The sequence below is a fragment of the Stenotrophomonas rhizophila genome (genome assembly GCF_007667275.1).
GTDB lineage: Bacteria > Pseudomonadota > Gammaproteobacteria > Xanthomonadales > Xanthomonadaceae > Stenotrophomonas > Stenotrophomonas maltophilia_AE.
In genome coordinates this window covers 282,523-395,542 of sequence record NZ_VDQT01000003.1, presented here as the reverse complement: position 1 = coordinate 395,542, position 113,020 = coordinate 282,523, and the positions used below count along the sequence as shown (strand labels likewise).

Genomic DNA, 113,020 nt, shown 5'->3' with positions numbered 1-113,020 from the left:
CGCCCGTCCCTGCCGAGCCCGGCGAGCGCGCGCTCGGCCTGCTGGCCCGCCCCGGCTTCTCACTGCTGCTGGCCTACCGGATCCTGGCGATGCTGTCCTACCAGATCGTCGCGGTGACGGTCGGCTGGCACATCTACGAAGTCACCCGCAATCCGTTCTCGCTCGGCCTGGTGGGCCTGGCGGAAGTGCTGCCATTCTTCTGCGTGGCGCCGTTCGCCGGCTACCTGGTGGACCACCTGCCACGCCGGCGGCTGGGCATGGTGGCCTGCAGCGGACTGGTGCTGACCGCGCTGGTGCTGACCGCAGTGGCCGAAGGCTGGCTGCCGTTCCACGGGGTCTGGCCGATCTACGCGGCGGTGGCGATGACCGGCATGGTCCGCGCGTTCCTTTCGCCCATCTACAACGCGCTGTTCGCGCGGGTACTGGAACGGCACCAGTTCGCGCGCGGCGCGGGGCTGGGCTCGGTGGTGTTCCAGGCCGGCATGGTGGTGGGCCCGGCACTGGGCGGGCTGCTGGTGGCCTGGGGCGGCAAGAGCCTGTCATACGGCGTGGCGGTGGTGGCGGCGCTGGCGGCGCTGGGCTGCCTGGCCATGCTGCGGGTGTCCGAGCCGGTCCACACCGGCCCGGCGGCGCCGATCTTCAAGAGCATCGCCGAAGGCGGCCGCTTCGTGCTGGGCAACCGGATCATGGTCGGGGCGATGGCGCTGGACATGTTCTCGGTACTGCTCGGCGGCGTGGTGGCGATGTTGCCCGCGTTCCTGCACGAGATCCTGCACCACGGCCCGGAAGGCCTCGGCATCCTGCGCGCCGCACCGGCACTGGGCTCGGTGTGCGTCGGCCTGTGGCTGGCGCGGCATCCGCTGCAGCAGCACGCCGGCCGCGTGCTGCTGGTCGCCGTGGCCGGATTCGGGCTGTGCGTGATCGGCTTCGGGCTGTCGCACAGCTTCTGGCTGTCGGCGGTGATCCTGCTGTTCTACGGCGCCTTCGACGGCGTGTCGGTGGTGATCCGCTCGACCATCCTGCAGCTGGCCACCCCCGAGGAAATGCGCGGACGGGTGTCGTCGATCAACGGCATCTTCATCAGCTCCTCCAACGAACTCGGCGCGTTCTACGCCGGCACCATGGCCAAGCTGCTCGGCCTGGTCCCGGCCGTCGTCCTCGGCGGTTTCGCAGTCCTCAGCGTGGCCGGCATCACCGCCTGGAAGAACCCCACCCTGCGCCGATTGAACCTGCGCGACCTGCAGTAGAGCCGGGCTCTGCCCGGCTGCTTTGCCAACCGCACACGACCTTGTATGGGGCGGCCGGCGGGCAGCCCCAACAAAAAACCCGGCCGAGGCCGGGTTTTTTGATTCCATCAGCAACCAGCGATCACTCGCCCTGCTGCTTCTGCAGGTGTTCCCAACGTTCCTGTGCGTCGATGGTGCGTTCAGCGGTCAGGCGCGCCTCGAGGCGGTCCAGGCCGATTTCTTCACCGGTGTCCACGCAGTAACCGTAGTCACCCGCTTCCAGCCGCTTCAGCGTGCTTTCGATCTTGCCGATCAGCTTGCGGTAACGGTCGCGGGTACGCAGTTCCAGCGAGTTCTCCGTTTCGCGCGTCGCACGCTCGGCTTCATCGCCGATGTCACGCACTTCCTCGCGCAGGTTCTCGATGGTCTGCTTGGATTCTTCGACCAGGTCGGTGCGCCACTGCTGCAGGCGCTGGCGGAAATACTCCAGCTGCAGCGGGCTCATGTACTCCTCTTCCGCGCTCGGCTTGTAGCCGGCCGGCAGGATCGGACGGCCAGTGGCCTCGTCGGTCTTGTATTCCACCACTTTCACCTTGGTACGCGGAGCGGGTGCCGCAGAACGGGCGGCCACGGCCACGGCGACCTTGCCAACCGGACGCGACACGGGCTTGGGAGCGGATTCGGATTTCACGGGAGTTTTTGCAGGCGATTTCGAAACGGGCACGGGATTCTTGTTTTGCGGGGCCTTCGACGCGGGGGCTGCCGCCGCCGGCTTCGGCGCAGCGGCCGGAGCAGGAGCAGGCTTGGCCGCGGCCTTGGCCGGGACAGACTTGGCCGGCGCCGGCGGTGCCGGCTTCGGTGCGGACTTCACTACGGGTGCTGCAACCGGCTTGGCAGCCGGCTTGGTTGCCACGGGCTTGCTGGCCGGCTTGGCCGGTGCAGGCTTGGCAGCCGCTTTCTTCACCGGCGCGGGCTTCGCCGCCGGCGTGATCGATTTCTTTGCCGGCGCCTTCTTCACTGGCGCCTGGGCCGCCTTCGCGACCGGCTTGGTCGGCGCAGCTTTCTTCGCCACGACCTTCTTTGCAGGCAGCTTCTTCGCGACGGCCTTTTTGACCGCCGGCTTGGCCACTGGCTTGGTCGCCGCCTTTTTCACCGGCGCCTTGGCGACCGGCTTGGTGGCGACCGCCTTCTTCGCCGGCGCCTTGGTCGCCGACTTCTTCACGGGTGCCGTCCTGGCCGCCGGTGGTCTGGATGTGGGCTTGCCGGCCGGCTTCGCAGCCGGCTTCCTGGCAACGGGCTTGGCCGCCAACTTCTTTGCAACAGGCTTGGCGACTTTCTTGGCGGCCTTGACGGCCTTCTTTGCAGTTTTTTTAGCAGCCACGAAACGCTCTTCCTTGGTTTCCCCGGGGCCCGGGAAAGCGGGCCTTTATAGCCTACCCGACCAGCAGCAGCAACCTCTCCACCTGCTCCGTTCAGGCCTGGAGCATGGCAGGGGTTCCCGAGCTGCACAGTTCGGAACCTGACCCGGCGCAGGCGCCGGGGCCGCCCGCCGCGCCTGCGCGCGGACGGGTCCAACACCCCATCCTGCGACAAATGCGGCCTTCATGCCAACTGCTCTAAGATTGGGGGGTGATCTCCCACCTGCTCATCGCCCTGCTGCGCTTCTACAAGCGCTTCATCAGCCCCCTGCTCGGGCCGCGCTGCCGCTTCATGCCCAGCTGTTCTGAATACGCCATGCAGGCCATCGCCACGCATGGGCCCGCGCGTGGCAGCTGGCTGGCTGCCCGCCGGCTCGGGCGCTGCCATCCCTTCCATCCCGGTGGCGTGGACGAGGTGCCGCCGCGCACCGCGCACGCCGACTGCCGCTGCACAGGAAAACACTGAAATGTCCTCCACGCTCATCGTCAACGCCCGCATGGTCAACGAAGGTCGCATCGTCGACGGCGACCTGCGCATCGACAACGGCCGCATCGCCCAGATCGGCACCGGCCTGCAGCCGCAGGACGGCGACATCGTGGTGGACGCCGCCGGACGCTGGCTGCTGCCCGGGATGATCGACGACCAGGTCCACTTCCGCGAGCCGGGCCTGACCCACAAGGGCGACATCGCCACCGAATCGGCCGCCGCCGTGGCCGGGGGCCTGACCAGCTTCATGGACATGCCCAACACCAACCCGCCGACGCTCAACGCGGCCGCCCTGCAGGCCAAGTACGACGCCGCCGCCGGCCGCGCCCGCGCCAACTACGGCTTCTACATGGGCGCCAGCAACGACAACCTGGCCGACATCAAGGTCGTCGATCCGAAAACCTCGCCCGGCATCAAGGTGTTCATGGGCGCATCCACCGGCAACATGCTGGTGGACAACCCGGAAACCCTGGACGCGATCTTCAAGTACGCGCCCACCCCGATCATCACGCACTGCGAAGACACGCCGATGATCGACGCCAAGGCCAGGGAGTACGCCGAAAAGTACGGCGATGCACTGAGCGCCGAACAGCACCCGGACATCCGCTCGCGTGAGGCCTGCCTGAAGTCGTCCGAGCTGGCCGTCGCACTGGCGAAGAAGCACGGCACCCGCCTGCACGTGCTGCACATCTCCACCGCCGACGAGCTGAAACTGTTCGAGCAGGGGCCCCTGATCCGCGCCGATGGCAGCCGCAAGCAGATCACCGCCGAAACCTGCATCCACTTCCTGCGCTTCGACCGCACCGACTACGCCCGGCTGGGCAACCTGATCAAGTGCAACCCGGCGATCAAGGAAGTGAGCGACCGCGAAGCGCTGACCCAGGCCGTGGCCGACAACGTGATCGACGTGCTCGCCACCGACCACGCCCCGCATACCTGGGAAGAGAAGCAGAAGCCCTACGCCCAGGCGCCGTCCGGCCTGCCGCTGGTGCAGTACGCCCTCGTCGCCGCGCTGGAGCTGGTGCACGAAGGCAAGCTGGAGATCACCCAGGTGGTGCAGAAATTCGCGCACGCACCGGCGCAGCTGTTCGATGTGAGCCAGCGCGGCTTCCTGCGCGAAGGCTACTGGGCCGACCTGGTGCTGGTGGAAGACGTGCCGTTCACGGTCAAGCGCGAAGACGTGCTGTCCAAGTGCGGCTGGTCGCCGTTCGAAGGCATGACCTTCCGTTCGCGCGTCGCCTCGACCTGGGTCAACGGCCAGCTGGCCTGGGACGGCAGCCAGCTGGTGGGCGCGCCGAACGGCCAGCGCATGAGCTACGACCGCTGATGCGGGCACGCATGCTTGGCCTGGGCCTGCTGGCCCTGGCCCCGGCAGCTGCCATCGGCCTGCTGCCCTCGCCCGCCGTGGCCCAGGCCGACGCCCGCGTGGTGTTTCCGGCCAGTGCCTCGCAAGGTGCGATGGTGATCGGCAAGGTGCCGGCCGGCAGCGTGGTGCAGTACGCCGGGCGCACCCTGCGGGTGAGCGGCTATGGCAGCGTGGTGTTCGGGATCGGCCGCGATGAAAAAGGTCCGCTGCAGGTGCAGGTGCAGCGCCCGGACGGCGGCAGCGAAACGGTGAGCATCGGGGTGACCCCGCGCGACTGGCCGGTGGAGCGCGTCAACGGCGTGCCGCCCAAGACCGTGAATCCGCCGCCGGCGATTGCCGAGCGGATCAAACGCGAACAGGCGCAGGTCACTGCCGCCCGTGCGCGCGACGACAACCGCGCCGATTTCGCCCAGGCCTTCATCTGGCCGGTGCAGGGGCGGATCAGCGGGCGCTTCGGCAATGCACGGGTGTACAACGGGCAGCCCGGTTCCGGGCATTCGGGGATGGATATCGCGGTGCCGACCGGTACGCCGGTGAAGGCGCCGGCCGCCGGCGTGGTGACGTTTGCCGGCCCGGACCTGTACCTGACCGGCGGTACCCTGCTGCTCGACCACGGCTTCGGAATCAGCTCGAATTTCCTGCACCTGTCGCGCATCGACGTGAAGGTCGGCGACCGGGTCGAGCAGGGCCAGGTGATTGCCGCGGTGGGCGCTACCGGTCGCGCGACCGGCCCGCACCTGCATTGGGGCATGAACTGGTTCGACACCCGCATCGACCCGCTGCTGGTGCTGGAACGCGGGAAGTAACCTGAAACGCGGGAGTGACCCGCTGATGGCCGGTGACCTGATGAAATGCGCGACGGAAGCAACATCCGGTAACGCATGACCTGAAACGAAGGCGCCTCTCCGGCACAGGTCATGCGTCCCAGCGCCGATCATCATGGTCGGCAGTCGTTTGGGAACCGACCCTACCGACGGCGCGTCACGCCCCGCGCCACCCGCCGACGGCACGTCACCCGCGCGCGGCCCACCAGGTGCGCAGCAGCGTGCGCACCGGCGTGGCCTTTAGCTCGCGACCATGCGCCCAGGCCTGCTGGCGCGCACGCGCCAGCGAGGCATACAGGCGGCGCGGGCGCGGACCGGACACACGCGCCGGCCAGTCGCGCAGCAGCTGCTGCGCCCAGCGCTGTGCGGCATCGCTGTCGCCCTGCGCCAGCAACGAACGCGGCACAGCGGCCACGCCGGCTTCGTGCAGGCGCTGCGCCAGGGTCTGCAACACTACCGGGGTGGCTACGTCGCCACGCGCCGGCGTATCGAACATCACCGCCTCCACCGCCGCCACGGCGGCACCGTAGGCCTGCAGGGCACGCTGCGCCTGCGCCGGATCGACCGGCACCGCGCGCGCTTCGATCAGGTCCGGCAGGGCCTGCGCCAGTTCGGCCCACGGTGCGCGCACCGGCTCCAGCATGCGCCCCAGCGGATGGCGCGAACGTTGCCCGGCCCAGCTGCGCAGTTCTTCGCCCCACCACGCCAGCTTGGCGTCGGCCGGCATCGGGTCGCCGCTGGTATTGAGGATGTCGTCGAACTCCTGCAGCAGCGCGAACCACGCTACCACCAGGGTGCGCTGGGATTCGGCGATGAACGGTTCGGCCACCTGCCATTCCGGCCAGCGGGTCCGCCATTTGTCGAGGAAGCTGTCGAGGGCGGTGGAGGTGGTCATCAGGGGATTCCTTGGGGAGCGTGTATCGACCAACGGTCGACACCTACCAGTGTTGTTTGAACGACAGGGCGCCCGCCAGCGTTGTTTGACCCAATGGGCGACCGGCGTCAGGGGGCGCCCGGCGAGCCGTGGGCCGGCCAACGGCCGGCGCTACCGGCGGGCGGCTGGCCAGGCGTTGGCGTACTGAAGCGCTTCCGGCTGCTCGATCATGACCTCGGCGCCCCAGGACAACGGGTCGTCGGCGTCCAGCCGGTAGCCCCACAGCGCGGCCACCGAGGCCATGCCGGCCGCGTTGGCGGCGACGATGTCACGCTCGTCGTCGCCGACGTAGATGCAGGTGCCCGGGTCGATGCCCATGCGCTCGGCCGCGGTCAGCAACGGCAGCGGATGCGGCTTGCGCTGGGCCAGGGTGTCGCCGCCGATCAGCACCGCGCAGCGCGTTTCCCAGCCCAGCTGCGGCAGGATCAGGCGCGCCAGGTACTCCGGCTTGTTGGTGACGATGCCCCAGGCACAGCCGGCTGCTTCCAGCGCATCAAGCATGCCGTCCACGCCGTCGAACAGCACCGCGTGCTGGCCGATCAACGCTTCATAGCGCTCCAGGAACTCGGGCACCAGCGCATCTCGCGCCTCCTGCCCGAGCTCCGGAAACGCTACCGACACCATCGCACGCGAGCCTTTCGAGACCACCGGGCGCAGTACGTCCAGCGTGATCGGCGCGCGCCCGCGCGCGGCCAGCATTGCGTTGGCGGTGGCCAGCATGTCCGGCGCGCTGTCGAGCAAGGTGCCGTCCAGGTCGAACAGCACCGCCTTCGGGAACGCGGACTCAGCCACGGTCGTCGGCGTCGGGCTTGACCGCATGGGCCAGGTAGTTGATGTCGGTGCGGGAACTCAGCCGTGCGCGGTTGCGCCACGGCTCATAGGCCATGCCGCTGACATCGCGCAGGGTGAAATCGGACTCACGCAGCCACCTGCCCAGTTCGGCCGGCTTGATGAATTCCTGGTAGTGATGCGTGCCCTTGGGCAGCAGCCGGGCGATGTACTCGGCGCCGACGATGGCCACCGCGAACGCGGCCGGGGTGCGGTTGATGGTGGACAGGAACAGCTGGCCGCCGGGCTTGAGCAGGCGGTGGCAGGCGGCGATGATCGCGCCCGGGTCCGGTACGTGCTCCAGCATTTCCATGCAGGTGACCACGTCGAAGCTGCCCGGCTGTTCGGCGGCCAGGTCTTCGGCGGCCTGCACGCGGTAATCCACGCTCACGCCCGACTCCAGCCCGTGCAGGCGGGCTACCTTGACCAGCTCCGGCGCCAGGTCGATGGCGGTCACATCCGCGCCGGCCTGGGCCAGCGCTTCGCTGAGCAGGCCGCCACCGCAGCCGATGTCGAGCACGCGCGCGCCGCGCAGGGGAACCCGGTCGGCCACGTACTTCAGGCGCACCGGATTCAGCGCGTGCAGCGGCTTCTGCGGGCCGTCGGTGTCCCACCAGCGGTTGGCGAGCGCGGCGAACTTGTCCAGTTCGGCCTGGTCGAAATTGGTGGAAGCGTGGGGGGTGTTCATGGCTGTCCTTTTCGCGCCTCAGGCGCGGATGTGACGAATTCGCTCGCGCCACTGGCGGGCGTTGGCGACGATGGCGGCGGTGTCCATGCCGACCAGCTCGCGCTGGACCAGCTTGGGCTGCCCGGCAATCCAGACATCGCTGACCTGGTGGCGACCGGCGGCATATACCAGCTGCGAGAGCACGTGGTGCAGCGGCTGGGTTTCCAGCGCCGACAGGTCCACGCAGACCAGGTCGGCCTGCTTGCCCACTTCGATCGAGCCGATGCGGTCGCCGAAGCCCAGCGCGCGCGCGCCGCCCAGGGTGGCCGCACGCAGCGTGGTCGCCGCATCCAGCGCGGTGGCGTCATTGGCGACCGCCTTGGCCAGGATCGCCGCGGTGCGGTTTTCGCTGAACATGTCCAGGTCGTTGTTGCTGGCGCAGCCGTCGGTGCCGATCGCCAGGTTGACCCCGGCGCGCTGCAGGGCGCAGGCCGGGCAGAACCCGGAGGCCAGCTTGAGGTTGGATTCGGGGCAATGCACCACGCTGACGCCGCGCTCGGCGCACAGGTGGATTTCCGCTTCGGTCAGCTGGGTCATGTGCACCGCGATCAGGCGGTCGTTGACCAGACCCAGCCGGTCCAGCCGCGCCAGCGGGCGCTGGCCGTGCAGCCTGATCGAGTCGCTGATCTCCTGCGCGGTTTCGTGCGTATGCAGGTGCACCTGCATGTCCAGCTGGTCGGACAGCATGCGCACGCGTTCGAAGTTGGCATCGCTGACGGTGTACGGCGCGTGCGGGGCGAACGAGGTGCCGATCAGCGGATCGGTGCGCCACTGGTCGTGCAGTTCACCGGCCTTGGCGAAGTACTCGTCGTCGCTCTTGGCCCAGGCGGTGGGGAAATCGATGACCACCGCGCCGACCAGCGCGCGGAACCCGTGCTGCTTGTAGACGGCGGCCTGGACGTCGGCAAAGAAGTAGTTTTCGTTGGCGCAGGTGGTACCGCCGCGCAGCATTTCGGCGATGGCCAGGGTGGTGCCGTCGGCCACGAACTCCGGCCCGATCACCGCCGCTTCCACCGGCCAGATGTGCTGCTGCAGCCAGACCATCAGCGGCAGGTCGTCGGCAACCCCGCGCAGCAGGGTCATCGGATTGTGCGTGTGCGCGTTGACCAGGCCCGGCATCAGCGCCGCGTCCGGGCGCGATACGGTCTGTTTCGGCGCGAACCGCGCGCGGGCTTCGGCACGCGGAAGGATCGCGACGATCTCGCTGCCGCGCACGGCCACGGCATGGTCTTCCAGCACCACCGCATGCGGTTCGATCGGGACCACGTAGCCGGCTTCGATCAGCAGGTCACAGGGTTCGGGAATGCGTGCGGTGTCGGTCATGCGGGCTCGCTTTGGGGGGCGGTGATCCGACGATACGGGATCACCGCGATGTGCGGGTGGGGTAGAGCCGACTGTTAGTCGGCTGCCGTTCGCGACGCGCGTTCAGACCCCGCCAACAGCAGCCGACTGACAGTCGGCTCTACCGTAATTCGACTTCGTCGAATTACTTGCCGGCGCGCGCGGAGTATTCGCCCGAGCGGGTGTCGACCTTGATGATTTCATCCTGGTTGACGAACAGCGGCACGCGGACCACGGCGCCGGTTTCCAGGGTGGCCGGCTTGCCGCCACCGCCCGAGGTGTCGCCACGGACGCCCGGATCGGTCTCGACGATCTTCAGTTCCACGAAGTTCGGCGGCTGCACGAAGATCGGCGAGCCGTTGAACAGGGTGACGATGCAGGACTCTTCGCCCTTCAGCCAATTCTTGGCATCGCCGATGCCGGCCTTGTCGGCCTGGACCTGTTCGAAGGTTTCCGGGTCCATGAAATGCCAGTACTCGCCGTCGCTGTACATGTAATCCATGTTGGTGTCGACAACGTCGGCCTTTTCCACGTCATCGGTGGCCTTCATGGTCATTTCGACAACTCGGCCCGACCTGATGAAGCGGTACTTGATACGGGTGAAGGCCTGGCCCTTGCCCGGCTTGACGTACTCGGTCTCGGTGATGACCGCCGGTTCATTGTTGACCAGGATCTTCATCCCGTTCTTGACGTCGTTCATGCCAACAGTGGCCATGCTGAAACTCCTGAATGGGCAAACGCCGCGCAGGCGCGGCGAGCCGGATAGAATGGGAAACCCACCAGCAACGGCGGGGAGACACGTTTTTCTGACCCATATGATAACCGCAGGCCCCCATTCCATGCAGCTTTCCGCCACGCCACTGCCCACCCCCGTCCGCTGGCAGCAGCTGTGGCGCGAGGCGGTCCGCGACCCGCGGACCCTGCTGGAACAGGTGGGGCTGGACCCGGACGCCCTGCCCCTGTCGGGCGAGGCCGCCGCGCAGTTCGCGCTGCGGGTGCCGCAGGGCTTCATTGCCCGCATGCGCCACGGCGACCGCGACGACCCGCTGCTGCGCCAGGTCCTGCCGGTCACCGATGAACTGCAGCACGTGCCGGGCTTCAGCCTGGACGCGGTCGGCGACGGGCTGGCGCGCAAGGCCACCGGGGTGATCCAGAAGTACCAGGGCCGGGCCCTGCTGGTGACCACCGGCAGCTGCGCGATCAACTGCCGCTACTGCTTCCGCCGGCATTTCGACTACGGCACCGAGAACGCCGCCCGCGAAGGCTGGCGCGAGGCGGTGGACGCGATCGCCCGGGACCCGGGCATCGACGAGGTGATCCTGTCCGGCGGCGACCCGCTGTCGCTGGCGACCCACAAGCTGGTGGAACTGACCCAGGCGCTGAAGCAGATTCCGCACCTGCGCCGCCTTCGCATCCACAGCCGCCTGCCGGTGGTGCTGCCGGAGCGGGTGGATGAGGAGCTGGTGCAGTGGATCGCCAGCCTGCCGTGGCCGGTGGCGTTCGTGATCCACGCCAACCACGCCAACGAATTCGATGCATCGGTGGACGCGGCCATGGCGCGCCTGCGCGGCGCTGGCGCCACCCTGCTCAACCAGGCCGTGCTGCTGCGCGGGGTGAATGATTCGATGCAGGCGCTGCAGGACCTGAGCGAGCGCAGCTTCGCCGCCGGAGTGCTGCCTTACTACCTGTACCAGGTCGATCGGGTCCAGGGCGTGGCGCATTTCGAGGTGGACGATGCCACCGCGAAGTCGCTGCATGCGCAGCTCACCGCGCGGTTGTCGGGGTATCTGGTGCCGAAGCTGGTGCGGGAGATTTCCGGGGATTCCAGCAAGCGCCCGGTGTAGGGCGCAAGCGCCCTACACCGCGCTTGCGGTAGAGCCGACTGTTAGTCGGCTTCCGCTTTGCCGCCCTACCGCCCGGATTCGATCATTTCCACGACCTCGGTCGCGGTGATCGGCACGCTCAGCCAGTACCCCTGCGCCAGGTCGCAACCGCGCTGGCTCAGCAGGTCGAACTGCACTTCCTGTTCGATGCCTTCAGCCACCACGGTGATGCCAAGCGCGTGGGCCATGGCGATGATCGCCGTGGTCAGCGCCAGGTCGTCGGGATCGCGCTGCATGTCGGCGACGAAACTCTTGTCGATCTTGACCCCGTCAACCGGCACCTGGCGCAGGTGGCTCAGGCCGGAGAATCCGGTACCGAAGTCGTCCAGCCACACCTTCACGCCGGTGCGGTGCAGCTTGTCCAGCAATGCGGCGGCCAGCATTTCATCGCCGATCACCGCGGTCTCGGTCAGCTCCAGGTGCAGGCGCGAGGCCGGCAACCCGGTGTCGCGCAGGCACTCGGCGACCAGCGTCGGCAGTTCGCCGCCGCGCAGCTGCCGCGGCGACACGTTGACCGAAACGAACATGCCTTCGCCATCGGCCGAATGCGGCCACTGCACCGCCTCCCGGCACGCCGCGCGCAGCACCTTGGGCCCGATCACTTCGATCAGGCCACTCTGCTCGGCCACTTCGATGAACACCGACGGCGGAATGGTGCCCAGGGTCGGGTGCTGCCAGCGCAGCAGCACTTCCACCCCGACCATGCGGCGGTCGCGGGTGCGGAAGATCGGCTGGTAGACCAGGCGCAGTTCGCCGCGCTCCCACGCGCCGCGCAACTCCTGTTCCATGTGCACGCGGCGCTCCACCGCGTGGTCCATTGCCCGGCTGTAGTAGCGGTAACAGTTCTTGCCGGCGACCTTGGCCTGGTACATGGCGATGTCGCCATTCTTCAGCAGGGTGGTCGCGTCGGCGGCATCGTCAGGGAACAGGGTAACGCCGATGGAGGTGCCCAGGAACAGTTCCCTGCCCTGCACCACCAGCGGCTTGCCCAGTTCACGCACCAGCAGTTCGGCCAGCTGGCGCGCGCCGGCGGCGACATCGCCGTCGCCGATCAGGATCACGAATTCGTCGCCACCAAACCGCGCCAGCAGCGCTTCGTCGCCGCCGGCCTGGGCCACGGCGGCACGGATGCGCTGGGCGAACTGCAGCAGCGCTTCGTCGCCGGCTTCGTGGCCGAGGGTGTCGTTGACGCGCTTGAAGTCGTCCATGTCGGCGAACAACAGGCCCAGCCGATGCCCGGACGCGCGCGCGGCCATCAGCCGGTGGTCCAGCGCTTCGCGGAACGCCAGGCGGTTGGTCAGTCCGGTCAGGGCGTCGGTGTAGGCCATGTGCCGCACTTCGCGGTCGTGGCGGGCAATGGCTTCGCTCATCCGGCCGAAGGCGCGGACCAGCTCGCCCACTTCGTCCTGGCGGTTGTTGTGGCTGAGCTGCGGGCGGTAGTCGCCGGCTTCGATCTGGCGCGCGGCGCTGGCCAGGCCACGGATCGGGGCGACCAGGGTGCGCTGCACGTAGACGATGACCACCACGCCGATCGCCAGCAGCAGGCCCAGCATCAGCAGCAGCCAGCCCAGGTGGCGCTTGCCGACCTGCTGCAGGCGCTCGCCCAGGGTGGTGTTGGCGCGCTGCTCCATGGCCTGCACGTCGTCCAGCGCCATGCCGACGCGGACGCCGCCGATGCGCTGGTTGCCGACCATGATCGGCATGGCGTTGTCGAGCACCTTGGGCGATTGCTGCACCACCAGGGTGCGCGCGGCCACCGCACCGGCCGCCAGCGGGTCCTGCATGGCCTTGCCGAAGTCGACCACTACGCTGCTGCCGTCGTGGATCAGCCTGCCGTCTTCGTCGAACACCAGCACGTAGCGCACCACCTGCTGCCGCGAGGTGTTGCGCACCAGCGCGCCGACCTGGGCCAGGTCGTTGTAATACAGCGGGTTGGCCAGGGCATCGGACAGCTCGCGCGCCAGCGCCTCGCCGCGGCTGCGCACGCTGCGGTCGAACAGTTCATGGATGACGCTGCCGCTGAGGTTCTTGACCTCGTCCTGCATCGCCGCCTGGCGCCCCAGCACCACGGCCACGATCGCCACCACCACCACCATCGCCCCGCCCATCGCCAACACGAAACGGGACTGCATTCCGGAACCAAACGGCCTCATTCCACTTCCATCCGCACGCGTGTAAGACCCTGTTTCAATTCATCCAAACGGTGCTGCATCTGCGCATCGACCCGATGGAACCCGGACGTACCAAAAAATTTTTCCAGCGCGTCCTGCGCCTGTGGATCCGACGCGGCCTCCAGCAATACCTGCTGCAGGCGGTCGCGCACCTTCGGGTCGAGCCCGGCCCGCACCACTTCGACCGCCCGCGGATACGGCTCGGTGCGATGGATCGGTCGGAAGTCACGCCGGAACGTGGCTGGGATGCGGTGCTCGTCGCCCCAGTCGACGCTGCTCACCGCGCCGGCATCGACCATGCCCTTGTGCACGTAGGTGGCGATGTTGGCCTCCGAGCGCGCGAATACGTAGCCCACGGTGTCCGGTGCGGCGGCGTCGCGCGCGGACAACAGGATCTCCGGGGTCAGGCCGTTCTGCAACAGGGTCATCACCGGAACCAGATAGGCACTGGTGGAGGCGACGTTCTGCAGGGCCAGGGTATGGCCCTTGAGGCCAGCCAGCGAGGTGATCGGGCTGTCGCGGCGGACGAAGAACACGGTGTGGTAGTCGCGCACGCCGTTGCGTTCGGTCAGAAGAAGGGGCTGTGCGCCGCTGCGCAGGCCCAGCGCTACGGCGGTGCCAGCGGTTTCGGTGACCCAGTCGACCCGGCCACGGCGCAGGTAACTGGCCATCTGCTGCGCATCGGGGGCCATCAGGATGCGCCCTTCGGTGATGCCGACGTCGCGCATGCGCGGGACGACGTAGTCGAGCAGGGGTTGCAGTTGGGCATAGTGTGACTTGGGGTTGTCGCTGATCCGGCCCAGCACGAGGACGTGGTCCAGGCCGGCGGTGTCAGGGCCGGCAACCGCGGTTCCAGCCATCGCAATGATGCCCAGCCACAGCAGCCCTCCCTGCAACAGCCATCGCAGTAGCGGCAATCCCATTCGCTCCCCCCAAGGAATGGCAACAGCCTACCCGAAAAAGTGAGACGTGCGTCAGGTCATTCGGGCTTGGCGTTGGCCAGGCGCGCCATCCGCTGGGCGTCGGCCAGGATGCCGCGCAGCAGGCGCACTTCCTGTTCGCTCAGTTCGGTCCGCAGGAACAGGCGGCGCAGCTTGCGCATGGCCGAGTCGGGGGCGCGGCCCTTGTGGAAGTCGATGTCGTCCAGGGTCTGGCCGAGCTGGCCGAACAGGCCTTCGACCTGGGCATGGCTGGCCGGCTGTTCGCGGTGTTCAGGATCGGCGGGGGCGGCGGCTTCGACGCCGCCGAGGCTGGCCATGCGCAGTTCGTAGGCGAGTACCTGGACGGCGGCGGCCAGGTTCAGCGAGCTGAAGTCGGGGTTGGACGGGATGTGCACGGCGAGGTGGCAGAGCTGCAGCTCTTCGTTGGTCAGGCCGGTGCGCTCGCGGCCGAATACGAAGGCGACTTCGCCCTCGGGGTCGGCAGCCTTGGCCAGGGCACGCTGGGCGGCCACGGCAGGAAGAAGTTCTTCGAGCTGGACGCGACGGGCGCGGGCGGTGCAGCCCAGGACGAGCCGGCAGTCGGCGACGGCGTCGGCCAGGGTGGCGACCACGGGGGCGTCGCCGAGCACGTCTTCGGCGCCGGCGGAGCGGCGGAAGGCTTCTTCATCCAGCGGTTTTTCGGGGGCCACCAGCACCAGCCGGCCCAGGCCCATGGTCTTCATGGCACGGGCGGCGGCGCCCATGTTGCCGGGGTGCTGGGTGCCCACGAGGACGAAACGGATGCGGGAGGGAGCGGGATGTGCGGACATGAACAGGCCAAACGCGAGCAGGACAGTCACAAATGGTAAACTGTGCGACCGGCCTTTGCGCCGGGACCGCTCTTTTCCCCCGCCAGTACCCCCATCTCTGCCTTTACGGGAGCTATTTACCATGCAGAAACCCGCCGTCACCGTCATGGTCAAGGCCGCCCGCCTCGCCGGCAACGTCCTGTTGCGCAACATCAACAAGCTGGAGGCGCTGAACGTGGTGCAGAAGGGGCGCATGGACTACGCCAGCGAGGTCGATGCGGACGCGGAAAAGGTGATCATCAAGGAACTCAAGCGCGCCTACCCGGACTACGGGATCATGGCCGAGGAAGGCGGGGTGCAGGCGGTGAACCGTTACATGTGGGTGATCGACCCGCTGGACGGTACCAGCAATTACCTGCGTGGCTTCCCGCACTACTGCGTGTCGATCGCGCTGGTGGAGAACGGCGAGCCGATCGATGCGGTGATTTTCGATCCGCTGCGCAATGAACTGTTCACCGCCAGCCGGGGTGCCGGTGCGGTGCTGAACGACCGCCGCATCCGGGTGGCGGACCGCAAGGATCTGTCCGGGGCGATGATCCACACCGGTTTCGCGCCGCGCGAGCGCAGCCGCACGAGTGCGCAGCTGAAGGCGGTGGACGCGTTGCTGGTGCAGGCCGAAGACGTGCGCCGCACCGGTTCGGCGGCGCTGGACCTGGCCTATGTGGCCTGCGGCCGCGCCGATGCCTATTTCGAAGCCGGCGTGAAGGCCTGGGACATCGCCGCGGGCGTGCTGCTGGTCCGCGAAGCCGGCGGCCGGGTCTGCGACTTCAAGGGCGCGACCCCGGCCCGCATGGACAGCCGCGGCCCGGAAACCCAGCAGATCGTGGCGGGCAACGTGAAGAACAGCGAAGTGCTGCAGAAGGTACTGGTCAACACCGGCTACGCGGCCGAGTTCGACGCGAAGTTCTGATCGACCTGATGTGGGATTCAAGCAACGGCGCCTTCGGGCGCCGTTGTTGTTTGGAGACAACGCGCCATGGCGCCTTCGAACGCCGGAAACGCGCGACGGCCTCCCGGGACACCGGGCAACGCGCAATCACCCGGTAGCGCCGACCGTTGGTCGGCGGTGGGAACCCGTCATCACTCGTTGAAATCCAACGTCAACAGCAACTGCAACTGCAACTGCAAAAGCCGGCGTCTCAATTCCACGTGCAGGGGCGGCCGCCGGGCAGCCCCCTCCGGGACACGCCGTGAACCGCCCTCCGGGCCCCGGCCCAGCCGCCAGCGGCTGTGCGTTCAGTCGCACGCGAGGCAGTGCCTCGCAAGCAGTGCGCCTTCACCCCTGGGGGCTTGTCAAAAACATCCATGTTTTTGACAGTCCCTACGGGGGCTACCCGCCGTCCGCCCCCATACCGGGTCGTGTGCGGAGGGAGAGAGCAGCCGGGCAGAGCCCGGCTCTACTGGTTCTGCGATCAGTACTGCAGCACCAAGAAAAACGCCCGGCAAAGACCGGGCGTTTTTTAACTCGTTACCACACCCCCATCACGCCACGGTGCTGCTCGCGGCCTTCAGCGCGGCAATGCGCTCATCCAGCGGCGGGTGGCTCAGGAACAGCTTCTTTGCGGTGGCGCCGGCGATGCCGAAGGCGGCGATCTGGGTCGGCAGGGTGCTCTGGCCGTGGTTGAGCTTCAGGCGCTCCAGCGCGGCGATCATCTTCTGGCGACCGGCCAGGTGGGCGCCGCCGGCGTCGGCGCGGAACTCACGGTGGCGCGAGAACCAGATCGCGATCATGGTCGCGAACAGGCCGAACACCATTTCCAGCACGAACACGATGATGAAGTAGGCGAAGCCACGGCCGCCGCCTTCGCGGTTGCCCGACAGCGCACTGTCGATGATGCCGCCGACCACGCGCGCCAGCACGATCACGAACGTGTTGAGCACACCCTGCAGCAGCGCCATGGTGATCATGTCGCCGTTCGCAACGTGGGCGATCTCGTGGCCCAGTACCGCCTCGGCCTCGTCCTCGCTCATGTTGTGCAGCAGGCCGGTGGACACCGCTACCAGCGCATTGTTGCGGTTGGCACCGGTGGCGAACGCATTGATTTCAGGACCGTCGTAAACGGCCACTTCCGGCATGCCGATACCCGCCTCGCGGGCCTGGCGCTCCACCGTCGCCAGCAGCCAGCGCTCGGTGGGGTTGCGCGGTTCGGTAATGACCACCGCGCCGGTGGAGCGCTTGGCCATCCACTTGGACAGCAGCAGCGACACCAGCGACCCGCCGAAGCCGAAGATGGCCGCAACCACCAGCAGGCCGCTCATGCTTGCGGGATCGATCCCCGCCAGACGCATTACAAAGCCCGCCAGGAGCAGCACGGCGAAGTTGGTCGCGAGGAACAGGGCGATACGACTGAACATGGGAAGAGGATGCTTTAGGTTGATGTTGCTGCAAATCTGCGGGGACTTCAGGTTGAATTCAAGTCGCAACCTGACCGACGATTCATAGTTCATGTCAATGACTGCCTACCGCGGGCGTTTTGCCCCCTCCCCCACCGGCCCCCTGCACGCCGGCTCCCTGCTGGCCGCGTTCGGCAGCTGGCTGCTGGCCCGCCATGCCGGCGGCCACTGGTCCGTCCGCATCGAAGACATCGATCCACCCCGCACCGTCCCCGGCGCCATCGACCAGCAGCTGGCTGCACTTGCGGCCTTTGGCTTGGCCAGCGACGACCCCATCGTCCGCCAGAGCCAGCGTGATGCCCTGTACCGGGAGGCCATCGACCGCCTGCTGGCGGAAGACAGGGCCTTTGCCTGCCACTGCAGCCGCACCGACCTGGCCGACCAGCACGGCATCCATCATCACTGCGTAGGACGTACCGAACGGGCGCGACCGGCCATCCGCCTGCGGGTGCCGCCGGGCAGCGTCGTCGCCTTCCAGGATGGCCTGCGCGGCCCGGTCCGCCAGGACGTGCATGCCGAGGTCGGCGATTTCGTCCTGCGCCGCGCCGACGGGTACTGGGCCTACCAGCTCGCCGTGGTGGTCGACGACGCCGACCAGCGCATCACCGACGTCGTCCGCGGTGCCGACCTGCTCGACTCCACCGCGCGCCAGATCCTGCTGCAGCAGGCCCTGGGCCTGCCTACCCCGCGCTACCTGCACCTGCCGCTGCTGCTGGAGCCCGACGGCCACAAGCTGTCCAAGTCCGACGCGGCGCGCCCGGTCGATCCCCGTGCCGCCGTCCCGGCACTGCAGCAGGCCTGGGCGCAGCTGGGGCAGGACCCTGCGCACCTGGCCGGCAGTTCCGGGGTGGCGGGGCTGCTCGACCGCGCCCGCAGCGGCTTCGATCCGGCGCGTTTGCCACCGGGAGACATCCACCTGCCCCCCGACCCGGCCTGAGCCCCCATTTTTCGCCGCGATGTTGCAGAATCGCGTTCCCCCTTGCTGGCCCTGCCTTTCGGAGTAGCTGCTCATGACATCTCGCGTCGCACTGGTCACCGGCGGTACCGGCGGTATCGGTTCCGCCATCTGCCAACGTCTGGCCGACCAGGGCCATCGGGTTGCCACCAACTACCGTGACGAGGCCAAGGCCCTGGCCTGGCGCGAGAAGATGCTGGCGCGCGGCTGCGATGTGGCGATCTTCCCCGGCGATGTCGCCGACCCGGCCACCGCCGAACAGATGGTGCACGCGGTGGAAGCGGCGCTCGGTCCGGTCGAGATCCTGGTCAACAACGCCGGCATCACCCGCGACACCACGTTCCACCGCATGCGCGCCGACCAGTGGCACGACGTGATCAACACCAATCTCAACTCGGTGTTCAACGTCACCCGCCCGGTCATCGAAGGCATGCGTCGCCGCGGCTGGGGCCGGGTGATCCAGATCAGCTCGATCAACGGCCTGAAGGGCCAGTACGGCCAGGCCAACTACGCCGCCGCCAAGGCCGGCATGCACGGCTTCACCATCTCGCTGGCGCGCGAGAATGCCGGTTTCGGCATCACCGTCAACACCATCTCGCCCGGCTACGTCGCCACCGACATGGTGATGGCCGTACCCGACGAAGTACGCGCCAAGATCATCGCCGACATCCCGACCGGCCGCCTCGGCAAGCCCGAGGAAATCGCCTACGCCGTCGCCTTCCTGGTCGCCGAGGAAGCCGCCTGGATCACCGGCTCCAACCTGGACATCAACGGCGGCCACCACATGGGGTGGTAACGGTTACAAGCCGCGCCACCAAGGGCTCCCAAGGCCGACCAACGGTCGGCGCTACCGGGGTGCAGCACAACCGCTGCGGGGCCTGCCACGCATAGGTTCAGTCGAGGAGCCCCCTTCTTGTTGAAGGGGGCGCGCCAACGGCGCGGGGTTAAGGAAACATGCCCCGGGGGCCCACGTTTTGCGCAGCAAAACGTGGGCAGCGAATGATTACGCAGCGCAGCGCCGGTTGCGGAACCTCATTTTGCTGCACAAATTGCTGCGCAGCATGAAGATTTGCCATGAATGACCAAAGGAGGTTGCAACCGGTGCTGCGCTGCGCAATCATTCGCCCTTACGCTGACGAGTGACTGCTTCATGGCTGCGAACCGCATCATCAAGAAGTACCCGAACCGCCGTCTCTACGACACCGAAATTTCCAGCTACATCACCATCGAGGACGTGCGACAGCTGATCCTGGACGGTGAAGACTTCGAAGTCCGCGACGCCAAGAGCGGCGACGACCTGACCCGCTCGGTACTGCTGCAGATCATCGCCGACCAGGAACAGGACGGCGAGCCGATGCTGTCCACCCAGCTGCTCAGCCAGCTGATCCGCTTCTATGGCGATTCGCTGCAGGGCTTCATGGGCAACTACCTGGAGCGCAGCATGCAGGTGTTCCTGGACCAGCAGCAGCAGTTCCGCCAGCAGATGGGCAACCTGCTCGGGCAGACCCCGTGGGCGATGATGAACCAGCTCACCGAACGCAACCTGGAACTGTGGCAGGACTTCCAGCGCAACATGGGCAGCGGCTTCGGCCCGCGCCCGCCGGGCACCTCCACCGGTACCGGCACCGGCAACGCCAAGCCCGATGCGCCGGCGGGCGGCAAGACCCGCCGCTGATTCCCGCGCGGCAGTACGCAGAAAGGCGCAGCCTCACGGCCGCGCCTTTTTCGTTTCCGGCTGAAGCCTTCAGCGTCTGGACCGGCCCTTGGGTTTGGTGCAGGCGCTGCAGATGCGCTCGACCTGGTAACCCTTGGCGCGCAGCTTTTCGACCACCCCGTCTTCGCCGAGCAGGTGCAGCGTTCCCACCACCACCAGCGTGCCGCCCTGCCCGGCCTTGAGCTGTTGTTCCAGCTTGGGCACCCAGGCGTCATTGCGGTCGGTGTTGATGCGCTTGTAGAGCTGCGGATAGGCGCCGCGCATTTCCGCGGCCATCGCGTTCCACAACAGTTTGTCGTCGCCGCGTCGCCAGGCGTCGTGCAGCTTGCGGCCGTCGGCATCGGCCTGCCCGGCCTGCTCCAGCGCCTCGGCCACCATCTGCTGCTGTTCCTGCGTCGACATGCCCGACAGCACCGCCACCTGGGTGTCGATGTCTTCCAGTCCGCTGGTCGGCTTGCCCGCATCGGCGGCGCGCGTCATGAAATGCCGGTCCAGCCCGAGCGCCGGGTCCAACCCCATCTTGGCGAACTGCGACAGGGTGATGGTCAGGCCGACGAACCAGGGCTTCATGCCCTGCAGCTGGGCCAGCGGCAGGTTGTTGGCGCGCGCATAGTCCTGCAGCCTGGTCCAGGTGGCCGCGTCCAGGTCGCGCTTGAGCTCGCTGCCGTCGGTGCGCATGGCCGCCTGCAGCATTTTGCGGGTCAGGTCCGGCGACTGCATGTCCTGCGGCGACAATTCGAACACCACGCGCCGGGAGGCGGCGAACGCCTGGTCGACCTCCGGCGCCACCGGGTAATCGTCGGCGCGCAGCAGGTGGAACGAGCCCAGCAGGTACAGCTGGCTGTCGCCCGGGCCGGTCACCTTCCACAGCAGGGGCACCGGCGCACTGGCGGCGGCGGCCGCGGTGGCCGGCGCAGCCATGGCGGCGGCACTACCCAGCAGCAGGCCGGTGGCCAGCAGCAACGGGGCCGCCAATCGCTTCAACATCGTCATCGTCACACTCCTCCGCGGGGCGGGTGATAGGCCTGTTCGCCCGCCTCGACCCGCAGGTCCAGGCGGTTTTCCGGCGGGGTCAGCGGGCACGTGGCGAACGGAGTGAACGCGCACGGTGGGTTGTAGGCATGGTTGAAATCAATCAGCACCGTGCCACTGGCATCCGGCGCCGGCAGGTCCAGGTAGCGCCCGGCAGGGTAGCTGCCGTGGCCGCTGGTGCGGTCGCCGAAGATCACGAACAGCTCGCGCCCGGGTTCGCCCAGCGCTTCCAGCCGCCAGGTCCTGCCGTCGCGTTCGAACTCAAGCGCGCCCGCGTTGGGCATGGCGGTGGTGAGTCCGGTGATGTCGACGATCGGCAGGGTCTTGCCGGCCGGGTGCGGCACGAAGCGTGCGCTGACCCGCCAGTCCGGGCCGCCGGGCCAGTAGTTGAGGCCGGCGAATCCACTGCGCGAATAGGCGTCGGCGTGCTTGACCCGCAGCGCGAAGCGTTCGCCGCGATGGATCAGGCTGAGTTGGCCCCTGCCATCGTCGAAGGCGATCCGGGTGGGCGCCGGATCGCGGTCGCTCTGGAAACGGATCCGACCGGTCAGCGGCTTGCCGTCCACGCTCAGCGCCACGCCGCGTTCGGGGGTGAAGGTGACGCTGTCGCCGTTGCGCGCCACCATGCCCAGCTTGGCCGGGCCCACGGCCAGGCGGATACCACTGCCGGGGCCGCTGCCGATGAAATGTGCCTTGTGCTCGAGCCAATGCAGGCCGACCAGGCTGGTCCAGCCATCGGGCGCCTGCAGTTCCGTGTAGCGTTGCAGTCGCCACTGCTGTTGTTCGGCGGCGAACGCCGGATCCACGGTCGCCTTGACCGGCGCCGTTTCCTTGTCGCCGCAGCCTGCCAGGCCCAGCGCCAGCAGCGCGGCACCAAGTCCCCATCCCCAAGTACGCATCGTGCTCCCCTTCAACGTCCGCGCAGGAACCAGCGGTCGATTTCCGCCAGCGAAAAACGGGCCCAGGTCGGCCGGCCGTGGTTGCACTGGCCGGACCGTTCGGTGATTTCCATGTCGCGCAGCAGCGCGTTCATTTCCGGCAGGGTCAGCCGCCGGTTGGCGCGCACCGCGCCGTGGCAGGCCATGGTCGACAGCAGCTCATCGCGGGCGCTGGCAATGCGCCGGCTCTGGCCATGTTCGCGCAGGTCGGTCAGCACGTCGCGCAGCAGGCCTTCGGGTTCGGCATTGGCCAGCAGCGCGGGAATGCTGCGCACATGCAGCGAGCCGGGACCGGAACGGGTGATCTCAAAACCCAGTGCGGTCAACGTGTCGGCCTCGCGCTCGGCGGTGTCGGCATCGCGCTCGCCAACGGCCAGGGTGATCGGCACCAGCAGCGGTTGCGCGTGCAGGCCGGTGGCATCGTGTGCGGTCTTCAACCGTTCGTAGCCGATGCGTTCGTGGGCGGCATGCATGTCGACCACGATCAGGCCTTCGGCGTTCTCGGCCAGGATGTAGATGCCGTGCAGCTGCGCCACGGCGTACCCCAGTGGTGGCACGCCGCTGTCGGCGGCGGTCACCGGCAGGCCCTGCTCGCTGGGCATCGGCGGCAGCGGGGCGTCGCTGCCGGCGGGGCGCGCATACAGCGCGGCATACGCGGAGGGCGCATCGGCCACGCGCAGGCCCAGCGGGGACTGCTGCGGGCGCCAGCCGGCACCGCCCATGCCGGTGCCCGGGCCGCCACCACCGCCGCCGGCCAGGGCGTAGCCGCTGCCGGCGAAGCTGGCCGGGTGTGGCGCGATGGCAGGGTTGGGCTGGCTGTCGGCCCCCGCGCCTGCGGCCGTCATGCCGGCGCGGGTTTCGGCCAGCGCTTCCTTGAGGGTGCGGTAGACGAAATCATGGATCAGGCGCGCGTCGCGGAAGCGCACTTCGTGTTTGGCGGGATGGACGTTGACGTCGACGCGGGTGGGGTCCAGCTCCAGGAACAATACGTAGGCCGGCTGGCGCCCATGGAACAGGACGTCGCCGTAGGCCATCTTCACCGCATGGGCGACGCTGCGGTCGCGCACGGAACGGCCGTTGACGTACAGGTACTGCTGGTCGGTGCTGGCCCGCGAATAGTGCGGCTGCGCGATCCAGCCATGCAGGCGCAGGCCGGCACCGCTGTGGTCGACGCGCATGGCCTGGGTGGCAAAGTCCTCGCCGAGGGTTTCGCCCAGGCGCGCATCGGAGTACAGGTCGCCGGGCTTGTAGCGGCGCGAGGGCTTGCCGTTGTGCGACACACGCAGTTCGACGTCGGGCCGGGCCAGCGCAAGCGAACGCAGCCATTCTTCGATATGGCCGAGTTCGGTGCGTTCGGCGCGGAGGAATTTGCGCCGTGCGGGGACGTTGTAGAACAGTTCGCGCACTTCGACGGTGGTGCCGGGCGCATGCGCGCGGGGGGTCACTTCGCCGAGTTTGCCGCCTTCGATCTGCAGGGCCGAGCCGTGTTCGTCGCTGCGCCGGCGCGAGGCCAGGGTAAACCGGCTGACCGAAGCGATCGACGGCAGGGCTTCGCCACGAAACCCGAGCGTGGCCACTGCTTCCAGGTCGTCCAGGCTGGCGATCTTGCTGGTGGCATGCCGCGACACCGCCAGCGGCAGTTCCTCCGCGGCGATGCCGCCGCCGTCATCGCGGATGCGGATCAGGCGCACGCCGCCTTCTTCCAGGTCGATATCCACGCGGGTGGCGCCGGCATCCAGCGCGTTTTCCACCAGCTCCTTGACCACCGACGCCGGGCGCTCGACGACTTCGCCTGCGGCGATCTGGTTGATGAGGATTTCGGGGAGTTGGCGGATGCTCATGCGGGCATGATATCCGGATCGTGGGGGTGGATTCCGATACCGATTGGGCAATGGGCCCATGGTCGATTGATCCCGATCCACATGGGCCGTCCGAAGGTCCGGATCAATCCACCTGCGGTTTCAGTTGGTTTACGTAAAAACCCGCCGAAGCGGGTTTTTTATTTGCTGCCGCCGGCGACGGTGCTGGCGGCGTCTATTTCGGCCTGTGCCTTGGCCGCGTAGAGCGTGCCTGGCGGAGGTTGGCGGCTGAAGAAGGTGTGCACGCCGTCGAGTACCGCACCGGCGATCTGGCGCTGGTAGGCCGGGTCCATCAGGCGGCGCTCTTCGTCCGGATTGGAGATGAAGGCGGTTTCCACCAGCATCGCCGGCATGTCCGACGTACGCAGCACGGCGAAATTCGCGCGCTCGATGTTCGGCTTGTGGTTCTTGCCGATCCGCTTCAGGCCGCCAAGCACGTGTCCGGCCGCATCTTCGGAGGCCTTCATGTAGCCGCTCTGGGCCAGGTCCAGCAGCACGTTGGCCAGGGTGCCCTCGGTCTGCTGCAGGCGCACGCCACCGACCAGGTCGGCCGCGTTTTCCTTGTCCGCAAGCCAACGCGCACGCTGCGACGATGCACCCTTGGTCGACAGCACGTACACCGACGACCCGGTTGCCGCGCGGTTTTCCGCCGCATCGGCGTGGATCGAAATGAAGATATCGGCCTTCGCCGAACGCGCCTTCTGCGCGCGCATCGGCAGCGGGATGAACACGTCGCTGTCGCGCGTCAGGTACGCCTTCAGGCCCGGCGTCGCATTGACCTGGCGCGCCAGTTCACGCGCCACTGCCAGGGTGATGTCCTTCTCGCGCTTGCCGGTCGGCCCCACGGCGCCCGGATCCTGGCCACCATGGCCCGGATCGATCGCCACCACCAGCGGGCGCATGCCCGACTGCATCTTGACCCGCGACGCATCGCTGGGCATCGCCGGGCGCGGCGGTACCACCGTGGTCGGCACCGGCGCAGGCACCGCCGCGACCGGCGCGGGAACCACCGCAGCCGTTGGCTGGCCGGCGAGGATCGCCGCCGGCGAGGCGGCATTGCTGGCCGCGTTCGCGGTGCCTGCCGCCGCCACGTTGGCGGTGGTTGCCGCAGAAGGGGCTGCGGGGGTCGGAGCGGCAGCAGCCGCACTCGCACTCGCCTGCTGGCGAACCGTAGCGGTCAACAGCGCCGCAGCGCGCGCCGCGTCGTTGCGCGCCTGCGCGGCTTCGGCCGGCGTCGGCGGCAGCGTGCGCGTGGTCTGGGTGGGCGGTGCGGTGGCCGGCTGCGCCGCTACACCTGCAGTTACCGGCGGGGTCGCTGCGGGCGCAGGCGCGCTGGCGGCGGGTGCCTTGGCCACGCTGGCCGGGGCATCGCCCGGCCACTCGATCACCAGGCGCGAATCCTGCCCCTGCTTGATCATCTGCGGCTTGAACGGCGCCACCGACTCGGCCAGGTCGAACACCACGCGGAACGTGCCGGGCACCGGCTGGCCGGTGCGCACGGCGGTGACCACGCCCGCAGGCGCCGGCATCTTGAGGTTGCGCACCGCGCTGGAATCCGGGAAATCGACCACCAGCCGGTTCGGGCCGGACAGGCTCAGCGTCTTGTAACCACCGCTGCCGGCCAGTGCGATCTCGGCGCGGGTGCCGGTCGAACCGGTCTCCACCGCGACCTGGCGGACCTCACCTGCCCACGACAGCGCGCTCGCCAGACAGAGTCCGACGGCGGCGCAGATGGCGGTGAGTGGTTTCCCCATTGGCATGGCTGAGGATTCAATCACTGCGCTGAATGAATTGCAACCGCTTTTTCCTTAATAATCCGTAACCTGGGGATGGTTCCTAGTGTCACCCCACAGAAAGGGCCTGCAAGTCGCCCCCCTGCGGCAGCCGATGCAGCCATTCCTGCCCGGCCACGCTCACCGCCGACAGCCGCGCGCGGCGGCCCTGCCCTTCGATGTCCAGCGCCACCACCAGATCCGTCGGCGGCAGCGCGCCCGCGCCGCGCTCCGGCCATTCCACCAGCCACAGCGACGCGGTGTCCTCGTCCAGCCCCAGGAAATCCAGCTCCTCCGCCTGCCCGATCCGGTACAGGTCCAGGTGCCAGGCCTCGGTGCCGTCGCTGAGCGGATAGCGCTCCACCAGCGTGTACGTCGGGCTGCGGATCCCGCCCTGCACCCCCAGCGCGCGCAGCAGCGCCCGCGCCAGCGTGGACTTGCCCGCGCCCAGGTCGCCCTGCAGCTGTACCACCGCGCGTGGCGGCCGGGTGGCCGCCAGCCATTGGCCCAGCAGGTCGGTGTCCTGCGGTTCTGCCAGGAAAAAGTCGATCATCGGTATCACGGTTCCGGGTTCGCCCGCCGGCGCAGCGGCACCAGCAGGTCGGTGGGGAGCAGGCCGCGCTGGCCGTCGCGGGCAGCGTCGTCGCCCGCCAGGGCGTGCAGCAGCGCGCCGCCGCTGGCCGCGTCGAACGCCGCCAGCCCCTGCGCGCGCAGCGCCGCGATGATGCCGGTGAGCAGGTCGCCCATGCCTCCCACCGCCATGCCGGGGTTGCCGGCGGCAATGACCCGCGGACGCGCATGCGGCGCAGCGACCACGGTGCCGGCGCCCTTCAGCACCACCACCGCCTCGTGGCGCGCGGCCAGCGCCGCTGCCGCGCCGAAGCGGTCGGCCTGCACGGCCGCCGCATCGGTTCCCAGCAGGCGTGCGGCCTCGCCCGGGTGCGGCGTGAGGATGGCATCGTGCAGCGCCCGGGGCTGGGCGGCCAGCAGGTTCAGCGCGTCGGCATCGATCACCAGCGGCTTGCCACTGCCCACTACCTGGCGCCAAAGCTCGCGCGCCCAGTCTTCCTGGCCCAGGCCCGGGCCGATCGCAATCACCGTGGCACGCGGCAGCAGCGCCTGCAGTTCATCGCTGTCCTGCACTGCGTGCACCATCGCTTCGGGCAGCCGGGCGAGCAGCGGCGCGACGTGCTGCGAGCGGGTCGCCACGCTGACCAGGCCCGCGCCGGCGCGCAGCGCCGACTCTGCCGCCAGCATCACCGCGCCGCCGCTGCCGGCATTGCCGCCCACGCACAGCACGTGGCCGTTCCTGCCCTTGTGGCTGTCCACGGGGCGCGGCGGCAGCAGCGGCGGAAGGCGCTCGGCCGCCCACAGGTCAAACGATTCAGCAAGCTCTGGCATGCCGGGATTCTATACTTGTCACCATGTCCGCGGTCCCCCTGCCTGCCCCCCTCCACCTGCCCCGTGCCGCCGAGCGCGTGCGCGCGCTTGCACGCGCGCACGGATTCCAGCGCTGTGGCATCGCCGGGATCGAGCTCGGCGAGGACGAAGCGCACCTGGCCGACTGGCTGGGCAAGGGCCTGTACGGCACCATGGACTGGATGGCCCGGCATGGCACCCTGCGCGCCCGGCCGGCCGAACTGCTGCCGGGCACCGTGCGGGTGATTTCGGTCGGCATGGATTACGGCCACAAGGACGACGCCCAGGCCTGGGACACCCTGCACGATGGCGACCGCGCGTACGTCGCGCGTTACGCACTGGGCCGCGACTACCACAAGCTGATGCGCAACCGGCTGCAGAAGTTCGCCGATGCGCTGGCCGCCGAGATCGGCGCCTTCGGCTACCGCGTGTTCGTCGACTCGGCACCGGTGCTGGAGCGCGCCCTCGCCCGCAACGCCGGGCTGGGCTGGATCGGCAAGCACACCTGCCTGATCGACCGGCACGGCGGCTCGTGGTTCTTCCTCGGCGAAATCTACATCGACCTGCCCTTGCCGGTGGACGCCCCGGCCACCGCGCACTGCGGCACCTGCACGCGCTGCATCGACGTATGCCCGACCCAGGCCATCATCGGTCCGCAGCGGCTGGACGCGCGGCGCTGCATTTCGTACCTGACCATCGAGCACGACGGCGCTATCCCCGAAGACATGCGCACGCTGATGGGCAACCGCATCTACGGCTGCGACGACTGCCAGCTGGTCTGCCCCTGGAACAAGTTCGCGCGGCGCACCGACGAGCCGGATTTCCGTGCGCGCAACGCTCTCGACAGCGCCAGCCTCGCCGACCTGTTCGCGTGGGAGGAGGACGAGTTCCTGCGCCGCACCGAAGGCAGCCCGATCCGCCGCAGCGGACACGAGCGCTGGCTGCGCAACATCGCCGTGGCGCTGGGCAATGCGCCCGGCCACGCCGACACGCTGGCCGCACTGCACTCCCGCGCCGACCACCCCTCCGCGCTGGTCCGCGAACACGTGCAGTGGGCGCTGCAGCAGCACGCCGCGCGCCAGGGCGTGCGACCATGAGCCCCCGTTCGTACCGTTTGACCCGCCATGGACCGTAGCGCGCAGATCCTCACGCCCAGCCAGCTCAACGTGCTGGCCCGCGACCTGCTGGAAGGCACGTTCCCGTCGGTGTGGGTGGAAGCCGAGCTCGGCAACGTGACCCGCCCGGCCTCCGGCCACATGTACTTCACCCTGAAGGATGCACGCGCACAGATCCGCGCTGCGCTGTTCAAGCCCAAGAGCCAGTGGTTGAAGTTCGTGCCGCGCGAGGGCATGCGCGTGCTGGTGCGGGGACGGCTGACGCTGTACGACGCGCGTGGCGAATACCAGATGGTGCTCGAGCACATGGAGGAGGCCGGCGAAGGAGCGCTGCGCCGGGCCTACGAACAGCTGAAGGCGCGGCTTGAAGCCGAAGGCCTGTTCGCTGCCGGACGCAAGCGCGCCCTGCCCGCCCACGTGCGCCGGCTGGCGGTGATCACCTCGCCCACCGGCGCCGCTGTGCGCGACGTGCTGAGCGTGCTGCAGCGGCGCTTCCCGCTGCTGGAGGTGGACCTGCTGCCGAGCCTGGTGCAGGGCGACAGCGCCGCCGCGCAGATCACCTCCCTGCTGCGCGGCGCCGATGCCAGCGGCCGCTACGACGTGATCCTGCTGACCCGCGGCGGCGGCTCGATGGAAGACCTGTGGGCCTTCAACGACGAACAGCTGGCGCGCGCGATCGCCGCCAGCCGGACCCCGGTGGTGTCGGCCGTCGGCCACGAAACCGACTTCAGCCTGGCCGACTTCGCCGCCGACCTGCGCGCGCCGACGCCGTCGGTGGCCGCCGAGCTGCTGGTCCCCGACCAGCGCGACCTGCAGCTGCGCCTGCGCCGGTTGGCGGCACGGCTGGTCCAGCTGCAGCGGCATGGACTGGGCCAGGCCATGCAGCGCGCCGACCGCGCCCTGCTGCGGCTCAACGCACAGAGCCCGCAGAACCGCCTGCAGCTGCTGCAGCGCCGCCAGCAGGAGCTGGCGCGGCGCCTGGCCGGAACCTGGCAGCAGCAGCACGAACGGCGCCTGGCGCGCCTGCGGCATGCCGGCGTGGTGCTGCGCAACGGCCACCCGCAGCGCCAGCTGGATGCGCTGGCGCAGCGCCTGCAGCGCGCCTTGCCGCGCGTGGACGCGGCAATGGCGCGGCAGCTGCAGCGCGACACCCTGCGCCTGCGCGCGTTGGCGCGCTCGATGGAAGCGGTCAGCCCGCTGGCCACCGTGGCGCGTGGCTACACCATCCTGACCCGCGAAGACGACGGCCGCCTGGTGCGCTCACCGCTGGACGTGGCGCCGGGCGATGCCCTGAAAGCACGCGTGCAGGACGGCGTCATCGACGTGGTGGTAAGCAAACCGTAGCGCCACGCCCTGCGTGGCTGCACCGTGCGGTGCCACGTAATGCGCCAGCCACGCAGGGCGTGGCGCTACGCGCTGTTTTCGTCAGCCGCCCGCCGTCTCGCAGAACCGCTGCCGGTACTCCATCGCCTTGGGCATCAGCGCCTGCAGGTTCTGGATGCGCGTGCCCGGGTTGGGATGCGTCGAGGAAAACTCCGGCGGTGCCTGCCCGCCGCTGGCCTGGCCCATGCGCTCCCACAGCGGGACCGCTTCGCGCGGGTCGAAACAGGCCGCGGCGGCCAGCATCAGCCCGACCTCGTCGGCCTGGGTTTCATGGCTGCGAGCGTACGGCAGCAGGTAGCCATAGCCCATCGCCGACATCACCATCTGCTGCTGCTGCGGGTCCATGCCGCTGGCGGCGCCGGCCATCTGGCCGATCTGGGTGAGCTTCTGCTGGGCCATGCGCTGCGCACCATGGCGCAGCAGCGCGTGCGCGATTTCATGCCCCATCACCACGGCCATGGCGTCCTGGGTCTGCGCAACCGGGATGAGCCCGGTGTACACCGCCATCTTGCCGCCGGGCAGGCAGAACGCGTTGGCCTGGTCGGACTGGATCACGTTGACTTCCCACTGGAAATCGCGCGAAAAGTGCGCCGGGGTCAGCCCGTGCTCCTGCGCCAGCGAGGTTTCCACCACGTCCACCTTGCGGATGAGGCGCTCGGCAATGGCGCGCACGTCGCGCGAGACCTGCGCGTTCGGGTCCAGCGGCCGTTCCTGCTGCAGGATCTCCTGATACGCCTGCAAGCCCATCGCCATTTCCTGGTCGGCATCCAGCGAGCTGTCGATCAGCACGCTCTCGCCGGTGTAGGGGTCGACGCTGCGGTTGGAGAACCAGTAGAACGCGGCGTAGCCGGCGAACGCCAGCAGCACCCACCAGCGGATGTTCCCGAACAAACCCGGGCGCCGCGCCCGTTGCTGCTGCTGGCCGCCAAATGGATCGCTGCGCATGCTGGTGGTTCCTGAGGGGTGTGGGAAATCCTACCGCCAACTCCGGGGGGTCAGATACCGCGGACCAGGCGGAACCCGATCCTGGCGCTGGTCGTGTCCGAATCCTGTGATTGCCGCCAGGCCGCGCGGGTCTGCTCCGGCGCATTGGCCCAGTTGCCCCCGCGGATCACCCGCTGCCGGCAGCCGGGGTTGAACCAGGCCACGCCGTCGGCCGGGGCGCGCCGGTAGCTGGCGTGCCAGCAGTCGGCGACCCACTCGCTGAGGTTGCCGGCCATGTCGTGCAGGCCCCAGGCGTTGGGCTGGAAGCTGCCCACCGGCGCCGGCCCCCACCAGCCATCGCCGTAGCCGACGAAGGCGTTGAACCAGCGCCGACCGGACGGCGACACGTCTTCGCCGCCGGTGAAGTTGCCCGACAGTGGCGGCGGCGTGCCGGCATTGCCCCAGGGGTAGCGGCCGCTGGTGGCGGCGCGCATGGCGTACTCGAACTCGGCCTCGCTGGGCAGCCGATAGGAGCGCCCGGTCTGCTCGGACAGCCACATCGCGTAATGCTCGGCATCGCGCACGCTCACGTGCATCACCGGCGAATTGGCGATCGCGGGCGTGCCGTCATAGCCAGAACGCCAGTCCACGCCACTGCTGCGGGTGAAGTTGCCGCTGCGTTCGTCGTAGATGATCGAATGGCCGCGCCGGGTGGCGCGCGGGCGCGCGTTGCTGGCCTGCACGTAGCGGCGATAGTCGGCCACGGTGATTTCGGTGATGGCCATGGCGAAGCCGCGCTCGAAGCGCACGTAGTGCGCCGGCTTTTCCGCATCGCTGGCGCCAGGTTCGCTGTCGCTGGCCCCCATCTGGAAGCCGCCATGCGGCACCACGATCATCTGCGGACCGCGGCCGCCGTCGCGCAGCGCGTCGCTGAACACCTGGCGCGGGCGGAAGCTGCCGTAGTGGGTGGCCAGTTCGATGCGCTCGCGCAGCTGGCCGACCACCGGGTCGCCCGGCATCGCGATGCGCAGCGCATCTTCCAGTTTCTGCCGCGCCGGCTTGAGTCCCTGCGGCGTGGCCAGGTCGCGCAGGCCCTCATCGCGCAGCCGCACCAGGGTCTGCGCGCGGATGGCCTCGATCCGCTCGAACGCGTCGACGATGGTCGGCGCGGAATCGCGCACCTTGGCCGCTTCGGCCAGCCAGGTCCCGGCAGCGGTGAAATCGGCGGCGCGGGCAGCGCTCTCGGCGCGCCGGATCAGCGCGCTCTCGGCCGCGGCCAGGCCCTGCCGCGCACGCGCGTCGTCCGGTTGCAGGGCCAGCGCCTCGCGGAAGTTGGGGATGGCGCCATCGCCGTCTTCGCCGATCCGGTCGGCGCGCAGGTCGTCCTCACCGGCCCGGTTGTAGGCAACCACGCGCTGGGCCACTTCCACCCGCGACTGCAGCTGCCGCACCTTGGGGTCGTCGGGGGCCAGGGTCAGCAGCACCAGCGCCATCTCGCTGGCCTGGGCCAGGGCTTCACGCTGCTGCAGCGGCCGCTCCAGCAGCACGGCGGCGTCGTCGAGCAGGCGCTGGCGGGCACGCGCCAGCCCGGCCTTGGCCTGGCGGTCGCCAGGATCGCGCTGCAGCAGCGCCAGCCAGATCGGAATAGCGTCGGCCGCGGTGGCATACAACCGGCCCTCGGCCAGTGCCTTGGCCGCATCTTTGCGCGCCTGGGCCACGCCGTCGTCGGCAATGACCACCGCCGGCGGCTGCCAGCGCTGCTCGGTTTCGGCCGCATCCTCCCCACCGATGGTGACCTGCGCCGGCGCCGGGCTGGCCGTACGCGCCGGCGCCGCCCGCGCTGCCGTCGCGGCCGCCGCTGCGCCCGCCGCCTTCGGCGCAGGCTCCTCGGGCGAGCACGCGGTCGTGGCCAGCAGCAGCGCGGCCAGCAACAACGGAGCGGGGCCTGGTGTGCGCAATTCGGGTTCCTTCGACGGGGGCGGGTTCGACGTTAGGCTATTCTCCCTCACCTGAGCAAACCTGCAGTAGACGGAATCCCACGTGGCATATTGGATCAAAACCCCGGCGGAACTGGACGAGCGCTACCGCCAGCGCCCCACCCGCATCGGGCTGGACACCGAATTCATCCGCGAGCGCACCTACTGGCCGCAGCTGGCGCTGGTGCAGATGGCGGTCGGCGATGAAATCCTGCTGATCGACCCGCTCATTCCCGGCATGAACGAGGCGTTGGCGACGTGGCTGGCCGATACCTCGATCCTGAAGATCATGCACAGCGCCAGCGAAGACCTGGTCACCTTCAAGGTGGCCTGCGGCGTGCTGCCCCGCCCCCTGTTCGACACCCAGATCGCGGCGTCGCTGGCCGGTATCGGTGGCGGCATGGGCTACCAGAAGCTGGTCACCGCGATCACCGGGGTGACCCTGGCCAAGGGCGAGACCCGCTCGGACTGGATGCGCCGCCCGCTCTCGGACGCGCAGCTGGAATACGCCGCCGACGACGTGGAATACCTGTTCGCCATCCACGATGCGGTCGACGCGACGCTGGGCGGGCTGGGCCGCCGCCAATGGCTGCAGGACGATGCCGAGCGCCTGCTGGCCAGTGTCGAACACGACGAGGAACGCTGGCCGCACCTGGCCATGCGCTCGGCACAGTTCATGGATGCCGACGCCCAGCACCGGCTGCTGCGCCTGCTGCGCTGGCGTGATGTGCAGGCGCGCGCCAGCGACAAGCCGCGCAGCTGGATCCTGGACAACGAACTGGCCGCGGTGCTGGCGCGTACGCCACCGGCCGATGCCGCCGCGCTGGCCAAGCTGATGGAGGGTTTCCCGAAAGCCCCGCGCAAGCTGGCCGCGCAGGTCTGGGAGGCGCTGGAAACGCCGCTGCACGATGAAGCGGAGGCGCCGCTGGCATTGGCCGCCACCGACACCAACAAGCAGACCTTCAAGCGCCTGCAGGACGCGGTGGCCAAGCGCACCGCAGAGCTGGGCCTGCCCGACGGCGTGCTGGCTTCGCGCAAGCACCTGGAAAGCTACATGGAAAGCCGCCAGTGGCCGCACGCCCTGGCCGGCTGGCGTCAGGCAGAGCTGGAACCGCTGCTGGCGCCATTGTTGCCTGCTGCGGGTTGAGATCGCGCAGCCACGCAGGGCGCGGCTCTACGCAATCACACGTAGAGCCACGCCCTGCGTGGCTGCGCAGGACCCCCTACGAAAAGGCCCCGCTTGCGCGGGGCCTTTTTTTCAACCGGTTACCAGTTGAGGTTCAACGAAACACCGACGGTGCGCGGTTCGTTGTACACCGCGGCCATGTAGTTCTCGATCACGCCCTTCAGGTTCTTCTCGTTGGTGATGTTGCGCGCGAACAGCGCCGCTTCCCACGCACCATAGTTGCCGGAGTAACCCAGCTTCAGGCCGCCTTCGAAGCTGCCCTTGGAATTGAACTCGGCCGAGTCGTACAGCACGAAGCTGGTGTAGCCCTGCCTGTTCCAGTCCGTCGAAACGAACAGCACGTCGCTGTCGTTCACCGGGACGTCGTAGCGCGCAGCGAAATTCAGGTTGTATTTCGGCGCATTCGGCAGCGGGTTGCCGTTGATCCGGGCAAACGTGTTGGCGCCGACCTTGATCGTCGGGTCGTTGACCGTGCACACCACCACGCCGTTCAGCGCGCAGACCTGCGCATACACGCGGTCGTCCTGGATTTCACTGTGCAGCAGGCTCACGCCGGCGCTCAGGCTCAGGTTCGGCACCGGGCGCAGCTCCATGTCCGCTTCCAGGCCGTAGGCCTTGGCCTTGTCGGCGTTGAACAGCACGCCGTTGCCGTTGGAATCATTGCCGTTGAGCTGGATGTCGTTGACCGTGTAGGTGAAGGCAGTCGCATTCAAGCGCAGCCGGTTGTCCCACAGGCTGCTCTTCACGCCGGCTTCCCAGGACAGGATGGTTTCCGACTCGGCGGTGGTGAAGTCGGCATTGAACACCGCAGAGCGTCCCTGGATGGTCGGGCCGCGGAAACCACGCGCCACCTTGGCGTAGATGCTTACCTGCGGGTTGAACGCGTACATCGCGCTCAGGTCCCAGCTCGGGGTGGTATCGGCCATTTCCACATCGGTGCGGCCGCGGTAGGTAACCACGCCGGCGGCGGTGTCGGCGGTCTTCAGCAGGCGCGTGCGCTTCTCGTCGCGGGTCTGGCGCAGGCCGGCGGCAAGGGTGAACCTGTCGGTCACGTCGTAGCTGACCTGGCCGAAGCCGGCAAACGAGGTATTGGTATTGCGCAGGCGCACCCAGTTGTTCGGGTTGCGCGCGGCGCCCTGCAGGAACCAAGCGCGCTGGTAGAAATCGGTGACGTCGCGGCCATCGAAGTAGAAGGCGCCCACCTGCCATTTCAAGCGGTTGTCATCGGCGTTGGCCAGGCGCACTTCCTGGGTCCACTGGTCCAGGTCGCGGATCTGGCCCATCGACTGGCCATAGCCGTTGGGGGCGCCGTTGACCGGGAAGTTCACCGCCGCCCCCCCATCGGTGTCGCCACGGCTGTAGCCGGAGGTGGTTTCGTAGGCGGTGATCGAGGTCAGCGCGATGTTGCCGAAGTCGTACACCGCTTTCACCGAGCCGCCGTAGGTCCTGTAGGCCTGCGGGTTGTTGCCGGCTTCGTCATACGCCACCTGGTCGCGCGGCACGTCGGTGGTGTTGGAACCCCTGGTGATCGCGTTGCGCAGGAACAGCGTGGAAGTGCCGTCGTAATCGCGGGCATGCGCCGACGCCAGCAGCGAGAAGGCATCGCTGGGCTGCAGCAGCAGCTGGGCGCGCACGTTGCGGTCGTCGAATCCACCCATCGCGTTCTTCTTCGGCGCCACCGTGCCATCGGCGCTGGGGCCGGCGTAGGTGTTGTCGACGTAATCGTCGCGGTGCTGGTACAGCGCCGACACGCGGAACGCGGCGATGTCGTTGATCGGCCCGCCGAAGCCGCCGTCCACCGCCACGCTGCCGTAACTGCCATAGCTGGCCTGCACGCGGCCGCTGTAGTCCTGACTGGGCTTGATGCTGTCGAACTTGACGATGCCGGCGGTGGTGTTGCGGCCGAACAGCGTGCCCTGCGGACCGCGCAGCACTTCGACCTGGTCCACGTCATACACCGGGTTGGACTTGAGCACCACGTGCTCGAGCACCACGTCGTCCTGGATGATCGACACCGGCTGCGAGGCACCCAGGTAGAAGTCGATGTTGCCCAGGCCACGGATGTAGAAGCGCGGGAAGATGCGGCCGGTGGTGGTTTCGGCGTAGAAGCTCGGCACCCGGCCACTCAGGGCCAGCAGGGTGTCGTCGCCGCCGGCGGTGTAGTCGCGCAGGCGATCGCCCTGGACCACGCCGACCGAGACCGGCACGTCCTGCAGGTTGCGTTCGCGATGGTCGGCGGTAACGGTGATCGCATCAAGCGCGGTCGGGCTGGCATCCTGGGCCAGCACGCTGCCGGTCAGTCCAAGCAGCGTGGTACAGGCCAGCGCCAGCACGTGCGGGCGGGGCTGGCGGGAAGTGGAAGGGGACGTAGTGCGATGGGAAGACATTCAGGGCTCGGGCAATCCGTTTGCGATGCGGCAAGGTATTGCGCCGATGTTTCAGCGTGGTTTCAACCCGGCATAGATCCGGCGGTGGCGTCTGCGACTCCCCATCGCAGACGCCACCGCACCGATCAGGCCGCGACGCGCTCCATGCGCGCGGGCTGCGCGTCGGCCAGGCGGAACTGCCCGACCGATTGCTGCAGCTCGGCCGACTGCGCGTTCAATGCACGCGCAGCGGCCGAAGCCTCCTCGACGAGGGCAGCGTTCTGCTGGGTCACACCGTCCATCTGCACGATGCCCTGGTTGACCTGCTCGATCCCTGCCGCCTGTTCCTGGCTGGCACTGGCGATCTCTTCGATCAGCCCGCCCAGCTCACCCACCGATGCCACCACCCGCTGCAGGGTCTGCCCTGCCTGCTGGGCCAGTTCGCTGCCGTCGGCCACCTGCGCCACCGACGCCTCGATCAGCGTCTTGATTTCCTTGGCCGCACTCGCCGAACGCTGCGCCAGCGCGCGCACTTCCGAGGCCACCACTGCGAAGCCACGGCCTTCTTCGCCAGCACGCGCTGCTTCCACCGCGGCGTTGAGGGCCAGGATGTTGGTCTGGAAGGCGATGCCGTCGATCACCGTGGTGATGTCGGCGATACGCCGCGACGAGGCTTCGATGCCGCTCATGGTGTCCACCACCTGGGCCACGGCGTTGCCGCCCTGCACCGCCACGTCGGACGCTTCTGCGGCCAGGCGGTCGGCACGGCGGGCATGGTCCGCGTTCTGCTTCACTGCGGCGGTGAGCTCTTCCAGCGATGCCGCCGATTCTTCCAGGCTGGCGGCCTGCTGCTCGGTGCGCCGCGACAGGTCGTCGTTGCCGGCGGCGATTTCCGCCGACGCCGTGGCCACCGATACGGCCGCCTGCTGGATGCCACCGACAATGGCGGTCAGCTGCGCCACGGTGGCGTTGGCGTCGTCACGCATGGTTGCGAAAACACCCTGGAACTGCCCGTCGATGCGGCCACGCAGGTCGCCCTGGGCCAGGTCGCGCAGCAGGCCCGACAAGGCGCCGAGATTGCGGTCGGCGGTGACCATCAGTGTGTTGAGGCCGTCGACCATGACGCGGAAGTCGTGCTGGTAGGCCTCGGCGTTGCCGCGCACGCTGAAGTCGCCGGCGGCAGCTGCGGCCACCAGGTGCTTGATCTCGCCGTTGATCGCCTGCAGGCGGTCGCGCACGCCGTTGACCGCTTCGGTGATGCGTGCCTTTTCGCCCGGCAGCTGTTCCATCGGCTGCGACAGGTCGCCATCGGCGTAGCGTTGGACCAGGTCCACCATGCGCATCTTGACCCCGATGTGCGCGGCGACCAGCTCATTGGTGCCGGTCACCATGGTGCCGAACTCGCCCTCGAAGCGACTGGCGTCGATCCGGTGGCTGATCGTGCCTTCGGCATGTCGCTGGCTCATTTCGTTCTGCGCCGCGATGATCTCGCGCAGCTTGGCCTGCATCTGCTGCAGGGCGCCCATCAGGCGGCCTACTTCATCGACGCTGCGCACGCTGATCGGCTTGTCCAGGCGACCGGCGGCGACATCGCGCGCGACCTGCCCGGCCTCGGCCAGCGGCACGCTGAGCAGGCGGCGCACCACCACGATCAGCGCCACGATCACCGCCAGCAGGCCCAGGCCGGACACCACTGCGATCTGCAGCATCAACTTGTGCAGTACCGCCTGCAGCACCGAGGTGGGCTCCAGGCCGAGCACGGTCCACTGCCACGGCCCGTAGGCCTGTGCGCTGACGAAATACGGCTGCGCCGGGGTGCCGTCGGCGCCACGCAGGTGCAGCGTGGCCGTGCTGGCCTTGCCGCTCAGCAGCGCCTCCAGCGTTGCCTGGTCGGCCGGGTCGACGCGTGCGGACAGCAGCTCGCCCTCGCCGTCGGTCGCGGCCATCACGGTGCCGAACGCATCGCCGGCGCGCGTATTGACCGCCAGGAAGCGCCCTTCCTTGCCCAGGGTGGATTCGCGCAGGCGCGCTTTCAGTGCGGCCAGGCCCTCGGTGTAGTTCTGGCCGACGAAGGCGATGCCGGCCACCTCGCCCGCAGCGTCCTTGATCGGCATGTAATGGGTCATGTAGTCCACCCCGAACAGCTTCACCGGACCGGTGAAGCCTTCACCGGCCATGATCTTCGGATAGGCCGGGCTGGCGTGGTCGAGCACCGTGCCCATGGCACGCGCGCCTTCGGCATTACGTACCGAGGTGGACACGCGCACGAAGTCGTCGCCATCGCGCACGAACACGGTGGCCACGCCACCGCCGGTGGCTTCGGCGAAACGATCCACCGCCGCTTCCTGCAGGTTGAGCACCTCCTTGCCCAGCCGCAGAGTCGGGGTCTGGCGCTCGCCCACGGCGACCTGCGCGGCCGGGTCCACGCTGACCTCGCCGGCCGGCAGCATCGCGCGGAACATCCCGGCCATGCGCTCGGTACTGTCGCTCAGGCTGCGGTCGTACAGCTCCACCGAATCGCGCATCAGCTCGGTGGAGTTCTGCAGCCCGGCTTCAACGCGCTGCTGGTAGCTGGTGGCAGCCTGGCGGTAGATCAGCACCGCCAGTACGACGAACGCGAGGGTGGTGATCAGGCCCATCAGCAGCGCAAGACGCGCGCCGATGGAAGTAGAGAAAACGGTGGCGGCACGGGTCGTCATCGTTGGTACTCGGAGGGGAGGGTTTGGATTGAGAGATACGTCACACTTCTTATCGGCACCGAAGTGGTCCTCTTTACGTAAAAAAAGACAGAATCCTTTTGCCTTTCGTTTTGCCCAAGTGATTGATCTGTAAACATTTCCGTCTGGATGCCTCTTCACGAACCCGGACATCCGTTCAGGAATGGACGAAAAATCCTCAAGATGGGCGTGGTCCTGCCGCCATTGCATGGCCCGCGCCAGCGTGTGATCCATCCGCAGCGGCCACTCTTGGCAGCGCGTGAACGCGGCGCTACACTGCATGTTCGCGGCACCCACGCCGCGTAGCAGTACACCTGGGGCCATAGCTCAGCTGGGAGAGCGCGTCGTTCGCAATGACGAGGTCAGGAGTTCGATCCTCCTTGGCTCCACCACATTCCTGCCACCGTCGCGCAGACGGCAGCAAGAAAAAGCCACCCTCCCGGGTGGCTTTTTCTTTTGCGTGTCGTCATGCCTTCAAGGCGTGTCGCCTGCCCGCTCGGCAATGGGTCGTACCTGGTTCACCAGGGTGAGCAGTGTCTTGCCCGGCTCTTCGATCATGACCTCGTGGGCCGACTGCTCGAACCAGACCAGCTGCTTGCCAGGTGCGCGTACGGTGTTGAACCACTCGGCGGCCAGCTCGGACGAGACGTTGTAATCATGCCGGCCCAGGAACAGGAACAACGGGGTCTTCAGCCCGCGCACCTGGCTCATGTCGAGGGTGAGCACCTCGGCCAGCAGGTGCTGCATGGAAAAGTCGTTGCCCTTCCATATCGCGGCCACGTCCTGGTCGGTGTATTCGGGCGAGAGCCGGATCGCCGCCGCTTCGGCATTGCCGCCAGTGCGGTTGTGGACCATGCCGCCATACTGGTTCAGCCACTTGCGCTGCTTGAACAGGTTTTCCAGAGGCAGCGGGGTGTTCCCCTCGGCATACGGCGCCAGCGCCTCCAGCTCTGCCACCGCCTCGGCATTGCCCGCCGCCTTTGCCCGCTGCAGCGTCCACGCCCAGCCGCGACGCTCGCTTTCCGGCGCGTTCGTTACCTGGCCCATGCCGATGTATGCATGCAGCCATTCCGGGCGGCGCTGGGCCAGCTCCAGGCCCAGGTAGCTGCCCCAGGACTGGCCGAGGACGAAAATCCGATCCTTTCCGAATTCCTTGCGCAACCAGGCGACCAGCTCCTCGCTGTCGGCGATCATCCGTTCGCGGGTCATGGTCGGGGCCACCCGCGCCGGATCGTTCGACGCATAGGTCTTGCCGGCACCACGCTGGTCCCACTGGACTACGGTGAAATACTCTTCCCAGCCGCGCTGGAAGTACCAGCTGGTGGGCATCGCCACCCAGCCCGGGCCGCCGTGCAGCATCAACAGCACGGGGTTGCGCCGATCATTGCCGCGGATGGACACCCATTGGTCGATGCCGCCGATGCGGACGGCTTCCAGCCGCTCGATACCGCCGTCGGCCACCACCCTGCGCAGCTCGCCGATGATGCGGGTGCTTTCAGCGCGGCTTGTGGGGGGTGTCGAAGCAGCGGCGGGGCCTTCCGCGGAGACGGTTTGGCCGATGCCTGAAAAGGCGACAAACAGCAGACATCGCAACCACTTGCTCATCAGCGTCCGGGCTCCAAGGCGTCAACGCCGATTGTGCCACGGGCTGCGGATGCGGGTGTCGGGCGAAGGTTGGCCTGCGTCCTGCCTCGCGGGGACACGCATGGCGCGTCCCTGCGATGACCGATCAAGGTCAGCCGGGATTGCTGTCCTTGATCGGGGGCCGGCGGCTTTCATCCTGCCGGACCTTCTCATCGGTCTGGCCGGGGCGGGTCTTGGCGACCTCGTCCTGCCTGCGGTCCTGCTGGGCTTCGTTGACGCCCTGCTGTTTGCCGGGCTGCTTGTCGTTGTTCATGCTGCGTGCTCGTCGTGGCCAGCCCTGTCTGGGCATGGCCACACCGTAGCGCCGTGCGCGTGATGCACGGGTCAGCGGGCCGGTCAGGCCTGGATGAACGCCAGCAGTTCCGCGTTGATCGCATCGGCATGCGTGGTGCACATCCCGTGCGGGTAGCCCGGGAACACCTTCAGCGTGCCCTGCCTGAGCAGCTTGATGGTCAACAGGCTGGCATCGGCGATCGGCACGATCTGGTCGTCATCGCCGTGCAGCACGAGGGTTGGCACGCTGATCGCCTTCAGGTCGTCGGTGAAGTCGGTCTCCGAGAAGGCCTTGATGCCCTCGTAGTGCGCCTGCGCGCTGCCGTCCATCCCCTGCCGCCACCAGTTGCGGATGGTGCCTTCGGACACCGCCGCGCCGCTGCGGTTGAAGCCATAGAACGGGCCGCTCGCCAGGTCCAGGTAGAACTGCGCGCGGTTCTGCGCCAGTTGTGCGCGGAAGCCGTCGAACACCGACAACGGCAGGCCGCCCGGGTTGGCAGGAGTCTGCAGCATGATCGGCGGCACGGCACTGATCAGCACCGCCTTGGCCACGCGGCCGGGCGCGGCCTTTGCCACGTAACGCGCCACTTCCCCGCCGCCGGTGGAGTGGCCGATGTGCACGGCGTTCTCCAGCTTCAGGTGGTCGGCCACGGCCGCCGCGTCGGTCACGTAGTGGTCCATGTCGTGGCCTTCCCCTACCTGCGCCGAACGGCCATGGCCGCGGCGGTCGTGCGCCACCACGCGGTAGCCCTTGGCCAGGAAGAACAGCAGCTGCGCGTCCCAGTCGTCGCTGGAAAGCGGCCAGCCGTGGTGGAACACGATCGGCTGGGCCTCCTTGGGGCCCCAGTCCTTGTAGAAAATCTCGACGCCGTCGGCGGTGGTGAGGGTGCTCATCGGTGCTGCTCCTGGAGTGGGTGGGGACTGCAGGAACAGACTAGGCGGCGACGCGGAAGGGCGACATCGTACGCTTGGGTCGCCGGGTCATACCGAGGTATGGTCGCCCAGCGCCTGGGCCAGGCAGCGCGACATGGTTTCGCCGTCCACCGGCTTGACCAGGAACGCACGCGCACCACGTGCCATCACGCGGGCGCGCAGGACGTCGGTCGGGAACGCGGTCATGAAGATCATCGGGAAGCGGCAGCCGCGCGCCAGCAGCTCGGCCTGCAGCTGGTCGCCGTCCATCTGCGGCATCTGGACGTCGGTGAGCAGGCAGTCCGGCGGGTCGCACGCATCGGCCAGGAAGTCGGCCGCGCAGGCGTAGGTGCGCACCTCGTATCCAAGCGCCCGCACCAGGCTCGACAGGGACTGGCGCACGCCGTCATCGTCGTCAACGATGGCAATGCGGTAATTCGGTTTCATGCCCCTTTATGCCCGATGCGCCCGCGCGCGTGAACCATACACAGGTTTGTGCGGTCCCGTTCGCGCGGGCGTGCTCAGGCCGCCGGCTGGCCGACCCCAAGTGCCTCGGCCTGGCGCACAAGGTCGGCCAGCGCACGGACTCCCATCTTGCGCATCACGTTGCCGCGGTGGATCTTCACGGTGATCTCGCTCAGGTTCAGCTCGCCAGCCACCTGCTTGTTCATCAGCCCGGCCACCACCAGCGCCATCACCTCGCGCTCGCGCGGCGTCAGGGTGGCGTAGCGCGCGTCCAGTGAATCGCGCGCGGCGCTCTGCTGGCGACGCCGCGTGTCGCGCTCGATCGCCGCGCTGACCGCATCCAGCATGTCCTGGTCACGGAACGGTTTGGACAGGAAGTCGACCGCGCCGGCCTTCATGGCCCGCACCGTCATCGGGATGTCGCCGTGTCCGGTCATGAACACGATGGGCAGCTGGATGCCGTGCGCGGCCAGCTGGCCCTGCAGGTCCAATCCGCTGACCCCGGGCAGGCGCACATCGAGCACGATGCAGCCGGGTACCGCCGGCAGGTCTGCCTGCAGCAGCTCGGCCGGCGAACCCAGTATCCGCGTCTGCAGGCCTACCGAACGCAGCAGGCTGTCCAGCGCGTCGCGTACCGCCGGATCATCATCGACCACGACGACCAGGGGTCTGGCAGGCGCGGCAGCACCGCGCGGCGGTAGGGCGGTTGTCATGACGGTGCGCCTTCTGCTGTGGTGGCCAGCACCAGCTGGAACCTGGCACCACGACCGGGAACATTGTCCACCGAAAGCCTGCCGCCATGCGCCTCGGCGGTGGAGCGGCAGATCGCCAGCCCCATGCCCATGCCCTGCGGCTTGGTGGTGAAGAAGGGTTTGAACAAGGTGTCCAGGTGATCCGGCGGAATGCCCGGACCGCTGTCGGTGATGCTGATCATCACTTCACCCGGCTCGCCTGCCCGGGCATCGATCTGCACTTCACGTGCAGCCTCCTGCCCGGCCATGGCCTGGCAGGCGTTGACCAGCAGGTTGACCAGCACCTGCTGCAGCTGCACCCCGTCGCCCATCAACGGCGGCAGTCGGCCGACCACGGCGATGCGCAGCTGTACCGATTCGCGGCTGAATTCGTGCTGCACCAGGCGAACGGCGTCGTCGATAAGGGTCAACGTATCCAGTCGCTGTCGGGGCGTGCTGCGCTTGGCCAGGAACGCGCGGACGCGCTTGACGATCTCGCTGGCCCGGCGCGCCTCGCCCACGCTGCGGTTGATCGCCGCATCCACTTCCTGCAGGTCGGGGCTGTCGCGGTGCAGCCAGCGCAGGCCCGCCTCGCCATTGGTCACCACCGCCATCAACGGCTGGTTGACTTCGTGCGCCAGCGTGGCCGCCAGCTCGCCCAGTGTCGCCACCCGCGTGGCATGCGCCAGTTCGGCCTGCGCACGCCGCGCGGCGTCTTCCGCGCGCCGACGCTCGGTGGCATCGGTGTGGGTCTCCATGACGCCGACCGCCCTTCCCTTTCCATCGCGCTGGATGACCCAACGGCTGTCCAGCACGCGCCACTCCCCCGCACGGGTGCGTTGTTCAAGTACGCCTTCCCAGCTGCCCAGCCCGAGCAGCGCCGCTTCCACCTCCTCCCGCGCCTGGGGATACCGCGTGGAAAGCAGCGTGTCGGCCACCTGGCCGATCGCCTCGTCCGCCGACCAGCCGTACATCTGCACCGCAGTGCGGTTCCAGAAGGTGATCACGCCGCTGCGGTCGCGCACGAAGATCATGTCGTGCGACAGGTCCAGCAGCGTCGCCTGGCCGCGCAGGCGCTGCATGGCGTGTTGATGCTGCAGCGCCAGCAGCGCGGTGATGCCGATCGCCGCCAGGCTGACCAGCGCGCGGAAGGTCTGCGAACCGACGTGGTTCAAGCCGTGCGAGTCTACGTAGGCCACCACCGTCAGCACGATCCCCGCCACCGCGGTAACCACCAGGTCCGCCCGCCGCCCGGTGCGCGCGGCCAGCAGCACCGCCACCACGTACAGCACCGCCACTGCACCTTCCAGCGTGGTGAGGACATCGACCAGGAAGATGCACAGCGTCAGCAGCGCGGCCGCGGCGCGGTACAGGGCGTGGCGAGTGGACACGGTCGGGCCGGCAGGCATCGCGCAATGACCATCGGTGGGAGGGGCACAGTATCCCCCGCCCATGCGGGCGGTTGATCCCTCAAAAGAGGGATGCGCCCGGACCGGCCCCAAACCAACGTATGAGCCGGGAAAACGATCGCGCGATACCCCCGCTGCGCGCCCCCGCCTAGTCTGGATCCGTCGCCCAACCCCGCCCATGAGACCCGCCATGAACGAGCTTTCCCCGCATTCACGCCAGAGCGTCGCGCTGCATACCCCGTCCGACCTGGGCCAGCAGGCGGTCAAGGACATCGCCGGCGCCCTCACCGTGCTGCTCGCCGATGTGTTCGCGCTGTACCTGAAGACCAAGAATTTCCACTGGCACCTGTCCGGTCCGCACTTCCGCGATTACCACCTGATGCTGGACGAACAGGGCGAGGAGATCTTCGCCATCACCGACGACATCGCCGAACGCGCACGCAAGGTGGGGGGCAGCACGCTGCGCTCGATCGGCCAGATCCACCGCATCCAGCGCCTGCTCGACAACGATGCCGACTACGTGACCGCGCAGGACATGCTGGCCGAACTCGCCGACGACAACCGCCGCCTGGTCAGCTTCCTGCGCGCCACCCACGAGGTGTGCAGCGGCTACAACGACGTCGCCACCACCAGCCTGATCGAGAACTGGATCGACCAGGCCGAGCGCCGCAGCTGGTTCCTGTTCGAAAGCACCCGGAGGTCGCCATGAGTCCTGCCCCGCAGCACGCCCTTGCGGTGGGCAGTCCCGCACCGGCCTTCCAGCTTCCCGCCACCCCCGACCAGCGCCTGGGCCTGGACGAGCTGCGCGGCCGCCCGGTGATCCTTGCGTTCTACCCCGCCGACTGGAGCCCGGTGTGCGGCGACCAGCTGGGGCTGTACAACCAGCTGCTGCCCGAGTTCCACCGCAGCGGCGCGCAGCTGGTCGGCATCTCGGTGGACGGGGTCTGGTGCCACGCCGCCTTCGCCGAACAGCGTCACCTGCATTTCCCGCTGCTGGCGGACTTCGAGCCCAAGGGCGAGGTAGCGCGGCGTTACGGCGCCTACCGCGAACAGGATGGGGTCTGCGAACGCGCGTTGTTCGTGCTGGATGCCGACGGCATCGTGCGCTGGAGCTACATCTCCCCGTTGGGCGTCAATCCCGGTGCCGACGGCATCCTTGAAGCGCTGGCGCAGCTCACCGCCAACGCGCCCTCTCCTGCAGGAGCCTCGTCATGAAAGGTCTTACCGTTCCGGTCAGCGCGCTGGACCACAGCCAGGGCCCGCAGGGCGCGCCGGTCACCCTGGTCGAGTATGGCGACTACCAGTGCCCGTACTGTGGCGAGGCCTACCCCGTGCTCAAGGCCGTGCAGCAGGCGATGGGCAAGCAGTTGCGTTTCGTGTTCCGCAACTTCCCCATCACCGACAGCCATCCGCACGCGCTCGCCGCCGCACGCTTCGCCGAAGCCGCCACCGAGATCGGGCAGTTCTGGGAAGCGCATGACCTGCTCTACCAGCACCAGGACGCGCTCACCGACCGCGACATCGCGGGCTATGCCGAGGCGCTGGGTGTGAATGCCGCGCTGATGGAAGCCGCCGACAACGGCGCCTTCGACGCACGGATCGAGAGCGACTTCATGGGCGGCGTGCGCAGCGGCGTCAACGGCACGCCCTGTCTGTTCATCAATGGCACGCGCTATGACGGCCCGCGCGACGTGGACAGCCTGGTCGCCGTGTTGACCGGACTGGCCTGACCCGTTACGCCGGCGCGCCGGGGCACGCCCCTCCCCCACCCCGCGCGCGCCGGCACCTTTGCGGCCACTTTCACCCTGTCTGCCGCGAGCGCCGCCACTGCAGCGGACTCATCCCCATTTCCATGCGGAACATGTAATTGAATGCCGACGCCGAGGCATACCCCAGCTCGTGGGCGATGGTGGTTGGCGAGCGTCCCTGCGCCAGCCACTCGATCGCGCGCAGCAGTCGCAGCCGCGTGCGCCAGTCGCGCAGGCTCATCCCGGTGTCGCGTTCGAAGTGGCGCGCCAGCGTGCGCGATGATGCCCCCAACAGCCGCGACCACGCCTCCACGCTGCGTGCATCGCCGGGTTGGTCGTGCAGGGCCTGGCACCAGCGCTGCAGTCTTGCATCCTGCGGCCACGGCAGGTGTCGCCGATGCTGGCGCTGGCGCTGCAGCTGCGCGGTGACCAGCGCGCACAGGTGCAGGTAATAAGGTTGATCGTCCTCCGGCCGCACCTGGCCCAGTTCCACGATCAGCTCGCGCAGCAGCGGCGATACATCCAGCACCGCGCAGTGATCGGGCATGTGCAGCGCGGGATCGTCGGCCACGTACAGGTTGCGGAACGCCGCCGCGCTCAGCGCACCGGTGTGGTGCAGCATGCCGGTCGGCACCCACAGCGCCTGTTGTGGCGTGATGACATGGCGGGCATTGCGCGCGGTCACCTGCAGCACGCCCTCGGTAGCGAACACCACCTGGTTCCATGCGTGCACGTGCGGCGGAAAGCGTTCGCCGGCAGCCAGCTGCTGGGTGCGCGCCATCACCGGCCAGGGCAATGACGGCAGCGAAGGCACCGCCACCTCGCGCCATGGGCTCGCAGCGGCGGCAGCGCGGGGTTGGCGGCTGGTCGACATGATGGGTCATTCTATCGAAAGACAGCCGCCCGGGCTGCGGCGGACCATGGTCCATCGCACACGGATATGACCATGCCTGCCTTCCCCGCTCCCTCCCCTCACGGTCCCGCCCTGCATCCCTGGCAGGTCATCGCTGCGGGCATCTGCGCGCTGGTGCTGACCGTCGGCCTGGCGCGCTTCGCCTACACCCCGCTGCTGCCGCTGATGCGCGAGGACGCTGGGCTCAGCGCCGCGCAGGGGGGCTGGCTGGCCACCTTCAATTACCTCGGCTACCTGCTCGGCACCCTGCTGGCTGCACGGGTGGGCGACATGCAGCAGAAATTCCGCTTCTACCGGATCGGGCTGGTGTTGGCGGTGGCGGCCACCGCGCTGATGGGCGTCACCACCCAGCCGTGGGTGTGGAGCCTGCTGCGGCTGGTGGCGGGCCTGTCCAGCACCGCGGGACTGCTGCTGGCGTCCGGGCTGGTACTGAACTGGCTGCTGGCCCACCAGCACCGCCCACGGCTGGGCCTGCACTTCGCCGGGTTGGGGCTGGGCATCGTGGTATCCGGCGCAGCCACCGGGCTGCTGGCCGGGCATGCCGGCTCCAGCGCGCAGTGGATCTGGCTGGGCCTGCTGGGCGTGCTGTTCCTGGTCCCGGCCTGGGCCTGGATGCCCCGACCGGCCGTGATCTCCGCCGGCCATGCGGTGCAGGCGCCGCCGCCGCCCAGCCGCCGCTGGCGCCAGCTGCTGATCGCGGCCTATTTCTGCGCCGGCGTCGGCTTCGTGGTCAGCGCCACGTTCATCGTCGCCATCCTGGAGCAGACCGCCGCCTTCCGCGGCCACGGCAGCGCGGTCTGGGTGCTGGTCGGGCTGGCCGCGGTGCCGTCGACCTTCGCCTGGGACCGCATCGCCGCCCGGCTCGGGCTGATCCGCGCGCTGGTCGTGGCCTTCGCGCTGCAGGCCATTTCCTTCGTGCTGCCGCTGCTGGACGACGGCCTGGCCGCCGGGCTTGGCAGTGCACTGCTGTTCGGCCTGACCTTCGCCGGCATCGTCAGCCTCACCCTCACCGTGGTCGGTCGCCACTACCCGCACAACCCGGCCAAAGCCATGGCCACCCTCACCCTCAGCTACGGCGTGGCCCAGATCCTGGCACCGGCACTGGCCGGCATCCTGGCGCGCAGCAGCGGCAGCTACCAGGCGTCGCTGCTGCTCGCGGCGATCTTCATGGCCATCGGCATCGCGCTGCTGCTCGCCATGCCGCAGCAACGAATGTGAATTTTTTTTGTCGAAATGCTTGCCGAACCCTGCAGACCTCCGTATTATTCGCGTCCTCGCCAGCGGCAACGCAGCGATGAAATGGCCGAGTAGCTCAGTTGGTAGAGCAGGGGATTGAAAATCCCCGTGTCGGCGGTTCGATTCCGTCCTCGGCCACCATGATTTCAGAGACCTGCAGAAATGCAGGTCTTTTTTTTTACGCGTGCGGCATCAGCGGCACGTTCGTGTGCACCGTCAGCAACACCGACGTCAGCGAACAGCGCGTCTACCTCAACAGCGAACGCGACTACCGCCACCCGCTTGCACTGAACGTGTCGATGGACGCGCCGTGCGCGCGGACGGCTGACGAAACCTTTACACCCGCATCGGGTCTGCACTCTACTCTCGGGCGTCCTACCGGGAGACCCACCATGCGCCTTCGCCCTGCACTGCTTGCCACCGGCCTGCTGCTGGCCAGCCTCGCCGTCCACGCCGCGGAGCCGGTGCGTTCCGTGCCGGCCCTGGACATGGGGCGGTATGCAGGTCAGTGGCATGAGATCGCGCACCTGCCGGTGTCGTTCCAGAAGAAGTGCGTGGGCGACATCACCGCCACCTACGCGATGCGCGCCGATGGCCGGATCAGCGTCTACAACGCCTGCCGGGTGGAAGACGGCAGCCGCATCGCTGCCGAGGGCGTGGCGCGCCCGGTGCAGGGCGAACCGGGGCAGCTGCAGGTGCGCTTCGTCCCCGACTGGCTGGCCTGGGTGCCGCTGGTCTGGGCCGACTACTGGGTGATCGCATTGGACCCCGATTACCAGTGGGCGGTGGTGGGCGATCCGGACCGCAAGTACCTGTGGATCCTGTCGCGCTCGCCGACGATGGACAAGGCGCTGTTCGGCAGCCTGAAGGGCCGGGCCGAAGCGATGGGCTACGACCTTGCGCCCCTGAAGGTCATGGCCCCGCTGGATTGACCCCAAGGGCGCACGCACCACAACCTCCATACGCCGTAGTATGCTTCCACCCACGCAGCACCCGCACGAGGACTTTGCGCCCATGTTCCGACGCCTCCGTACCGCCCTCACCGTGGCCCTGCTGGCCGGCACCGCCGTTGGCCTGGCGGCCTGCAGCACCAGCGTGAAGCGGGTTTCGCCGCCGGCCGCCAGCGTGCAGCAGCTGACCGTGGGCGCAAGCGGCAACTGGACCCTGGCCCTGCGCCTGCAGAACTTCAGCTCCATGCCGATGACCTTCGACAGCGTGGACCTGCAGATGCAGGTCGGCGGGCAGGACGCGGGCAAGGTGAGTGCGCGCCCGGCCATCTCCATCGGTGGCGTGTCCGCCGACGTGATCAACGTCGAGCTGCAGCCGTCCTCGGCCGCGCGCATCGTGGTTGCCGACGCACTGGCCGGCAACCGCACCCTGGACTATTCGCTCAAGGGCAGCGTGGCCGCCACCCCGCAGGACAAGAAGCAGCGCAGCTTCGAGATCGAAAACCGCAGCACTCTCAACCAGGCCCCCGGCCTGCCCGGCGTGCTGCGCTGACGCCCGGCCACCCCGTCTTCAGCTTGATTCCCCGCATCTGATCGAGACCGCACGATGAGCAGCTACACCGCACCGCTGACCGATATCCGCTTCGCCCTGCACGACGTGTTGAAGGTGGAGCCGCTGTTCGCCCGCCTGGGCTTCGCTGACGCCACTGCCGACGTCGTCGATGCGGTCCTGGAAGAAGCCGGCCGCTTCAGCACCAGCGTGCTGGCGCCGCTCAACAGCGTGGGCGATGAAATCGGCTGCGTGCTCGACCAGGCCAGCGGCGAAGTCACCACCCCGCCCGGTTTCAGGCAGGCCTACACGCAGTTCGTCGAAGGTGGCTGGACCGGCCTGACCGCGGCACCGGAGCTCGGTGGCCAGGGCCTGCCGCACACCCTGGGCGTGCCGCTCAACGAAATGATCAACGCCGCCAACCTGGCCTGGGGCAACTTCCCGCTGCTCTCGCACGGCGCCATCGAAGCGCTCAAGCAGCACGGCGAAGCCTGGCAGCAGGACGCCTTCCTGAAGCCGCTGATCGAAGGCCGCTGGACCGGCACCATGTGCCTGACCGAACCGCATTGCGGCACCGACCTGGGCCTGCTCAAGACCAAGGCAGAACCGAATGCCGACGGCAGCTATGCCATCACCGGCACCAAGATCTTCATCACCGCCGGCGAGCATGACCTCACCGACAACATCGTGCACCTGGTGCTGGCCAAGCTGCCCGACGCCCCGGCCGGCGCCAAGGGCATTTCGCTGTTCGTCACCCCCAAGTTCAAGGTCGACCGCGAAGGCGCCGTCGGCGAGCGCAACGCACTGCGCTGCGGTTCGATCGAACACAAGATGGGCATCAAGGGCTCGGTCACCTGCGTGATGAACTTCGATGGCGCCGAAGGTTACCTGGTGGGCCAGCCGCACAAGGGCCTGCAGGCGATGTTTACCATGATGAACACCGCGCGCCTGGGCGTGGGCCTGCAGGGCATCGGCCTGAGCGAGCGCGCGTATCAGAACGCACTGAAGTACGCGCGCGAACGCCTGCAGTCGCGTTCGCTGAGCGGCCCGAAGAACCCGGACAAGCCGGCCGACCCGATCCTGGTGCACCCGGACGTGCGCCGCATGCTGCTCTCGATCAAGTCGCTGGTGGAAGGCAGCCGCCTGCTGGCGCTGCACGCGGCCACCCTGATCGACGTCGCCCACCATGCCGAAGACGCCGCCGAGCGCGAGCGCGCCGAAACCCTGGTGAGCTTCCTCACCCCGATCTCCAAGGCCTGCCAGACCGAATGGGGCATTGAAAACACCTACAACGCGCTGCAGTGCTTCGGTGGCCACGGCTACATCCACGAACACGGCATGGAACAGCTGGCCCGCGATGCCCGCATCACCACGCTGTATGAGGGCACCACCGGTATCCAGGCGCTGGACCTGATCGGTCGCAAGACCGCCGCCAGCCAGGGTGCGGGGCTGAAGCTGATGCTGGCCGAGATCGAGGCCTTCGCCAAGGCCAATGAAGGCAACGAATCGCTGGCCGAATTCATCGCTCCGTTGCGCGCCAAGGCGCAGGAATGGGGCCAGCTGACCCTGGCCACCCTGCAGCGCGCCGCCGCCAACCCGGACGAACTGGGCGCGGCCAGCTTCGATTACCTGTTCTATTCCGGCTACGTGGTGCTGGCCTACTGGTGGGCGCGCAGCGTCGCCGCCGCCGACGCGTCCACGCAGAGCGAGGCGTTCAAGCAGGCCAAGCGCGAAACCGCCCGCTTCTACTTCGCGCGCATGCTGCCGCGCACGCTCAGCCACGCCGCCGCCATCCAGGCCGGCGCGGACTCGCTGATGGCCATGGAAGACGCGCGGTTCGGGGAATAATCCCGCAGCACGCACACCGGTAGCGCCGGCCGTTGGCCGGCCAACGTGGATGTCCAACGTCCATGAAGGCCGCCCAACGGGCGGCGCTACCGGTTTCCGGGGTTGCATGCGCCCATACCCAAATTGCAACGAATCCGGTATAAGCTGTTTTCCCGATGGAGACAGACACTACACGCCTAGGTCTGATCGATACCGGAGCCTCGTCCGCCCCGGTCGCCGAAGCATCGCCGATCGCCATGCTGCATCGGCCAGGCAGCGTCCGACTGCTGTCCCTGGACGCCCACGGGCGCGTACTGGACTGGATCAACTGGCAGGATGCCGCCTGCCTCTACTCGCGCGGCGCCGTTGCCTGGACCCTGGGCGACCCGTGCCTGCACATCCATGGCGGCACCAACCGGCTCAGCGGCCTGCAGAGCGGGATCGACCTGCACCCGATCATCGCCGCGCGCGGCCACGCCCGCTCCCGCGCCCTCGACCCCACCCCGAACCTGTCCAACCAGGCCCTGTTCGCCCGCGACGCGCACCTGTGCCTGTACTGCGGCCAACAGTTCCATCGCCCGCAGCTGACCCGGGACCACGTCATGCCGCTGTCCAAGGGCGGCCTGGATGTCTGGGAAAACGTGGTCAGCGCGTGCTTCCACTGCAACTCGCGCAAGAGCGACCGCACCCCGCAGCAGGCCGGCATGCCGCTGCTGGCGGTGCCGTACCGGCCCAGCTGGATCGAACACATGATCCTGTCCAACCGCAACATCCTGGCCGACCAGATGGCGTTCCTGAAGGCGCAGCTGCCCAAACGCTCCAAACTGGCGGCCTGAGCCTGCGACCGGTTGTCGCAGGCACCCTCACTGTCTGCTCACCGGTACAGCGGTTTGCTTGCCCCACCCCGGTTTGGGGGGGAAAATAGGCGCTTGAGAAGAAGCGCGATAAACATGATCGATTCCGCACGCTATCCCCGCCTGTCGCGCATCCAGAATCCGGATGACCTGCGCAGGTTCGAAGAATCCGAACTGCCTGCCATCGCAGATGAACTGCGTGCCTACCTGATCGAGTCGGTCGGCAAGAGTGGCGGTCATTTCGGCGCCGGGCTCGGCGTGATCGAACTCACCGTGGCCCTGCACTACCTGTACCAGACCCCGGTCGACCAGCTGATCTGGGACGTGGGCCACCAGACCTACCCGCACAAGATCCTGACCGGTCGCCGCGACCAGATTCACACCGTCAAGCAGAAGGACGGCGTGGCACCGTTCCCCAAGCGCGAGGAAAGCGAGTACGACACCTTCGGGGTCGGCCATTCCTCCACCTCCATCTCCGCCGCACTGGGCATGGCCATCGCGCGCCAGCGCGAGGGTGACGACCGCAAGGTGGTGGCGGTGATCGGTGACGGCGCGATGACTGCCGGGATGGCGTACGAGGCGCTCAACCATGCCGGCGGCATGGAGCAGGAACCGAACCTGCTGGTGATCCTCAACGACAACAACATGTCGATCTCCGAAGCCGTGGGCGGCCTCACCAAGATCCTCGGCCGCGCCACCGGCAACCGCACGCTCAATGCGCTGCGCGAAGGCGGCAAGAAGATCCTCGGCGACAAGAAGAAGTCGCCGTCCGCGCGCTTCGTCAAGCGCTGGGAGGAACACTGGAAAGGCATGTTCGTGCCCTCCACGTTCTTCGAGGAGATGGGCTTCCATTACACCGGCCCGATCGATGGCCATGACGTGCCCGCGCTGGTGGCCACGCTGAAGACGCTGCGGGGCCTGAAGGGCCTGAAGCTGCTGCATGTGATGACCACCAAGGGCAAGGGCTACGAGCGCGCCGAAGGCGACCAGATCGGTTACCACGCGGTGGGCCCGTTCGATCCGGACAAGGGCCTGGTGGCCAAGGGCGGCAGCAAGAAGCCGACCTATACCGACGTCTTCAGCGACTGGCTGTGCGACGCCGCCGCCGCCGAACCGCGCCTGCTGGGCATCACCCCGGCGATGCGCGAAGGCTCCGGCTTGGTGCGTTTCAGCAGGGAATACCCGGAGCGCTATTTCGACGTGGCCATCGCCGAGCAGCATGCGGTGACCCTGGCCGCCGGCATGGCCACCCAGGGTGCCAAGCCGGTGGTGGCGATCTACTCCACCTTCCTGCAGCGCGCGTACGACCAGCTGGTGCACGACGTGGCGGTGCAGAAGCTGGACGTGCTGTTCGCGATCGACCGCGCCGGCGTGGTCGGTCCGGACGGTGCCACGCACGCCGGCAACCTGGACCTGAGCTTCCTGCGCTGCGTACCGCACATGGTGGTGATGGCGCCGTCCGACGAAGCCGAATGCCGCCGCATGCTCAGCACCGGCCTGCAGTACGAAGGTCCCGCGGCGGTGCGCTACCCGCGCGGCAGCGGCACCGGCGTGGACGCCGGCACCGACCTCTCCACGCTGGAGATCGGCAAGGCCGAGCTGCGCGTGCAGGGCAACGGCATTGCGTTGCTTGCGTTCGGCAGCACCGTACCGGCCGCCGAAGCAGTGGGCCGCGAGCTGGGCCTGAGCGTGGTCAACATGCGCTTCATCAAGCCGCTTGATCGCGCCCTGCTGCTGGAACTGGCCCGGACCCACCAGGGCTTCGTGACCATCGAAGACAACGTGGTGGCCGGCGGCGCCGGTTCCGGCGTGGCCGAACTGCTCAATGCCGAAGACGTGCTGCGCCCGTTCCTGCACCTGGGCCTGCCGGACAGCTTCCAGCACCACGCCAGCCGCGAAGACCTGCTCGCCGAAGCCGGCATCGACGCCGCCGGCATCCGTGCCGCCGTGCTGAAGCGCTGGCCGAAGCTTGGCAGCCAGGCCCTCAGCGCCTGACACGGGAACCGTAGAGCCACGCCCTGCGTGGCTGCGCTTCGTTCCGGCACCGCGCAGCCACGCAGGGCGTGGCTCTACCGGGGCGCCGGCACTTCGCGGACACGCATGGCGTGTCCCTACGCGGGCGCCTTACCGGACTTCGAACTCCGCGCGGCAACCGCCGTTGACCCACACGCCGTCGCGGTCATGGCCCCAGGTGCGACCCTCGATGCACGCCGTGCGCGAGGTCTGCCGCACCAGGCGCACATCGCGGCGCACGCTCACGTTGCAGCGGCGCATGCGCTGGTCATTGGAATCGCAGCTGATGATCTGCCCACGCCCGCCACCCCAGCCGCCGCCGTGGTTGCCCTGGTTGCCCCAGCCCCCGCCGTGCGAAGGACGGCCGCGCTCGGCGATGAACTCGGCGCGGCAGCCGCGGGTCACCCACACCCCGTTCCGGGCCTGGCCCCAGGTGTCGCCTTCAATGCAGGGAGAACCGGACAGCTGCCGCACCAGGCGCGCACGGCCGTCGATCTGGCACTGCTGGGTGCGACCCTTGATTGATTCACAGCGCACCGGACCGTCGTTGTAGCCATCGTCGTAACGCTGGGCCTGCGCGGTGCCGGCCAAGGCCATGAGCGCAACCGGCAACAAGGCCCACATCCCGATCTGCGTTGCCTGCTTCATTGCGATGTCCTCGTGCCATTGGATGAATAGGCACAGGATCAGGGAAGTTGAAGGTTTCGCCTATAGCTCAACCGGGGTGATTTCAGGATCGATTCAACAAACCGACGTGACGCTGACCGCGCCGCCACGCTCAGCCGTAGTGCACGGCGTCCACGAAGGCCTCGCCCACCTGCACCCGTACCCCACTGCTGCTGCCGGTTTCGGCGTGGTGTTCGCGGGCCAGTGAATCGGCGAAATCAAACGCCGTCGCGCCGCTTTCAAACGCTACCGGCGCGACCGCGCCGGGCTGCACAACCTGCCATTGATGGTGCTGGTGTTGGACCTTGATCATCATCGGTGTGGCCTCGAGTGGCATCCTGCATGGGCAAGGCGAGGCGTACGCCTGGGAAGCGACCTCGCGGGGGAATCTTGCATGGCGCGGGTTCCTTCCCGACGCTGGAGCCACGATACGTGCGGAAATCCGGCCGGACTATCGGATTTCTCTGAATTTCGCGCTGAAAGTGACCCATCCAGCCTTCGGCTAGCGCTCCACCGGCAACGACATCACGAACCGTGCCCCGCCCCCGACCGCTTCCTCGGCCACGATGCTGCCGCCATGCCGCAGCAGGATTTCGCGCGCCAGGTACAGGCCAAGGCCACTGCCGCTGCCACTGGGCCGCAGGCGGTGGAACGGCTCGAAGATCGATTGCCGTGCCTGTTCGGGAACCCCATCGCCCTCATCGCTCACCGACAGCAGCCCGTTGGACTGCAGCTCCACCATCACCGTGCCGCTGCCACCGCCATGCGCGATGGCGTTCTGCAGCAGCCCGCTGATCACCCGGTGCAGCGCATCGGGGTCGCCGCGCACCCACAGCGCCTGTTCCGGCGCGTCCACCGCGAAGGCGTAGCCCGCATCGATCAGCAGCGGCGCCACGTCGGCGGCGACTTCACGGGTCAACGCCGCCAGGTCCACGCGCTGGTGCTGGCTGCGGTGATGGTCCAGCCGCTGCAGGTCCAGCAGCTGCTCGGCGATGTTGCTCAATCGCCCCAGGTCACGCTGCAGGCGCGAACGCACCTGCCCGGGCGGCAGGTCGGCAATGCGCGTGGCGAGGATCGCGATCGGCATGCGCAGCTCGTGCGCGGCGCCGACCAGGAAACGATCCTGCGCGTCGTAGCTTTCGCCGATGCGGCGCACCGCCGCGTTGAAGGCATCCACCAGCGGCACGATCTCGCGCGGCACCGCGTGCGTGTCCAGGCCACGCCCGCGCTCAGTGATCTGGATCGCCGCAGCCTGCGCCGCCACCCGGTTGACCCCGCGCAGCGAACGATGGATCGCCCACGGCGCCACCACCAGCGTGATCACGATCAGCGGCAGCGTGATCCAGCCGCCGAGGTAGCCGATGATCACCGCCAGCTGCCGCCAGAAGCCGCGTTGCGGCAGGCCGCCCACCATCACATGCAGGCGGCCGTCCTCACGATCGGACACCCACACCCGCATCGCCAGCTCCAGCCCGCGGCTGCGCGTGCGCACGTCGGTGGGCTCCACGTGCGCCAGCTGGTCGGCCAGCGCGCGATACACCGCCGGCAGCGGACCGTGTTCGACCCGGTGCCCCTGCTCGTCGGCGGCAGCGAACCAGAACGTGGCCGGGCGGTCCGGCGCCGCTTCATTCACCGCCGCCCAGTCCACCTGCAACGTGCCGTCCTGCAGGCGGATCGCATCGGCTACCGCTTCGCTGGTTTTCCAATCGACATACGCGGTGCTGCGGTCGCCATAGACCAGCGCAATGCCGGTCAACGCGATCAGCACCATCGCCACCTGGATCAGGCAGATCTTCCACGCCAGGCTGAAGGACAGCGAGCCGGGTTTGAGGAACTTCATGCGCTTTCCTTCAGCAGGTAACCGATCCCGCGCATCACGTGGATCTCCACCTGCGCGTCGGCATCGGCCAGCGCGCGGCGCAGCTTGGATACATGCGCGTCCAGCGCGTTGGACTGGATCTCATCGTCGAACCCGTACACCGCTTCCTGCAGCGCCGCGCGCGCCACGGTGCGGCCCTGGCGCAGGGCCAGCGCTTCCAGCACCAGCAGCTGCCGCCGCGGCAGCGCCAGCAGCGCACCGCCTACCGTGGCCTGGCGTGCCACGAAATCGAACTGCAGCCGGCCCAGGCCCAGCACCGGCAGGGTGATCTGCGCCGGCCGCCGTGAAATCGCGCGGATCCGCGCCAGCAGCTCTTCCACCGCGAACGGCTTGGTCAGATAATCGTCCGCGCCCACGTCCAGCCCCACCACCCGGTCGGCCACCGAATCGCGTGCGGTCAGCATGATCACCGGCAGGTTGGGCACGTGGCTGCGCGCCACGCGCACGAAATTGGCGCCGTCGCCGTCGGGCAGCTGGCGGTCCAGCAGCAGCACCTGGTGCACCCCGGCCTTCAGCGCCTCGGCCGCCTGCGCCATCGACACCACCAGGTCCACCACCATGCCGTGGCGGCCCAAGCTGGCCTGGATGGCGCCGGCCAGTTCGGGGTCGTCTTCGAGCAGCAGGATGCGCATGGGCGGTACGGGCGGGGTCGGAGGCCGCCGATGGTACCCCGCCCGATGACGTAACGTTCCCACAATGTCCGCTGGACATCATGCGGGTTTGACCGGCGCAGGAGCCTCCCATGCACAGTGATTCACGGAAGACGGCAGCCGCAGGCCTGGCCCTGCTCGGGCTGCTGGCCAGCGGCAGCGTGCTGGCCCAGCCGGCGCCCGGGGCCAAGGCACGCAGCAGTGTCGGCCTGGCGGTGGTTGCGCAGAAATCCCCGTACGCCGGCTACGACACCGACGTGCTGCCGGTGCCGGTGATCAACTGGGAAGGCCGCAAGTTCCACTTCCGTGGCGGCAGCATCGGCTACACCCTGTTCGACGACCAACGCACCAGCGTTTCGCTGCTGGCTTCGCCCTACTTCATGCGTTTCAAGCACAAGGACACCGACAACCCGCAGCTGCGCCAATTGTCCAACCGCAGCATGTCGGCCATGGCCGGCGTGGCGGTGCGGCATACCGCGCCGTGGGGCGTGCTGCAGGGCAATGTGCAGGCCGAGGTCAGCGGACACGGCGGCGGCGTGGCCGCCGATGCCAAGTACGGCTATCCGATCCCCACCGGTCGGGTGGTGCTGATGCCCGGCGTGGGCGCCAACTACGCCAGCAGCAGCCTCAACGACTACTACTTCGGCGTCAGCGCGGTCGAAGCGCAGCGCAGTGGACTGCCCGCCTACCGTGCCGGCAGTGGTGTGGCCCCGTACATGGACCTGAGCGCAGTGATGCCGCTGGGCCCGCACTGGACCGCAACCGCGTCGCTGCGCCGCACCCTGCTCTCGAGCGCGGTCAAGGACAGCCCGATGACCGTGGGAACGCACATGGACAGCGCGCTGCTGGCGCTGAGCTACGGGTTCTGAGCATGCGTACCGGCATCGTACGTCGGGTGGCCACGCTGGCCCTGCAGATCGAACCGGACCGCAGCCGGGTACTGCACTGGATCGTGCACACCCCACTGGGCGCATTGGGTGGCCAGACTACGTTCGAGCTGGCCTGCAATGGCCAGGGCGAGCGGGTGCTGGAACTGCTGCGCGGCCTGCTCGCGCAACCTGGCACCCAGCCCCGCCAGCTTCCGCAGGCGCCGGCATGAGCCGTCCCTTCCCGCTGCTCAGCACCACCGAGGCTGCGGATGCCCCGGCCCTGGCCAGCGCGCTGGTCGACTTCGACCGCGCGGTGCAAACCTTGCTTGAGCAGGATCCGGACGTGCACGGGCGTTTCTCCCGCGCCTATGTCACCGCGCTGTTCCGCGCCTGCCTGCAGCCGCCCGAGGCCGGCGCCGGCACCCCGCGCGGGCGGCCGGATCCGGACATCGCAAAAGCGCTCAAACACTGGATCCAGGACCAGCTGCAGCGCCATCCCGGCGAAGCCGATGACCACCGCCTCACCGCGGCACGCCGCGCCGCGCACGGCTTCTGGCTGCAGTCGATGGCCTGCCCGATCGACGAGGACGGCAAGCCACGCGCCGCACGGCTGATGGATGGACTGCTCGCCCTGACCCGACCGGACCCGTCGCTGCGCTGAAGGTTCTTTTACGACCAGTTGCATGGACCACCCAGGCCGCTGCGGCCACTGTCCAAGGTCCATCCATGCACTGGACGAACGGCCCATGCGTGTCCCTGCCGACCTTCCGCCCCGCCTTCCACCCCGTATTGAAACGCCCGTCCCGCTCGCCGAGGCCATCGTCCAGGACGCGGCAGAGTGGGAGGCCGCCACCGATGCGCTGGACACCCTGTCGCCGCCGACCGCGGAGGACAGCGAGGACCTCCCTGACCAAGAGCAGGACGAAGACGCGCACCGGCAGCCACCGCAGGCGCTCGATCCGGAAGAGGACGAGGACATGCCCGCCGGCGGCAACGGCGCCGCCCGCCGACCGGACCTGGCCACCGGGTTCTGGGTGCTTCCCGAACCACACCACCTGCTGCGCTACGTGCCTGCGCCGGGTCGCGGCCCCCTGCTGACGGCTGTCGCAGCGCCGCTGGGCGCGGATGCTGCCGGCCAGCGTGCTGCTCGCCGGGGGCCGGTTGATCGCGATGAAGACCGCCACCCGGAGCATCCGTCCGGCAGCGACGAGCGTGCGGGCGACCAGTAGCCACTCGGCCCGTCCTCACGGCGCATTGCCGCCGCCCCGCTAGGCTGCTGCTGTTTTCCAGACGGCGGGTGTGGCGATGCGTGCATGGGTAGGACTTCTGCTGGTGGCCTCGGCCCTTCCCGCCTGGGCACAGCAGGACGAAAGCGAAACACCGGCCTTCGACCGCCCGGGACTGGGCTTCGCGGCCTCGGTGCTGCCCGCTGGCGGCGTGGCGCTGGAACTGGGGCTGCCCGACTACCAGCGCGACCGCGACGACGCCGATACCCGCAGCACCGAATACGGTACCGATGTGCGACTGCGCGTGGGCCTGGGCGCGCAGCTGGAACTGCAGGCCTTTGGCAGCCCCTGGAACCACCTGCGCGAGGCCCCGCGCGATGCGCCCGCTACCACCACGCGCGGCGCCGGCGACAGCGGCCTGGCACTCAAATACGCCCTGCCCCTGCATTCGGAGCGCCATGCCCTGGCCCTGCTGGCCAGCAGCAGCTTCGGCACCGGCTCACGCGACTTCAGCGAAGGCGGCACCCAGTACGAACTGGGCGCCAGCTACGAATACACCTTCAACCAACGCTGGAGCGGCGCGCTGTACGCCAACGCCACCCGTGGCGCGGGCGAAGACGCCTTCACCTGGTCGCCCAGCCTGAGCTTGGCCGCAAGCGACACCGTCAGCGCCTACATCGAAGCCGGTTTCACCCATACCCGGGGCGAACCCGCCACCTCCGTCGCGGGCGCCGGCCTGACGTGGATGCCGGCCGAACGCATCCAGCTGGACGCCTCGTTCGACCTGGGCCTGGATCGGGACAGCCCGGATCTGCAGGCCGGACTGGGTGTTTCCTTCTACTTCGAGTGACGCTGGCCGTTGCGGCGAACGCCTTGACCGCCCGCCCATCATTGATCCGACTGATGAAAAAGCGGAAATTGTTGTGTAAGATTGTGTAGACGCCCGCTTCCAAAAATGCGTTTCTACGCGGATGGACAGCCGCGAACTGAAGAAACGATTGTTAGCCGACGGTTTCAAGGTTGTCTCCGTGCGTGGGAGCCATCAGAAACTGCGCAAAGGGTCGAGGACAGTCATTCTTCCCCATCCCAGGAAAGATCTTCCCTTGGGAACAGTGAACAGCGTTTTGCGGCAAGCCGGATGGAGAACCTGATGCTTTACCCCGTCTACGTACACCAGCAGGACGACAGCGCTTACGGTGCAATTGTCCCGGACCTGCCCGGAGTCCATTCGGCTGCGGATGAACTCGAGCAATTGCCGCGCATGGTCCAAGAGGCAGTTGAACTCATGTATGACGGCGAGACCAAAGCGCCGCCGACCCCATCGCCCCTCGCCGTACACCTCAACCAACCGCAGTATCAGCATGGCTTCTGGATGTTCGTCGACGTTGATCTGTCGAAGGTCAACACACGTGCCGTCCGGCTCAACATCAGCTTGCCTGAGTATCTGGTAGGCAAGATCGACCAAGCGGCAGCGGCGCGACGCATGTCACGTTCCGCTTTCCTCGCCCTGGCAGCGGAGCACGAGTTGAGCGTGCCGGTTTGACAGCAAAAAGCCTGCGCATTGCTGCGCAGGCTTTTGTTTTTACCGCCTCACCTTGTCGTGAGGTCAGGTCACCTTCTTGGCGACCGTCATGCCCAGCACGAACAGGATGACGGCGATGATGATGCCTGCCCAGAACAGGAACTTGGCCACGCCAATGGCGGCGCCGCCGATACCGGCAAAGCCCAGCGCGCCGGCAATGATGCCGATGATGGCGAAGATGATGGCCCACTTGATCATGTTGTTCCTTTCCCCGGTTGCCGGGTATGACTGACAGGCCTCCACGCTAGCGATGCGGGCGTGCCGCAACAGTGAATGGGGCGCGGGCGGCGTGTGAAGGCACTACGTTATGTGAACGGACGCCGCTACGTATTCAGCTGCGTGTGTAGGATTTTTCCGACGAACGGTAGGTGCCACCGCCGCGCTCAAAACTGTAAGTGATTGAATTCAAAGTAAACACGTGGGAAACGCCATCACAGCACTGAATGTGTGATCGTTGCCTCAATTTCACTGTATGGTCACAATGATGACGTCCCCATCGGCCGTACTGACATGCGCGCATTCGTCTCCAAGCAGCACCCTGCATTGCTCAAGGTCTACTTCGCGGCCTGCTACGTAGTGCTGATCGAGGAAGTGATTCGCGCGATCAGTTGACCGGGTTGCGCACCCGTTCAAGCGCACGCCCCAGTTCGGGCATGCGGAAGGGCTTCTGCAGGCCATAACGGCGCCGCAGCCGCTCCGGCAGCGTCTCCCTGCCGTATCCGCTGAGGAACATGTAGGGGATCCCCCGCGCCTCCAGCACGTCAGCCACCGGGAACGACGTCTGTCCGGCCAGGTTCACATCCAGCAGCGCCACGTCGAAACTGCAGCGCTCCGCCGCAGTGAGTGCCTCGTCCAGCGTGCCGACCAGTGCTACCACTTCGTAGCCCGCGTGCACCAGATAGTCTTCGACCATCATCGCAATCATCGATTCGTCTTCGACGATCAGCACGCGCGCAGTCACGGGTGCACCTTCAGGGTGTCGTCACCCGGCGGGAACACCACGCGGTAACGCAGCCCACCCGGCTCGAACGACAGCTCCACCGTGCCGCCCAGGTCATGTTTCAGCCCCTTCTCCAGCAGGCGCGAGCCGAACCCGCGCTGGCTGGGAGGCTGCACCGGGGGGCCGCCGCTTTCCCGCCAGACCAGCTCGACCATCTCGCGCCCACCCACGGACGTCTTGTTCCAGTGCACCGACACCCGACCGTCGGGCCCGGACAAGGCGCCAAACTTGACCGCGTTGGTGCCCAGCTCATGCAGCGCCATGGCCAGTGCCAGCGCGCGGCGCGGGTCCAGCCGGCAGGGTTCGCCCTGCACGTCGAACCGCGCGGCGGGGTCGTCCGCATGCGCCACTGCAGTCGCCTGGACCAGCTCCAGGATGTCGGCGCTGTGCCAGTTCTCGCGGGTCAGCACATCATGCGCCGCCGACAGCGCCACCAGGCGCTGCTCCACCTTCTCGCTGGCTTCGGCCAGGTCCTTGGCGTTGTGGCAGGTCTGCCGTGCGATCGACTGCACCATGGCCAGCGAGTTCTTTACCCGATGGTTGAGCTCGTTGATGAGCAGCTGCAGGTGCTGTTCGTGGCGCTTGCGCTCGGTAACGTCGCGGGTGCTGCCGGCAATGGCTTCCACTTCGCCATCCGGTCCAATCACCGGGGTGAAGATGTAGTCGTAGATGCGTACGCCCTGGGTGGTGTGCGGGAACGGCACATCGCCACGGATCGGCTGCTTGGTGGCAATCACCCGCTCGATCTCGGCGTCGTGCATGGCCGCATGCCAGGGCTCATAGCCGATCTCCAGGCAGGTCTTGCCCATCGCCTCATCCCAGGTCATGCCCCACATGTTCAACAGCGCCTGGTTGGCGTAAATGAACCGATGTTGCAGATCGAACACGTAGGACAGATCTGGCGTGGCCTGCAACAGCGCCTCGTAGATGCGCCATTTGGCGGTGTTTTCTTCTTGTTGCTGCAGCACGGATCAGGCCCGGGGTCGTTCGGCGCAGGATAGGTGTGAAGGCGTGAAAGCAGGATCATGCTTTTGCCGAATCTGGTCGATTGATGGCTCACCGTTCAGCGACCCGGGACCTGGAACTACGGCGTGGCGAGCGCCCGTTCCATCGGCTGGTAGACCAGGCCCGCGTATTCCCCGACCGGGCCGGCCACCTGGAACCCGAAGCGCTGGTAGGCGGCGACCGACCCCAACGACGCCCGTACGGTCACCACTTCGGACCGGGCGCATGCGAGCACGGCCTGCATCAAGGCCCGCCCCACCCCTTTGCCCTGATGCCCCGGCGCAACGAACAACGTGGCCACGTGCTGCCCGCCCATGAGTTCGGCCACCCCCACGACCTGGCCGTCGGCCTCGAAGACGAACATGTCGTTGTCATCGGAAAAGCGGCTGGCAATGCCGTCCACCGAGACGATCCCGGCAAAGGTGGCGATGCCCTCCGGAGAGAGTGATGGCGCGACCGCTTCCATGAAGGATGCCATGCACACAGCACTGGCCTGCTCGAGGTCGGTGGCGCGTAGTCGTCTTGTTGTCATCCTCTGCCTCCATCGGGATCGGCTCGAAGGTGTCATTGGCGGGGCGCACCTGTTGGTGCTTGCCGTGGGTCAATCGTGGGCTGGATGACGTTGCAAGCATCTGATAGAGAGACGCTTGCGACATCCCGGCGTATTGCTACCGACCCACTTCCCAATTCCTGGCACAGCGCGTTGACAGCCTTCCCTCGCCACGCGCAGGATCGCTGCGTCGCCAACTCCTCGGTGACCGGGATTGGCGTTCCGAAGAAAGGCGCATCGACGCCCACCAGTGTAATCCACAGGGCGTTGGAACCTACTTCAAACGAGGACGTCCTCCATGTCATTCGACCCTTTCGCCGCCCCTACGCGCGTTACCGTAGACCTCAACTACTACTTCAGCGCCATCGCCGACACATTGGATTGGGGCAGCCCCGCTTGGGTGACCCTGGAATCCAAGCTCCGCACGGATATCCGCACCTCGGATCAGCTGACGATGGGCGAGATCCTGAAGGCCATCGCCTCGACGCGCTGCGATGCGACGGCAAAGCCAGGCATCCAGGTGCATCGCCTGATTGGCGCCAATGATCCTTCCAGGCATGAGGTTTTCCGCGCAATCCGCAAACTGCTTCGGATCTACGACCTGCGCATCGTGGAGCTGCTTGAGCTCATCGATGTCATTGAACGCTGCCCTGGCAACGTCGAGGACATGAGCATCAGGAATTTGCTTGCGCTGATTTCCCTCGTGGACACTGATGAGGTGCCGATGGCGCCGGCAGCGGCGCCCTCCGGACGTCGGCCGCACTAGTGCGCTGGTAGGGTCGGTTCCCGAACGACCGCCGATGGAAATGATCAGCCGGGTGACGCATGAACTTCGGGCAAGGCGTGCGCGAAGGGCGCGCGCGGTTCGGGGTCAATGCGTTAAAGGGCCCAGGGTTGTTATCGGCAGTCGTTTGGGAACCGACTCTACCGTCTTGGCTGGTCGTTTGCTGTTTTCCGTTTAGCGCCCCGGACGTCGACTGCACTAGCGCTGGTAGGGTCGGTTCCCAAACGACCGCCGATGGAAATGATCAGCAGGGTGACGCATGAACTTCGGCGAAGGTGCGCGCGAAGGGCGCGCACGGTTCGAGGTCAATGCGTTGAAGGGCCCAGGGTTTTTATCGGCAGTCGTTTGGGAACCGACTCTACCGTCCTGGCTGGTCGTTTGCCGTTTAGCGCCCCGGACGTCGACCGCACTGGTCCGCTGGTAGGGTCGGTTCCCAAACGACCGCCGATGGAAACGATCAGCAGGGTGACGCATGACCTTCGGCGAAGGCGTGCGCGAAGGGCGCGCACCGTTCGAGGTCAATGCGTTAAAGGGCCCAGGTTTGCTATCGGCAGTCGTTTGGGAACCGACTCTACCGTCCTGGCTGGACGTTTGCTGTTTTCCGTTCATGCCTCAGTCTGAAGCACCGACTGACTTGTGGGCGTTATCCCGCGCTCTACAAAATAGGACTCGAGCACATTAGGTGAGGCCTGCGAATCTGCCAGGGCAACGTATGTATCAGGGCGAATCAGGTACGCGGCGCCTTGTGCCAAGCCTGCCTGACCGTGCTTGGAGTGCCACCTGAACTGGTGCAATGGAACTCGCTGCTGCCCAGCCCATGATTCAAGTTCGGCAGACGCAGAACCGTAGACGTGGATCTGCCAGACGGCCTGCACCAGTGGGTCAAAGTTGTCCTTACCGTCAACATTCACCCACGGCAGACGATCACCACCTTCCACTTTCCCTGCTTTTCCAGCGCTCAACGAGCTGTCGTGGTAATTCAGTGCGGTCTGGGAAATCATGCGGAACAACATTTCGCGAATTCCATCGACGCGATAGGCGGCGCCTGCAAGCAGCGGTGCGATGCGCGTTCGCACGAAATCAGCAAAACTGCTCTCGGCGGTGACGAAGGTGAACACGCGGTCCGTGGTGTCAACCAGCTTCTTCGCAAATGCCTTGCGTTCCTGGTCATAGCTGTCGAGCAGTGCATGGGGTGCTTTACCTTGGATGACGGCCGCCAGCTTCCATGCCAGGTTGATTGCATCGGCAATGCCCGTATTCATGCCTTGGCCGCCAGCGGGACTGTGCACATGCGCTGCATCCCCGGCGAGGAATACGCGTCCCTTGCGGAAGGTATCGGTGACCCGGTGATGTACCCGATAGGTGGAGAACCAGTTAACTGCCTCCACCGTGACCCCGAGGCGCTCTATTGCACGGTGCCCGACATCTTCAAATGTAATCTTCTCCACATCACCGTTGGTAACCACTCCGATCAATCGGCTCAAGCCCTCGTGGCCATAGGACAACACAGCGACAAAGTCGGAGCTGTCCAGGGAAATATGGGCCTCGCCTGGCGGCTCAAGCCCGTTGAGCCGTACATCGGCCACGTAGAATATCTGTTTGTAGGTTCCGCCTTCGAACCCCGCCCCTATCTGGTGTCGCACCGGGGATTTCGCCCCGTCGCAACCGGACAGAAAGGAAGACCTGCAAGTCACCTCAACGCCGCCCGGTGTGCGCAGACGTGACAGCACGTAGTCCGGGTGTTCCTCGAACGAAATGAACTCGGTTTCTCTCTCGACCCGGATACCCAGCCGTTCAAGCCGCTGGATCAAAAGGCGTTCGTGCTCGTCCTGGGGGTACGTGAGAATGTAGGGGTAAGGGGTCACTGTAGCGCCCGCATCTCGCATCGAAAGGCGAGCGCTGCGCTTACCATTCGCCCATAGGTTCATGGTTGGATTGCGATGGCCGGCGGCTACCACGGCATCGGTGAGATCAAGCTGGCGGTAAAGCTCCAGGGTCCGGGCTTGTACGGCCATCGCCCGGGAGGTTTCGCCTGGCCCGGACGATTTGTCGATGATGCGCACCTTCACCCCTTGGTGGGTGAGCCAAAGGGCATGCACCAGGCCCGTGGGTCCTGCGCCGACGATCAAAACGTGTGCGTCGATGGCGATGCTCATGGGGCGACTCGACATAGATGACGTCGGAGTCGGTTCTACGCCCGCATTTCGGTTTCGTCAAACATGCGACCCTGGACACAGATCTCACTCTGCAGAGGTGCCAATGGCGCCGATGGCTTCGGCAAGGGGCTGAGCGTGTACGTCGGCCGCACTAGCCAGCTGGTAGGGTCGGTTCCCAAACGACCGCCGATGGAAACGATCAGCAGGGTGACGCATGACCTTCGGCGAAGGTGTGCGCGAAGGGCGCGCACGGTTCGAGGTCAATGCGTTAAAGGGCCCAGGTTTGTTATCGGCAGTCGTTTGGGAACCGACTCTACCGTCCTGGCTGGTCGTTTGCTGTTTTCCGTTTAGAGCCCCGGACGTCGACTGCACTAGCGCTGGTAGGGTCGGTTCCCAAACGACCGCCGATGGAAACGATCAGCAGGGTGACGCATGACCTTCGGCGAAGGTGTGCGCGAAGGGCGCGCACGGTTCGAGGTCAATGCGTTAAAGGGCCCAAGTTTGTTATCGGCAGTCGTTTGGGAACCGACTCTACCGTCCTGGCTGGTCGTTTGCTGTTTAGCGCCCCGGACGTCGACCGCACTGGTGCGCTGGTAGGGTCGGTTCCCAAACGACCGCCGATGGAAATGATCAGCAGGGTGACGCATGAACTTCGGCGAAGGTATGCGCGAAGGGCGCGCACGGTTCGAGGTCAATGCGTTAAAGGGCCCAGGTTTGCTATCGGCAGTCGTTTGGGAACCGACCCTACCGTGAGGGTTGGTCGTCTGCCGTTCGGCTTTGCCGCAGTCAGGCTTATCCCTGCCCACAACGCCAAAGAAAAAGGCCCGCACATCGCTGCGCAGGCCTTTGATCTTTCACCAACAATGGTCGGGACGGCCGGATTTGAACCGACGACCCTCTGCCCCCCAGGCAGATGCGCTACCAGGCTGCGCTACGCCCCGATGTTGCTGGTGTTGTCCCCGCCTTGCAGCGGGCCGACGAGTATAACCGGTTTGATCGAAAAAGGCTTCAGCGGCGCAGCAGCTGCAGCACTTCTTCCAGTTCCATCCGGGTCTGCTTGATGATCTGGTTGCTCAGTGCCGATTCGTCGCGTGCGCCGGCACCTTCCAGGCGCAGGCGCGCGCCGCCGATGGTGTATCCCTGTTCGTACAGCAGGCCGCGGATCTGCCGCACCATCAGCACGTCGTGGCGCTGGTAGTAGCGGCGGTTGCCGCGGCGCTTGGCCGGTTCCAGGCTGGGAAATTCGGTTTCCCAGTAGCGCAGCACGTGCGGCTTTACATCGCACAGCTCGCTGACTTCACCGATGGTGAAGTAGCGCTTGGCCGGTATCGGCGGAAGTTCGCGGTTACTGCCCGGATCCAGCATATGCCTCTACCCTTTCCTTGAGCTTCTGGCCCGGACGGAAGGTGACCACCGTACGGGCGGAAATCGGAATTTCCTCGCCGGTCTTCGGGTTGCGGCCCGGGCGCTGGTTCTTGCGCCGCAGGTCGAAATTGCCGTAGCCGGAAAGCTTTACCTGCCGTCCCTGTTCCAATGCTTCGCGCAGCACATCGAAGAACGCGTCGACAAATTCCTTGGCTTCGCGCTTGTTCAGACCGACTTCGTCGAACAGCTTTTCGGCCATCTCCGCCTTGGTCAATGCCATCTGCCTGCTACTCCCCAATCCTGCCCGCTCAACCGCGGATCCGGGCGTGGTGTTCACGCTCCATCGCGGCCACCGCCTCGGTGACCACTGCGTCCACGTCTCGATCCGTGAGAGTGCGCGACTTGTCCTGCAAAATCAAGCCCATAGCGAGACTCTTGAAGCCCGGCTCTACGCCCTGGCCGACATACCGGTCGAACAGGGTCACCTGCTGCAGCAGCGGGCCGGCGGCCCGGCGCAGGGTGGCTTCCAGGTCGGCCCAGGCGGCGCCGTCGGGCACCAGGAAGGCCAGGTCGCGGCGCACCGAGGGGAAACGGGACAGCTCGCTGGCGCGCGGCAGGGCGCGGGCGGCCAGGGCCGCCAGGTCCAGCTCGAAGCCGAATACGTCAGCGTCGATATCCATCGCCTTGGCCACGCGCGGGTGGACCTGGCCGATCCAGCCCAGGCTGATGCCGTCGCGCAGGACCTCGGCCGAACGCGCCGGGTGGCCGTACGGGCGGGTGGAGGGCACGAAGGCGAGCTCGGCGCCGGAGGCGGCCGCCAGCGATTCCAGGTCGCCCTTGAGGTCATGGAAGTCGACCTTGCGGGTGGCCACGCCCCACTGTTCCGGGGTGGCGTCGCCGCACACGGCCACGGCCACGCGCTGGATTTCCACCGGCGCGGCGCCCTGCCCGGCCTGTGGGTGGAACACCCGGCCCAGCTCGAACAGGCGCACGCTGGCCTGTTGGCGGGCAGCGTTGCGGCCCAGGGTCGCCACCAGGCCCGGCAGCAGCGCCGGGCGCATCACCGCCAGCTCGGCCGACAGCGGGTTGGCCAGCGCGACCACGTTGTCCTGCAGCTGCCACTGGGCCAGCAGGCCGGCATCGACAAAGGCGTAGTTGATGGTTTCCTGCAGGTCGCGGGCGACCAGCTGGCGACGGGTGCTCAGGTCGTCCAGGCGGGTCTCGCTGGGCATGGCGATGCGCGCCGCACCGCCCGGCAGGGTGGTGGGAATGCGCTCGTAGCCGTGGATGCGGGCCAGCTCTTCGATCAGGTCTTCTTCGATGCCGATGTCGAAGCGGCGGCTCGGCGCGGTGACCTGCCAGCCGTCGGCGGCGGCGGCCACGTCCATGCCCAGCGCGCGCAGGATGCGCTCGACGTCGGCATCGGCGATCTGGACGCCGAGCACGCGGGCGATGCGCGCGCGGCGCAGGGCGATGGTGGCGGTGGCCGGCAGGTCGGCTTCGCGCACCGCCTCGGTAACCGGGGCCGGGGTGCCGCCGGCCAGGTCCAGCACCAGGCGGGTGGCGTATTCGATCGCAGTGCGCGGCAGCGCGGGGTCCACGCCACGCTCGAAGCGATGGCCGGCGTCGGTGTGCAGGCCCAGCTTGCGGCCACGGCCCATGATGGCGGCCGGGGCGAAGTGCGCGGCTTCCAGGAACACGGCGGTGGTGTCGTCGGTGACCCGGGTGTCGTAGCCGCCCATCAGACCGGCCAGGCCAACCGGGCGGTCGGCGTCGGTAATCACCAGGAAGCTGTCGTCCAGCGCGGCATCGCGGCCGTCGAGCAGCTTGAGGGTTTCACCCGCGCGCGAACGGCGCACGCCGATGCTGCCCTGCAGGGTGCCCAGATCGTAGGCATGCATCGGCTGGCCCAGCTCCAGCATCACGTACTGGGTGATGTCGACCAGCAGCGACACCGGGCGCACACCGCTGCGACGCAGGCGCTCGGCCATCCACAGCGGGGTGGCGGCGCGCGGGTTCACGCCTTCGATGACGCGGCCGAGGTAGCGCGGGGCTTCGGCACCGGCGCCCAGGCTGATGGCCAGTTCGCGGCTGCCCACGGCCGGCACCGGCGCGGCGTTGAACGGGACCACTTCGCTGGCGCAGGCGGCGGCCACGTCGAAGGCGAGGCCGCGCACGCTGAAACAGTCGGCGCGGTTGGGGGTGAGCTTGATCTCGATGCTGGCATCGGGCAGGCCCAGGTAATCGACCAGACTCTGGCCGACCGGGGCGTCTGCGGGCAGCTCCAGCAGGCCGGAGGCGTCGCTGTCCAGGCCCAGTTCCTTGGCCGAGCACAGCATGCCGTTGGAGTCCACGCCGCGCAGCTTGGCGGCCTTGATGTTGAAGTCGCCGATCTTCGCGCCGATCATCGCCAGCGGTGCGACCAGGCCGGCGCGCGCGTTGGGCGCGCCACACACGATCTGCAGGTGCTCGCCCTGCCCCGCATCGACCTGGCAGATCTGCAGGCGGTCGGCCTCGGGGTGGCGCTCGGCGGTGACGATCCGCGCCACCACCACGTGGTCGAGGCTGGCACCGAGGTCGGTGACCTCTTCCACTTCCAGGCCGATGGCGGTCAGCACCGCGCTCAGCTCGTCGCGCGAGGCAGTGGTGGGAACGTGGCTGCGCAGCCAGTTTTCAGAGAATTTCATGGTGTCACCCTGGTGGGCCGGCGCACGCGCCTGGGCCGTAGTTCAACAATCGTAGTGCCGGGCCCAGCCCGGCATTCCGTCATCAGGCGAATTGTTTGAGGAAGCGCACGTCGTTCTCGAAGAACGCGCGCAGGTCGTTCACGCCGTAGCGCAGCATGGCGAAACGCTCCACGCCCAGGCCGAAGGCGAAGCCGGTGTAACGCTCCGGGTCGATGCCCACGCTGCGCAGCACGTTCGGATGGACCATGCCGCAGCCCAGCACTTCCAGCCAGCGGGTGCTGCCGTCGGGCTGCTGCCAGGCGATGTCCACTTCCGCGCCGGGTTCGACGAAGGGGAAGTAGCTGGGGCGGAAGCGCATTTCGAAATCGCGCTCGAAGAACGCGCGCACGAACTCGGACAGCGTGCCTTTGAGGTCGGCGAAGGTCGAATGCTCGTCCACCAGCAGGCCTTCGACCTGGTGGAACATCGGCGAGTGGGTCTGGTCGCTGTCGCTGCGGTACACCTTGCCCGCCGCGATCATGCGCAGCGGCGGCGCGTGGTCGCCCATGTAGCGCACCTGCACACCGGAGGTATGCGTGCGCAGCAGGCGGCCATCGCCGAAGTAGAAGGTGTCGTGCATGGCGCGCGCCGGATGGTGCGGCGGGAAGTTCAGCGCTTCGAAGTTGTGCCAGTCGTCTTCGATTTCCGGGCCTTCGGACAGCTCGTAGCCGAGGCGGCCGAAGATCTCGGTGATGCGTTCCAGGGTGCGGGTGACCGGGTGCAGGCCACCGCGTTCGGCGCCGCGGCCCGGCAGGGTGATGTCGATCGCTTCGGCGGCCAGGCGCGCGTCGAGCGCAGCGTCTTCCAGCACGGCCTTGCGTTCGCCCAGCGCGGTGGTCAGCGCGTCGCGGGCCTGGTTGATGGCTTCGCCGGCGGCCTTGCGTTGGTCGGCCGGCAGCGTGCCGAGCTGCTTGAGCTGGGCGGTGATGCTGCCGCTCTTGCCGAGCAGCGCCACGCGCAGGGCTTCAAGCGCATCGGGGCTCTGCGCGGCGGCCACGTCGGCCAAAGCCTGGGTGGTCAGGGATTGGATGTCACTCATGGATAGCCTGGGCCTCGCGTCGGATTGCCTTCGCGATGCACGCCGGGCCGACACCCGTCGCCACCGCCACAAAAAAGAATGGGGAAGGACTTGCGCCCTTCCCCATGCATTGCCTTACCCGGCGCCATTGCGTTTGCACGGCAACGGCGGGGAATGGACTTATGCCGCCAGCGCGCCCTTGGCCTTTTCGGCCAGTGCAGCAAAACCGGCTGCGTCGTGCACGGCGATGTCAGCCAGCACCTTGCGGTCCAGGGTGATGTTCGCCTTGAGCAGGCCGTTCATGAAACGGCTGTAGCTCAGACCGTTGATGCGGGCAGCCGCGTTGATGCGGGTGATCCACAGCGAGCGGAAATTACGCTTCTTCTGCTTACGGCCGATATAGGCGTACTGCTGTGCCTTGATGACGGCCTGCTTGGCAACGCGGAAGACCTTGCGGCGTGCGTTGTAGTAACCCTTGGCAAGGGTCAGGATTTTCTTGTGGCGGCGACGCGCCTGTACACCACGCTTTACTCGAGCCATGGGTCAGTCCTCAGAGGTAGGGAAGCATACGAGTCAAACGGCCTGCGTCTTCTGCACGAACATGGTTCGTCTGACGCAGATTGCGCTTCCGCTTGGTCGACTTCTTGGTGAGGATGTGGCTGCGGTTGGCGTGGCCAGCCTTGAACTTGCCGGAGGCGGTCTTGCGGAAACGCTTGGCCGCCGCCCGGTTGGTCTTGATCTTGGGCATTGCAATGTCCTTGATGATGTTTTGTCACTGACCAGGGCGGTGGCGATGCCACACTTTCCGTCCGTGCCCTTGCCTGCTTGTAAGCCCGGGATCCCCTCTGGGAACCAGGCCGGTCCTGTTGCCGTTGAAAAGCGTGAAACCGTTCAAAACAGCACCCCCGAAAAACGGGGCCGCCCATTATGCATGGGTTCGTTGACGGGTGCAAGCTGTTGATTGGGCGACGGTTCCCGGTATGACACGGGAACGGGCCACGGTCGCGTCTCTCCGTTCAGGTCCGCGAAGCCACGCAGGGCGTGGCTCTACGGCGCCGGAGGCGCTTATTTCTTCTTCGGCGCGATCATCATGACCATCTGCCGGCCTTCCAGGCGCGGACGGGACTCGATCACGATGTCCTCACCCAGATCGGCTTCGATCCGGTTGGCCATCTCACGACCCAGCTCCTGGTGGCTCATTTCACGGCCACGGAAGCGGATGTTCACTTTGATCTTGTCACCTTCTTCCAGGAACCCGCGCATCTTGCGCAGCTTGATCTGGTAGTCGCCTTCGTCGGTGACCGGACGGAATTTGACTTCCTTGATCTCGACCTGCTTGGTCTTCTTCTTGGCCTCGTTGGCCTTCTTCTGCGCTTCGAACTTGAACTTGCCGAAGTCCATGATCTTGCACACCGGCGGATCAGCCTGCGGCTGGATCTCGACCAGGTCCAGACCTTCGTCTTCGGCCATCGACAGCGCTTCGTCACGCGTCAACACGCCAATCATTTCACCGTCGCTGCCGATCACGCGTACGCGCGGCACCCGGATTTCCTGATTCTTGCGGTTCTGTTTGTTGTCAGGGGTACTGATATTGCAATCTCCCAGAGGAATCAAACCGGCCCACGCGGGTCATCCGCAGGGCCGGGACTTTCTTACACAGACTGTTCTGCCTGCAACCGCTCGATGAAGGCCTGGACGGACATGCTGCCCAGATCTTCGCCGGAGCGCGTACGCACGGCCACGGCGCCGTTTTCCTTCTCACGGTCGCCCACCACCAGCAGGTACGGGACCCGCTGCAGCGTATGCTCGCGAATCTTATAACCGATCTTCTCATTGCGCAAATCGGACGTTACCCGGAAGCCTTGATCTGCAAGGGTTTTCGTGACTTCCTGCACGTATTCAGCCTGGGCGTCGGTAATATTGGCCACCACCGCCTGGGTCGGGGCCAGCCAGGCCGGGAACTGGCCGGCATGGTGCTCGATCAGGATCCCGATAAAGCGCTCCATGGAGCCCACGATGGCCCGGTGCAGCATGACCGGGTGCTTTTTCTGGCTGTTTTCGTCCACGTACTCGGCGCCCAGCCGGCCCGGCATCATGAAGTCCACCTGCATGGTACCCAGCTGCCAGGTGCGGCCGATGGCGTCCTTGAGGTGGTATTCGATCTTCGGGCCATAGAAGGCGCCCTCGCCCGGCAGCTCCTGCCATTCCACGCCGCAGCTGGACAGCGCCGAGCGCAGCGCGCCTTCGGCCTTGTCCCAGGTGGCGTCGTCGCCCAGGCGCGACTCGGGGCGCAGGGCGATCTTGATCTGGATCTCGTCGAAGCCGAAGTGCTGGTACACCGCCAGCGCCTGCTGGTGGAAGGCGGTCACTTCCGCTTCGATCTGTGCTTCGGTGCAGAACACGTGGCCGTCGTCCTGGGTGAATCCACGCACACGCAGGATGCCGTGCAGCGCGCCGGACGGCTCGTTGCGGTGGCAGGAACCGAACTCACCGTAGCGGATCGGCAGGTCGCGGTAGCTGTGCAGGCCCTGGTTGAACACCTGCACGTGGCCCGGGCAGTTCATCGGCTTGACCGCGTAGGTGCGCTTCTCCGATTCGGTGAAGAACATGTTGTCCTGGTAGTTGTCCCAGTGACCGGACTTCTTCCACAGGCTCACGTCCAGGATCTGCGGGCAGCGCACTTCGCCGTAGCCGCTCTTGCGGTAGACCTTGCGCATGTACTGCTCGACCACCTGCCACAGCGCCCAGCCCTTGGGGTGCCAGAACACCAGGCCCGGGGCCTCTTCCTGCAGGTGGAACAGATCCTGCTGCTTGCCGATGCGGCGGTGGTCGCGCATTTCGGCTTCTTCGATGCGCTTGATGTAGGCCTCGAGCTGCTTCTTGTCGGCCCAGGCGGTGCCGTAGATGCGCTGCAGCTGCTCGTTCTGGGCGTCGCCGCGCCAGTAGGCACCGGAAATGCGGGTCAGCTTGAAGGCCTTCAGGAAGCGCGTGTTGGGCACGTGCGGTCCGCGGCACATGTCCACGTATTCCTGGTGGTAGTACATGCCCATGGCCTGGATGTCCGGCGACATGTCTTCGATCAGGCGCAGCTTGTAGTCCTCGCCACGGGCCTTGAAGATCTCGATCACTTCCGCGCGCGGGGTCATCTTCTTGACCACGTCGTAGTCCTGCGCGATCAGCTCGCCCATGCGCTTTTCGATGGCGGCCATGTCGTCCGGGGTGAACGGACGTTCGGAATGGATGTCGTAATAGAAGCCTTCGGCGATCACCGGGCCGATCACCATCTTGACGTCCGGGTACAGCTGCTTGACCGCATGGCCAACCAGGTGGGCGGCGGAGTGGCGGATGATTTCCACGCCCTCCTCGTCCTTGGCGGTGATGATCCGCAGGCTCGCGTCGTGGTCGATCACGTCACTGGCATCGACCAGCACGCCATCCACCGCACCGGCGATGGTGGCCTTGGCCAGGCCGGCGCCGATCGACTGGGCGACCTCCATGACACTGACGGGGTTTTCGAACTCACGGCGGCTGCCGTCGGGAAGCGTGATCGCGATCATGGCTCTGGCTTTGTGCTTGGGGGGCCTGGATGCAGGCCGGGGAAACGGGAGTCGAGGGTGCCCGGGGCGCGGCCGGATAAAAGAAAAGCGCCACGAAGGCGCCTGTCAGGGGGCCGTCGGGACGTTCAGCGCTGGGCGGTGGTAGTGCTCATGTCGCACGCTGGACCGGCGCTTGGCGCGGGTCACCTTGTTGCCTCGAGGTGGATGCGTCGATCTTAAACCAAATGCCGGGGGTTGCCCAATGGTGGTCGCCTGGGTCACGCGTCGCGAGGGCCGACCAACGGTCGGCGCTACCGGTCGGCTGCCTTACGTCGGATCGGCATGCACCGCATGCTCTGGCGCGCGCAAACGGCAATGATTACCATGCGCGCATTGCCGGAGCGCCCGGCCCGCCTGCCTTCCCGAGGATTTCAATGCCCTGCGCCGCCCCCATGGCCCGCACGCTCCTGCCCTGCGCGGCGTTTCCATGCTGACCGCCGACGCCCTGGCGCTGCTGTACTGCGCACTGGCCGGCGCTGCGTCGGCGTTCTCGGCGCTGGCCTTCTACGCCGCTTCGCCGCACTGCCGCTGGCCGCGCCTGCGCCGCGCCGGCCGGCTCGGCCGCCAGCTGGGGCTGGTGGCCGCGGCCACGTCGCTCTGGCTGTGGATGGGCCAGCTCGGCTTCGCTACCGGCTTCTGCGTCACCCTGGGCGGCTGGATGCTGACCGCGCTGGTGCTGCCCTACCTCGCCGCCTGGACGCGGCCGGACGCGGAGGCGCGACGCTGATGTGGGCACGTGCGCTGGCCGGCCTGCTGGCAGGCTTCTTCGTGGCGGCCGCAGCCGCCGGCCTGATCACCTGGGTGCCGCCCGGCCCCTGGCAGGCGGTGATCGTGCCCAGCATGGTCGCCTTCATCCCGCTGTGGATGCTGGCCGCGCTGTGGGCATTCGCGTTCCGTACCGGGCTGCGTGCGTGGTTGTGGCTGGGTGCCACCGCTGCGTCCGGCTTCGGCCTGCTGTGGCTGCTGCGCCACTTCGACTGGGTGCAGTGAGGCCTGTCCGATGAAATTCAGTTCGCTCACCCTGCGTACCTTCACCACCGTGCACACCTGGGTTGGCCTGGTGGCGGGGTTCGCCCTGTTCGTGGCGTTCTACGCCGGTGCCATCACCGTGTTCCACCACGACCTGCCGCTGTGGCAGTCGCCGCAGGGCATGGACCAGCCAGCGCAGACCCTGGATGACGCGCAGCGCCTGCTCGATGGCGTGCTGGCCAAACACCCCGATGCGCGAAAGCACGTGGGCATGACCTTCCCCGGCGCGGAAACGCCGCAGTCCATCGCCTACTGGCAGGACGCCAAGGGCACCTGGCTGTTCGCTTGGGCCGACCATGTCGATGGCAGCCCCACCCCACCGCAGGCCGGGCTGGCCGAGCTGGTCAATGAATTGCATTACACACTGGGGCTGCCGGTGGCCGGCATCTACCTGATGGGCGTGGTCAGCCTGCTGTACGGGCTGGCGCTGCTGTCGGGACTGGTGATCCACCTGCCCAAGCTGGTCGGCGACCTGTTCGCGCTGCGCCCGGGCCGCAACCTGAAGCAGATGTGGCAGGACGCGCACAACGTGATCGGGGTGCTCAGCCTGCCTTTCCACCTGCTGTTCGCGGTCACCGGCGCGTTGCTGTGCCTGATGTTCCTGCAGATGGCCGCGCTCAATCCATTGATCTACGACGGCAAGCTGCTGGCCGCGATCCCCGGCGCCACCGATACCGCCCCGATCCGCGCACCGGCCAACCAGCCCGTACGCGCCGGCAGCCTGGCGATGCTGCACGCACGCTCGATCGCGGTGGCCAACGAGCTGGGCCAGAAGCACTTCGAGCCGGCCTACCTGAAGCTGGCCAATGCCGGCGATGCGAATGCCACCATCGAGATCACCGGCGACGGCGGCGTGTCACTGGGGCCGCTGGGCGCGGTCGCGCTGGACGCCAACACCGGCGAGGTGCTGCACACCCAGCTGCCCGGGCAGCGCGACGCCAACCATGCGACGCTGGCTGCGGCCTACGCGCTGCACTTCGGCGAGTTCGGCAACGGCTGGGTGCCGTGGCTGTATTTCGCGCTCGGCCTGGGGGGTGCCTTCCTGTTCTATTCGGGCAACCTGCTGTGGATCGAGTCGCGGCGCAAGCGTCGCCAGGTCGTACAGGGGCGCGCGCAGATCAACATGGCGCGGGCCACGGTGGGCGTGTGCATCGGGCTGTGCGTGGCGGTGTCGGCAGCGTTCGTGAGCGTGCAGCTGCTGGAGCACCTGGCCCCGGCTCATGCGGATGCGGGCATGCGCTGGACCTGCTTCCTGGTCTGGGGCGGCTGCGCCCTGTGGGCGGCGCTGCGCGCGCCGTCCAAGGCGGCGGTGGAGCTGCTGTGGGCCGCGGCGGCGGTGACCGCGCTGATCCCGGTGGTGCACGGTGCGATGAGCGGGCTGTGGCTGTGGACCAGCGCCGCGCGCGGCTATTGGCCGCTGTTCTGGGTGGACGGCGTGGCGCTGGCGATGGCGCTGGGCTTTGCCGCCATGGCTCGCGCAACGCAGCGCCGGGCGGTAAACGGCGACCCGAACAGCGTGTGGGCGCACACGCGGGCATAACGGACAAAGCGCGTGGCCCGCTTTGGCAGGGTCGGTTCCCAAACGACCGCCGATAACGGTGATCGGTTCGGTAACGCATGACCTGCGGCGGAGATTCGCGCGAGATGCGTCGCCCCGTTCGAGGTCATGCGCTACCGAATGTTGCGCCGCTATCGGCGGTCGTTCGGGAACCGACCCTACCGACGATTGCATCGCCAGATGCAGGCCGGGTGCCGCTTTCAGAATTCTTCAGGCGTTCTTCCAGCACTTCAGACGCGGTGCTGGCGTAGTGGCACCTCACTTCCGAGGAGCGCCACCATGCCCCACCCCGCCCGTCGTTTCGCCGCACTGGTCCTGTCCATCACCGCTTGCCTGCCCATCGCGGCTCAGGCCGCCTCGCCGCGCCTCGACCCCGCCCCGCTCGCCGCGCTGGAGGCGGCCGTTGCCAGCGACGAGATCAAACAGGTCACCAGCGTGCTGTTGCTGGTCGATGGCACGGTGGCCTACGAACATTATTTCAACGGCGCCGATGCGCAGACGCTCAACGACGTGCGTTCGGCCAGCAAGAGCGTGACCGCCCTGCTGGTGGGCGCGGCGATCGGCGAGGGGCACCTGCCCGGGGTGCAGGCCCGGGTCTACGACTACTTCCCGGAATTCACCGCGAAACACCCGGTGGATGCCCGCCTGCGCGGCACCACGGTCGAAGACCTGCTCACCATGAGCAGCCTGTGGGAATGCGATGACCAGAATCAATTTTCCGCCGGCAACGAAGAGCGCATGTATGTGACCGAGCGCTGGCTGGACTTCGCGCTGTCGCTGCCGGTGAAGGGTTTCGCGCCGTGGATGAGCCGCCCCGAAGACAGCCCGCACGGCCGCGCGCATGCCTACTGCACGGCCAATTCGTTCGTACTGGGCGCGGTGCTGGAACGGACCACGAAGCTGCCGCTGGCCGACTACGCCGCGCAAGCGCTCGAACGCCCGCTGGGTATCACCCGCAGTCACTGGAACCGTTCCCCCGAAGGCATCGGCATGGGCGGCGGCGGCACCCGCTACCGCACCCGTGATCTGGCCCGGCTGGGCGAGCTGGTGCTGGCCGGCGGCCGCTGGCAGGGCAAACAGCTGGTGCCTGCCGACTACATCGCGGCAATGATCCGCCCGCAGGCGCAGACCGACGACGGCAGCGACTACGGCTACCAGTGGTGGGGCCTGAAGCTGCCGGTGGACGGGAAGGAAACCACGGTATGGGCGATGTCGGGCAACGGCGGCAACTACGTGTTCGTGATGCCGGAGAAGAAGCTGGTCGCGGTGGTGACCAGCAGGGCCTACAACCGCAGCTACGCCCATCCGCAGTCGCGCCGGGTGCTTACCGAATTCCTGCTGCCGGCGTTGCGCTGAGGCCCTTCAGGTCATCGGGGCGCCAGGACGCTGCCAGTACCTGTGCGCGCTGGGCGGCCACGTCCGCGTCGATCCGGGCCAGCAGGCGCTCCCAGCCGGCCGCCTGCCGCAGCGGGGCGAACAGTGGGGTGACGCGCAGCCACGCGGCGTCGCGGAAGCCGGCGTCCACGGCGCGGTGCAGGTCGGCGATTGCTGCGCCGGCATCGCCCTGCGCCTGGTGCAGCAGGGCCCGTTCCACGGCTGCGTCCGACCAGCCGTCGTCAGCCTGCGCGGTCACCTCGTGCAGGCGCGCGGCAATCCATTCCGGGGACGGCGTGCCACTCCCCTGCTGCAGGCCGGCCAGGGTCTTTCCCATCGACTGCAGCGGGCGCAGCAGGCGGCCCTGCTCGAACGCCGCTGCCGCACCTTGCCGGTCACCGTCCATCAACAGCAGTTCGCCGCGCAGGCGCAGCAGCTGTGGATGCGGAGTGCCGCGTGCGAGCGCCTGGTCGAGCGCCTGCCGCGCCATTTCCTGCTCGCCCATGTTCATGAGCGCGCGCGGCCATGCAATGTTGCTGAAAACATTGTCCGGGTACAGCTGGAAGTTGCGCGCATGGCGGCGTGCGGCGGCGTCGGTGAAGCCAAGCAGTTCCAGTTCGCGGGCGACCTGCACGTCGCGGAAGCGGATCCGCTCCGGCGCGCGCAGCGTCAGGTTGGCCTCGAGCGCCTGCGCAAGATGGCCCTGTTCCTGCTGCAGGTAGGCCAGCGAGGCGCGGGTGCGCTCATCGTCGGGGTCGCGCAGCAGCGCCTGCTGGTAATCGGCGATCGCCTGCGGCATCGCGCCGATGCAGTCGTGGGCGTACCCGCGCAGCGCATGCGCGGCGGCGTCATCAGGAGCCGCCCGCAACACCTGTCCGGCCAGCTGCAGTGCCTCCTGCGCGCTGCCCGGCTTGCCGTTGAACAGGCAGGCATCGGCGGCCAATGCACGCGCGAGGCCGCGCCGTGCGGCGCTGGAATCCGGGTCGATCTGCAGTGCCTGGCGGTACAGGGTGATCGCCCGGTCGTTGTTGCTGGCCTGGCCGATGCCGGCGTAGTACGCAGCGCGTTGCAGTACCGGGTCTGCGGGTGAGTGCAGCGCGCTTTCCGGCCGCTGGAAGATGACGGCGATGACGGCGCCGGCAGCAGCCACGCCCGCCGCCAGCCAAGCCCACCGCGCGCGCAGCCTCCGTTGCGGCCCCTCCGATGGTGCCGATGGTGCCGCTGCTGCCGCTGCTGCCGCAGTTACGGCATTTACGGCATTTACGGCAGTTGAGGGAGTTGAGGCAGTCCCGGGAGTCGCTGCAGAAGGCTCTGCCGCCCCAGGCACCCCCACCGGTTCCGCCGCCGCTGGTGGCGCCACCGGTGCACACGCCTGGGGCGGCGCGCATAACTGGTAGCCCCGGCCACGTACCGAGCGCACATAGCGCGGCTGGCGGCTGTCATCGCCCAATGCCTGGCGCAGCAGCTTCACCCGCTGGCTGATCGCATCTTCGCCCACCACCGCCGGCGCCCAGACTTCCCGTGCCAGCGTGTCGAAGTCGACCACATCGGTGCCGTGCTCCAGCAGGCAGTCCAGCAGGCGCCAGCTGAGGCCGCTGACCGGCAGCACCCCATCACCGCGCCGCACCTGCTGCGAGGCGCGGTCGATGTGCAGGTCCAGCAGCTGAACGCTCGTCATGCCGGCAAGCATAGTGCAGGCCCGGCCCGGGCGTTACACCCGATCACCGGGGAGCAATCCAGCGGTAGGGTCGGTTCCCGAACGACCGCCGATAGGGATGATCGGCAGGGCGACGAATGACCAACGAACGGAGAAATCCGGAAAAGCGCGACTCCGTTTGAAGGTCATGCGCCAATCGCGCAATCTCCGCTATCGGCAGTCGTTCGGGAACCGACCCTACCCGGCATTCGCATCGCTGCACTTTCAGCGGGCGGTCGACGTTACTTGAACGGCCCCGCCATGGCCTTCAGCAGGCTGGCCTGGTCGTCATCACCCGTCAGCTCCCAGGTGAACACGCCGCGCAGCTTCTGGTCCTTGGCGTAGTCCGCGCGCAGGCGAATCGAGTCCGGGTCCTCGTAGCTGATGAACACCTTGTCGCCGGCGTTGTACAGCCACGGGCTCTGCGCGACGGGGTGCCAGTGCCGCTGCCAGCCGGGCTTGTCGAGGAAATCCTGCTTGATGCGGCGCCAGTCACCGGCCTCGAACGGGGCGCTGTAGGGCTGGTACAGGCCATCGGCGGATTCGGTGGTGACCTTGAAGCCGCGCCCGTAGAAGGGAACGCCCAGCACCAGCTTGTCGTTGGGCACGCCATGCTGGCGGTAGTACTGCACCGCCCCTTCCACGCTGTTCCAGCGGCGTTGTTCCGGTGCGAGCGGGTCCTGCGGCACCTCGCGCAGCGGCGCATTGAAGGTGGACACCTTGGAGAAGCCGGTGCCCATGTCGTAGCTCATCAGGTTGATGAAATCGAGCGCCTGGCCAAGTTCCTTCAACTCATAGCTCAGCGCGGGATCGTACGGGCCGTCGGTCTGCACGCGGCCCGCCGGCAGCGCGGCGGTCAGCAGTCGGTGCGGGCCCTTGCCGTCGTCCAATGCATCAAGCTGGCGGCGGAATTCCTGCACCAGAAGCGTCATGTTGCGTCGGTCCTGTGGGCGGTCGGTGATCTCCACCGGGCCACCGGAGACCGGGAATTCCCAGTCGATATCCACACCGTCGAAACTGCCGCGATGCTGTTCGAAGAACATCGCCACGCACGAACGCACGAAACGTTCGCGGCTCTGTGCCGTCAGCGCGGCATCGGAGAAGCCGCCGGCGTTCCAGCCGCCGATGGAAATCATGGTGTGCAGCCGTGGGTGTTCACGCTTGAGCGCGGCCAGTGCCTTGAAGTGCGCTGCAGCGCCGTCGTCCACCACGCACCTGCCGTCGTCGATGCGCGCGAACGCGTAGAACAGATGGGTCAGCGTATCGGCGGGAATGGACGCCACTGGATAGCGCTCGGCCGAACCGCCCGGGTAGTAGGCCCCGATCACCGCGTTCGACACCGATGCGGCGTGGCTCGCGATGGGCAGCGCGAGCACGATGGCGGCGCCCAGCAGGGAAGTAGACAGACGGGACATGGCAACTCCGTGGATCAGGATGGGCCAACGTTAACAAGCCGCAGGCCGTCATGGTCGGATGTCCTGCGAATCTGTCCGGCGGACACATCCTGTTGCTGTGGACGGGAAACGCAATGACTGCACAAGGGCCCTCGCGGTAAAGCAGACGCCGCTGCCGGTGGGGCAAGCGACGGGCCGCAAGCCATGCCCCGTCGCGGCCGGTAGGTCCCTGGCAAAGTAAAGGAGGAGGCCGTCGCCGCCAGGCGTCGGCCGGGGGACATTTGCACAGGGGCCTACCGGCCGCGGCGGGGCTCTGAACGCTCGCGACGGCCCTGATCGAAGATCGTGAGCCAAGCAAAAAAAAAACGGGCCCGAAGGCCCGTTTTCCTATTCAAGGAGTGACGACCAACGGTCATCACCTACCTTGGTGTTGCGGTCGATTATTCGGCCGAGGCGCCTTCGCCTTCCTCGACGGCCTTCATCGACAGGCGGATACGACCCTGCTTGTCGACTTCCAGCACCTTGACCTTGACCACGTCGCCTTCCTTCAGCTTGTCGCCGACCTTCTCGACGCGCTCGCTGGAGATCTGCGAGACGTGCACCAGGCCGTCCTTGCCCGGCAGGATGGTCACGAACGCACCGAAGTCCATGATCTTGGCGACCTTGCCTTCGTAGATGCGGCCCGGCTCGACGTCCGAGGTGATCTGCTCGATGCGGGCCTTGGCGGCCTGCGCGGCAATGGCGTTGACCGAGGCGATGACGATGGTGCCGTCATCCTGGATGTCGATCTGGGTGCCGGTTTCCTTGGTGATGGCCTGGATGGTGGAACCACCCTTGCCGATCACTTCGCGGATCTTGTCCGGGTGGATCTTGATGGTCAGCAGGCGCGGCGCGTAGTCCGACAGCTCCTGGCGCGGAGCGGTCAGGCCGTGGGCCATTTCACCCAGGATGTGCAGACGGCCAGCCTTGGCCTGCTGCAGTGCCTGCTTCATGATTTCTTCGGTGATGCCTTCGATCTTGATGTCCATCTGCAGGGCGGAGATGCCCTCAGCGGTACCGGCCACCTTGAAGTCCATGTCGCCCAGGTGGTCTTCGTCACCCAGGATGTCGGACAGGACGACGAAGCGATCGCCTTCCTTGACCAGGCCCATGGCGATACCGGCCACCGGCGACTTCACCGGCACGCCGGCGTCCATCAGGGCCAGCGAGGAGCCGCAGACCGAGGCCATCGACGAGGAGCCGTTGGATTCGGTGATTTCCGAGACCACGCGGATGGTGTACGGGAAGGCTTCCAGCGACGGCATCACTGCCAGCACGCCGCGCTTGGCGAGGCGGCCGTGGCCGATTTCGCGACGCTTCGGGCCCATCATGCGGCCGGTCTCACCCACCGAGTACGGGGGGAAGTTGTAATGGAACAGGAAGTTGTCCTTGTACTCGCCCGAGACGGCGTCGATCACCTGGCCGTCGCGTGCGGTGCCCAGGGTGATGGTGACGATGGCCTGGGTTTCACCACGGGTGAACAGCGAGGAACCGTGCACGCGCGGCAGGATGCCGGTCTGCACGGCGATCGGGCGGACGGTGTCCAGCGCGCGGCCGTCGATGCGGACCTTGGTGTCCAGCACCGAGTTGCGCATGGTGCTGTATTCCAGCTCGCCGAATTCCTTCGACAGCTCGGCCGGGTTCCAGCCGTCGGCGGCAACGCGGCCGGCCAGGGCTTCGGTCACGTCCTTCTTGATCGCCGAGATGGCGTCGCGGCGCTGCAGCTTGTCGCGCACCTGGAAAGCTTCGCCCAGGCGCGGGCCGATGGCTTCCTGCAGGGCGCTGATCAGCGCGTCGTTCTTGGCCGGGGCGACCCAGGTCGACGGCTTGGTGCCGGCTTCCACGGTCAGCTCGTTGATGGCGTTGATGACCTTCTGCATTTCGCGGTGACCGAAGGTCACGGCGCCCAGCATCACGTCTTCGGACAGCAGCGCGGCTTCGGACTCGACCATCAGCACGGCGTTGGAGGTACCGGCAACCACCAGCTCCAGCTCCGAATCCTTCAGTTCGGTCACGGTCGGGTTGAGGATGTACTCACCGTTCTTGTAACCGACCTTGGCCGCGGCGATCGGACCCTTGAACGGGGTGCCGGCCAGCGACAGCGCGGCCGAGGCACCGATCAGGGCCGGGATGTCACCGTCGATGTCCGGGTTCAGCGACATCACGGTGGCGATGATCTGCACTTCGTTCTTGTAGTCTTCCGGGAACAGCGGACGGATCGGGCGATCGATCAGACGCGAGATCAGCGTCTCCTTCTCGGTCGCACGGCCTTCGCGCTTGAAGAAGCCACCCGGGATACGGCCACCGGCGTAGAACTTCTCCTGGTAATCACAGGTCAGCGGGAAGAAGTCCTGGCCCTCACGCGCGCTCTTGGCAGCCACGGCGGAGACCAGCAGCACGGTGTCGTCGAACTTGACGATGACGGCGCCACCGGCCTGACGGGCGATTTCGCCGGTTTCAAGCGTGACGGTGTGCTTGCCGTACTGGAAGGTTTTGGTGATTTTTGCCACGGGGGATTCCTTGGGGAGATGCTGTCTTCGAATGGACCGCAGGCGACCCTTGCCGCCGACGGGTGACCGGAAGTCCGGTCCAGGCGATGTAATGCGGTACTGCAAAAGCAAAACCGCGGCGCATTCCTGCGCCGCGGTCGGGATTCCTGCTTAGCGACGCAGGCCGAGCTTTTCGATCAGGGCCTTGTAGCGCACGCCGTCCTTCTTCTTCAGGTAGTCCAGCAGGCTGCGGCGGCGATTGACCATCTGCAGCAGGCCACGACGGCTGTGGTGATCTTTCTTGTGGGCCTTGAAGTGGCCGGTCAGCAGCTCGATGCGGGCGGTCAGCAGGGCGACCTGCACTTCCGGGGAGCCGGTATCGGCGGCGCTGCGCTTGTTGTCTTCAATGACCTTCTGGGTGTCGATCGACATTGCTTTCTTCTCTATAGATGCGTGGCCCGCAGAAACGTCCCATTGACGTACCGCGCGACTCGCCGTTAACGAAATGATGAACCCGCAGGTGCGGGGAAGCCTGAAAAGGCCGCGAAATTGTAACGGTCGCAGCCCCCCGGAACAAGCGCCGGGTACGCCAGGGTCAGAGGTTGAAGCGCCGCTGCGGGGACAGCCGGCCGTTCCCGTCGACGTCGCCCAGGCCCTGGATCAGGGCATCCGGCCCATGCACGGCCACCGTTCCCTCGCCCCAGGCAGGGTCGCGCAGGCGCTGGCCGAGGCAGAAGCGGCGTGCCTGTTCAGCATCAAGCTCGATGCGCGGATAGTGCGCCAGCCCGGCGGCCAGCGGCAGCAGCAGGGCCTCCATGGCCGGCTCGTCGCCCTGCCCGGCCAGGTCGCGCAGGGTGTCCAGGGTCACCATCGGGGCGTCCCGGAACGGGTCCACCCACAGGCGGCGCAATCCGGCGATGTGGGCGCCACAGCCCAGGGATTCCCCCAGGTCGCGGGCCAGGCTGCGGATATAGGTGCCTGAACCGCAGGTCACCCGTAGCGACAGGCGGGTCGGCTGCTGGTCCAGCACCTCGATGGCATGGACCTCGACATCGCGCTCGGGGGCCTCGATGGTTTCGCCGCGGCGCGCCTTCAGGTACAGCGGCTCGCCGCCCTGCTTGAGCGCGGAATAGATTGGTGCGCGCTGTCGTATCCGGCCCTTCAGGGGGACCAGGGCGGCGTCGAGCTGGTCGCGGCTGATCGCCGGCACCGGGCGTTCCAGCAGCGTGCTGCCGTCGGAATCGTCGGTATCGGTGGTCAGGCCCAGCACCACCTCGGCGTCATAGGCCTTGGCCGAACCCAGCAGCAGGCCGGCGATCTTGGTGGCTTCGCCGAAGCACAGCGGCAGCAGGCCGGTGGCCAGCGGGTCCAGGCTGCCGGTGTGGCCGCCCTTCTCGGCCCGGAACAGTCGGCGGGCCACCTGCAGCGCGGCGTTGGAGCTCATGCCGGCGGGTTTGTCGAGCAGGAGGATGCCGTCCAGGCGACGGAAAGTGATTCGGGTCATTCGGATTCGCCGGAGGTTACCGCGCAGCCAGGCAGGGCCTGGCTCTACCGGTTCTTATTCGGGTTTGCTGTCGCTGTCGTCGCCGTCTTCGGCTTCGCGGCTCTTTTCAGCCGCCAGGGTGTCGGGCAGCTCGCGCAGGAGGTTGTCGATGCGCTCGCCACGGTCGACCGAGTCGTCGTAGTGGAAGTGCAGCTCCGGGACGTGGCGCAGCTTCATGGCCTTGGCCAGTTCCATGCGCAGGCCCCAGGCGATTTCCTTCAGCCCCTTCATCGCCTCTTCCGAGCGCTCCGGCATCAGGGCGGTAACGAAGATCTTGGCATGGGCCATGTCGCGGGTGATTTCCACGTCGGACACACTCACCGACGGCAGCCCGTGTTCACGCACGGCGTTGTGCACGAGCGTACCCAGTTCACGGCGGATCTGGGCGGAAACACGGTCGGTTCGATGGAAAGTTTTTGGCACGGGGAACTCTTCAGTATGCGGATGGGCGGGTCACGACCAACGGTCGTGACCTACCGGGTGGGACCCGGACCAGGCGGTCGAGCCCCGGAAACCGGTGGGACCCGGACCAGGCGGTCGAGCCCCGGAAACCGGTGGGACCCGGACCAGGCGGTCGGACCCCGGAAACCGGTGGGACCCGGACCAGGCGGTCGGGCCCCGGAAAGCTGGTAGGGCCCGACCGTTGGTCGGGCCGCTTCCACATTACAGGGTGCGCGGCACTTCGATACGCTCGAAGCACTCGATCTGGTCGCCCGGCTTCACATCGTTGTAAGCCTTCACGCCGATACCGCATTCGGTACCGTTGCGGACTTCGTCGACGTTCTCCTTGAAGCGACGCAGCGATTCCAGCTCGCCTTCGAACACCACCACGCTGTCGCGCAGGACGCGGATCGGCTTGCTGCGCTTGACCGTGCCTTCGATGACCATACAGCCGGCCACCGCACCGAACTTGGAGCTGCGGAACACGTCGCGGACCTGGGCGATACCGATGATCTCTTCGCGGATCTCAACGCCGAGCAGACCGGAGGCCACCTGCTTCACCTGGTCGATCACGTCATAGATGATCGAGAAGTAACGCAGGTCAACGCCGTTGGATTCAATGATGCGGCGCGCCGAAGCGTCCGCACGCACGTTGAAGCCGATCACCGTGGCCTTGGAGGCAACGGCCGAGTTGGCGTCCGATTCGGTGATGCCGCCCACGCCGGAATGGATCACGTTGATGCGGATGTCGTCGTTGGACAGACCCACCAGGGCCTGGCTCAGCGCCTGCACCGAACCCTGCACGTCGGCCTTGATCACCAGGTTCAGCACCTGCTGGCCATTGCCCTTGCCCAGGGTCGCCATGATGTCTTCCATGCGGCTGCCGGCAGACTGCACCATGCGCGATTCACGACGCTTGGTTTCGCGCTGCTGCGCGACGTCCTTGGCCAGGCGCTCGTCCTCGACCACGACGAAGTCGTCGCCCGCGTCCGGCACGCCGGACAGACCCAGCACCTGCACCGGAATCGACGGACCGGCGTGGTCGGGCTGCTTGCCGGTTTCGTCGAACAGCGCGCGCACGCGGCCGTACTGGATGCCGCAGACCAGGTAGTCGCCCTTCTTCAGCTGACCCTGCTGGACCAGCACGGTGGCGATCGGGCCACGGCCCTTGTCCAGCGAGGATTCGATGACCACGCCGCTCGCGCGGCCTTCGGCCACGGCCTTCAGTTCCAGCAGTTCGGCCTGGATCGAAATGGCGTCCAGCAGGTTGTCGATGCCCATGCCAGCCTTGGCCGAGATCTCCACCATCTGGATGTCGCCACCGAAGTCTTCGGCCACGACCTGCTCGGTAAGCAGTTCGTTCTTGACCCGCATCGGGTCGGCACCGGACTTGTCCATCTTGTTGATCGCCACGATCAGCGGCACGCCGGCGGAACGGGCGTGCTGGATGGCTTCCTTGGTCTGCGGCATGACGCCGTCGTCGGCCGCCACCACCAGCACCACGATGTCGGTCAGCTTGGCACCGCGGGCACGCATCGAGGTAAACGCGGCGTGGCCCGGGGTATCCAGGAAGCTGATCACGCCCTTGGGCGTTTCAACGTGGTACGCACCGATGTGCTGGGTGATGCCGCCGGCTTCGCCGGTGGCGACCTTGGTGCGGCGGATGTAATCCAGCAGCGAGGTCTTGCCGTGGTCGACGTGGCCCATGATGGTCACCACCGGCGGACGCGCAACGGCTTCGCCCTGCTCGCCTTCGTTCAGCGCCAGCAGCGCGTCTTCGGCGTCATTGGTGTTGGCACGGGTCACGTTGTGGCCGAGTTCTTCGGTCACCAGCGCGGCGGTGTCGTGGTCGATGGTCTGGGTGATGGTGGCCATCACGCCCATCTTGAACAGCGCCTTGACCACGTCGCCGCCCTTCAGGGCCAGCTTCTGGGCCAGGTCGGCCACGGTGATGGTGTCGCCGATGGTGACGTCACGCACGATCGGGGCGACCGGACGCTCGAAACCATGGGCACCGCCGCCGCTGCGCGACTGGTTGCTGTCGCGACGACCCGGCTGCGCACGCCCACCCGGACGACCGCGCGTGTTGCTGTTGTTGCCACGACGGGCACGGTCGGCAGCCGACAGGTGCAGCTGGCCGGCGAAGCGGTTGCCACCGTCATCGTCGCGCTTGGCCGCACCGCGGTTGTTGTTCGAATTGCGGTCGTCGCCACGCGCGGCCGGACGCGCCGGGGCCGGGGCGGACGGACGCGCGGCAGCGCGGGCCGGTGCTTCGCTCGCAGCCGGGCGTGCCGCAGCCACCGGTTCCGGCGGCGCGTTCTTCGCGGCTTCGGCAGCGGCTTCAGCCGCCTTGCGCTCGGCTTCGGCGCGTTCCTTGGCGTCGATCTCTTCCTGGCGCTTGCGTGCGATTTCCTCGTCACGCGCACGGTCCTTCTCGGCCAGTGCGCGCTGCTCGTCCAGATTGCGCTGGCGGGATTCCTCCAGCTTGCGCAGGATGTCGGCGCGCTCCTCATCCGGCGTCATCGCCTTGCCACTGGCGTCCTTGGTGTAGGTGCGCTTCTGGCGCACTTCCACATTGACGGTGGTCTTGCTGCGGCCGGCGCTGACGGTCACTTCCTGCAACTTGCGACGGTTGAGGGTGATCTTCTTCGCAGCTTCGTCGGCGCTTTCGACGGGCTGCTCGGTCTTGCCGTGCGAACGACGAAGGAAGCCCAGGAGCTTCACCTTCTCGGTGCTGGTCACGACCTGGTCGGGACCGCTGAACTTCATGCCGGCCTCGGCAAGCTGTTCAAGCAGTTTTTCGACCGGGGTGTTGACCAGTTCGGCAAGCTTGCGGATGGTGGTTTGCTGCGACATTCGGATCCTATGATCTGGTTGGCGCTCCTCCGAAACGGGCGAAGGCAGCGCGGAGTCTAAGCCCTGATCGGGTCAGGGCACTGTTCATCGCTGGCTCATTCGCCGCGCTCCAGGCGGGCGATCTCCTCGGCTCGGGCGGCAAGGATCAGGGCGGCGGCGCGCTCCTGGTCCATGTCCTCGATACCGAACTCGAGGATCTCATCGGCGGCCAGGTCCGACAGGTCCTCACTCGTACGCACGCCATGGCCGGCCAGGGCGTAGGCGGTCGCCTCGTCCATGCCTTCCAGGGCGAGCAGGTCTTCGGACGGCGAACCATCTTCCAGACCCTCTTCCACCGCAAGCGCTTCGTTGAGCAGCGCGTCGCGGGCACGGGCACGCAGCTCTTCGACGATGTCTTCGTCGAAGCCTTCCACGGCCAGCAGTTCGCCGACCGGGACGTAGGCGATTTCTTCCACGGTGTTGAAGCCTTCGGTCACCAGGATGGCGGCGATTTCTTCATCCACTTCCAGCTTGTCCATGAACAGCTGGCGGGCAACGCCCTGCTCTGCCTCGGACTTGGCGGTCACCTGGTCCTGGGTCATCACATTCAGCTGCCAACCGGTCAGGCGGCTGGCCAGGCGCACGTTCTGGCCGCCCTTGCCGATCGCCTGGGCCAGGCGCTCTTCCGCCACGGCCAGGTCCATCGAGTGCTTGTCTTCATCGACGATGATCGACTGCACTTCCGCCGGCGCCATCGCATTGATGACGAAGTTGGCGGGATTGTCGTTCCACAGCACGATGTCCACGCGCTCGCCATTGAGCTCGTTGGACACGGCCTGCACGCGCGAACCGCGCATGCCGATGCAGGCGCCGATCGGATCGGTGCGCGCGTCGTGGGCGAGCACGGCGATCTTGGCGCGGTCGCCCGGATCGCGTGCGCAGGCCTTGATCTCGACCAGGCCCTGGCCCACTTCCGGCACTTCGAGCTTGAACAGCTCGATCATGAATTCCGGCGCGGCGCGGCTGATGAACAGCTGCGGGCCACGCGGTTCCGAACGCACTTCGGCCAGGTAACCGCGCACGCGGTCGCCGGCGCGCAGCACGTCGCGCGGGATGCCCTTGTCCTTCGGGATGAAGGCTTCGGCGTTGCCGCCCAGGTCCACGTAGATGTTGCCGCGCTCGGCGCGCTTGACCACGCCGGTGACCAGCTCGCCCACGCGGTCCTTCCACGCATCGACCACCTGCTGGCGTTCGGCTTCGCGCACGCGCTGGACGATCACCTGCTTGGCGGCCTGCGCCGCGATGCGGCCGAAGTCCGGGTTTTCGATCTGTTCTTCGATGTAGTCGCCTACTTCCACGCCGTCGGCTTCGTCGATGGCGTCCATCAGGCGCACCTGGCGATCCGGCGATTCCATGACCACGTCATCGGCCACCACTTCCCAGCGGCGGAAGGTTTCGTAGGTGCCGTCCTTGTGGTCGATCGACACACGGGCCAGCACTTCCTCATCGGGGTAGCGCTTCTTCGCGGCCGAGGCCAGGGCAGCCTCGATGGCCTCGAAGATCACTTCACGCGGAACGCCCTTTTCATTGGCGACCGCGTCCACTACCAGCAAAAGTTCCTTGCTCATTGTTGGCTCACTCCGCGCGCGGCTTCTTGGCCGCCGGCTCGTTGGATGGTTTCTTGTTCGCCTTGCCACCCTGCTTGGGTGCCGGGCCAGTCGGTTTGGTCGGAGCCAGGCCAAGGGCGGCCCAGTCCGGCATGATGCGTGCCTTCTCGATATTCTCGACGTCGGCGGTGAACGGTGAATTGTCGACCTTGAAAGTGACCGTGTTCTGTTCGGCATCGACGCCGAGGATTTCGCCCTGCAGGCGACGACGGCCGTCCTGCGGCAGCTTCAGGGTGACCTTGGCGGATTCGCCGACGGCACGTTCGAAGTGCTCGAAGGTGAACAGCGGGCGGTCCACGCCCGGCGAGGACACTTCCAGGGTGTAATTGGCGGTGATCGGGTCTTCCACGTCCAGCTGGGCCGACACTTCGCGGCTCACGCGCTCGCAGTCGTCGATGTTGACGACGCGCGCGGGCTGCTCGGCCAGCGGCACGTCGATGTACAGGCGCAGGGTTGCGCCACCCGGGGCGGTCAGGTACTCCACACCCAGCAGCTCGAGACCCAGCGACTGAACGGTGGGGGCGAGCAGATTCGCGATTTCGGTTGGCTTGTCGCTCACAGTCTGCCTTGATTCATTGAAAGAGGTGCTGCCCCGGCTTGCGCCCTGGGGCCCGGAAACAACAAAGGGCCCGCTGGGCCCCTAGTCCGGAACGACTCCGGTCATGCTGGATGGCCAGCCTTCCGGGGGGTCACGACTACCTGGTGGGAAGTCGCACGGCCCGGAAGCCGGTCGCGGGACGGTCCGCATTCCGGAGAATGGGTCCTGTCAGGTAGTCCGCTAAGCCGTGGATGATAGCCGTTGCACCGCGCTGGTGCAACGGCTTCAGGCCTCCCGGACCACGTCGGACCGGACAGGACCGTTCAGGATCATCCGCCAAACAGGGACTGGTAGCTCGGTGGGGCCGTTGCACTCGCATAGCTCGGCGGTCGATCCCTCCAGTTGCTCCATGCACTCCTGAAGCTGCGGATCTGGCGTTGGATCCAGTTGGGCTGGCTGGGCACCATGGCTTCCATCACGGACAGATGCCCCTCCACGTCCACCAGCCTGCGTGCGCCGTCGCCGCTCGGAAGGTGCCCGGTGGTGTAGGCAGGGGACGGATACTGCTTGAGGGGGGGAGCCGTCCAGTTCCGCATGGCTGAAATCTCCGCCAGCTCGTCGATGACCGCGTTGCCCGCCGCGGCGTCGCTGCCATCGGGATGGACCCCCATCTGCCGCTGGAACGCAGGACGGCCACCCGCCGGCCGCGCGCTGGAGGTCGAGACCGGGTACGTCGTAAAGGTTCGCGACGATTTGCTCATATAGGGCGCCTTGGCCGCGTACCAGGAGGCCGCCGAGGGCGGCGGCGAAGGCGCGGCCGCCTGCGCTGCGGACGAAATGGCCGCCTTCGGCCCCCGCCCTCCCGCGGCGACCACCCGCAGCGGCGCCGCGGTGGACCGGCTGCTCATCGCTTTCTGGGCGAAGCGCATGAAGCGGGCGGCGCCCTTCATCGCCACCTTGGCAACGGCCGGCGCGGTGCCGGCAATACCCAGGCCCAGGCCGACAAACCCCAGGATGGCGGCGGTTTTGTGGTCGCCCGCGGCACCCGCCGCCATGGCACCGACTTCGGCGCCCACCGAAAGCGCCCCCAGTGCGGTCCCGGCGATGGCCGCGGCACCCGATTTGGTCAGCGCGGCGATGCCGCCGGCCGCCATCGCGCCCACCGCCGCACTGGCCGCGCCAAAACTGGCCACCGTAACGGCAATGCCCAGGGCAAGCCCGACCCCGGCGACGATCCATTTCCAGAAATGCCCGCTGGGATCTGACAGATTGATCGGATCACCAACGCAGTAGGCCAGCGTGTTGAGGCCACCGGCCTCGAATGGACTCGCGGTATCCGGCGCAAGGAAGATGCCCAGCGTGGTGCTGTAGGGACGATGGTGGCCGGGGCCCAGCAGGTAGCAACCCGATCCGGCATCGCGCCATTCACCGTTGAACGCGGGCGTGGCGAGCGCAGCTGTTTCGTCGCGGTGGCCATGCGGCGCGTAGGCGACCGGGCGCACGTCGGTATCGGCCTCCAGCAGGACCGAGCCGCCGGGCGCGCTGGCCAGCAGGGTCGAGCGTTCGCCGGGCCCCGCCACCTGCTCGGCCACCGCGCCGTCGGCGGCCATCAGCCAGGTCACCTCGACGTCGCCGCCACCATCGTTCGCGGCGCGCAGCTCATTGACCACCCGCCCGGCCCGCCAGTAGCGCCAGTGCGTCCGGTCCGGAGTGGACAGCCGCACCCATAGACCGAGGGCGTCATATCCATAGGTTTGCCGTGCCATGCGCCTGCTCCGTCGGGGTGAATCGGGAAGGGACCAGTCAGAACTGGAACTCGTTCCGGCTATAGGGCGGCGGCGGGCCGTCCGGGTACGCGGGTGGAAGGCCCGGCGCGTTGCCAGGCGACTGCGGCATGGAATGCACGAAATTCGGGTCCGTGTAAGCCGGCGGGACTTCGTTCCAGCCGGTGGCATGCCGGCTGTAGGGCCGGATGTTGACCGGTATCTCGTGTTGCTGCGGGGCTGCACGTGCTGCCGGTGCGGCCGGTGCGCGTGCTGCGCCGACGCGGGGCGGATTGGGGTTCCAGCGCGCCAGCACCGTGTCGGGTCCCAGCTGAACCGAGGTCAGGCCTTCGTCAACGGTGAAATCAAACAGGTCTGCGCGCCTGCCCGCCTGCCCCAGCCAGGCCCGCGCATTGGCCCGCGCATTGCTGCGTCCATACGCCGACAGCTCGCTCAGGAGCGGGTAGCCGCGGGCGCGCCCGAGTGCGCGCGCCGTTTCGTTGGCGAAGCGGCTGGGCGTGCTGTTGTGTATCACCTTCACGGTGTATTCCACCCTGGACGCACCGTACTGGGTGGCGATGTCCATTCCGCCAGCCTTCTTGGCCAAGCTCGCCCCCGCCTTGGAGGCGCTGCTGCCGGACCCGCCAATGGCGCGGGCACCGCTGACATTGCGGCTCAATCGAGCGACCTTCTGGCCCAGCTTCATTGCCGACTTGACCAGGGCCGGGCCTGCCGCCACCATCCCCGCCGCACCGATCCCGAGCCCCACGAAGCCCAGCACCGAGGACGCGGTTTCGTCCTTCACCACGGCTGCCGCGACCTCCACGCCAAAGCCGACCACGCCCAGGGTGGCGCCGATCACCGCAGACGCTGTGACACCGATCACCGCAAGCGTGCCCAGGCTGGCCACCGCCGCCACGGCGGCCAGGGCCATGCCGATCCATTTCCAGAAATGTCCGCTCGGGTCGCTGCGGTTGATCGGATCGCCGGCGCAGTACGCCAACGTGTTCAACCCGCCTGCCCCGAACGGGCTGGCCGTATCGGCCGCCAGGAAGATGCCCAGGGTCGGGCTGTACGGGCGGTGGTGGCCGCGTCCCAACAGATAACATCCCGAACCGATATCGAACCATTCGCCGTTGAACCCCGGCGTGGCCAGGGCCGAGGTGTGGTCACGATGGCCCTGCGGCGCGTAGCGGATCGCACGCACCTCGGTATCGGCTTCGAGCAGTACCGAGCCGCCGGGAGCGCTGGACAGCAGCGTCGTGCGCGCGCCGGGAGCCGCGACCTGCTCGGCCAGCGTGCTCGCCGCGCCGGCCACCCAGGTCACCTGCACCGGGTCGTCGGCGCTATCGGTTTCCCGCTCCTCGTTGACCACCTGTCCGCCCCGCCAGAAGCGCCAGTGCGTGCCGCCGTCATGCGACAGGCGCACCCAGTCGCCAGCCGCGTCATAGCCATAGCGCTGGAGCAGGCGCGGTGTGGGCTGAAGGGCGTACGTAGTCATTGGCTCACCGCCCGACCGTCGGCGCGGCGACTTCAATCAGCTGGTTCTGGCTGTTCCACTTCAGCGTGCGCCCGCGTTCGTCACGCACCATCCGCCCGGCGCCGTCCCACTTGAGGTCGTGCAGGTCGCTCGGGTAATCGCGGTGGCTGTGCACGATCCGGGTGAGCTGGGCGGGATCGGTTTCCTCATAGTCGTAGCGGGTGACATTCGAGCCGCCAGGGAAGCGCGTGGTGATGCTGCGGATGCGGTCGAACGCATCGAACTGGAACTGCTGCCGACCGATCGGTTTGCCCCACGGATCCAGCGGCGGCTGGCTGCCCGAACAGAGGTAATTGACCAGGCGCCCGCGCTCGTCATAGGTGAACTCCTCCTGGCGCAGCACATCGTCCCCTTGTACCAGCTTGCGCCGCTCCAGCCGTCCGCTGTGGTCGTAGCGCATTCCCAGCAGCTGGATGACCGACTTGCCGCCCGCCACCGCGGTGAAGGTGCGACTGGTTTCACGACCGAAGTCATCGAACACGATATCGGTCAGCATCGACTGCAGGCCCTCGCGCGTATCGATCCTGTGCACGCGCCCGAAACTGTCGTAGGTCAATTCAGCGCTGAGGTTGCCATGCGCCAGCTTCCACGGACGGTCGAGCGCATCGTGGGTGATCACCTGCTCCACCCCGAACACGTTGGTGTAGGACTGCGAGGCGCCCAGCAGCGAGTGGCGATGGGTGGCCGAGCGCTCCTGCCCGGTTTCGTTCTTCCAGCGCTCGATCTTGAGCAGGCCCGAGGCGTAGTATTCCAGCGTGCGCTCCAGCCCATCGCGGACGGTGTGGGTCAGCTGCGCGTTCTTCGGGTTGTACTCGAAGTGCGACTCGTTCTCCGCCTTCATCAGCGTCAGCTGCATGCCCAGCTTGGGCTCGTAGGCGTAGGTGACCACTTCGTCGAGCGGCGTGGTCATCGATTTCGGCTGCAGTACGCCGGGATCGTACTCGAAGGTCACCGTGCGCCCGCCGACCGTGTAGGTGCGCCGCCGCGACAGGCCGTCGAAGGTCTGCGTGCCGAGCAGCAGCCGCCCCCCCAGGCTGGCATGGGTGATGCCGATCTCCACCGGCAGCTCGTCGCCACTGTGTTCGGCGTAACAGGTATCGACCACCGCGGCATCGGTGAGCGTGCTGCTGACCACCCGGTCGAACGCGTCGAACGTGTAGAAGGTCTTGTAACCGCGCCGGTCGGTGGACTCCACGCAGCGACCGATGCCATCGTAGACGAACGACTCGGTCCCCTTCACCTTGCCCGCCGCGTCCAGGTACTCGATTTTGTCGGGCTTGCCGAACACTGTGCCATAGGCCCTGGTCCGCGCCGACGGGTTGCCAGCGGCGTCTTCGACCCACGTGGTTTCGGTCAACGCCACCGGATCGGCATCGATGATGTCTTTGGTGCCATCCGGGTGCAGCGTCGCGCACTGCTGGCCCCAGGCGTCATACACGTACTGCGTGGTGAGCGTGGCGCGCTTCACGCCGTCCACCCAGTCGGTATGGGTCTGGGCGACCAGTTCACCGAACGCGTTGTAGGTCTTGGTCCAGACCTCGCGGAAGGTATCCGGGGCCACGTCCACGTCTTCGACCTCGCCACGGACCTCGCGCCCCAGGCCGTCCAGATGCGCGACCGCCCGGCCGCCGGTTACTTCGGTGGTGGTGATCGAGACTGGATCGCCCTTCTTCGTGGCCAGTACGTAGTCAAAGCGCCGCGTGGCTTCGAAGGGGGGGGCGCCGGGTGCCGCGGTCTGCGACGTCACGCGCCCCAGGACGTCGAACGTGTACTCGATGGCGCTGCCGGACTCTTCTTCATGCAGGGTCAGCCCGCTGAGCAGCGACTGGGTTTCAGTGGCCGTGCGCGTGAAGTCGTCGTGCCCGGTGTACACGGTGTCGATCCGCAGCGTCGACGCGGCTTCGTCCACGGTGTAGGTGTACTCCACCTTCGAGTCATGCCCGTTCAACGTGCTGGTCTCGCGCAGCACGCGACCGTGCGCATCGCTGTCGACGTCGTCGATGTACTCGGTCTGGGTGGTGCCGAGGTCCACGTCCCCGCCGGCCTCCTTCGCCACCTTCTTCTCGTTCACCAGCACCAGGTAGCCCGGGTCGCCGTCCACCTTGGAGGGCATGGCTTCGTAACGGTACTGGGTGACCACCGTGGCCGCACCCTCCGAGCGTCCTGCCATCGGGATCGCGGTCAGTTGCTTCAGCGAGCGGACCATCCCCAGCGGATCGCGCGGACAGCCGTCTTCGCCCTCAGGGTCGTAATAGGTGCGGTCTTCGGTCAGACCGGTTTCGTCGACCTGCTTGATCAGGTTGCCGTTGTCGTCGTAGTCCGTGGTAACGGTTTCTACTCGCTCAGGGCTTCCTTCCACCTCCCGGTACCAGCGGGTAATGGTCTCGCGCGGCAGCTGGAAGTAAGGGACCTGGTCCTTGAAGGACTTGGTGGGATCGTCATGGTAGTGGGTGACCTTCTCCAGCACGCACTTGTCCTGGGTGGTTACCTCACTCACCAGCAGGTGCAGGCGATTGAACTCCGACTTGACGGTGCGCTCCACCTCCACGTCGTCGACCTTCATCCGCATGGTCGCGGTGCAGTCGTAGCGGTAGTCCTTGCCATTCGCGGCAGTCATGAGGTACAGGTTGTCCTCGTTTGGCCGCCATTGCAGGCCTGAGCGATGACCCAGGTAGTTGCGGGGGCTGTACTCATAGGTGGTCACGATGGGAGGCTGTGCAAATCCCGGGGTGCGGGTATGCACGCGCACGTAGGGCACGTGCGTGGTAGGCGCGCCCGGCAGGCATTCGTGTCCCGCCTCGGTGTAGGTCACCGTCTCCTCACCGCCCGTAGGCAACAGAATGTGGGTCACGTGTTGGAACTCGCCAATCTCCTTGTAGGTGAAGGTCCATCCCACATCGCCCAGCGCAGGGGGCAGGCGCAACCGGCTCAATTTCTTGCTGACCTGGGACAACGAAAACTCCAAAGGCTGGTCGCTCTCCGGATGCAGGGTCACATTGACGAAGTTGGACGAGCGCTCGATCGACAACAGGAGCCCGTTCTCGTCTGATACCGACACCAGTCGCGGCGCTTGCGCCAGGGTGAAGGTCAGGGATACACGACGCCCATCCGGCGATCGGATCTCCACTGGCACTGCGGTCCTGGACACCCCATTCAAGGTCGACAGCCGCTCGATGACACCGTTCTTGTGCGTGACCAGGTATTCATGGTTGGTCCCCTCGACACGACCCATGTGGAAGGTCACCAGCTTCCGGTCCTTGAACGTAAATTCGCCCAGCGTCTGATCCGCGACGAAGCGTTCGCCCGTGGAAAGCACCAGCATCTTGGTCGACGGTTGGTAGGTGGTGATACCGGTCAATGCCCAGCCGATTCCGTAGCCAAGATCATCGCGCTGGTGCGAATTGAAGCCCAACCCGAGCTGTACTGTTGGCCCCTGCAGGCGGTTGGCCTCGAGCGCTGGCAGGCTCATGGCGCAGGTGAAGTCGCCAGTGCGCACGTCCACCCCGGTCTGCAGGTGGCTGAGGAAATTCTGCGCATTGGAGTAGGTGGACGCGCCCTCGTTGATGGGGCCGTCCGGCTCGGGCTCGGGCTGTTCGTGGGAGGTTTCTTCGTTGACAGACATGGGGTGCTCCATCACGGATGCTGCACGGGAAATGGCGACGCCACTGCCAAGCACGCCCCGGCAGGGGCGCGCCGGACGGTCCATCGCCGTTACGTGTAAAGCGTCAAGTCGAAGCGGCTGTCGGCTGCGGGCGCTTCGGCGCCCGCGGCAGGTTCTTCCGCGTTCGCGGCGGACTTGCCGAAGCGGATGTAGAACGTGTGGCCGTTGCCGTTCGCATCCACCGCATTCACCGTGCACGGTCCGCCATGCAGGTTCGCACTGTCGGCATGGAAGTCGATGTCCACGTCCCCGGCCAGGATAATCGTGCCCTTGTTCGCCATCGGACTTCGCACCGTTTCTTCTTTCACGTGGGTGCCGAGGACGATGTTCGGGTTGTAATGGGCCTTGCTGTCGCCCGGCTCCCCATAGCCCACATAGGACGCGAAGGTCTCATCCGGGTCCTTGTCTTCCCACTTGGCCATGCCGCCGGGCTTGCTCTCATCATCATCATCGCCCTTGATCTGCATCTCCTTGAACGCAACGGGCACGTTGCTGTTGGTGATCAAGCCGACGTAATAGTTGTCGATGAACACCGGCGACCCCTCTGCCCCGCTGACACGCTGCTTTTCGAAGGTGTAGTTGTTGGTGGTGTAGGTAGGAATCCGTTGCGGCTCCACGATTACCGCGTAGTCCAGGCTCGGGAAATCGCTATCGTTATTGGAATTGGCGATGATCACCAATCCGTCCGACTCACGCGTGATCGCAAGGGCAAGCTTGCGACTAAGGCCGGCATCTTCGGTGGTGGTGACATACATGTTGCGTATGTACCGGCCCACTTTGGTGGGCGTCGGCGAGTGGGACGCGGTGGACGCTTCGCGCCCAGGCTCGGAATAGAACTCGTAGTTTTCATTCCGATCTTCCGAGTACTTCCATCCCGCTGACAACTCGGCCTCGCTGTTGTAGTTCACAAGGCGAATGCTGTTCTTCTCGCTATCTTTCAGGTCATACGGCTCGCCATCCAGCATCGTTGTGATCAGCACTTCCAGATAAATCTGCTGACGGCCGTTGGCATACAGCTTGGTGGGCGAGAGCACGGTCGCGGTGAACTCGCCCACGCCATTGAAACTCGGCTTATCTTCCCGACCCGCTACTGCACTGTCCTTTTCCATGACGATGTCCCCATCGACTTACCGCAAGAATCCCCCGATTCCTGTTGCAGTTTCCGTCCGTCCCAGGTGGATGCATCCGTGCGCAGGCAAAACCACTGCGCACGTACCTGGAAGACGGAAGTTGCTGTTTACGCCCGCCATCGTAAATTCCATGTGATGCAGCCCCCATGCAGGCGGATGCTCTGCACACGTACCGAGGGTTCCACTTCATGTCGTTCTAACGCGATCGGCGTTATTCAGTGCGTGCCGGTGGTGCGCCAGCACCAACCGGGCCAGGCAACGGGGGTTGCTGCTGCGCGACGAACACGCGCACCTGCCAGGGCATGGTCATGCCGACAATCACCGCAGACCCACCGCACCCATCTGCCTTGCCGCTTGCGCACTATCGCTACGATGCCGAGGGCCTGCTCTCCCGCGTACGCAGCCAGGCGTCCACGCGCTACCGCTACTGGCGCGACGACCGTGCCGTGGCCGAGATCACGGCGTGCGACAGCGGCGCGGTGGAACCGGTGAGCTGGCTGTGGCTGTCCGATACACCGCTCGCGGAGATCGCCCCGGCGTCCTTTGCGTCGGCGTTGCTGCTGGCGACCGACGCGTCGCTCTCGCCGATGCTGGAGCACGCAGACGCCGTGACCAACATCGCCTACGCGCCGCATGGCCACCGCACGGGCCCGGTGCCGCCTGGCGCGGACCTGCGTGCCTGCCTGGGGTTCAATGGAGAGCCGCTGGATCCGGCCAGTGGCCTGTACCTGCTGGGCCCGCGCCACCATCGAGCGTACTCGGCCGCGCTCGGCATGTTCCTGGCACCCGACGCATTGAGCCCGTTCCTGGAGGGCGGGCTGAACGGTTACGCATACTGCGAAGGCGACCCGGTCAATCGCGCGGATCCCACCGGCGCCTTCTGGAAGTGGATCGTAGCGGCAGTGGCGGTGGTGACCGCCGTTGCCAGCCTGGGAACCCTGGCGATTGTCGGCGTCTCTGCGTCGGCGGTCATCGGCGCAACGCTCGGCGTCGCTTCCGCTGCCGTTGAAGTTGCGTCTGCGGTGGTCCAGGACGAAACGGCGCAGGCGGTGCTGGGCTACGTGGGCATCGGACTGGGCGCAGCCGGCTTCGCGGCGGCCCTGCCTGCCGCGGCCAAGGCGGGTACCGCCCTGTTGAGCAAGGGCCGTAGATTCCTGCAGCGGCTTTCGCGCAGCCGCCCGCATTCGGTCGTGGACAAAGGGGGCAGCAAGGCCTTCCGCGCATTGCCGATCGGTTCGTCCCGCGCCGCGCCGGCCGCCAGTGTCGCCACGGCGCCAAGTGCGGACGCCGGCGGCGCGGTACTGGTCAAGCTGCCCCATATCGATGTCGTCCAGGGCCACGGCTCGCAGTTTCTTACCGCGGCCGACGGCAACGTGTCCGGCGGCAGGCTGGCATCACAGATCAAGGCCGCGGCGGGTCCGGGCCACACGTTCCAGCGCATCGAACTGCAATCATGCTGGTCGGCGTTCGGCGGAAAATATGCATCGCAGGCGCAGCGCGTCGCCGACAAGCTCGAGGTCCCCACCACCGGGTTCAAAGGCAGGGCGTATTTCGGCGATCCCGAAAACCGTAACCTCTACAGTGGGCACCGCAGGATCATGGAGCCGCAGACCGGTTGGGCGAAGCGTCGCACCGCCCTGCTCAATGGGGTGCTCAGCCGGCTGCATGCGCTTCGATTCCGCGGCGGTGAACTCTAGACCCGCCACAACGCAAAACGGCGACCCGAAGGTCGCCGTTCTGGTGCTGGATGTCTGACGACCAGCAGTACAACTTGGTAGCGGGGGCAGGATTTGAACCTGCGACCTTCGGGTTATGAGCCCGACGAGCTGCCAGACTGCTCCACCCCGCAGCAGAAGCGGAATTGTACGGGAGATTGCGGGTTGCTGCAAGCCCTGGTTCGAGTTTCCTGGTTGTCTGGAGGTTGGCTTCGGATGGGTTCGCCTGGTTGCCACGCAGGGCGTGGCACTACGCGGCTTACGGGCCGTTCGGAATGGGCGGCGGACGGGCCGTCCGGGAGGAGCGGTTGATGGGCCCTGTGGAACGACAAAGGCGACCCCGTTGCCGGGATCGCCTTTCTCGTTCCTGCCGTCGGCTTTCACCGGCGGCTATTTGGTAGCGGGGGCAGGATTTGAACCTGCGACCTTCGGGTTATGAGCCCGACGAGCTGCCAGACTGCTCCACCCCGCAGCAGAAGTGGTTGAGCGTCGATTGATCACTAACAGTGATCATTACAGCAACGATGTTCTGGCGAAATCGCTGCATCAACAACTCAGGAAACGAATATTACACTAATTGCGCAGCTTTGTATCGCTTTTTATGCAAGATGCGCAAAAGCCTGCTGGCACCAGACCATGATCGGGTTCCAGGCAAAGCCCAGCGCCAGCAGCGCCAAGGCATTCACGCCGAGCACCACGCCCAGCACGCGGTCGTTATTGGCCGGCAGCGGCTCACCTACCGGCTCATCGAAGTACATGACCTTGATGACGCGCAGGTAGTAGAAGCAGCCGATCACCGCGCAGATGACGCCCAGGATGGCCAGCCACAGCATGCCGCCGTTGATGGCCGCGCCCAGCACCGCCAGCTTGGTCCAGAAGCCCAGGAACGGCGGAATGCCGGCCATCGACGCCATGATGCAAAGAACCAGGCCTGCCATCCACGGGTTGCGGGCGTTGAGGCCCTTCAGGTCGTCGATCCGCTCGGCTTCGAAGCCACTGCGCGACAGCGCGATGATCGCGCCGAAGCCGGCGGTGGACATGATCGCGTAGCTCAGGGCGTAGAACAGCGCCGCCGCGTAGCCACGGTCGCCGCCACCGGCAATGCCCAGCAGCAGGAATCCGATGTGCGAGACGGTCGAATAGGCCAGCATGCGCTTGAGGTTGCTCTGCGCGATCGCCATCAGGTTGCCGACCACCAGAGACAGCGCGGCCAGGCCACCGATCAGGTACTTCCACTCGTCCGACAGCGGGCCGATGCCCATTTCCAGCAGGCGGTAGGCCATGCCGAAGGCAGCGAGTTTCGGCGCCGAGCTGATGAACAGCGCGACCGGTGCCGGTGCGCCCTGGTACACGTCGGGCAGCCACATGTGGAACGGGGCCGCGCCCAGCTTGAAGGCCACGCCGGCGATCATGAACACCGCGCCGGTCAGCAGCAGCATCTTTTCATCGGAGTTCGGGATGGCCGCATTGATCGCGTCCAGGTGCAGCGAACCGGTGGCGCCGTAGACCAGCGACATGCCGTACAGCAGCAGGCCCGACGCCAGCGAACCCAGCACGATGTATTTCATCGCCGCTTCGGTCGCCAGGCCGTTGTCACGGTTGCTGGCCACCAGCGCGTACGAGCACAGCGCCAGCAGTTCCAGGCCCAGGTACACCATCAGCAGGCTGCCGGCCGAGACCAGGATCATCATGCCGGCGGTGGCGAACATCACCAGCACCGGAATTTCGCCCTGGAACAGGTCGCGTTCGCGCAGGTAGCTCCAGCCGTAGACCAGAGTCAGGCCGCTGCACAGCACGACCACGACTTTCATCACGTCGGCGGCGGTGTCGCGGACGAACATGCCGTGGAAGACCTCGCCCTGCCCGCCCACGCCGGTGGCGAGCATGAACAGGACGACCGCCAGCGCGGCGACCGAGAACAGGTGGGTCCAGATCTTGTTCTGCTTGCTGATGAACAGGTCGAGGATCATCAGGGCGAACGCACTGCCGATCAGCACCAGCTCCGGAGCGAGCGGCGGCAGGTCAGCGGCGGTCAATGGCAACAGCGGCGAGGTGGTCATCATCAAATCCTGGAATTACAGCAGCTTGCTGGATGCGATCTGCATCGCCAGCTTTGCGATCGAGGGCTCCATCAGGTCGGTCAGCGGCTTGGGGTACAGACCCAGTGCCAGCGTACCGACGGCGAACACGCCCAGCACCAGCCACTCACGGCCGTTGATGTCCTTCAGTTCGGCCACGTGGGCGTTGGCGACTTCACCGAAGAACACCCGCTTGTACAGCCACAGCGTGTAGGCGGCGGTGATCACCAAGGTGGTCGCGGCGGCCAGGGCCAGCCACGGATTCCGCTGGAAGCTGGCCATGATGATCATGAACTCGCCGACGAAACCGCTGGTGCCCGGCAGGCCCGCATTGGCCATGAAGAACAGCATGGCGAAGGTGGCGAACCACGGCATCACGTTGACCACGCCGCCGTAATCGGCGATGCGGCGGCTGTGCATGCGGTCGTACAGCACGCCCACGCAGGAGAACATCGCGCCGGAGACGAAGCCGTGCGAGACCATCTGCACCATCGCACCCTGCAGGCCGAGTCGGGCCGCGTCGGCGTTGCCGGCGTCACGCACCAGCCACAGGGCGATGAAGGTGCCCAGGGTGACGAAGCCCATGTGCGCGATCGACGAGTACGCGATCAGCTTCTTCATGTCGTCCTGCACCAGGGCGACCAGGCCGACGTAGATCACGGCGATCAGCGACAGCGCGATGACCAGCCATGCCCATTCCTGCGAGGCGTCCGGCACGATCGGCAGGTTGAAGCGCAGGAAACCGTAGCCACCGATCTTCAGCGCGATGGCGGCCAGGATCACCGAACCGGCGGTCGGCGCTTCCACGTGGGCGTCCGGCAGCCAGGTGTGGACCGGGAACATCGGCACCTTGACCGCGAAGGCGATCAGGAAGGCGAAGAAGATCCAGGTCTGTTCCTGCGCGGACAGCTGCAGCTGGTACAGGTCGGCCAGCTGGAAGCTGCCGCCCTTCAGGTACAGGTAGATCAGCGCCACCAGCATCAGCACGGAGCCGAGGAAGGTGTACAGGAAGAACTTCAGCGCGGCGTAGATGCGGCGCGGGCCGCCCCAGACACCGATGATGAGGAACATCGGGATCAGCATCGCTTCGAAGAACACGTAGAACAGCATCGCGTCGGTCGCAGCGAAGATGCCCACGGTGACGCCTTCCAGGATCAGGAAGGCGGCCACGTACTGGTTGACCCGCTTGTCGATGGCGCTCCAGGCGCCGATCAGCGCCAGCACCGACACCAGCGTGGTGAGCAGGATCAGCGCGATGGCGATGCCGTCCACGCCCAGGTTGTAGCCGATGTCGTAGGCCGGGATCCAGGCGCGGGTCTCGACGAACTGCAGCGCGTCGTTGGACACGTCGTAGCCGCTGAGCAGCGACAGGCTGGCCACGAAGGTGAGCACCGCCACGCCCAGCGACGCCCAGCGGGCGGTCTGCGCATCACGGATGGCAAGGATCAAGGCACCGCCGAGGATCGGCAGCCAGATGAGAACACTGAGTAGAGGCCAGTTCGACACGTCTTCTTATTCCGTACAGGTCATCAACGCAGGTAATGCATCAGGACGCCCAGCAGGGCAATCAGGCCGATGATCATCGCGAAGGCGTAGTGATAGAGGAAACCGGATTGGGTGCGACGCAGCAGGTTGGCCGCCAGGTCGATCAGGCGCGCCGAACCGTTGACCACCACACCATCGACGATGTTCGTGTCGATCGCGCGCGAAACCTTGCCCAGCTTGATGCCGCCACCGGCGAAACCACCGATCCACAGCTTGTCGAAGCCGTACTTGTTCTCCAGCACCGAGACCAGCGGCGCAAACATCCTGCGCGACTTCGTGGCCAGTTCCGGCTTCCACAGATAGAACAGGACCGCCAGCAGGAACCCGGCCACGGTCAGGAAGAAGGCCGGAGCCATCATGCCGTGCAGGGCGAACGCGACCGGACCATGGAACTCTTCCGCCAGGGCACCAATCGTGTTGCGTGCCGGGTCGTAGAAATCGACCACGCCGGTGAAGAACGAATGCACCTGGCCCGGGATGCCGTGCTCGGCATGGTGGCCGGCCCAGTCGGTGCCGTACAGCATCGGACCGATGCTGAAGAAACCGATCACGATCGACGGAATCGCCAGCAGGATCAGCGGCAGCGTCACCACCCACGGGGTTTCGTGCGGCTCATGCGGACCGTGGCCATGGCCGTGGTCGTCATGGTGCGCGTCACCGTGGTGGGAGTCGGCATGATGGGCATCTGCATGCGCATCAGCGGCATGGTGATCGTCATGGGCATGGCCATGCGCGTGGTCATCATGCGCGTCGCGGAAGCGCTCCTTGCCATGGAAGGTCAGGAACAGCAGGCGGAAGCTGTAGAAGCTGGTGACGATCACGCCACCCAGCACGGCCCAGTAGCCATAGGTCGCCACCCAGCTCGAGGAAACGTGCGCGTGGTGCTGCGCGGCCTCGATGATGGTGTCCTTGGAGTAGAAGCCGGAGAAGAACGGCGTACCGACCAGGGCCAGGGTACCGATCCACATGGTGATGAAGGTGATCGGCATGTACTTGCGCAGGCCGCCCATCTTGCGCATGTCCTGCTCGTGGTGCATGGCAATGATCACCGAGCCCGCGCCGAGGAACAGCAGTGCCTTGAAGAAGGCGTGGGTCATCAGGTGGAACACGGCCGCCGAATAGGCCGACACGCCCAGCGCCACGGTCATGTAACCCAGCTGGGACAGCGTGGAGTACGCGACGACGCGCTTGATGTCGTTCTGCACGATGCCGATCAAGCCGGTGAAGAACGCGGTCGTGGCGCCGATGAACAGCACGAAGTTCAGCGCGGTCTGCGACAGCTCGAACAGCGGCGACATGCGGGTGACCATGAAGATGCCCGCGGTGACCATGGTCGCGGCGTGGATCAGCGCCGAGATCGGGGTCGGGCCTTCCATCGAGTCCGGCAGCCAGACGTGCAGCGGCACCTGGGCCGACTTGCCCATTGCACCGATGAACAGGCAGATGCAGATGATGGTGGCGATCGACCAGATCACCGGCTCGCTCATCAGCTGGAAGCTCTGGCCGAACAGGCTGATCGAACCCGACCACACCTGCAGCTGCGCCTCCGGATGGGCCAGGATGGTGGCGTTGGCGAACACGGTGGCGTAGTCCAGGGTGCCGAACACCCACAGCACGCCGGCAATGCCGAGGATGAAGCCGAAGTCGCCGACGCGGTTGACCAGGAACGCCTTCATGTTGGCGAAGATCGCGGTCGGGCGCTTGAACCAGAAGCCGATCAGCAGATACGACACCAGGCCCACCGCTTCCCAGCCGAAGAACAGCTGCAGGAAGTTGTTGCTCATCACCAGGGTGAGCATCGAGAAGGTGAACAGCGAGATGTAGCTGAAGAAGCGCTGGTAGCCCGGGTCATCCTGCATGTAGCCGATGGTGTACACGTGGACCAGGAACGACACGAAGGTCACCACCACCATCATCATGGCGGTGAGTTTGTCGATCATGAAGCCGACGTGCGCCGAGTAGCGGCCCACTTCGAAGAAGGTGTAGACGTTTTCGTTGAACGGCTGCGCGCCGCCCCACAGCAGCTGGTAGAACACATAGCTGGACAGCACGCAGCTGACCGCGACACCGAGGATGGTGACGGTCTGGGCGCCAAGGCGCCCGACCTGGCGACCGAACAGGCCGGCGATGATGCTGCCGAGCAGTGGCGCAAGCACCACGGCGATCAACAGACTCTTGGAGAGAGTAATTTCCATCTACGGATCAGCCCTTCAGCGAATCGACTTCGCCGACATTGATGGTGCGGCGGGTACGGAACAGGGTTACCAGGATCGCGAGGCCGATCGCGGCCTCGGCCGCGGCCACGGTCAGGATGAAGAACACGAACAGCTGGCCGGCCGTGTCGCCCATCTCACGCGAGAACCCGACGAAATTGATGTTCACCGACAGCAGCATCAGTTCGATCGACATCAACAGCACGATGATGTTCTTGCGGTTGAGGAAGATGCCGGCGAGGCTGATGCAGAACAGCAGCGCGCCAAGGGCCAGGATATGACCAAGGGTGATCACGGGGCGGCCTCCTCGTTGCTGGACGGACGGGTGCGGGTGTGGACCACCGGCGTTTCGGCGTCCATCTTGACCACGCGCAGGCGGTCATGGCCCTTGACCATGGTCTGCTCGGACGGGTTCTGGGTCTTCAGGCCGGTGCGGCGACGCAGGGTCAGCATCACCGCGGCGACCACGGCCACGGTCAGGATGACGGCGGCGAACTCGAACGGCAGCAGGTATTCGGTGAACAGGCTGCGCGCCAGCCAGGTGATGTTGGAGCTGTCGGCAGCGAGCGCGGCGGCATTGTCGGCCGGCAGCGGGTTCACCGCCCTGCCCTTCACGCCGATCAGGATCAGCATCTGCACCAGCATGGTGACCGCGACCACCAGGCCGAGCGGCAGGTAGCGCACCCAGCCCTCACGCAGGTTCGAGGCGTCGATGTCGAGCATCATCACCACGAACAGGAACAGCACCATCACCGCGCCGACGTAGACCAGCACCAGCGCCACGCCGAGGAATTCAGCCCCGACCAGGATCCAGATGCAGGCCACGGAGAAGAAGGTCAGGATCAGGCATAGCACGGCGTAGACCGGATTGCGCACGCTGATCACCGCCGCGGCGGAGATGCCGGCCACGATGGAGAAGACCCAGAAGAAGATATTTACCCAATCCATCATGGACCTCAGCGGAAAGCGGCGTCGGCGGCGCGACGCTCGGCGATCTCGGCTTCAAGCCGATCACCGAGGGCCAGCAGCTGCGGCTTGGTAACGATGTTCTCGCCACGGTTCTCGAAGTGGTACTCGAGGATGTGGGTCTCGACGATCGAGTCCACCGGGCAGCTTTCCTCACAGAAGCCGCAGAAGATGCACTTGAACAGGTCGATGTCGTAGCGGGTGGTACGGCGGGTGCCGTCTTCACGCTTGGCCGAATCGATGGTGATCGCCAGCGCTGGGCACACCGCTTCGCACAGCTTGCAGGCGATGCAGCGTTCTTCGCCGTTGGGATAACGGCGCAGCGCGTGCAGGCCGCGGAAACGCGGCGACTGCGGGAACTTTTCCATCGGGTACATCAGGGTGTACTTCGGCTTGAACGTGTACTTCAGGGTCAGCCACAGCCCCCCGAGCAGCTCGAGCAGCAGCAGGCTTTTGAAGTAATGGGTAATTCGATTCATCACTTAGACGCCCTTCTGGATCACGCCGTAGAACACCATCAACGCCGTCACAGCAATCCACGCGATGGTGAGCGGGATGAAGACCTTCCAGCCCAGACGCATGATCTGGTCGTAACGGAAGCGCGGGAAGCTGGCACGGAACCAGATGTAGGCGCTGGCGAAGAAGAACACCTTCAGCAGCAGCCACGGGGCACCGCCCTTCCAGATCCAGTCGATCCACGGCGAGATGTCCGCCGTGATCCAGCCCTGGAACGGGCTCAGCCAACCGCCGAGGAAGAAGATCGAGATCAGGAAGCTGATCAGGATCATGTTGGCGTATTCGGCCAGGAAGAACAGCGCGAACGCACCACCGGAGTACTCGACCATGTGGCCGGCGACGATTTCCGATTCGCCTTCCACCACGTCGAACGGCGCGCGGTTGGTTTCGGCCACGCCGGACACCCAGTACACGATGAACAGCGGGAACAGCGGGATCAGGAACCAGTCGAAGAAGCCGGAGTTGCCGGCCTGCGCCATCACGATGCTGCTCAGGTTCAGGCTCCCGGCAGCGATCATCACGCCGACCAGGGCAAAGCCCATGGCGATTTCGTAGCTGATCATCTGCGCCGAGGCGCGCATCGCACCCAGGAAGGCGTACTTGGAGTTGGACGCCCAACCGGCCAGGATGATGCCGTACACGCCCAGCGAGGTCATCGCCAGCAGGTACAGCAGGCCGGCGTTGGCGTTGGACAGCACCACCTGCGCTTCGAATGGCACCACCGACCAGGCCGCGAAGGCCGGTGCCAGGGTGATCAGCGGGGCCAGCACGAACATCGCCTTGTGCGAGCTCGCCGGCTGGATGATCTCCTTGAACAGCAGCTTGAAGACGTCGGCGAAGGCCTGGAAGATGCCCATGCCCACGTACATCGGGCCGTGGCGGACGTGCATCCAGCCGATCAGCTTGCGTTCCCAGACCACGAAGAAGGCCACCGCGATGATCACCGGCATGGCGATCACCAGGATCTTCAGCACGATCCACAGCAGCGCGCCGATTTCACCCAGGCCCAGCAGCCATTGGTGAAGCGGGTCGACCGCGTTCAACAGCAATTCGTTCATGCAGCCACCACCGTTACGCGTGCGGCACCCAGCGGCGCGGTTGCACCGTGGCCCGATTCAATCCAGACCGATCCCGCGGCGACGCGGGCGTCGACCACCACCGGCAGCGTGGCCTTGCCGGCGTCGGTGCCGACCTTGGCCATCTGCCCTTCGACCAGCTGCAGTCGCGCGGCGTCGTCGGCATTGAGCACGATGCGCGGCGCGTTGTTGAGCGGATGCGACTGCAGCGCCTGGGCGCGACGGACCACCGCGTCGGTGCGGTAGATCGCAGCGGTGGACGCCACTTCCAGGCCATCGCCCGCCACCGGCGTTGCCGCCGACGAGGACACGGTGACGCTGACCGGGGCCAGGCTGGCGCGCAGGCCGGCCAGGTCGGTGAAGTCGAAACCAGCCAGGGCCAGCTCGCCGCCCAGCGCACGCAGCACGCGCCAGCCTTCACGGGCTTCGCCGGGCAGCTTGCCGCCGGCACGGGCCGACTGCTCGCGACCGTCGAGGTTGGTCAGGGTGGCGTCGATTTCCGGCAGCGCGCCGATCGGCAGGATCACGTCGGCCACATCGCGGGTCGAAGCGCAGGCGAACTGGCTGAACGCCACTACCTGCGCTGCGGCCAGCGCCTTGCGGGCAGCGGCGGTATCGGCGAAGTCCAGGCCCGGCTCGATGCCGTACAGGGCATAGGCCTTTCGCGGCTGGGCCAGCATGGCGTTGACGTCCTTGCCGGCCGGCAGCACGCCGGCGTTGGTCAGGCCGACCGCGTTGGCACCCTGCGGGATGCGGCACAGCTTGGCGCCGGTGGCGGCGGCGAAATCACGCGCGGCAGCGCGGATCGCGGCGGCCTGCGGGTGGTTTTCGGCGATGCCACCGACGATCAGCACGGCGTTGCCGGTGACCGCCTGGCGCAGCTCGGCGTTGCCCAGCGCGTCGACAAAGGCCGACGGTGCCACGATCTGCTTGCCGCTGAGCTTGAAGGCAAAATCGAAATCGACCGGGTTGATCGCGTGGATCTTCGCATTGCGCGTGGTCTGCGCCTTGCGCAGGCGGGCGTGCAGCAGCGGCAGCTCGTGGCGGATGTTGCTGCCGAGCACGACGATGCTGTCGGCGGCTTCGATCTCGGCCAGCGACAGGCCGAACACTTCGGCGGTTGCCGCGTCGGAGAAGTCGCGGTTGTTGATGCGGTGGTCGATGTTGCCGGTACCCAGGCCGGTCGCGAGACGGGCCAGCAGGGCGCCCTCCTCGTTCGAGGCCGACGGGTGCACCAGCACGCCGAGGTCGTCGCCCTGGTTGGCCGACAGGATCTCGCGGGCCGCGGCCAGGCCTTCAGCCCAGCTCACTTCCTGCCATTCGCCGTTGACCTTGCGCAGCGGCTTGACCGCGCGGTCGGCGCTGTACAGGCCCTGGTGCGAGTAACGGTCGCGGTCGGACAGCCAGCATTCGTTGACCAGCTCGTTGTCGCGCGGCACCGAACGCAGCACTTCGCCGCGGCGCACATGCAGGAACAGGTTCGAGCCCATCGCGTCGTGGTAACCCAGCGATTCGCGTGCGGTCAGTTCCCACGGACGGGCGCGGAACTGGAACACCTTGTTGGTCAGCGCACCGACCGGGCAGACGTCGACGACGTTGCCGGACAGTTCGGTGGTCAGCGGCTTGCCGTCGTAGGTGCCGATCTGCAGGTTTTCACCACGGTACATGCCACCCAGTTCATAGGTACCGGCGACGTCGGCGGTGAAGCGGACGCAGCGGGTGCACTGGATGCAGCGGGTCATTTCGGTGGCGACCAGCGGACCGATGTCCTCGTCGGGCACCACGCGCTTGCGCTCGTTGAAGCGGCTCACCGAACGGCCGTAGCCGAGCGAGACGTCCTGCAGTTCGCACTCGCCGCCCTGGTCGCAGATCGGGCAGTCCAGCGGGTGGTTGATGAGCAGGAACTCCATCACCGAACGCTGGAACTTGAGCGCCTTTTCACTGCGGGTGGCGACCTTCATGCCGTCCATCACCGGGGTGGCGCAGGCCGGCGCCGGCTTCGGCGACTTTTCCACGTCGACCAGGCACATGCGGCAGTTGGCCGCGATCGGCAGCTTCTCGTGGTAGCAGAAGCGCGGGATCGGGATGCCGGCCTTGTCGGCGGCCTGGATGATCATCGAGCCCTTGGGCACGACCAGGGACTGGCCGTCGATCTCGACGGTCACATGCCCTTCCGGCACGATCGCCGGGGTGCCACCAGGATTGTTGGGTTGCGCGCTCATGCGGCGGCTGCCTCCACCTTCTTGCCGTCGACCATCGAATGACCGTTGACGATGTAGTACTCGAATTCGTCCCAGAACTGGCGCAGGAAGCCCTGGATGGGCCATGCCGCCGCTTCACCGAACGCACAGATGGTGTGGCCTTCGATCTGGCCCGCCACCGCCTTCAACTGGTGCAGGTCTTCCATGGTGGCCTTGCCGGCGACGATGCGTTCGAGCACGCGGTGCATCCAGCCGGTGCCTTCGCGGCACGGGGTGCACTGGCCACAGGATTCCTTGTGGAAGAACTGGCTGATGCGGCAGGCGAACTTGACGCAGCACACGCTGTCGTCCAGCACCACGATGGCACCCGACCCCAGGCCGGTGCCCAGGGCACGCAGGGTGTCGTAGTCCATCTGCAGGCCCTTGAGCTCCTCGGCCTTCAGCACCGGCATCGATACGCCGCCCGGCACCGCGCCCTTCAGGGTACGACCCGGCTTCAGGCCACCGGCCATTTCCAGCAGTTCGTCGAAGGTGGTGCCCAGCGGTACTTCGAAGTTGCCGCCATTCTGCACGCACCCGGAGACCGAGAAGATCTTCGGGCCGCCGTTCTTGGTCAGGCTCAGCCCCTGGAACCATTCCGGGCCGTTGCGGATGATCGCCGGCACCGAGGCATAG

At 66.9% G+C, this 113,020-nt stretch carries 99 protein-coding genes, 5 tRNA genes and 1 pseudogene (2 of these 105 running past the window's edge); 36 read left to right on the top strand and 69 right to left on the bottom strand.

Annotated elements, in window-relative coordinates:
* A protein-coding gene (locus tag FSZ13_RS12380; RefSeq protein WP_145480084.1) for an MFS transporter crosses the window boundary here: on the top strand, positions 1–1,247 show its 3' portion. Its footprint begins 7 nt before the window's first position; 1,247 of the gene's 1,254 nt are visible here — the last part of the coding sequence; its start codon lies off the left edge, out of view; its stop codon occupies positions 1,245–1,247.
* A gap of 121 nt (positions 1,248–1,368) precedes the next feature.
* Here the strand turns inward: FSZ13_RS12380 and dksA are convergent, their stop codons facing one another.
* Complete coding sequence (gene dksA, locus FSZ13_RS12375) at positions 1,369–2,607, bottom strand: RNA polymerase-binding protein DksA (RefSeq protein ID WP_145480082.1); 1,239 nt, start codon at positions 2,605–2,607, stop codon at positions 1,369–1,371.
* A gap of 248 nt (positions 2,608–2,855) precedes the next feature.
* Between dksA and yidD the strand changes: the two genes are divergently transcribed.
* Genes yidD through FSZ13_RS12360 form a run of 3 tightly spaced genes read left to right on the top strand, consistent with a single transcriptional unit; the run spans position 2,856 to position 5,303 of the window.
* The gene (yidD, locus tag FSZ13_RS12370; protein WP_145480080.1) at positions 2,856–3,110 is read left to right on the top strand and encodes a membrane protein insertion efficiency factor YidD; all 255 of its coding nucleotides are present in this window, start codon (positions 2,856–2,858) and stop codon (positions 3,108–3,110) included.
* A 1-nt stretch (position 3,111) separates the two neighbouring features.
* Entirely contained in the window at positions 3,112–4,458 is a 1,347-nt protein-coding gene (locus tag FSZ13_RS12365; protein ID WP_145480078.1) for a dihydroorotase, read from the top strand.
* Positions 4,458–5,303, top strand: coding sequence for a M23 family metallopeptidase (locus FSZ13_RS12360; RefSeq protein ID WP_186308926.1), 846 nt, complete (start codon positions 4,458–4,460; stop codon positions 5,301–5,303). Before FSZ13_RS12365 ends, FSZ13_RS12360 begins: the two co-directional genes overlap by 1 nt.
* A gap of 205 nt (positions 5,304–5,508) precedes the next feature.
* Here the strand turns inward: FSZ13_RS12360 and FSZ13_RS12355 are convergent, their stop codons facing one another.
* The 5 genes from FSZ13_RS12355 to efp all read right to left on the bottom strand — a co-directional run bounded on the left by FSZ13_RS12355 (position 5,509) and on the right by efp (position 9,866).
* A complete protein-coding gene (locus FSZ13_RS12355; protein ID WP_145480076.1) occupies positions 5,509–6,216 on the bottom strand; it encodes a squalene/phytoene synthase family protein in 708 nt (235 codons plus the stop codon).
* A 150-nt stretch (positions 6,217–6,366) separates the two neighbouring features.
* A complete protein-coding gene (locus FSZ13_RS12350) occupies positions 6,367–7,074 on the bottom strand; it encodes a phosphoglycolate phosphatase (RefSeq protein WP_145480074.1) in 708 nt (235 codons plus the stop codon).
* Entirely contained in the window at positions 7,040–7,771 is a 732-nt protein-coding gene (ubiG, locus tag FSZ13_RS12345; RefSeq protein ID WP_145480072.1) for a bifunctional 2-polyprenyl-6-hydroxyphenol methylase/3-demethylubiquinol 3-O-methyltransferase UbiG, read from the bottom strand. Before ubiG ends, FSZ13_RS12350 begins: the two co-directional genes overlap by 35 nt.
* Positions 7,772–7,789: 18 nt before the next feature.
* Positions 7,790–9,133: a TRZ/ATZ family hydrolase gene (locus tag FSZ13_RS12340; RefSeq protein WP_145480070.1), complete on the bottom strand. Its 1,344-nt coding sequence runs from the start codon at positions 9,131–9,133 to the stop codon at positions 7,790–7,792.
* Between the two features lie 163 nt (positions 9,134–9,296).
* Positions 9,297–9,866 (bottom strand): elongation factor P, encoded by a 570-nt coding sequence (efp, locus tag FSZ13_RS12335; RefSeq protein ID WP_145480068.1) that lies wholly within the window; start codon positions 9,864–9,866, stop codon positions 9,297–9,299.
* Between the two features lie 100 nt (positions 9,867–9,966).
* Between efp and epmB the strand changes: the two genes are divergently transcribed.
* Positions 9,967–10,995: an EF-P beta-lysylation protein EpmB gene (gene epmB, locus FSZ13_RS12330; protein WP_186308925.1), complete on the top strand. Its 1,029-nt coding sequence runs from the start codon at positions 9,967–9,969 to the stop codon at positions 10,993–10,995.
* Positions 10,996–11,060: 65 nt separating this feature from the next.
* On the opposite strand, the gene FSZ13_RS12325 is transcribed toward epmB, so the two are convergent.
* From FSZ13_RS12325 to FSZ13_RS12315, 3 genes are read right to left on the bottom strand one after another with little or no spacing between them, the layout of a single operon-like run.
* Entirely contained in the window at positions 11,061–13,187 is a 2,127-nt protein-coding gene (locus FSZ13_RS12325; protein WP_145480064.1) for a putative bifunctional diguanylate cyclase/phosphodiesterase, read from the bottom strand.
* On the bottom strand, positions 13,184–14,128 hold the full coding sequence (locus tag FSZ13_RS12320; protein WP_145480062.1) for a phosphate/phosphite/phosphonate ABC transporter substrate-binding protein: 945 nt from the start codon (positions 14,126–14,128) through the stop codon (positions 13,184–13,186). Before FSZ13_RS12320 ends, FSZ13_RS12325 begins: the two co-directional genes overlap by 4 nt.
* A gap of 56 nt (positions 14,129–14,184) precedes the next feature.
* Positions 14,185–14,955, bottom strand: coding sequence for an RNA methyltransferase (locus FSZ13_RS12315; protein ID WP_145480060.1), 771 nt, complete (start codon positions 14,953–14,955; stop codon positions 14,185–14,187).
* 121 nt (positions 14,956–15,076) lie between these two features.
* On the opposite strand from FSZ13_RS12315, the gene FSZ13_RS12310 reads away from it, so the two are divergent.
* Positions 15,077–15,904, top strand: coding sequence for an inositol monophosphatase family protein (locus FSZ13_RS12310; protein WP_145480057.1), 828 nt, complete (start codon positions 15,077–15,079; stop codon positions 15,902–15,904).
* Positions 15,905–16,476: 572 nt separating this feature from the next.
* On the opposite strand, the gene htpX is transcribed toward FSZ13_RS12310, so the two are convergent.
* The gene (gene htpX / locus FSZ13_RS12305; protein WP_145480055.1) at positions 16,477–17,349 is read right to left on the bottom strand and encodes a protease HtpX; all 873 of its coding nucleotides are present in this window, start codon (positions 17,347–17,349) and stop codon (positions 16,477–16,479) included.
* Positions 17,350–17,440: 91 nt separating this feature from the next.
* Between htpX and gluQRS the strand changes: the two genes are divergently transcribed.
* From gluQRS to phaR, 3 genes are all read left to right on the top strand, one after another.
* Positions 17,441–18,325 (top strand): tRNA glutamyl-Q(34) synthetase GluQRS, encoded by an 885-nt coding sequence (gene gluQRS / locus FSZ13_RS12300; protein WP_145480053.1) that lies wholly within the window; start codon positions 17,441–17,443, stop codon positions 18,323–18,325.
* Between the two features lie 73 nt (positions 18,326–18,398).
* Positions 18,399–19,139, top strand: a complete 741-nt coding sequence (locus FSZ13_RS12295) for a beta-ketoacyl-ACP reductase (RefSeq protein WP_145480051.1) — start codon at positions 18,399–18,401, stop codon at positions 19,137–19,139.
* Between the two features lie 354 nt (positions 19,140–19,493).
* Positions 19,494–20,018, top strand: coding sequence for a polyhydroxyalkanoate synthesis repressor PhaR (phaR, locus tag FSZ13_RS12290; protein WP_145480049.1), 525 nt, complete (start codon positions 19,494–19,496; stop codon positions 20,016–20,018).
* Between the two features lie 69 nt (positions 20,019–20,087).
* Here the strand turns inward: phaR and FSZ13_RS12285 are convergent, their stop codons facing one another.
* From FSZ13_RS12285 to FSZ13_RS12260, 6 genes and pseudogenes are all read right to left on the bottom strand, one after another.
* Entirely contained in the window at positions 20,088–21,050 is a 963-nt protein-coding gene (locus FSZ13_RS12285) for a TraB/GumN family protein (protein WP_145480047.1), read from the bottom strand.
* Positions 21,051–21,052: 2 nt separating this feature from the next.
* On the bottom strand, positions 21,053–21,988 hold the full coding sequence (locus FSZ13_RS12280; protein ID WP_145480045.1) for a DUF1684 domain-containing protein: 936 nt from the start codon (positions 21,986–21,988) through the stop codon (positions 21,053–21,055).
* Between the two features lie 11 nt (positions 21,989–21,999).
* On the bottom strand, positions 22,000–23,868 hold the full coding sequence (gene mutL, locus FSZ13_RS12275) for a DNA mismatch repair endonuclease MutL (protein WP_145480043.1): 1,869 nt from the start codon (positions 23,866–23,868) through the stop codon (positions 22,000–22,002).
* Between the two features lie 158 nt (positions 23,869–24,026).
* Positions 24,027–25,640, bottom strand: coding sequence for an N-acetylmuramoyl-L-alanine amidase (locus FSZ13_RS12270; protein ID WP_145480366.1), 1,614 nt, complete (start codon positions 25,638–25,640; stop codon positions 24,027–24,029).
* A gap of 88 nt (positions 25,641–25,728) precedes the next feature.
* Positions 25,729–26,211, bottom strand: coding sequence for a tRNA (adenosine(37)-N6)-threonylcarbamoyltransferase complex ATPase subunit type 1 TsaE (gene tsaE, locus FSZ13_RS12265; RefSeq protein WP_145480041.1), 483 nt, complete (start codon positions 26,209–26,211; stop codon positions 25,729–25,731).
* A 5-nt stretch (positions 26,212–26,216) separates the two neighbouring features.
* Positions 26,217–27,029 (bottom strand): annotated as a pseudogene (locus FSZ13_RS12260) (NAD(P)H-hydrate dehydratase); the annotation flags it as partial.
* A gap of 53 nt (positions 27,030–27,082) precedes the next feature.
* Here FSZ13_RS12260 and queG point away from each other — a divergent pair.
* Positions 27,083–28,174: a tRNA epoxyqueuosine(34) reductase QueG gene (gene queG, locus FSZ13_RS12255; protein ID WP_145480039.1), complete on the top strand. Its 1,092-nt coding sequence runs from the start codon at positions 27,083–27,085 to the stop codon at positions 28,172–28,174.
* A gap of 27 nt (positions 28,175–28,201) precedes the next feature.
* A complete protein-coding gene (gene xseA / locus FSZ13_RS12250; protein ID WP_145480037.1) occupies positions 28,202–29,536 on the top strand; it encodes an exodeoxyribonuclease VII large subunit in 1,335 nt (444 codons plus the stop codon).
* A gap of 81 nt (positions 29,537–29,617) precedes the next feature.
* On the opposite strand, the gene FSZ13_RS12245 is transcribed toward xseA, so the two are convergent.
* Complete coding sequence (locus FSZ13_RS12245; RefSeq protein WP_145480035.1) at positions 29,618–30,520, bottom strand: M48 family metallopeptidase; 903 nt, start codon at positions 30,518–30,520, stop codon at positions 29,618–29,620.
* A 50-nt stretch (positions 30,521–30,570) separates the two neighbouring features.
* The gene (locus FSZ13_RS12240; RefSeq protein ID WP_260844169.1) at positions 30,571–32,457 is read right to left on the bottom strand and encodes a formylglycine-generating enzyme family protein; all 1,887 of its coding nucleotides are present in this window, start codon (positions 32,455–32,457) and stop codon (positions 30,571–30,573) included.
* Between the two features lie 82 nt (positions 32,458–32,539).
* Here FSZ13_RS12240 and rnd point away from each other — a divergent pair, with 82 nt between their 5' ends.
* The gene (gene rnd / locus FSZ13_RS12235; protein WP_145480033.1) at positions 32,540–33,622 is read left to right on the top strand and encodes a ribonuclease D; all 1,083 of its coding nucleotides are present in this window, start codon (positions 32,540–32,542) and stop codon (positions 33,620–33,622) included.
* Between the two features lie 119 nt (positions 33,623–33,741).
* Here the strand turns inward: rnd and FSZ13_RS12230 are convergent, their stop codons facing one another.
* Together FSZ13_RS12230 and FSZ13_RS12225 are read right to left on the bottom strand one after the other, a co-directional pair.
* Positions 33,742–36,048, bottom strand: coding sequence for a TonB-dependent receptor (locus FSZ13_RS12230; RefSeq protein ID WP_145480031.1), 2,307 nt, complete (start codon positions 36,046–36,048; stop codon positions 33,742–33,744).
* Between the two features lie 125 nt (positions 36,049–36,173).
* Positions 36,174–38,726 (bottom strand): Cache 3/Cache 2 fusion domain-containing protein, encoded by a 2,553-nt coding sequence (locus FSZ13_RS12225; RefSeq protein ID WP_186308924.1) that lies wholly within the window; start codon positions 38,724–38,726, stop codon positions 36,174–36,176.
* Between the two features lie 334 nt (positions 38,727–39,060).
* On the opposite strand from FSZ13_RS12225, the gene FSZ13_RS12220 reads away from it, so the two are divergent.
* Positions 39,061–39,136 (top strand) — tRNA-Ala (locus FSZ13_RS12220).
* 82 nt (positions 39,137–39,218) lie between these two features.
* Here FSZ13_RS12220 and FSZ13_RS12215 read toward each other — a convergent pair.
* The 6 genes from FSZ13_RS12215 to FSZ13_RS12195 all read right to left on the bottom strand — a co-directional run bounded on the left by FSZ13_RS12215 (position 39,219) and on the right by FSZ13_RS12195 (position 44,160).
* The gene (locus FSZ13_RS12215; protein WP_145480027.1) at positions 39,219–40,349 is read right to left on the bottom strand and encodes an alpha/beta fold hydrolase; all 1,131 of its coding nucleotides are present in this window, start codon (positions 40,347–40,349) and stop codon (positions 39,219–39,221) included.
* A gap of 130 nt (positions 40,350–40,479) precedes the next feature.
* Positions 40,480–40,641 (bottom strand): hypothetical protein, encoded by a 162-nt coding sequence (locus tag FSZ13_RS18415; RefSeq protein WP_186308923.1) that lies wholly within the window; start codon positions 40,639–40,641, stop codon positions 40,480–40,482.
* A gap of 83 nt (positions 40,642–40,724) precedes the next feature.
* Positions 40,725–41,555 carry an alpha/beta fold hydrolase gene (locus FSZ13_RS12210; RefSeq protein ID WP_145480025.1) on the bottom strand — a complete coding sequence of 277 codons (831 nt, stop codon included), beginning with the start codon at positions 41,553–41,555 and terminating at the stop codon, positions 40,725–40,727.
* 87 nt (positions 41,556–41,642) lie between these two features.
* Positions 41,643–42,020 (bottom strand): response regulator transcription factor, encoded by a 378-nt coding sequence (locus FSZ13_RS12205; protein ID WP_145480023.1) that lies wholly within the window; start codon positions 42,018–42,020, stop codon positions 41,643–41,645.
* Positions 42,021–42,094: 74 nt separating this feature from the next.
* Positions 42,095–42,751, bottom strand: coding sequence for a response regulator transcription factor (locus FSZ13_RS12200; RefSeq protein WP_145480021.1), 657 nt, complete (start codon positions 42,749–42,751; stop codon positions 42,095–42,097).
* Positions 42,748–44,160, bottom strand: a complete 1,413-nt coding sequence (locus tag FSZ13_RS12195) for a sensor histidine kinase (protein ID WP_222116617.1) — start codon at positions 44,158–44,160, stop codon at positions 42,748–42,750. The genes FSZ13_RS12200 and FSZ13_RS12195 overlap by 4 nt, the downstream gene beginning before the upstream one ends.
* A 208-nt stretch (positions 44,161–44,368) precedes the next feature.
* Between FSZ13_RS12195 and FSZ13_RS12190 the strand changes: the two genes are divergently transcribed.
* The 3 genes from FSZ13_RS12190 to FSZ13_RS12180 are packed head-to-tail and all read left to right on the top strand — an operon-like array spanning position 44,369 to position 45,908.
* Positions 44,369–44,887, top strand: a complete 519-nt coding sequence (locus tag FSZ13_RS12190; RefSeq protein WP_145480018.1) for a Dps family protein — start codon at positions 44,369–44,371, stop codon at positions 44,885–44,887.
* Positions 44,884–45,393, top strand: a complete 510-nt coding sequence (locus tag FSZ13_RS12185) for a redoxin domain-containing protein (protein ID WP_145480016.1) — start codon at positions 44,884–44,886, stop codon at positions 45,391–45,393. The genes FSZ13_RS12190 and FSZ13_RS12185 overlap by 4 nt, the downstream gene beginning before the upstream one ends.
* A complete protein-coding gene (locus FSZ13_RS12180; RefSeq protein WP_145480014.1) occupies positions 45,390–45,908 on the top strand; it encodes a DsbA family protein in 519 nt (172 codons plus the stop codon). Before FSZ13_RS12185 ends, FSZ13_RS12180 begins: the two co-directional genes overlap by 4 nt.
* A gap of 70 nt (positions 45,909–45,978) precedes the next feature.
* Here FSZ13_RS12180 and FSZ13_RS12175 read toward each other — a convergent pair whose 3' ends face one another.
* Positions 45,979–46,800 carry an AraC family transcriptional regulator gene (locus FSZ13_RS12175; protein WP_145480012.1) on the bottom strand — a complete coding sequence of 274 codons (822 nt, stop codon included), beginning with the start codon at positions 46,798–46,800 and terminating at the stop codon, positions 45,979–45,981.
* A 72-nt stretch (positions 46,801–46,872) separates the two neighbouring features.
* Between FSZ13_RS12175 and FSZ13_RS12170 the strand changes: the two genes are divergently transcribed.
* From FSZ13_RS12170 to dxs, 7 genes are all read left to right on the top strand, one after another.
* Complete coding sequence (locus tag FSZ13_RS12170; RefSeq protein WP_260844168.1) at positions 46,873–48,057, top strand: YbfB/YjiJ family MFS transporter; 1,185 nt, start codon at positions 46,873–46,875, stop codon at positions 48,055–48,057.
* Positions 48,058–48,140: 83 nt separating this feature from the next.
* Positions 48,141–48,216, top strand: a tRNA-Phe gene (locus tag FSZ13_RS12165).
* 251 nt (positions 48,217–48,467) lie between these two features.
* Positions 48,468–49,007, top strand: a complete 540-nt coding sequence (locus FSZ13_RS12160) for a lipocalin family protein (protein WP_186308922.1) — start codon at positions 48,468–48,470, stop codon at positions 49,005–49,007.
* Between the two features lie 82 nt (positions 49,008–49,089).
* The gene (locus FSZ13_RS12155; RefSeq protein ID WP_145480006.1) at positions 49,090–49,575 is read left to right on the top strand and encodes an LEA type 2 family protein; all 486 of its coding nucleotides are present in this window, start codon (positions 49,090–49,092) and stop codon (positions 49,573–49,575) included.
* A 54-nt stretch (positions 49,576–49,629) separates the two neighbouring features.
* The gene (locus FSZ13_RS12150) at positions 49,630–51,420 is read left to right on the top strand and encodes an acyl-CoA dehydrogenase C-terminal domain-containing protein (protein ID WP_145480004.1); all 1,791 of its coding nucleotides are present in this window, start codon (positions 49,630–49,632) and stop codon (positions 51,418–51,420) included.
* 155 nt (positions 51,421–51,575) lie between these two features.
* Positions 51,576–52,235: an HNH endonuclease gene (locus FSZ13_RS12145; RefSeq protein WP_145480002.1), complete on the top strand. Its 660-nt coding sequence runs from the start codon at positions 51,576–51,578 to the stop codon at positions 52,233–52,235.
* A 114-nt stretch (positions 52,236–52,349) separates the two neighbouring features.
* Complete coding sequence (gene dxs, locus FSZ13_RS12140) at positions 52,350–54,248, top strand: 1-deoxy-D-xylulose-5-phosphate synthase (RefSeq protein WP_145480000.1); 1,899 nt, start codon at positions 52,350–52,352, stop codon at positions 54,246–54,248.
* Positions 54,249–54,377: 129 nt separating this feature from the next.
* On the opposite strand, the gene FSZ13_RS12135 is transcribed toward dxs, so the two are convergent.
* From FSZ13_RS12135 to FSZ13_RS12120, 4 genes are all read right to left on the bottom strand, one after another.
* Positions 54,378–54,914: a DUF3011 domain-containing protein gene (locus tag FSZ13_RS12135; RefSeq protein WP_186308921.1), complete on the bottom strand. Its 537-nt coding sequence runs from the start codon at positions 54,912–54,914 to the stop codon at positions 54,378–54,380.
* Positions 54,915–55,044: 130 nt separating this feature from the next.
* Positions 55,045–55,245, bottom strand: a complete 201-nt coding sequence (locus FSZ13_RS12130; RefSeq protein ID WP_260844167.1) for a hypothetical protein — start codon at positions 55,243–55,245, stop codon at positions 55,045–55,047.
* Between the two features lie 189 nt (positions 55,246–55,434).
* Positions 55,435–56,772, bottom strand: a complete 1,338-nt coding sequence (locus FSZ13_RS12125) for a sensor histidine kinase (protein WP_145479996.1) — start codon at positions 56,770–56,772, stop codon at positions 55,435–55,437.
* Positions 56,769–57,443 (bottom strand): response regulator transcription factor, encoded by a 675-nt coding sequence (locus FSZ13_RS12120; RefSeq protein WP_145479994.1) that lies wholly within the window; start codon positions 57,441–57,443, stop codon positions 56,769–56,771. The genes FSZ13_RS12125 and FSZ13_RS12120 overlap by 4 nt, the downstream gene beginning before the upstream one ends.
* Before the next feature lie 110 nt (positions 57,444–57,553).
* On the opposite strand from FSZ13_RS12120, the gene FSZ13_RS12115 reads away from it, so the two are divergent.
* The 7 genes from FSZ13_RS12115 to FSZ13_RS12085 all read left to right on the top strand — a co-directional run bounded on the left by FSZ13_RS12115 (position 57,554) and on the right by FSZ13_RS12085 (position 61,099).
* Entirely contained in the window at positions 57,554–58,330 is a 777-nt protein-coding gene (locus tag FSZ13_RS12115) for a MipA/OmpV family protein (protein WP_145479992.1), read from the top strand.
* A gap of 2 nt (positions 58,331–58,332) precedes the next feature.
* Positions 58,333–58,560 carry a hypothetical protein gene (locus FSZ13_RS12110; RefSeq protein ID WP_145479990.1) on the top strand — a complete coding sequence of 76 codons (228 nt, stop codon included), beginning with the start codon at positions 58,333–58,335 and terminating at the stop codon, positions 58,558–58,560.
* Positions 58,557–58,991, top strand: coding sequence for a hypothetical protein (locus FSZ13_RS12105; protein WP_145479988.1), 435 nt, complete (start codon positions 58,557–58,559; stop codon positions 58,989–58,991). Before FSZ13_RS12110 ends, FSZ13_RS12105 begins: the two co-directional genes overlap by 4 nt.
* 85 nt (positions 58,992–59,076) lie before the next feature.
* A complete protein-coding gene (locus FSZ13_RS12100) occupies positions 59,077–59,559 on the top strand; it encodes a hypothetical protein (protein ID WP_145479986.1) in 483 nt (160 codons plus the stop codon).
* Between the two features lie 76 nt (positions 59,560–59,635).
* Positions 59,636–60,406, top strand: coding sequence for a transporter (locus FSZ13_RS12095; protein WP_145479984.1), 771 nt, complete (start codon positions 59,636–59,638; stop codon positions 60,404–60,406).
* Between the two features lie 121 nt (positions 60,407–60,527).
* Positions 60,528–60,707: a type II toxin-antitoxin system HicA family toxin gene (locus FSZ13_RS18870; protein ID WP_145479982.1), complete on the top strand. Its 180-nt coding sequence runs from the start codon at positions 60,528–60,530 to the stop codon at positions 60,705–60,707.
* Positions 60,707–61,099: a type II toxin-antitoxin system HicB family antitoxin gene (locus FSZ13_RS12085; RefSeq protein WP_145479980.1), complete on the top strand. Its 393-nt coding sequence runs from the start codon at positions 60,707–60,709 to the stop codon at positions 61,097–61,099. The genes FSZ13_RS18870 and FSZ13_RS12085 overlap by 1 nt, the downstream gene beginning before the upstream one ends.
* A 63-nt stretch (positions 61,100–61,162) precedes the next feature.
* Here FSZ13_RS12085 and FSZ13_RS12080 read toward each other — a convergent pair whose 3' ends face one another.
* From FSZ13_RS12080 to FSZ13_RS12065, 4 genes are all read right to left on the bottom strand, one after another.
* Positions 61,163–61,336 carry a DUF1328 domain-containing protein gene (locus FSZ13_RS12080; RefSeq protein ID WP_145479978.1) on the bottom strand — a complete coding sequence of 58 codons (174 nt, stop codon included), beginning with the start codon at positions 61,334–61,336 and terminating at the stop codon, positions 61,163–61,165.
* A gap of 406 nt (positions 61,337–61,742) precedes the next feature.
* Entirely contained in the window at positions 61,743–62,099 is a 357-nt protein-coding gene (locus FSZ13_RS12075; RefSeq protein WP_145479976.1) for a response regulator, read from the bottom strand.
* Positions 62,096–63,103 (bottom strand): HWE histidine kinase domain-containing protein, encoded by a 1,008-nt coding sequence (locus FSZ13_RS12070; RefSeq protein WP_145480360.1) that lies wholly within the window; start codon positions 63,101–63,103, stop codon positions 62,096–62,098. Before FSZ13_RS12070 ends, FSZ13_RS12075 begins: the two co-directional genes overlap by 4 nt.
* A gap of 119 nt (positions 63,104–63,222) precedes the next feature.
* Positions 63,223–63,621 carry a GNAT family N-acetyltransferase gene (locus FSZ13_RS12065; protein WP_260844166.1) on the bottom strand — a complete coding sequence of 133 codons (399 nt, stop codon included), beginning with the start codon at positions 63,619–63,621 and terminating at the stop codon, positions 63,223–63,225.
* A 370-nt stretch (positions 63,622–63,991) separates the two neighbouring features.
* On the opposite strand from FSZ13_RS12065, the gene FSZ13_RS12060 reads away from it, so the two are divergent.
* Positions 63,992–64,459, top strand: coding sequence for a hypothetical protein (locus tag FSZ13_RS12060; RefSeq protein ID WP_145479971.1), 468 nt, complete (start codon positions 63,992–63,994; stop codon positions 64,457–64,459).
* Between the two features lie 623 nt (positions 64,460–65,082).
* Here FSZ13_RS12060 and FSZ13_RS12055 read toward each other — a convergent pair.
* The 10 genes from FSZ13_RS12055 to thrS all read right to left on the bottom strand — a co-directional run bounded on the left by FSZ13_RS12055 (position 65,083) and on the right by thrS (position 75,299).
* A complete protein-coding gene (locus FSZ13_RS12055; protein ID WP_145479969.1) occupies positions 65,083–66,633 on the bottom strand; it encodes an FAD-dependent monooxygenase in 1,551 nt (516 codons plus the stop codon).
* A gap of 864 nt (positions 66,634–67,497) precedes the next feature.
* A tRNA-Pro gene (locus tag FSZ13_RS12050) sits at positions 67,498–67,574 on the bottom strand.
* Positions 67,575–67,641: 67 nt separating this feature from the next.
* Complete coding sequence (locus FSZ13_RS12045) at positions 67,642–67,998, bottom strand: MerR family transcriptional regulator (RefSeq protein WP_068853353.1); 357 nt, start codon at positions 67,996–67,998, stop codon at positions 67,642–67,644.
* Positions 67,979–68,278: an integration host factor subunit alpha gene (locus FSZ13_RS12040; protein WP_145480358.1), complete on the bottom strand. Its 300-nt coding sequence runs from the start codon at positions 68,276–68,278 to the stop codon at positions 67,979–67,981. The genes FSZ13_RS12045 and FSZ13_RS12040 overlap by 20 nt, the downstream gene beginning before the upstream one ends.
* Before the next feature lie 28 nt (positions 68,279–68,306).
* Positions 68,307–70,685 carry a phenylalanine--tRNA ligase subunit beta gene (gene pheT, locus FSZ13_RS12035; RefSeq protein ID WP_145479966.1) on the bottom strand — a complete coding sequence of 793 codons (2,379 nt, stop codon included), beginning with the start codon at positions 70,683–70,685 and terminating at the stop codon, positions 68,307–68,309.
* Positions 70,686–70,767: 82 nt separating this feature from the next.
* Entirely contained in the window at positions 70,768–71,763 is a 996-nt protein-coding gene (locus FSZ13_RS12030) for a phenylalanine--tRNA ligase subunit alpha (protein ID WP_145479964.1), read from the bottom strand.
* Between the two features lie 159 nt (positions 71,764–71,922).
* Complete coding sequence (gene rplT / locus FSZ13_RS12025; protein WP_145479962.1) at positions 71,923–72,282, bottom strand: 50S ribosomal protein L20; 360 nt, start codon at positions 72,280–72,282, stop codon at positions 71,923–71,925.
* A 10-nt stretch (positions 72,283–72,292) separates the two neighbouring features.
* Positions 72,293–72,490, bottom strand: coding sequence for a 50S ribosomal protein L35 (gene rpmI, locus FSZ13_RS12020; RefSeq protein ID WP_102944552.1), 198 nt, complete (start codon positions 72,488–72,490; stop codon positions 72,293–72,295).
* A 317-nt stretch (positions 72,491–72,807) separates the two neighbouring features.
* Positions 72,808–73,347, bottom strand: coding sequence for a translation initiation factor IF-3 (gene infC, locus FSZ13_RS12015; RefSeq protein WP_026070650.1), 540 nt, complete (start codon positions 73,345–73,347; stop codon positions 72,808–72,810).
* A gap of 47 nt (positions 73,348–73,394) precedes the next feature.
* Complete coding sequence (thrS, locus tag FSZ13_RS12010) at positions 73,395–75,299, bottom strand: threonine--tRNA ligase (protein WP_145479960.1); 1,905 nt, start codon at positions 75,297–75,299, stop codon at positions 73,395–73,397.
* A gap of 466 nt (positions 75,300–75,765) precedes the next feature.
* Between thrS and FSZ13_RS12005 the strand changes: the two genes are divergently transcribed.
* The 4 genes from FSZ13_RS12005 (at position 75,766) to FSZ13_RS11990 (ending at position 79,281) form a co-directional block, all read left to right on the top strand.
* Entirely contained in the window at positions 75,766–76,065 is a 300-nt protein-coding gene (locus tag FSZ13_RS12005; RefSeq protein WP_145479958.1) for a hypothetical protein, read from the top strand.
* Positions 76,065–76,328: a hypothetical protein gene (locus FSZ13_RS12000; RefSeq protein WP_145479955.1), complete on the top strand. Its 264-nt coding sequence runs from the start codon at positions 76,065–76,067 to the stop codon at positions 76,326–76,328. The genes FSZ13_RS12005 and FSZ13_RS12000 overlap by 1 nt, the downstream gene beginning before the upstream one ends.
* A 10-nt stretch (positions 76,329–76,338) precedes the next feature.
* On the top strand, positions 76,339–77,907 hold the full coding sequence (locus FSZ13_RS11995) for a PepSY-associated TM helix domain-containing protein (protein WP_145479953.1): 1,569 nt from the start codon (positions 76,339–76,341) through the stop codon (positions 77,905–77,907).
* 297 nt (positions 77,908–78,204) lie between these two features.
* On the top strand, positions 78,205–79,281 hold the full coding sequence (locus tag FSZ13_RS11990) for a serine hydrolase domain-containing protein (RefSeq protein WP_145479951.1): 1,077 nt from the start codon (positions 78,205–78,207) through the stop codon (positions 79,279–79,281).
* On the opposite strand, the gene FSZ13_RS11985 is transcribed toward FSZ13_RS11990, so the two are convergent.
* The 13 genes from FSZ13_RS11985 to FSZ13_RS11925 all read right to left on the bottom strand — a co-directional run bounded on the left by FSZ13_RS11985 (position 79,250) and on the right by FSZ13_RS11925 (position 100,014).
* Positions 79,250–80,977: a winged helix-turn-helix transcriptional regulator gene (locus tag FSZ13_RS11985; protein ID WP_145479949.1), complete on the bottom strand. Its 1,728-nt coding sequence runs from the start codon at positions 80,975–80,977 to the stop codon at positions 79,250–79,252. The genes FSZ13_RS11990 and FSZ13_RS11985 overlap by 32 nt on opposite strands.
* A gap of 260 nt (positions 80,978–81,237) precedes the next feature.
* Entirely contained in the window at positions 81,238–82,410 is a 1,173-nt protein-coding gene (locus FSZ13_RS11980) for a glycoside hydrolase family 18 protein (RefSeq protein WP_145479947.1), read from the bottom strand.
* A 419-nt stretch (positions 82,411–82,829) separates the two neighbouring features.
* On the bottom strand, positions 82,830–84,938 hold the full coding sequence (gene pnp, locus FSZ13_RS11975; protein WP_145479945.1) for a polyribonucleotide nucleotidyltransferase: 2,109 nt from the start codon (positions 84,936–84,938) through the stop codon (positions 82,830–82,832).
* A 150-nt stretch (positions 84,939–85,088) separates the two neighbouring features.
* Positions 85,089–85,349, bottom strand: coding sequence for a 30S ribosomal protein S15 (rpsO, locus tag FSZ13_RS11970; protein ID WP_145479943.1), 261 nt, complete (start codon positions 85,347–85,349; stop codon positions 85,089–85,091).
* A 163-nt stretch (positions 85,350–85,512) separates the two neighbouring features.
* Positions 85,513–86,421 carry a tRNA pseudouridine(55) synthase TruB gene (gene truB / locus FSZ13_RS11965; protein WP_145479941.1) on the bottom strand — a complete coding sequence of 303 codons (909 nt, stop codon included), beginning with the start codon at positions 86,419–86,421 and terminating at the stop codon, positions 85,513–85,515.
* Positions 86,422–86,475: 54 nt separating this feature from the next.
* A complete protein-coding gene (rbfA, locus tag FSZ13_RS11960; protein WP_145479939.1) occupies positions 86,476–86,883 on the bottom strand; it encodes a 30S ribosome-binding factor RbfA in 408 nt (135 codons plus the stop codon).
* A gap of 240 nt (positions 86,884–87,123) precedes the next feature.
* Positions 87,124–89,757 (bottom strand): translation initiation factor IF-2, encoded by a 2,634-nt coding sequence (gene infB / locus FSZ13_RS11955; protein WP_145479937.1) that lies wholly within the window; start codon positions 89,755–89,757, stop codon positions 87,124–87,126.
* A gap of 95 nt (positions 89,758–89,852) precedes the next feature.
* Positions 89,853–91,364, bottom strand: coding sequence for a transcription termination factor NusA (gene nusA, locus FSZ13_RS11950; protein ID WP_145479935.1), 1,512 nt, complete (start codon positions 91,362–91,364; stop codon positions 89,853–89,855).
* A gap of 7 nt (positions 91,365–91,371) precedes the next feature.
* Positions 91,372–91,962, bottom strand: coding sequence for a ribosome maturation factor RimP (gene rimP / locus FSZ13_RS11945; protein WP_145479933.1), 591 nt, complete (start codon positions 91,960–91,962; stop codon positions 91,372–91,374).
* A gap of 308 nt (positions 91,963–92,270) precedes the next feature.
* Positions 92,271–93,707 (bottom strand): RHS repeat-associated core domain-containing protein, encoded by a 1,437-nt coding sequence (locus tag FSZ13_RS11940; RefSeq protein WP_145479931.1) that lies wholly within the window; start codon positions 93,705–93,707, stop codon positions 92,271–92,273.
* Between the two features lie 37 nt (positions 93,708–93,744).
* Positions 93,745–95,205, bottom strand: a complete 1,461-nt coding sequence (locus FSZ13_RS11935) for an RHS repeat-associated core domain-containing protein (protein ID WP_145479929.1) — start codon at positions 95,203–95,205, stop codon at positions 93,745–93,747.
* Between the two features lie 4 nt (positions 95,206–95,209).
* Complete coding sequence (locus FSZ13_RS11930; protein WP_186308920.1) at positions 95,210–98,866, bottom strand: RHS repeat domain-containing protein; 3,657 nt, start codon at positions 98,864–98,866, stop codon at positions 95,210–95,212.
* Positions 98,867–98,955: 89 nt separating this feature from the next.
* Positions 98,956–100,014, bottom strand: a complete 1,059-nt coding sequence (locus FSZ13_RS11925) for a hypothetical protein (protein WP_145479925.1) — start codon at positions 100,012–100,014, stop codon at positions 98,956–98,958.
* A gap of 368 nt (positions 100,015–100,382) precedes the next feature.
* On the opposite strand from FSZ13_RS11925, the gene FSZ13_RS18630 reads away from it, so the two are divergent.
* Positions 100,383–101,732, top strand: a complete 1,350-nt coding sequence (locus tag FSZ13_RS18630; protein ID WP_222116616.1) for an RHS repeat-associated core domain-containing protein — start codon at positions 100,383–100,385, stop codon at positions 101,730–101,732.
* 75 nt (positions 101,733–101,807) lie between these two features.
* Here FSZ13_RS18630 and FSZ13_RS11915 read toward each other — a convergent pair.
* From FSZ13_RS11915 to nuoF, 11 genes are all read right to left on the bottom strand, one after another.
* Positions 101,808–101,884 (bottom strand) — tRNA-Met (locus FSZ13_RS11915).
* A gap of 261 nt (positions 101,885–102,145) precedes the next feature.
* A tRNA-Met gene (locus FSZ13_RS11910) sits at positions 102,146–102,222 on the bottom strand.
* A 127-nt stretch (positions 102,223–102,349) separates the two neighbouring features.
* Complete coding sequence (nuoN, locus tag FSZ13_RS11905; RefSeq protein WP_145479923.1) at positions 102,350–103,810, bottom strand: NADH-quinone oxidoreductase subunit NuoN; 1,461 nt, start codon at positions 103,808–103,810, stop codon at positions 102,350–102,352.
* Between the two features lie 15 nt (positions 103,811–103,825).
* The gene (locus tag FSZ13_RS11900) at positions 103,826–105,334 is read right to left on the bottom strand and encodes an NADH-quinone oxidoreductase subunit M (RefSeq protein ID WP_145479921.1); all 1,509 of its coding nucleotides are present in this window, start codon (positions 105,332–105,334) and stop codon (positions 103,826–103,828) included.
* Positions 105,335–105,357: 23 nt separating this feature from the next.
* On the bottom strand, positions 105,358–107,568 hold the full coding sequence (gene nuoL, locus FSZ13_RS11895) for an NADH-quinone oxidoreductase subunit L (RefSeq protein WP_145479919.1): 2,211 nt from the start codon (positions 107,566–107,568) through the stop codon (positions 105,358–105,360).
* 7 nt (positions 107,569–107,575) lie between these two features.
* Positions 107,576–107,881, bottom strand: a complete 306-nt coding sequence (gene nuoK / locus FSZ13_RS11890; protein WP_068853402.1) for an NADH-quinone oxidoreductase subunit NuoK — start codon at positions 107,879–107,881, stop codon at positions 107,576–107,578.
* A complete protein-coding gene (locus FSZ13_RS11885; RefSeq protein ID WP_186308919.1) occupies positions 107,878–108,537 on the bottom strand; it encodes an NADH-quinone oxidoreductase subunit J in 660 nt (219 codons plus the stop codon). The genes nuoK and FSZ13_RS11885 overlap by 4 nt, the downstream gene beginning before the upstream one ends.
* Before the next feature lie 5 nt (positions 108,538–108,542).
* Positions 108,543–109,031: an NADH-quinone oxidoreductase subunit NuoI gene (nuoI, locus tag FSZ13_RS11880; RefSeq protein ID WP_145479915.1), complete on the bottom strand. Its 489-nt coding sequence runs from the start codon at positions 109,029–109,031 to the stop codon at positions 108,543–108,545.
* 3 nt (positions 109,032–109,034) lie between these two features.
* The gene (gene nuoH / locus FSZ13_RS11875) at positions 109,035–110,126 is read right to left on the bottom strand and encodes an NADH-quinone oxidoreductase subunit NuoH (RefSeq protein WP_145479913.1); all 1,092 of its coding nucleotides are present in this window, start codon (positions 110,124–110,126) and stop codon (positions 109,035–109,037) included.
* Positions 110,123–112,366, bottom strand: coding sequence for an NADH-quinone oxidoreductase subunit NuoG (gene nuoG, locus FSZ13_RS11870; RefSeq protein ID WP_145479911.1), 2,244 nt, complete (start codon positions 112,364–112,366; stop codon positions 110,123–110,125). Before nuoG ends, nuoH begins: the two co-directional genes overlap by 4 nt.
* Positions 112,363–113,020, bottom strand: partial view of an NADH-quinone oxidoreductase subunit NuoF gene (gene nuoF / locus FSZ13_RS11865; protein ID WP_145479909.1) — the end only. It continues 683 nt past the right edge of the window; 658 of the gene's 1,341 nt are visible here — the last part of the coding sequence; its start codon lies off the right edge, out of view — the gene reads right to left on this strand; its stop codon occupies positions 112,363–112,365. Before nuoF ends, nuoG begins: the two co-directional genes overlap by 4 nt.

Excerpts from the sequence above, each read along its gene's own strand:
- FSZ13_RS12365 (WP_145480078.1), top strand. The coding sequence starts at position 3,112 with ATGTCCTCCACGCTCATCGTCAACGCCCGCATGGTCAACGAAGGTCGC.
- FSZ13_RS12360 (WP_186308926.1), top strand. The coding sequence starts at position 4,458 with ATGCGGGCACGCATGCTTGGCCTGGGCCTGCTGGCCCTGGCCCCGGCA.
- FSZ13_RS12355 (WP_145480076.1), bottom strand. The coding sequence starts at position 6,216 with ATGACCACCTCCACCGCCCTCGACAGCTTCCTCGACAAATGGCGGACC.
- FSZ13_RS12350 (WP_145480074.1), bottom strand. The coding sequence starts at position 7,074 with ATGCGGTCAAGCCCGACGCCGACGACCGTGGCTGAGTCCGCGTTCCCG.
- ubiG (WP_145480072.1), bottom strand. The coding sequence starts at position 7,771 with ATGAACACCCCCCACGCTTCCACCAATTTCGACCAGGCCGAACTGGAC.
- FSZ13_RS12340 (WP_145480070.1), bottom strand. The coding sequence starts at position 9,133 with ATGACCGACACCGCACGCATTCCCGAACCCTGTGACCTGCTGATCGAA.
- efp (WP_145480068.1), bottom strand. The coding sequence starts at position 9,866 with ATGGCCACTGTTGGCATGAACGACGTCAAGAACGGGATGAAGATCCTG.
- epmB (WP_186308925.1), top strand. The coding sequence starts at position 9,967 with ATGATAACCGCAGGCCCCCATTCCATGCAGCTTTCCGCCACGCCACTG.
- FSZ13_RS12325 (WP_145480064.1), bottom strand. The coding sequence starts at position 13,187 with ATGAGGCCGTTTGGTTCCGGAATGCAGTCCCGTTTCGTGTTGGCGATG.
- FSZ13_RS12320 (WP_145480062.1), bottom strand. The coding sequence starts at position 14,128 with ATGGGATTGCCGCTACTGCGATGGCTGTTGCAGGGAGGGCTGCTGTGG.
- FSZ13_RS12315 (WP_145480060.1), bottom strand. The coding sequence starts at position 14,955 with ATGTCCGCACATCCCGCTCCCTCCCGCATCCGTTTCGTCCTCGTGGGC.
- FSZ13_RS12310 (WP_145480057.1), top strand. The coding sequence starts at position 15,077 with ATGCAGAAACCCGCCGTCACCGTCATGGTCAAGGCCGCCCGCCTCGCC.
- htpX (WP_145480055.1), bottom strand. The coding sequence starts at position 17,349 with ATGTTCAGTCGTATCGCCCTGTTCCTCGCGACCAACTTCGCCGTGCTG.
- gluQRS (WP_145480053.1), top strand. The coding sequence starts at position 17,441 with ATGTCAATGACTGCCTACCGCGGGCGTTTTGCCCCCTCCCCCACCGGC.
- FSZ13_RS12295 (WP_145480051.1), top strand. The coding sequence starts at position 18,399 with ATGACATCTCGCGTCGCACTGGTCACCGGCGGTACCGGCGGTATCGGT.
- phaR (WP_145480049.1), top strand. The coding sequence starts at position 19,494 with ATGGCTGCGAACCGCATCATCAAGAAGTACCCGAACCGCCGTCTCTAC.
- FSZ13_RS12285 (WP_145480047.1), bottom strand. The coding sequence starts at position 21,050 with ATGACGATGTTGAAGCGATTGGCGGCCCCGTTGCTGCTGGCCACCGGC.
- FSZ13_RS12280 (WP_145480045.1), bottom strand. The coding sequence starts at position 21,988 with ATGCGTACTTGGGGATGGGGACTTGGTGCCGCGCTGCTGGCGCTGGGC.
- mutL (WP_145480043.1), bottom strand. The coding sequence starts at position 23,868 with ATGAGCATCCGCCAACTCCCCGAAATCCTCATCAACCAGATCGCCGCA.
- FSZ13_RS12270 (WP_145480366.1), bottom strand. The coding sequence starts at position 25,640 with ATGGGGAAACCACTCACCGCCATCTGCGCCGCCGTCGGACTCTGTCTG.
- tsaE (WP_145480041.1), bottom strand. The coding sequence starts at position 26,211 with ATGATCGACTTTTTCCTGGCAGAACCGCAGGACACCGACCTGCTGGGC.
- queG (WP_145480039.1), top strand. The coding sequence starts at position 27,083 with ATGTCCGCGGTCCCCCTGCCTGCCCCCCTCCACCTGCCCCGTGCCGCC.
- xseA (WP_145480037.1), top strand. The coding sequence starts at position 28,202 with ATGGACCGTAGCGCGCAGATCCTCACGCCCAGCCAGCTCAACGTGCTG.
- FSZ13_RS12245 (WP_145480035.1), bottom strand. The coding sequence starts at position 30,520 with ATGCGCAGCGATCCATTTGGCGGCCAGCAGCAGCAACGGGCGCGGCGC.
- FSZ13_RS12230 (WP_145480031.1), bottom strand. The coding sequence starts at position 36,048 with ATGTCTTCCCATCGCACTACGTCCCCTTCCACTTCCCGCCAGCCCCGC.
- FSZ13_RS12225 (WP_186308924.1), bottom strand. The coding sequence starts at position 38,726 with ATGACGACCCGTGCCGCCACCGTTTTCTCTACTTCCATCGGCGCGCGT.
- FSZ13_RS12215 (WP_145480027.1), bottom strand. The coding sequence starts at position 40,349 with ATGAGCAAGTGGTTGCGATGTCTGCTGTTTGTCGCCTTTTCAGGCATC.
- FSZ13_RS18415 (WP_186308923.1), bottom strand. The coding sequence starts at position 40,641 with ATGAACAACGACAAGCAGCCCGGCAAACAGCAGGGCGTCAACGAAGCC.
- FSZ13_RS12210 (WP_145480025.1), bottom strand. The coding sequence starts at position 41,555 with ATGAGCACCCTCACCACCGCCGACGGCGTCGAGATTTTCTACAAGGAC.
- FSZ13_RS12205 (WP_145480023.1), bottom strand. The coding sequence starts at position 42,020 with ATGAAACCGAATTACCGCATTGCCATCGTTGACGACGATGACGGCGTG.
- FSZ13_RS12200 (WP_145480021.1), bottom strand. The coding sequence starts at position 42,751 with ATGACAACCGCCCTACCGCCGCGCGGTGCTGCCGCGCCTGCCAGACCC.
- FSZ13_RS12190 (WP_145480018.1), top strand. The coding sequence starts at position 44,369 with ATGAACGAGCTTTCCCCGCATTCACGCCAGAGCGTCGCGCTGCATACC.
- FSZ13_RS12185 (WP_145480016.1), top strand. The coding sequence starts at position 44,884 with ATGAGTCCTGCCCCGCAGCACGCCCTTGCGGTGGGCAGTCCCGCACCG.
- FSZ13_RS12180 (WP_145480014.1), top strand. The coding sequence starts at position 45,390 with ATGAAAGGTCTTACCGTTCCGGTCAGCGCGCTGGACCACAGCCAGGGC.
- FSZ13_RS12175 (WP_145480012.1), bottom strand. The coding sequence starts at position 46,800 with ATGTCGACCAGCCGCCAACCCCGCGCTGCCGCCGCTGCGAGCCCATGG.
- FSZ13_RS12170 (WP_260844168.1), top strand. The coding sequence starts at position 46,873 with ATGCCTGCCTTCCCCGCTCCCTCCCCTCACGGTCCCGCCCTGCATCCC.
- FSZ13_RS12160 (WP_186308922.1), top strand. The coding sequence starts at position 48,468 with ATGCGCCTTCGCCCTGCACTGCTTGCCACCGGCCTGCTGCTGGCCAGC.
- FSZ13_RS12155 (WP_145480006.1), top strand. The coding sequence starts at position 49,090 with ATGTTCCGACGCCTCCGTACCGCCCTCACCGTGGCCCTGCTGGCCGGC.
- FSZ13_RS12150 (WP_145480004.1), top strand. The coding sequence starts at position 49,630 with ATGAGCAGCTACACCGCACCGCTGACCGATATCCGCTTCGCCCTGCAC.
- FSZ13_RS12145 (WP_145480002.1), top strand. The coding sequence starts at position 51,576 with ATGGAGACAGACACTACACGCCTAGGTCTGATCGATACCGGAGCCTCG.
- dxs (WP_145480000.1), top strand. The coding sequence starts at position 52,350 with ATGATCGATTCCGCACGCTATCCCCGCCTGTCGCGCATCCAGAATCCG.
- FSZ13_RS12135 (WP_186308921.1), bottom strand. The coding sequence starts at position 54,914 with ATGAAGCAGGCAACGCAGATCGGGATGTGGGCCTTGTTGCCGGTTGCG.
- FSZ13_RS12130 (WP_260844167.1), bottom strand. The coding sequence starts at position 55,245 with ATGATCAAGGTCCAACACCAGCACCATCAATGGCAGGTTGTGCAGCCC.
- FSZ13_RS12125 (WP_145479996.1), bottom strand. The coding sequence starts at position 56,772 with ATGAAGTTCCTCAAACCCGGCTCGCTGTCCTTCAGCCTGGCGTGGAAG.
- FSZ13_RS12120 (WP_145479994.1), bottom strand. The coding sequence starts at position 57,443 with ATGCGCATCCTGCTGCTCGAAGACGACCCCGAACTGGCCGGCGCCATC.
- FSZ13_RS12115 (WP_145479992.1), top strand. The coding sequence starts at position 57,554 with ATGCACAGTGATTCACGGAAGACGGCAGCCGCAGGCCTGGCCCTGCTC.
- FSZ13_RS12110 (WP_145479990.1), top strand. The coding sequence starts at position 58,333 with ATGCGTACCGGCATCGTACGTCGGGTGGCCACGCTGGCCCTGCAGATC.
- FSZ13_RS12105 (WP_145479988.1), top strand. The coding sequence starts at position 58,557 with ATGAGCCGTCCCTTCCCGCTGCTCAGCACCACCGAGGCTGCGGATGCC.
- FSZ13_RS12100 (WP_145479986.1), top strand. The coding sequence starts at position 59,077 with ATGCGTGTCCCTGCCGACCTTCCGCCCCGCCTTCCACCCCGTATTGAA.
- FSZ13_RS12095 (WP_145479984.1), top strand. The coding sequence starts at position 59,636 with ATGCGTGCATGGGTAGGACTTCTGCTGGTGGCCTCGGCCCTTCCCGCC.
- FSZ13_RS18870 (WP_145479982.1), top strand. The coding sequence starts at position 60,528 with ATGGACAGCCGCGAACTGAAGAAACGATTGTTAGCCGACGGTTTCAAG.
- FSZ13_RS12085 (WP_145479980.1), top strand. The coding sequence starts at position 60,707 with ATGCTTTACCCCGTCTACGTACACCAGCAGGACGACAGCGCTTACGGT.
- FSZ13_RS12080 (WP_145479978.1), bottom strand. The coding sequence starts at position 61,336 with ATGATCAAGTGGGCCATCATCTTCGCCATCATCGGCATCATTGCCGGC.
- FSZ13_RS12065 (WP_260844166.1), bottom strand. The coding sequence starts at position 63,621 with ATGGCATCCTTCATGGAAGCGGTCGCGCCATCACTCTCTCCGGAGGGC.
- FSZ13_RS12060 (WP_145479971.1), top strand. The coding sequence starts at position 63,992 with ATGTCATTCGACCCTTTCGCCGCCCCTACGCGCGTTACCGTAGACCTC.
- FSZ13_RS12055 (WP_145479969.1), bottom strand. The coding sequence starts at position 66,633 with ATGAGCATCGCCATCGACGCACACGTTTTGATCGTCGGCGCAGGACCC.
- FSZ13_RS12045 (WP_068853353.1), bottom strand. The coding sequence starts at position 67,998 with ATGCTGGATCCGGGCAGTAACCGCGAACTTCCGCCGATACCGGCCAAG.
- FSZ13_RS12040 (WP_145480358.1), bottom strand. The coding sequence starts at position 68,278 with ATGGCATTGACCAAGGCGGAGATGGCCGAAAAGCTGTTCGACGAAGTC.
- pheT (WP_145479966.1), bottom strand. The coding sequence starts at position 70,685 with ATGAAATTCTCTGAAAACTGGCTGCGCAGCCACGTTCCCACCACTGCC.
- FSZ13_RS12030 (WP_145479964.1), bottom strand. The coding sequence starts at position 71,763 with ATGAGTGACATCCAATCCCTGACCACCCAGGCTTTGGCCGACGTGGCC.
- rplT (WP_145479962.1), bottom strand. The coding sequence starts at position 72,282 with ATGGCTCGAGTAAAGCGTGGTGTACAGGCGCGTCGCCGCCACAAGAAA.
- rpmI (WP_102944552.1), bottom strand. The coding sequence starts at position 72,490 with ATGCCCAAGATCAAGACCAACCGGGCGGCGGCCAAGCGTTTCCGCAAG.
- thrS (WP_145479960.1), bottom strand. The coding sequence starts at position 75,299 with ATGATCGCGATCACGCTTCCCGACGGCAGCCGCCGTGAGTTCGAAAAC.
- FSZ13_RS12005 (WP_145479958.1), top strand. The coding sequence starts at position 75,766 with ATGCTGACCGCCGACGCCCTGGCGCTGCTGTACTGCGCACTGGCCGGC.
- FSZ13_RS12000 (WP_145479955.1), top strand. The coding sequence starts at position 76,065 with ATGTGGGCACGTGCGCTGGCCGGCCTGCTGGCAGGCTTCTTCGTGGCG.
- FSZ13_RS11995 (WP_145479953.1), top strand. The coding sequence starts at position 76,339 with ATGAAATTCAGTTCGCTCACCCTGCGTACCTTCACCACCGTGCACACC.
- FSZ13_RS11990 (WP_145479951.1), top strand. The coding sequence starts at position 78,205 with ATGCCCCACCCCGCCCGTCGTTTCGCCGCACTGGTCCTGTCCATCACC.
- FSZ13_RS11985 (WP_145479949.1), bottom strand. The coding sequence starts at position 80,977 with ATGACGAGCGTTCAGCTGCTGGACCTGCACATCGACCGCGCCTCGCAG.
- FSZ13_RS11980 (WP_145479947.1), bottom strand. The coding sequence starts at position 82,410 with ATGTCCCGTCTGTCTACTTCCCTGCTGGGCGCCGCCATCGTGCTCGCG.
- rpsO (WP_145479943.1), bottom strand. The coding sequence starts at position 85,349 with ATGTCGATCGACACCCAGAAGGTCATTGAAGACAACAAGCGCAGCGCC.
- truB (WP_145479941.1), bottom strand. The coding sequence starts at position 86,421 with ATGACCCGAATCACTTTCCGTCGCCTGGACGGCATCCTCCTGCTCGAC.
- infB (WP_145479937.1), bottom strand. The coding sequence starts at position 89,757 with ATGTCGCAGCAAACCACCATCCGCAAGCTTGCCGAACTGGTCAACACC.
- nusA (WP_145479935.1), bottom strand. The coding sequence starts at position 91,364 with ATGAGCAAGGAACTTTTGCTGGTAGTGGACGCGGTCGCCAATGAAAAG.
- FSZ13_RS11940 (WP_145479931.1), bottom strand. The coding sequence starts at position 93,707 with ATGGCACGGCAAACCTATGGATATGACGCCCTCGGTCTATGGGTGCGG.
- FSZ13_RS11935 (WP_145479929.1), bottom strand. The coding sequence starts at position 95,205 with ATGACTACGTACGCCCTTCAGCCCACACCGCGCCTGCTCCAGCGCTAT.
- FSZ13_RS11930 (WP_186308920.1), bottom strand. The coding sequence starts at position 98,866 with ATGTCTGTCAACGAAGAAACCTCCCACGAACAGCCCGAGCCCGAGCCG.
- FSZ13_RS11925 (WP_145479925.1), bottom strand. The coding sequence starts at position 100,014 with ATGGAAAAGGACAGTGCAGTAGCGGGTCGGGAAGATAAGCCGAGTTTC.
- nuoN (WP_145479923.1), bottom strand. The coding sequence starts at position 103,810 with ATGACCACCTCGCCGCTGTTGCCATTGACCGCCGCTGACCTGCCGCCG.
- nuoL (WP_145479919.1), bottom strand. The coding sequence starts at position 107,568 with ATGGAAATTACTCTCTCCAAGAGTCTGTTGATCGCCGTGGTGCTTGCG.
- FSZ13_RS11885 (WP_186308919.1), bottom strand. The coding sequence starts at position 108,537 with ATGATGGATTGGGTAAATATCTTCTTCTGGGTCTTCTCCATCGTGGCC.
- nuoI (WP_145479915.1), bottom strand. The coding sequence starts at position 109,031 with ATGAATCGAATTACCCATTACTTCAAAAGCCTGCTGCTGCTCGAGCTG.
- nuoH (WP_145479913.1), bottom strand. The coding sequence starts at position 110,126 with ATGAACGAATTGCTGTTGAACGCGGTCGACCCGCTTCACCAATGGCTG.
- nuoG (WP_145479911.1), bottom strand. The coding sequence starts at position 112,366 with ATGAGCGCGCAACCCAACAATCCTGGTGGCACCCCGGCGATCGTGCCG.